109 protein-coding genes, 3 tRNA genes, 2 pseudogenes and 1 riboswitch (1 of these 115 running past the window's edge) are annotated in these 111,758 nt (G+C 57.1%); of the genes and pseudogenes, 55 read left to right on the forward strand and 59 right to left on the reverse strand.

Translation table 11 applies throughout. The features are described from left to right. Positions 1–80 (forward strand) — tRNA-Ser (locus tag ACMWL8_RS17465). 294 nt (positions 81–374) lie between these two features. Here the strand turns inward: ACMWL8_RS17465 and phoH are convergent. The 4 genes from phoH to efeU form a co-directional block, all read right to left on the reverse strand. After that, entirely contained in the window at positions 375–1,163 is a 789-nt protein-coding gene (phoH, locus tag ACMWL8_RS17470) for a phosphate starvation-inducible protein PhoH (RefSeq protein WP_024908976.1), read from the reverse strand. Positions 1,164–1,662: 499 nt separating this feature from the next. Further along, positions 1,663–2,946: an iron uptake transporter deferrochelatase/peroxidase subunit gene (efeB, locus tag ACMWL8_RS17475; protein WP_045261665.1), complete on the reverse strand. Its 1,284-nt coding sequence runs from the start codon at positions 2,944–2,946 to the stop codon at positions 1,663–1,665. Positions 2,947–2,951: 5 nt separating this feature from the next. Further along, the gene (efeO, locus tag ACMWL8_RS17480; protein ID WP_414751607.1) at positions 2,952–4,079 is read right to left on the reverse strand and encodes an iron uptake system protein EfeO; all 1,128 of its coding nucleotides are present in this window, start codon (positions 4,077–4,079) and stop codon (positions 2,952–2,954) included. 40 nt (positions 4,080–4,119) lie between these two features. Next, positions 4,120–4,953 (reverse strand): iron uptake transporter permease EfeU, encoded by an 834-nt coding sequence (gene efeU, locus ACMWL8_RS17485; protein WP_028012665.1) that lies wholly within the window; start codon positions 4,951–4,953, stop codon positions 4,120–4,122. 251 nt (positions 4,954–5,204) lie between these two features. Between efeU and ACMWL8_RS17490 the strand changes: the two genes are divergently transcribed. Then, entirely contained in the window at positions 5,205–6,389 is a 1,185-nt protein-coding gene (locus tag ACMWL8_RS17490; protein WP_045261666.1) for a NupC/NupG family nucleoside CNT transporter, read from the forward strand. 48 nt (positions 6,390–6,437) lie between these two features. Here ACMWL8_RS17490 and ACMWL8_RS17495 read toward each other — a convergent pair whose 3' ends face one another. Together ACMWL8_RS17495 and putP are read right to left on the reverse strand one after the other, a co-directional pair. Further along, positions 6,438–6,857, reverse strand: coding sequence for a DUF3574 domain-containing protein (locus ACMWL8_RS17495; protein WP_045261667.1), 420 nt, complete (start codon positions 6,855–6,857; stop codon positions 6,438–6,440). A 70-nt stretch (positions 6,858–6,927) separates the two neighbouring features. Then, positions 6,928–8,436: a sodium/proline symporter PutP gene (putP, locus tag ACMWL8_RS17500; protein ID WP_045261668.1), complete on the reverse strand. Its 1,509-nt coding sequence runs from the start codon at positions 8,434–8,436 to the stop codon at positions 6,928–6,930. A 422-nt stretch (positions 8,437–8,858) separates the two neighbouring features. On the opposite strand from putP, the gene putA reads away from it, so the two are divergent. Then, positions 8,859–12,821, forward strand: coding sequence for a trifunctional transcriptional regulator/proline dehydrogenase/L-glutamate gamma-semialdehyde dehydrogenase (gene putA, locus ACMWL8_RS17505; RefSeq protein ID WP_045261669.1), 3,963 nt, complete (start codon positions 8,859–8,861; stop codon positions 12,819–12,821). Positions 12,822–12,872: 51 nt separating this feature from the next. After that, on the forward strand, positions 12,873–13,268 hold the full coding sequence (locus tag ACMWL8_RS17510; RefSeq protein WP_041910548.1) for a lysozyme inhibitor LprI family protein: 396 nt from the start codon (positions 12,873–12,875) through the stop codon (positions 13,266–13,268). Here the strand turns inward: ACMWL8_RS17510 and rutR are convergent. Further along, positions 13,265–13,903 (reverse strand): HTH-type transcriptional regulator RutR, encoded by a 639-nt coding sequence (rutR, locus tag ACMWL8_RS17515; RefSeq protein WP_028012659.1) that lies wholly within the window; start codon positions 13,901–13,903, stop codon positions 13,265–13,267. The genes ACMWL8_RS17510 and rutR overlap by 4 nt on opposite strands. Before the next feature lie 245 nt (positions 13,904–14,148). On the opposite strand from rutR, the gene rutA reads away from it, so the two are divergent. From rutA to rutG, 7 genes are read left to right on the forward strand one after another with little or no spacing between them, the layout of a single operon-like run. Next, the gene (rutA, locus tag ACMWL8_RS17520) at positions 14,149–15,240 is read left to right on the forward strand and encodes a pyrimidine utilization protein A (protein ID WP_041910549.1); all 1,092 of its coding nucleotides are present in this window, start codon (positions 14,149–14,151) and stop codon (positions 15,238–15,240) included. After that, positions 15,240–15,929 carry a pyrimidine utilization protein B gene (gene rutB, locus ACMWL8_RS17525; RefSeq protein ID WP_028012657.1) on the forward strand — a complete coding sequence of 230 codons (690 nt, stop codon included), beginning with the start codon at positions 15,240–15,242 and terminating at the stop codon, positions 15,927–15,929. The genes rutA and rutB overlap by 1 nt, the downstream gene beginning before the upstream one ends. Before the next feature lie 11 nt (positions 15,930–15,940). Next, the gene (gene rutC, locus ACMWL8_RS17530) at positions 15,941–16,327 is read left to right on the forward strand and encodes a pyrimidine utilization protein C (RefSeq protein WP_008499822.1); all 387 of its coding nucleotides are present in this window, start codon (positions 15,941–15,943) and stop codon (positions 16,325–16,327) included. Positions 16,328–16,334: 7 nt separating this feature from the next. Beyond that, positions 16,335–17,135 carry a pyrimidine utilization protein D gene (rutD, locus tag ACMWL8_RS17535; RefSeq protein ID WP_028012656.1) on the forward strand — a complete coding sequence of 267 codons (801 nt, stop codon included), beginning with the start codon at positions 16,335–16,337 and terminating at the stop codon, positions 17,133–17,135. 9 nt (positions 17,136–17,144) lie between these two features. Next, entirely contained in the window at positions 17,145–17,735 is a 591-nt protein-coding gene (locus ACMWL8_RS17540; protein WP_041910551.1) for a malonic semialdehyde reductase, read from the forward strand. A 12-nt stretch (positions 17,736–17,747) separates the two neighbouring features. Further along, positions 17,748–18,239 (forward strand): NADH-dependent FMN reductase RutF, encoded by a 492-nt coding sequence (rutF, locus tag ACMWL8_RS17545; protein ID WP_032644856.1) that lies wholly within the window; start codon positions 17,748–17,750, stop codon positions 18,237–18,239. A gap of 21 nt (positions 18,240–18,260) precedes the next feature. Further along, positions 18,261–19,583: a pyrimidine utilization transport protein G gene (gene rutG / locus ACMWL8_RS17550; protein WP_045261670.1), complete on the forward strand. Its 1,323-nt coding sequence runs from the start codon at positions 18,261–18,263 to the stop codon at positions 19,581–19,583. Positions 19,584–19,641: 58 nt separating this feature from the next. On the opposite strand, the gene ACMWL8_RS17555 is transcribed toward rutG, so the two are convergent. The 4 genes from ACMWL8_RS17555 to ACMWL8_RS17570 form a co-directional block, all read right to left on the reverse strand. After that, a complete protein-coding gene (locus ACMWL8_RS17555; protein ID WP_045261671.1) occupies positions 19,642–20,163 on the reverse strand; it encodes a GNAT family N-acetyltransferase in 522 nt (173 codons plus the stop codon). Positions 20,164–20,169: 6 nt separating this feature from the next. After that, complete coding sequence (locus tag ACMWL8_RS17560; protein ID WP_008499829.1) at positions 20,170–20,439, reverse strand: DUF1778 domain-containing protein; 270 nt, start codon at positions 20,437–20,439, stop codon at positions 20,170–20,172. 61 nt (positions 20,440–20,500) lie between these two features. Beyond that, entirely contained in the window at positions 20,501–21,418 is a 918-nt protein-coding gene (locus ACMWL8_RS17565) for a DMT family transporter (protein ID WP_045261672.1), read from the reverse strand. Positions 21,419–21,534: 116 nt separating this feature from the next. Then, the gene (locus ACMWL8_RS17570) at positions 21,535–21,705 is read right to left on the reverse strand and encodes a general stress protein (protein WP_001273664.1); all 171 of its coding nucleotides are present in this window, start codon (positions 21,703–21,705) and stop codon (positions 21,535–21,537) included. 390 nt (positions 21,706–22,095) lie between these two features. Here ACMWL8_RS17570 and wrbA point away from each other — a divergent pair, with 390 nt between their 5' ends. Then, entirely contained in the window at positions 22,096–22,692 is a 597-nt protein-coding gene (gene wrbA, locus ACMWL8_RS17575; RefSeq protein ID WP_041910554.1) for an NAD(P)H:quinone oxidoreductase, read from the forward strand. An 18-nt stretch (positions 22,693–22,710) separates the two neighbouring features. Then, positions 22,711–22,938 (forward strand): YccJ family protein, encoded by a 228-nt coding sequence (locus ACMWL8_RS17580; protein ID WP_028012649.1) that lies wholly within the window; start codon positions 22,711–22,713, stop codon positions 22,936–22,938. Positions 22,939–22,971: 33 nt separating this feature from the next. On the opposite strand, the gene agp is transcribed toward ACMWL8_RS17580, so the two are convergent. Further along, positions 22,972–24,213: a bifunctional glucose-1-phosphatase/inositol phosphatase gene (gene agp, locus ACMWL8_RS17585; protein WP_045261673.1), complete on the reverse strand. Its 1,242-nt coding sequence runs from the start codon at positions 24,211–24,213 to the stop codon at positions 22,972–22,974. A gap of 152 nt (positions 24,214–24,365) precedes the next feature. Between agp and ACMWL8_RS17590 the strand changes: the two genes are divergently transcribed. Further along, on the forward strand, positions 24,366–24,809 hold the full coding sequence (locus tag ACMWL8_RS17590) for a winged helix-turn-helix transcriptional regulator (RefSeq protein ID WP_045261674.1): 444 nt from the start codon (positions 24,366–24,368) through the stop codon (positions 24,807–24,809). Between the two features lie 125 nt (positions 24,810–24,934). Then, complete coding sequence (locus ACMWL8_RS17595; RefSeq protein WP_045261675.1) at positions 24,935–25,729, forward strand: SDR family NAD(P)-dependent oxidoreductase; 795 nt, start codon at positions 24,935–24,937, stop codon at positions 25,727–25,729. 1 nt (position 25,730) lies between these two features. On the opposite strand, the gene ACMWL8_RS17600 is transcribed toward ACMWL8_RS17595, so the two are convergent. Continuing rightward, positions 25,731–26,090, reverse strand: a complete 360-nt coding sequence (locus ACMWL8_RS17600) for a winged helix-turn-helix transcriptional regulator (protein WP_023335206.1) — start codon at positions 26,088–26,090, stop codon at positions 25,731–25,733. 100 nt (positions 26,091–26,190) lie between these two features. On the opposite strand from ACMWL8_RS17600, the gene ACMWL8_RS17605 reads away from it, so the two are divergent. Next, complete coding sequence (locus tag ACMWL8_RS17605; RefSeq protein WP_045261676.1) at positions 26,191–26,940, forward strand: SDR family oxidoreductase; 750 nt, start codon at positions 26,191–26,193, stop codon at positions 26,938–26,940. A gap of 1 nt (position 26,941) precedes the next feature. Here the strand turns inward: ACMWL8_RS17605 and ACMWL8_RS17610 are convergent, their stop codons facing one another. Then, positions 26,942–27,445, reverse strand: coding sequence for a DedA family protein (locus ACMWL8_RS17610; RefSeq protein ID WP_041910556.1), 504 nt, complete (start codon positions 27,443–27,445; stop codon positions 26,942–26,944). 154 nt (positions 27,446–27,599) lie between these two features. Next, a riboswitch (M-box (ykoK) riboswitch) is annotated at positions 27,600–27,769 on the forward strand. Between the two features lie 60 nt (positions 27,770–27,829). Here ACMWL8_RS17610 and ACMWL8_RS17615 point away from each other — a divergent pair. Continuing rightward, positions 27,830–28,831, forward strand: a complete 1,002-nt coding sequence (locus ACMWL8_RS17615) for a magnesium transporter (RefSeq protein WP_045261677.1) — start codon at positions 27,830–27,832, stop codon at positions 28,829–28,831. On the opposite strand, the gene hpxK is transcribed toward ACMWL8_RS17615, so the two are convergent. From hpxK to hpxU, 7 genes are all read right to left on the reverse strand, one after another. After that, complete coding sequence (gene hpxK, locus ACMWL8_RS17620; RefSeq protein WP_045261678.1) at positions 28,797–30,059, reverse strand: allantoate amidohydrolase; 1,263 nt, start codon at positions 30,057–30,059, stop codon at positions 28,797–28,799. The genes ACMWL8_RS17615 and hpxK overlap by 35 nt on opposite strands. After that, positions 30,056–31,297 carry a pyridoxal-phosphate-dependent aminotransferase family protein gene (locus ACMWL8_RS17625; protein ID WP_045261679.1) on the reverse strand — a complete coding sequence of 414 codons (1,242 nt, stop codon included), beginning with the start codon at positions 31,295–31,297 and terminating at the stop codon, positions 30,056–30,058. The genes hpxK and ACMWL8_RS17625 overlap by 4 nt, the downstream gene beginning before the upstream one ends. A 13-nt stretch (positions 31,298–31,310) precedes the next feature. Beyond that, positions 31,311–32,048: an amino acid ABC transporter ATP-binding protein gene (locus tag ACMWL8_RS17630; RefSeq protein ID WP_008499843.1), complete on the reverse strand. Its 738-nt coding sequence runs from the start codon at positions 32,046–32,048 to the stop codon at positions 31,311–31,313. Next, complete coding sequence (locus tag ACMWL8_RS17635; RefSeq protein ID WP_072049711.1) at positions 32,029–32,685, reverse strand: amino acid ABC transporter permease; 657 nt, start codon at positions 32,683–32,685, stop codon at positions 32,029–32,031. Before ACMWL8_RS17635 ends, ACMWL8_RS17630 begins: the two co-directional genes overlap by 20 nt. Further along, the gene (locus ACMWL8_RS17640; RefSeq protein WP_041912033.1) at positions 32,685–33,350 is read right to left on the reverse strand and encodes an amino acid ABC transporter permease; all 666 of its coding nucleotides are present in this window, start codon (positions 33,348–33,350) and stop codon (positions 32,685–32,687) included. Before ACMWL8_RS17640 ends, ACMWL8_RS17635 begins: the two co-directional genes overlap by 1 nt. Before the next feature lie 4 nt (positions 33,351–33,354). Next, positions 33,355–34,137, reverse strand: coding sequence for a transporter substrate-binding domain-containing protein (locus tag ACMWL8_RS17645; protein WP_045261681.1), 783 nt, complete (start codon positions 34,135–34,137; stop codon positions 33,355–33,357). A 191-nt stretch (positions 34,138–34,328) separates the two neighbouring features. Beyond that, positions 34,329–35,168 (reverse strand): MurR/RpiR family transcriptional regulator HpxU, encoded by an 840-nt coding sequence (gene hpxU / locus ACMWL8_RS17650; RefSeq protein ID WP_045261682.1) that lies wholly within the window; start codon positions 35,166–35,168, stop codon positions 34,329–34,331. Positions 35,169–35,311: 143 nt separating this feature from the next. Between hpxU and hpxW the strand changes: the two genes are divergently transcribed. From hpxW to hpxZ, 4 genes are read left to right on the forward strand one after another with little or no spacing between them, the layout of a single operon-like run. Continuing rightward, positions 35,312–36,895 (forward strand): oxamate amidohydrolase, encoded by a 1,584-nt coding sequence (gene hpxW / locus ACMWL8_RS17655; protein WP_045261683.1) that lies wholly within the window; start codon positions 35,312–35,314, stop codon positions 36,893–36,895. A gap of 10 nt (positions 36,896–36,905) precedes the next feature. Continuing rightward, entirely contained in the window at positions 36,906–37,094 is a 189-nt protein-coding gene (gene hpxX / locus ACMWL8_RS17660) for an oxalurate catabolism protein HpxX (RefSeq protein ID WP_028012637.1), read from the forward strand. Continuing rightward, a complete protein-coding gene (locus tag ACMWL8_RS17665; RefSeq protein WP_045261684.1) occupies positions 37,091–38,488 on the forward strand; it encodes an AtzE family amidohydrolase in 1,398 nt (465 codons plus the stop codon). Before hpxX ends, ACMWL8_RS17665 begins: the two co-directional genes overlap by 4 nt. Then, a complete protein-coding gene (gene hpxZ / locus ACMWL8_RS17670) occupies positions 38,485–38,871 on the forward strand; it encodes an oxalurate catabolism protein HpxZ (RefSeq protein ID WP_045261685.1) in 387 nt (128 codons plus the stop codon). Before ACMWL8_RS17665 ends, hpxZ begins: the two co-directional genes overlap by 4 nt. Before the next feature lie 48 nt (positions 38,872–38,919). Here the strand turns inward: hpxZ and puuE are convergent, their stop codons facing one another. The 3 genes and pseudogenes from puuE to ACMWL8_RS17685 all read right to left on the reverse strand — a co-directional run bounded on the left by puuE (position 38,920) and on the right by ACMWL8_RS17685 (position 41,326). Further along, the gene (gene puuE / locus ACMWL8_RS17675; RefSeq protein WP_375151346.1) at positions 38,920–39,819 is read right to left on the reverse strand and encodes an allantoinase PuuE; all 900 of its coding nucleotides are present in this window, start codon (positions 39,817–39,819) and stop codon (positions 38,920–38,922) included. Then, positions 39,773–40,610, reverse strand: a pseudogene (hpxA, locus tag ACMWL8_RS17680) (allantoin racemase). The gene puuE and the pseudogene hpxA overlap by 47 nt, the downstream one beginning before the upstream one ends. Then, on the reverse strand, positions 40,610–41,326 hold the full coding sequence (locus ACMWL8_RS17685) for a GntR family transcriptional regulator (RefSeq protein WP_045261688.1): 717 nt from the start codon (positions 41,324–41,326) through the stop codon (positions 40,610–40,612). Before ACMWL8_RS17685 ends, hpxA begins: the two are co-directional and overlap by 1 nt. Before the next feature lie 144 nt (positions 41,327–41,470). Between ACMWL8_RS17685 and ACMWL8_RS17690 the strand changes: the two genes are divergently transcribed. Together ACMWL8_RS17690 and guaD are read left to right on the forward strand one after the other, a co-directional pair. Then, complete coding sequence (locus tag ACMWL8_RS17690; protein WP_028012631.1) at positions 41,471–42,967, forward strand: NCS1 family nucleobase:cation symporter-1; 1,497 nt, start codon at positions 41,471–41,473, stop codon at positions 42,965–42,967. 101 nt (positions 42,968–43,068) lie between these two features. Beyond that, positions 43,069–44,385, forward strand: a complete 1,317-nt coding sequence (gene guaD / locus ACMWL8_RS17695) for a guanine deaminase (RefSeq protein ID WP_045261689.1) — start codon at positions 43,069–43,071, stop codon at positions 44,383–44,385. On the opposite strand, the gene uraH is transcribed toward guaD, so the two are convergent. Together uraH and uraD are read right to left on the reverse strand one after the other, a co-directional pair. After that, positions 44,365–44,688 (reverse strand): hydroxyisourate hydrolase, encoded by a 324-nt coding sequence (gene uraH / locus ACMWL8_RS17700; protein WP_045261690.1) that lies wholly within the window; start codon positions 44,686–44,688, stop codon positions 44,365–44,367. The genes guaD and uraH overlap by 21 nt on opposite strands. Beyond that, positions 44,685–45,185 carry a 2-oxo-4-hydroxy-4-carboxy-5-ureidoimidazoline decarboxylase gene (gene uraD / locus ACMWL8_RS17705; protein WP_045261691.1) on the reverse strand — a complete coding sequence of 167 codons (501 nt, stop codon included), beginning with the start codon at positions 45,183–45,185 and terminating at the stop codon, positions 44,685–44,687. The genes uraH and uraD overlap by 4 nt, the downstream gene beginning before the upstream one ends. Before the next feature lie 239 nt (positions 45,186–45,424). On the opposite strand from uraD, the gene hpxO reads away from it, so the two are divergent. The 3 genes from hpxO to ACMWL8_RS17720 are packed head-to-tail and all read left to right on the forward strand — an operon-like array spanning position 45,425 to position 48,576. Continuing rightward, a complete protein-coding gene (gene hpxO, locus ACMWL8_RS17710) occupies positions 45,425–46,579 on the forward strand; it encodes an FAD-dependent urate hydroxylase HpxO (RefSeq protein ID WP_045261692.1) in 1,155 nt (384 codons plus the stop codon). Between the two features lie 15 nt (positions 46,580–46,594). After that, the gene (hpxD, locus tag ACMWL8_RS17715) at positions 46,595–47,629 is read left to right on the forward strand and encodes a molybdenum cofactor-independent xanthine hydroxylase subunit HpxD (RefSeq protein WP_041910590.1); all 1,035 of its coding nucleotides are present in this window, start codon (positions 46,595–46,597) and stop codon (positions 47,627–47,629) included. An 11-nt stretch (positions 47,630–47,640) separates the two neighbouring features. Then, on the forward strand, positions 47,641–48,576 hold the full coding sequence (locus ACMWL8_RS17720) for a PDR/VanB family oxidoreductase (protein WP_045261693.1): 936 nt from the start codon (positions 47,641–47,643) through the stop codon (positions 48,574–48,576). A gap of 44 nt (positions 48,577–48,620) precedes the next feature. Here the strand turns inward: ACMWL8_RS17720 and ACMWL8_RS17725 are convergent. Then, positions 48,621–48,708 (reverse strand) — tRNA-Ser (locus ACMWL8_RS17725). 279 nt (positions 48,709–48,987) lie between these two features. Between ACMWL8_RS17725 and ACMWL8_RS17730 the strand changes: the two genes are divergently transcribed. The 5 genes from ACMWL8_RS17730 to ACMWL8_RS17750 all read left to right on the forward strand — a co-directional run bounded on the left by ACMWL8_RS17730 (position 48,988) and on the right by ACMWL8_RS17750 (position 54,099). Then, entirely contained in the window at positions 48,988–50,124 is a 1,137-nt protein-coding gene (locus ACMWL8_RS17730; protein ID WP_045261694.1) for a D-alanyl-lipoteichoic acid biosynthesis protein DltD, read from the forward strand. 128 nt (positions 50,125–50,252) lie between these two features. Beyond that, on the forward strand, positions 50,253–51,371 hold the full coding sequence (locus tag ACMWL8_RS17735; RefSeq protein WP_045261695.1) for an MBOAT family O-acyltransferase: 1,119 nt from the start codon (positions 50,253–50,255) through the stop codon (positions 51,369–51,371). Continuing rightward, positions 51,368–52,801 (forward strand): AMP-binding protein, encoded by a 1,434-nt coding sequence (locus ACMWL8_RS17740; RefSeq protein ID WP_045261696.1) that lies wholly within the window; start codon positions 51,368–51,370, stop codon positions 52,799–52,801. Before ACMWL8_RS17735 ends, ACMWL8_RS17740 begins: the two co-directional genes overlap by 4 nt. Positions 52,802–52,818: 17 nt before the next feature. Further along, positions 52,819–53,037 carry an acyl carrier protein gene (locus ACMWL8_RS17745; protein WP_028012621.1) on the forward strand — a complete coding sequence of 73 codons (219 nt, stop codon included), beginning with the start codon at positions 52,819–52,821 and terminating at the stop codon, positions 53,035–53,037. Between the two features lie 225 nt (positions 53,038–53,262). Next, positions 53,263–54,099 (forward strand): alpha/beta fold hydrolase, encoded by an 837-nt coding sequence (locus tag ACMWL8_RS17750; RefSeq protein WP_028012620.1) that lies wholly within the window; start codon positions 53,263–53,265, stop codon positions 54,097–54,099. Positions 54,100–54,166: 67 nt separating this feature from the next. Here ACMWL8_RS17750 and ACMWL8_RS17755 read toward each other — a convergent pair. Both ACMWL8_RS17755 and ACMWL8_RS17760 read right to left on the reverse strand, forming a co-directional pair. After that, positions 54,167–54,254: transfer RNA gene (locus ACMWL8_RS17755), tRNA-Ser, on the reverse strand. 144 nt (positions 54,255–54,398) lie between these two features. Next, on the reverse strand, positions 54,399–56,027 hold the full coding sequence (locus ACMWL8_RS17760) for an ABC transporter substrate-binding protein (RefSeq protein ID WP_028012619.1): 1,629 nt from the start codon (positions 56,025–56,027) through the stop codon (positions 54,399–54,401). A gap of 269 nt (positions 56,028–56,296) precedes the next feature. Here ACMWL8_RS17760 and yccA point away from each other — a divergent pair, with 269 nt between their 5' ends. Then, a complete protein-coding gene (gene yccA / locus ACMWL8_RS17765) occupies positions 56,297–56,956 on the forward strand; it encodes an FtsH protease modulator YccA (protein ID WP_013097244.1) in 660 nt (219 codons plus the stop codon). A 56-nt stretch (positions 56,957–57,012) separates the two neighbouring features. On the opposite strand, the gene ACMWL8_RS17770 is transcribed toward yccA, so the two are convergent. Beyond that, positions 57,013–57,489 (reverse strand): hypothetical protein, encoded by a 477-nt coding sequence (locus ACMWL8_RS17770; RefSeq protein WP_045261697.1) that lies wholly within the window; start codon positions 57,487–57,489, stop codon positions 57,013–57,015. Next, the gene (locus tag ACMWL8_RS17775; RefSeq protein ID WP_028012617.1) at positions 57,486–58,247 is read right to left on the reverse strand and encodes a winged helix-turn-helix domain-containing protein; all 762 of its coding nucleotides are present in this window, start codon (positions 58,245–58,247) and stop codon (positions 57,486–57,488) included. The genes ACMWL8_RS17770 and ACMWL8_RS17775 overlap by 4 nt, the downstream gene beginning before the upstream one ends. Positions 58,248–58,578: 331 nt before the next feature. Here ACMWL8_RS17775 and ACMWL8_RS17780 point away from each other — a divergent pair, with 331 nt between their 5' ends. The 6 genes from ACMWL8_RS17780 (at position 58,579) to tusE (ending at position 64,790) form a co-directional block, all read left to right on the forward strand. Continuing rightward, complete coding sequence (locus ACMWL8_RS17780; protein WP_206689348.1) at positions 58,579–59,298, forward strand: fimbrial protein; 720 nt, start codon at positions 58,579–58,581, stop codon at positions 59,296–59,298. Positions 59,299–59,373: 75 nt separating this feature from the next. After that, positions 59,374–59,880, forward strand: coding sequence for a CS1 type fimbrial major subunit (locus ACMWL8_RS17785; protein ID WP_028012615.1), 507 nt, complete (start codon positions 59,374–59,376; stop codon positions 59,878–59,880). Positions 59,881–59,952: 72 nt separating this feature from the next. Further along, complete coding sequence (locus ACMWL8_RS17790) at positions 59,953–62,670, forward strand: TcfC E-set like domain-containing protein (RefSeq protein ID WP_045261699.1); 2,718 nt, start codon at positions 59,953–59,955, stop codon at positions 62,668–62,670. A gap of 1 nt (position 62,671) precedes the next feature. After that, positions 62,672–63,829 carry a CfaE/CblD family pilus tip adhesin gene (locus ACMWL8_RS17795; RefSeq protein ID WP_052683047.1) on the forward strand — a complete coding sequence of 386 codons (1,158 nt, stop codon included), beginning with the start codon at positions 62,672–62,674 and terminating at the stop codon, positions 63,827–63,829. A gap of 10 nt (positions 63,830–63,839) precedes the next feature. Beyond that, the gene (locus tag ACMWL8_RS17800) at positions 63,840–64,391 is read left to right on the forward strand and encodes a LuxR C-terminal-related transcriptional regulator (protein WP_045261700.1); all 552 of its coding nucleotides are present in this window, start codon (positions 63,840–63,842) and stop codon (positions 64,389–64,391) included. Positions 64,392–64,460: 69 nt separating this feature from the next. Beyond that, positions 64,461–64,790 (forward strand): sulfurtransferase TusE, encoded by a 330-nt coding sequence (gene tusE, locus ACMWL8_RS17805; protein WP_028012611.1) that lies wholly within the window; start codon positions 64,461–64,463, stop codon positions 64,788–64,790. Here tusE and yccX read toward each other — a convergent pair. Together yccX and ACMWL8_RS17815 are read right to left on the reverse strand one after the other, a co-directional pair. Beyond that, positions 64,787–65,068, reverse strand: coding sequence for an acylphosphatase (gene yccX / locus ACMWL8_RS17810; protein WP_045261701.1), 282 nt, complete (start codon positions 65,066–65,068; stop codon positions 64,787–64,789). The genes tusE and yccX overlap by 4 nt on opposite strands. An 11-nt stretch (positions 65,069–65,079) precedes the next feature. After that, positions 65,080–65,311: pseudogene (locus tag ACMWL8_RS17815) on the reverse strand (helix-turn-helix transcriptional regulator); the annotation flags it as partial. Positions 65,312–65,333: 22 nt separating this feature from the next. Between ACMWL8_RS17815 and rlmI the strand changes: the two are divergent. Further along, on the forward strand, positions 65,334–66,524 hold the full coding sequence (rlmI, locus tag ACMWL8_RS17820) for a 23S rRNA (cytosine(1962)-C(5))-methyltransferase RlmI (RefSeq protein WP_045261702.1): 1,191 nt from the start codon (positions 65,334–65,336) through the stop codon (positions 66,522–66,524). A 60-nt stretch (positions 66,525–66,584) separates the two neighbouring features. Further along, positions 66,585–66,902, forward strand: a complete 318-nt coding sequence (gene hspQ / locus ACMWL8_RS17825) for a heat shock protein HspQ (RefSeq protein WP_008499919.1) — start codon at positions 66,585–66,587, stop codon at positions 66,900–66,902. A gap of 37 nt (positions 66,903–66,939) precedes the next feature. On the opposite strand, the gene ACMWL8_RS17830 is transcribed toward hspQ, so the two are convergent. Next, positions 66,940–67,353 (reverse strand): CoA-binding protein, encoded by a 414-nt coding sequence (locus ACMWL8_RS17830; protein WP_028012609.1) that lies wholly within the window; start codon positions 67,351–67,353, stop codon positions 66,940–66,942. 173 nt (positions 67,354–67,526) lie between these two features. Between ACMWL8_RS17830 and csgI the strand changes: the two genes are divergently transcribed. Both csgI and mgsA read left to right on the forward strand, forming a co-directional pair. Then, on the forward strand, positions 67,527–68,189 hold the full coding sequence (csgI, locus tag ACMWL8_RS17835) for a curli synthesis inhibitor (RefSeq protein ID WP_045261703.1): 663 nt from the start codon (positions 67,527–67,529) through the stop codon (positions 68,187–68,189). An 80-nt stretch (positions 68,190–68,269) separates the two neighbouring features. After that, entirely contained in the window at positions 68,270–68,728 is a 459-nt protein-coding gene (mgsA, locus tag ACMWL8_RS17840) for a methylglyoxal synthase (RefSeq protein WP_041912035.1), read from the forward strand. Positions 68,729–68,785: 57 nt separating this feature from the next. On the opposite strand, the gene helD is transcribed toward mgsA, so the two are convergent. Next, complete coding sequence (gene helD / locus ACMWL8_RS17845) at positions 68,786–70,840, reverse strand: DNA helicase IV (protein ID WP_045261704.1); 2,055 nt, start codon at positions 70,838–70,840, stop codon at positions 68,786–68,788. Between the two features lie 123 nt (positions 70,841–70,963). Here helD and ACMWL8_RS17850 point away from each other — a divergent pair, with 123 nt between their 5' ends. Both ACMWL8_RS17850 and yccS read left to right on the forward strand, forming a co-directional pair. Further along, positions 70,964–71,410 carry a YccF domain-containing protein gene (locus ACMWL8_RS17850; protein ID WP_041910601.1) on the forward strand — a complete coding sequence of 149 codons (447 nt, stop codon included), beginning with the start codon at positions 70,964–70,966 and terminating at the stop codon, positions 71,408–71,410. A gap of 19 nt (positions 71,411–71,429) precedes the next feature. After that, positions 71,430–73,592 (forward strand): YccS family putative transporter, encoded by a 2,163-nt coding sequence (gene yccS, locus ACMWL8_RS17855; RefSeq protein WP_045261705.1) that lies wholly within the window; start codon positions 71,430–71,432, stop codon positions 73,590–73,592. Here yccS and ACMWL8_RS17860 read toward each other — a convergent pair. After that, positions 73,549–74,175, reverse strand: a complete 627-nt coding sequence (locus tag ACMWL8_RS17860) for a TfoX/Sxy family DNA transformation protein (RefSeq protein WP_041910603.1) — start codon at positions 74,173–74,175, stop codon at positions 73,549–73,551. The genes yccS and ACMWL8_RS17860 overlap by 44 nt on opposite strands. A 217-nt stretch (positions 74,176–74,392) precedes the next feature. Between ACMWL8_RS17860 and sulA the strand changes: the two genes are divergently transcribed. After that, the gene (gene sulA, locus ACMWL8_RS17865; RefSeq protein WP_041910604.1) at positions 74,393–74,902 is read left to right on the forward strand and encodes an SOS-induced cell division inhibitor SulA; all 510 of its coding nucleotides are present in this window, start codon (positions 74,393–74,395) and stop codon (positions 74,900–74,902) included. A gap of 354 nt (positions 74,903–75,256) precedes the next feature. After that, positions 75,257–76,312: a porin OmpA gene (ompA, locus tag ACMWL8_RS17870; RefSeq protein WP_108780329.1), complete on the forward strand. Its 1,056-nt coding sequence runs from the start codon at positions 75,257–75,259 to the stop codon at positions 76,310–76,312. Between the two features lie 63 nt (positions 76,313–76,375). Here ompA and matP read toward each other — a convergent pair whose 3' ends face one another. Then, positions 76,376–76,828: a macrodomain Ter protein MatP gene (gene matP / locus ACMWL8_RS17875; RefSeq protein WP_023332611.1), complete on the reverse strand. Its 453-nt coding sequence runs from the start codon at positions 76,826–76,828 to the stop codon at positions 76,376–76,378. Between the two features lie 185 nt (positions 76,829–77,013). Between matP and ACMWL8_RS17880 the strand changes: the two genes are divergently transcribed. Together ACMWL8_RS17880 and fabA are read left to right on the forward strand one after the other, a co-directional pair. Further along, the gene (locus ACMWL8_RS17880; RefSeq protein WP_045261706.1) at positions 77,014–78,774 is read left to right on the forward strand and encodes an AAA family ATPase; all 1,761 of its coding nucleotides are present in this window, start codon (positions 77,014–77,016) and stop codon (positions 78,772–78,774) included. A gap of 68 nt (positions 78,775–78,842) precedes the next feature. Beyond that, on the forward strand, positions 78,843–79,361 hold the full coding sequence (gene fabA / locus ACMWL8_RS17885) for a bifunctional 3-hydroxydecanoyl-ACP dehydratase/trans-2-decenoyl-ACP isomerase (protein ID WP_000227926.1): 519 nt from the start codon (positions 78,843–78,845) through the stop codon (positions 79,359–79,361). Between the two features lie 71 nt (positions 79,362–79,432). Here fabA and rmf read toward each other — a convergent pair whose 3' ends face one another. The 6 genes from rmf to rlmKL form a co-directional block, all read right to left on the reverse strand. After that, positions 79,433–79,600 carry a ribosome modulation factor gene (rmf, locus tag ACMWL8_RS17890; protein WP_013097261.1) on the reverse strand — a complete coding sequence of 56 codons (168 nt, stop codon included), beginning with the start codon at positions 79,598–79,600 and terminating at the stop codon, positions 79,433–79,435. A 256-nt stretch (positions 79,601–79,856) separates the two neighbouring features. Beyond that, positions 79,857–80,423 carry a membrane integrity-associated transporter subunit PqiC gene (gene pqiC, locus ACMWL8_RS17895; RefSeq protein WP_028012599.1) on the reverse strand — a complete coding sequence of 189 codons (567 nt, stop codon included), beginning with the start codon at positions 80,421–80,423 and terminating at the stop codon, positions 79,857–79,859. Continuing rightward, positions 80,420–82,060: an intermembrane transport protein PqiB gene (gene pqiB, locus ACMWL8_RS17900; RefSeq protein WP_028012598.1), complete on the reverse strand. Its 1,641-nt coding sequence runs from the start codon at positions 82,058–82,060 to the stop codon at positions 80,420–80,422. Before pqiB ends, pqiC begins: the two co-directional genes overlap by 4 nt. A 4-nt stretch (positions 82,061–82,064) precedes the next feature. Then, a complete protein-coding gene (pqiA, locus tag ACMWL8_RS17905; protein ID WP_045261707.1) occupies positions 82,065–83,318 on the reverse strand; it encodes a membrane integrity-associated transporter subunit PqiA in 1,254 nt (417 codons plus the stop codon). 12 nt (positions 83,319–83,330) lie between these two features. After that, on the reverse strand, positions 83,331–85,238 hold the full coding sequence (locus tag ACMWL8_RS17910) for an ABC transporter ATP-binding protein (protein WP_045261708.1): 1,908 nt from the start codon (positions 85,236–85,238) through the stop codon (positions 83,331–83,333). A 12-nt stretch (positions 85,239–85,250) separates the two neighbouring features. Then, positions 85,251–87,359 (reverse strand): bifunctional 23S rRNA (guanine(2069)-N(7))-methyltransferase RlmK/23S rRNA (guanine(2445)-N(2))-methyltransferase RlmL, encoded by a 2,109-nt coding sequence (gene rlmKL, locus ACMWL8_RS17915; RefSeq protein ID WP_045261709.1) that lies wholly within the window; start codon positions 87,357–87,359, stop codon positions 85,251–85,253. 98 nt (positions 87,360–87,457) lie between these two features. On the opposite strand from rlmKL, the gene ACMWL8_RS17920 reads away from it, so the two are divergent. Further along, positions 87,458–88,567, forward strand: coding sequence for a YcbX family protein (locus tag ACMWL8_RS17920; protein ID WP_045261710.1), 1,110 nt, complete (start codon positions 87,458–87,460; stop codon positions 88,565–88,567). Here ACMWL8_RS17920 and zapC read toward each other — a convergent pair. Both zapC and pyrD read right to left on the reverse strand, forming a co-directional pair. After that, positions 88,564–89,106: a cell division protein ZapC gene (gene zapC / locus ACMWL8_RS17925; RefSeq protein ID WP_028012593.1), complete on the reverse strand. Its 543-nt coding sequence runs from the start codon at positions 89,104–89,106 to the stop codon at positions 88,564–88,566. The two genes, ACMWL8_RS17920 and zapC, sit on opposite strands and share 4 nt — an antisense overlap. 165 nt (positions 89,107–89,271) lie before the next feature. After that, positions 89,272–90,282 (reverse strand): quinone-dependent dihydroorotate dehydrogenase, encoded by a 1,011-nt coding sequence (gene pyrD / locus ACMWL8_RS17930; RefSeq protein ID WP_045261711.1) that lies wholly within the window; start codon positions 90,280–90,282, stop codon positions 89,272–89,274. A gap of 249 nt (positions 90,283–90,531) precedes the next feature. Here pyrD and ssuE point away from each other — a divergent pair, with 249 nt between their 5' ends. The 5 genes from ssuE to ssuB are packed head-to-tail and all read left to right on the forward strand — an operon-like array spanning position 90,532 to position 94,772. Beyond that, positions 90,532–91,107 carry an NADPH-dependent FMN reductase gene (gene ssuE, locus ACMWL8_RS17935; RefSeq protein WP_028012591.1) on the forward strand — a complete coding sequence of 192 codons (576 nt, stop codon included), beginning with the start codon at positions 90,532–90,534 and terminating at the stop codon, positions 91,105–91,107. Then, positions 91,100–92,062, forward strand: a complete 963-nt coding sequence (locus ACMWL8_RS17940) for a sulfonate ABC transporter substrate-binding protein (RefSeq protein ID WP_028012590.1) — start codon at positions 91,100–91,102, stop codon at positions 92,060–92,062. Before ssuE ends, ACMWL8_RS17940 begins: the two co-directional genes overlap by 8 nt. Continuing rightward, positions 92,059–93,204: an FMNH2-dependent alkanesulfonate monooxygenase gene (ssuD, locus tag ACMWL8_RS17945; protein WP_028012589.1), complete on the forward strand. Its 1,146-nt coding sequence runs from the start codon at positions 92,059–92,061 to the stop codon at positions 93,202–93,204. Before ACMWL8_RS17940 ends, ssuD begins: the two co-directional genes overlap by 4 nt. Before the next feature lie 9 nt (positions 93,205–93,213). Further along, positions 93,214–94,005, forward strand: coding sequence for an aliphatic sulfonate ABC transporter permease SsuC (ssuC, locus tag ACMWL8_RS17950; protein WP_028012588.1), 792 nt, complete (start codon positions 93,214–93,216; stop codon positions 94,003–94,005). Continuing rightward, the gene (gene ssuB, locus ACMWL8_RS17955; RefSeq protein ID WP_045261712.1) at positions 94,002–94,772 is read left to right on the forward strand and encodes an aliphatic sulfonates ABC transporter ATP-binding protein; all 771 of its coding nucleotides are present in this window, start codon (positions 94,002–94,004) and stop codon (positions 94,770–94,772) included. Before ssuC ends, ssuB begins: the two co-directional genes overlap by 4 nt. A 99-nt stretch (positions 94,773–94,871) precedes the next feature. On the opposite strand, the gene pepN is transcribed toward ssuB, so the two are convergent. Next, a complete protein-coding gene (pepN, locus tag ACMWL8_RS17960) occupies positions 94,872–97,484 on the reverse strand; it encodes an aminopeptidase N (RefSeq protein ID WP_045261713.1) in 2,613 nt (870 codons plus the stop codon). A gap of 424 nt (positions 97,485–97,908) precedes the next feature. Between pepN and ACMWL8_RS17965 the strand changes: the two genes are divergently transcribed. Then, on the forward strand, positions 97,909–98,175 hold the full coding sequence (locus tag ACMWL8_RS17965) for a DinI family protein (RefSeq protein ID WP_045261714.1): 267 nt from the start codon (positions 97,909–97,911) through the stop codon (positions 98,173–98,175). Positions 98,176–98,270: 95 nt separating this feature from the next. Here the strand turns inward: ACMWL8_RS17965 and ACMWL8_RS17970 are convergent, their stop codons facing one another. The 13 genes in view from ACMWL8_RS17970 to ACMWL8_RS18030 are tightly spaced (at most 56 nt apart) and all read right to left on the reverse strand, a layout consistent with a single transcriptional unit that may run on beyond the window. Continuing rightward, positions 98,271–99,554 carry a hypothetical protein gene (locus ACMWL8_RS17970; protein WP_045261715.1) on the reverse strand — a complete coding sequence of 428 codons (1,284 nt, stop codon included), beginning with the start codon at positions 99,552–99,554 and terminating at the stop codon, positions 98,271–98,273. A gap of 56 nt (positions 99,555–99,610) precedes the next feature. After that, positions 99,611–100,558: a DUF6453 family protein gene (locus ACMWL8_RS17975; protein ID WP_045261716.1), complete on the reverse strand. Its 948-nt coding sequence runs from the start codon at positions 100,556–100,558 to the stop codon at positions 99,611–99,613. Then, positions 100,558–104,142: a host specificity protein J gene (locus ACMWL8_RS17980; protein ID WP_045261717.1), complete on the reverse strand. Its 3,585-nt coding sequence runs from the start codon at positions 104,140–104,142 to the stop codon at positions 100,558–100,560. Before ACMWL8_RS17980 ends, ACMWL8_RS17975 begins: the two co-directional genes overlap by 1 nt. 53 nt (positions 104,143–104,195) lie before the next feature. Beyond that, complete coding sequence (locus ACMWL8_RS17985; protein WP_045261718.1) at positions 104,196–104,795, reverse strand: tail assembly protein; 600 nt, start codon at positions 104,793–104,795, stop codon at positions 104,196–104,198. Positions 104,796–104,851: 56 nt separating this feature from the next. Then, a complete protein-coding gene (locus ACMWL8_RS17990; protein WP_045261719.1) occupies positions 104,852–105,187 on the reverse strand; it encodes a hypothetical protein in 336 nt (111 codons plus the stop codon). 6 nt (positions 105,188–105,193) lie between these two features. Further along, positions 105,194–105,541 carry a hypothetical protein gene (locus tag ACMWL8_RS17995; protein WP_045261720.1) on the reverse strand — a complete coding sequence of 116 codons (348 nt, stop codon included), beginning with the start codon at positions 105,539–105,541 and terminating at the stop codon, positions 105,194–105,196. Between the two features lie 31 nt (positions 105,542–105,572). Then, on the reverse strand, positions 105,573–106,283 hold the full coding sequence (locus tag ACMWL8_RS18000; RefSeq protein WP_045261721.1) for a C40 family peptidase: 711 nt from the start codon (positions 106,281–106,283) through the stop codon (positions 105,573–105,575). Between the two features lies 1 nt (position 106,284). After that, positions 106,285–107,043 (reverse strand): phage minor tail protein L, encoded by a 759-nt coding sequence (locus ACMWL8_RS18005; protein ID WP_045261722.1) that lies wholly within the window; start codon positions 107,041–107,043, stop codon positions 106,285–106,287. Next, positions 107,040–107,378: a phage tail protein gene (locus tag ACMWL8_RS18010; RefSeq protein ID WP_045261723.1), complete on the reverse strand. Its 339-nt coding sequence runs from the start codon at positions 107,376–107,378 to the stop codon at positions 107,040–107,042. Before ACMWL8_RS18010 ends, ACMWL8_RS18005 begins: the two co-directional genes overlap by 4 nt. A 2-nt stretch (positions 107,379–107,380) precedes the next feature. Next, positions 107,381–110,662, reverse strand: coding sequence for a phage tail tape measure protein (locus ACMWL8_RS18015; RefSeq protein ID WP_045261724.1), 3,282 nt, complete (start codon positions 110,660–110,662; stop codon positions 107,381–107,383). A gap of 35 nt (positions 110,663–110,697) precedes the next feature. Then, positions 110,698–110,961 carry a DUF4035 domain-containing protein gene (locus ACMWL8_RS18020; RefSeq protein WP_045261725.1) on the reverse strand — a complete coding sequence of 88 codons (264 nt, stop codon included), beginning with the start codon at positions 110,959–110,961 and terminating at the stop codon, positions 110,698–110,700. Positions 110,962–110,984: 23 nt separating this feature from the next. Then, positions 110,985–111,386: a phage tail assembly chaperone gene (locus ACMWL8_RS18025; protein ID WP_045261726.1), complete on the reverse strand. Its 402-nt coding sequence runs from the start codon at positions 111,384–111,386 to the stop codon at positions 110,985–110,987. A gap of 54 nt (positions 111,387–111,440) precedes the next feature. After that, positions 111,441–111,758: the 3' portion of a phage tail tube protein gene (locus ACMWL8_RS18030; protein WP_045261727.1), read on the reverse strand. 153 nt of this gene lie beyond the right edge of the window; the window shows 318 of its 471 coding nt (coding positions 154–471); its start codon lies beyond the right edge, outside the window; its stop codon occupies positions 111,441–111,443.

A 111,758-nucleotide genomic window follows, 5' to 3' on the forward strand; every position in this document is an offset into this window, starting at 1 on the left:
GTCCGAGTGGCTGAAGGAGCACGCCTGGAAAGTGTGTATACGGCAACGTATCGGGGGTTCGAATCCCCCCCTCACCGCCATATTTGAAGAAGAGCTCGCATGAAAATGCGGGCTTTTTTTTTCGCATATTGCACGCCTGTGGGGGGATGAGAACCCCCGACCGGGGTTCGACAACTGGCGCAGCCAGTTGGACAGACTGTGAGCAAAGCGAACAGGCTGCCCGCAGGGCGAGCGAAGCGAGTCAATCCCCCCCGGTGCTATATTCAGCTCGGTGCGGCCTGAGACCCTCACCCTAACCCTCTCCCCAGGGGCGAGGGAATAAATTGCACATAAAACAAAGCCCGGTTTCCCGGGCCTTGAACACAACAGCAAACTCAGTAATACGCTTGCAGCGTGCGCTGACAGAGTGCCGAGCGCACGCAGTCCTCTTTGGTGAAGCGTACCACCCCAATCATCTCATCTTCCTCAAAACGTGACATGGCGTCGCTGAGGCCGGACTTCACGCCCGACGGCAGGTCACACTGGGTAATATCGCCGTTGACGATAACCGTCACGTTCTCCCCGAGGCGCGTTAAAAACATCTTCATTTGCGCAGCGGTCACGTTCTGAGCCTCGTCGAGAATAACGACCGCATTTTCAAATGTACGTCCGCGCATATAGGCGAACGGCGCGATTTCCACCTTGCCAATCTCTGGTCGCAGGCAGTACTGCATAAAGGATGCACCCAGTCGCTTCACCAGCACGTCATAGACGGGCCTGAAGTACGGAGCAAACTTCTCCGAAATATCGCCGGGCAGGAAGCCGAGATCTTCATCAGCTTGCAGTACAGGACGGGTAACAATAATGCGCTCCACATCCTTATGGATCAGCGCTTCCGCTGCTTTGGCTGCACTGATCCAGGTTTTCCCGCATCCGGCTTCACCGGTTGCAAAGATGAGCTGTTTACTCTCGATAGCATTCAGGTAGTGCGCCTGAGCCTCATTGCGCGCCACAATTGGAGAATTATCACGGCTGTCTCTGGCCATGCCAATTGCTTCTACGCCACTCATCTGCACAAGCGAGGTGACCGATTCTTCTTCACGCTGTTTATGGCTACGTGAGTCCCGTCTCAGCACACGTTTTGCTTCGCGACGAGCTTTGATCACTGCTTTTTGTCTTCCCATGGATAGCACCTTGAGTTGTTGGTATTCATCACACGCGCCAGCTTCGGCACGATTATGCGCACGAACATCAGAGGGTTGGCTTCCTTGTAAGCCATTGCTTGCTTTATCAGATGACGATACAGAACGGCTACGCGCACCGGTCTGCACGTCGGTCGAATCAGGTTCTTGAGATGTGGGGGAGAATTTAGTGGTGAGGAAATCGCTGCCGGAGTCTGAGCCTCCGCGCCGGGTGCTGCGGTTGTTATGTTTACCTTGTCCAGTACAGGACGCAACCATTCGCGATCTCCATAGTGATTCAGCATCACTGCCGGGAACTACCGCTGTCTTATCTTAAGTACATCAGGAGTTATCATAAATGCAACATTTATTTTACCTGAATGCAACTTTTAAGACTGTTCCTGCAGCGGAATCAGTCTTATATATGAATATTACAGAAATATAACAATAAGATAGTCATATGAAAAAATAATGTCCCCGCGAACTATCGCAGGGACGATTATCAGGCTTCCATCAGACCTTGTGCGAGATACGCGCCAGCATCGCGCGCGCCGGGCAGGGCAAAGAAATAGCCGCCGCCGATGGGCTTAATGTACTCTTCCAGCGCTTCGCCGTTTAACCGCTTCTGCACGGTCAGGAAGCCTTTCTCCAGATCGTGCTGATAGCAGACGAACAGTAGCCCCATATCAAGCTGGCCGGAATTGGTCACGCCCAGCGAATAGCTGTAGCCACGGCGCATCATCAGGCTGGACTGCGTCTCTTTGGTGCGGGGGTTGGCAAGGCGAATATGGCTGTCGAGCGCGATAACGTCGCCATCCGGGTCGTTCGCGTAGTCCGGCACATCATGCTCGTGCTTCATGCCCAGCGGCGCCCCGCTCTGCTTGTCGCGGCCAAAAATCGTCTGCTGCTCTTTCAACGGCGTGCGGTCCCAGAACTCCACGTGGAACTGAATAATGCGCACAGCCTGGTAGCTGCCGCCCACAGCCCATGCGGGTTCCCCCTGATCTGCCGTCACCCACACCACGTCTTTCATCAGCGCCGCATCGCTGCTGTCCGGGTTGGCCGTGCCGTCCTTAAAGCCCAGCAGGTTAACCGGCGTCTCTTTGCCTTTGCTGCGGGCGGCGTGGTCAGAGATAAACCCTTCCCGCTTCCAGCGCACGCTCAGCAGATCCGGCGTGTGCTTGATGATATCGCGCAGGGCGTGGATCACCGTGTCCTGGGTATTGGCACAAATCTGCAGGAGCAGATCGCCGTGGCACAGCGCCGCGTCGAGGGAGTCATTCGGGAAGCGCGTCATCTTCTGCAGCGCGTTCGGCTTCTGTTTTGCCAGGCCGTAGCGGCCGTCAAACAGCGACTCCCCTACCGACACGGTAATGGTCAGGTTATCCGGCGCGATAAACGCCCCGAGGATACCGGAATCCATCGGCGGCAGACGCGGGTTCGGCGTATCCGGTGCCGGCCCGCCCGCGGTAAGAAACGCGATGCGCGCCGTCAGCAGGCGGAACAGACGCTCCAGATCCGCCTTATCGCTGGCCAGCGAATCAAAGGCCACCAGCATCATGGAAGCCTGCTGCGGCGTGAGAATACCCGCCTGGTGCGCGCCATAAAACGGCTGGGTCTCCATGCGGGCATCCGGCGAGAGCGTACCGGGTGCGCTCTGCGGTTTCGCCGCATGCGCCACCGGGCAACCTCCCGCCAGGGCAAACGCGCCGCCCAGCGCCCCTACCCCTTTTAACAACCGACGCCGTGAAGGTTCAGCGACGTCGTACTCGTCATGCTTGTTCATCGTGCTTAGTCCAGACCCAGTACGCCGCGCAGCAGGGAGAGATCTTCCGCCAGCGTCGTAATCGGGCCTTTCAGCGCGTTACGGTCGGCGTCGGTCAGCTTGTCGTAGGTTTCGAACCCGTCTTTGGTACGGTACTTCGCCAGGATGGTATCGACCTTTTTGAAGTTGGCATCTACTTTCGCCAGCAGTTCGCCGTTCTCTTTCTGCAGCTGAGGACGCAGCAGCTCGACAATCTTCTGCGCACCGTCGACGTTGGCCTGTAAGTCCCACAGGTCAGTGTGGCTGTAGCGATCTTCTTCACCGCTGATTTTGCTCGCGGCCACTTCTTCAATCAGACCGGCCGCGCCGCCCACCACCTTCGACGGCGGGAAGGCAAGCTCGCTGATGCGCTTTTGCAGCTCCAGCACGTCGGTGTTCAGCTGCCCGGCGTATTTCTCCATTCCTTTGGTGGAGTTATCGCCAAACAGGGCTTTTTCCAGACGGTGGAAGCCGGTGAATTTCGGATCGGCGGCCTTCTGCTCGTAGTCATCTTCGCGGGCATCAATGCTGCCGTCGAGGTCAGAGAACAGCTCGGCAATCGGCTCGATGCGCTCGTAGTGCTGACGGGTTGGCGCGTACAGGGATTTCGCTTTTTCGATATCGCCCGCTTTCACGGCGTCGGTGAAGGCTTTGGTACCCGTGACCAGGTCCGCCGTCTCTTTGGTGACGTAGGCTTTATAGGCGGTGATAGCGTCGCCCAGGCTCAGCAGGGCCGTGCCTTTGGCCGCGTCCGCCGTCGCTGCACCTTTGACGATCAGCTTGCCTTTAGGGTTGGTCAGCAGGCCGCAGGTCATGTCGTATTCACCCGGCTGCAGGTTGGCGGTCATCTTCTGACTGAAGCCTGGCGCGATGTTCTCGCGCTCTTCCACCACCATCACGCCTTTGAGGATCTCCCACTCCAGCGCCTTCTGGCTGTGGTTCTGAATGATAAACTGGGTTTTACCGCTGTTAACCGTGATGGTCATCGGCTCACACTGCTTATCGTTAACGGTGACTTTTACCTGCGGAATATCCGCAGCCTGCGCAGCGAATGCAGAAGCGAACAGCGCGGCAATGCCTGCGCACAATGCACTACGACGAAACTGAATTGCCATGACTCTTCCCTTAAAAAGTATGTTGTAACTAAAACAATAATTACGGCGCAACGCGCGACGCCTGCGAACCGGTACGCGGCGGCATCGCGAACAGCACCAGCGCCGGAACCAGATAGATAAAGTACATCGCCACTTCGCTGACGCTCGGCGTTTCCTGGTAGCCGAAGATGCCTTCGAGCAGGGTGCCGGTCAGTGAATGGGTGGAGAGAACGTTGCTAAGATCGAACGCCACGTCCTGGAAGTGGTTCCACAGGCCCGCCTCGTGGAAGGCGCGGATCGCCCCTGCCGCCAGCCCCGCGGCCACCAGCAGAATGAACAGGCTGGTCCACTTAAAGAAGGCGCCCAGGTTGAGGCGAATGCCGCCCCAGTAGAGCAGAAAGCCCAGCACCACCGCCGTTGCCAGACCGAGCATAGCGCCCAGCGGCGGCCAGATGCCCACGTCCTGCTGGAATGCCGCCAGCAGGAAGAAAACCGATTCCAGACCCTCGCGCGCCACGGCGAAAAAGACCATCATGATCAGCGCCCAGCCGTGGTGATTCCCCTTCTGCAGGGCGTTATCCACCGCCTGCTCCAGCTGCACCTTCACGTTGCGGGAAACTTTGCGCATCCAGAAGACCATCCACGTCAGGATGAACACCGCAATCACGGCGACGATACCTTCAAACAGCTCCTGCTCTTTCTGCGGGAATTCGCCGGTGGTTTCATTGATGAGGATACCTAAGCCCAGGCAGAGCGCCGCGGCAAGGAATACGCCAACCCACATCACGCCAATCCAGCGCCCACGCTGGGTGCGCTTCAGATAGCTGGCGATAAGGCTGACAATCAGGGCCGCTTCAAGGCCTTCACGTAACATAATGAGAAATGGAACAAACATGCCGACACCTTAAATGTTTATCGCGGTCAACTGATGCAAAGAAAGGTAAATTCTTGTGATAGTGATTATCATTACGGCGAAAGGAAACACAAGCGAAATATGTGGTGATTTGATGACGAGTTGTAAACGCAAAGCCTGTTAATAGTTGCCGCCGTTACCGTTAAGTTTATAAGTTATAATAAAAATGCCCATTTACGGTTAACCAGTGCTGTGGCTAAATATCCGCCTCAAAAACCAACCGAAAATATCCCATGTTTAAGATTGTCCATTTCCTGCTGGCGCTGGTGATTATTCTTGCGCTTGCCTGGCTGGTGAGTTTCGACCGCCGAAAAATTCGCATTCGTTATGTTTTCCAGCTGATTGTTATTGAAATTGCCCTGGCGTTCTTTTTCCTGCACGCCGAAAGCGGGCTATTCCTGATTAAATACGTTTCCGGCTTCTTTGAGTCACTGCTTAAATTTGCCTCGGAAGGGACGAATTTCGTCTTTGGCGGAATGGGAGAAAAAGGGCTGGCGTTTATTTTCCTCGGCGTGCTGTGTCCGATTATTTTTATTTCCGCACTGATTGGTATTCTCCAGCACTGGCGGATCCTGCCGATTTTTATTCGAATCATCGGGACGCTGCTGTCAAAGCTGAATGGCATGGGCAAGCTGGAATCGTTCAACGCGGTGAGCTCGCTGATCCTCGGCCAGTCGGAAAACTTCATTGCCTATAAAGGCGTGCTGGGGGATCTCTCCTCGCGTCGTTTGTTCACCATGGCGGCCACGGCCATGTCGACGGTATCCCTGTCGATTGTCGGTGCCTATATGACCATGCTCGACGCCAAATTTGTCGTTGCCGCGCTGATCCTGAACATGTTCAGCACCTTTATTATTCTCTCGGTCATTAACCCGGTACGTCCGGAAGCCGAGCCGGATATCAAGCTGGAAAAACTGCATGAATCCCAGAGCTTCTTTGAAATGCTGGGCGAGTATATTCTGGCCGGTTTTAAGGTGGCGATGATTATTCTGGCGATGCTGATTGGCTTTATCGCCCTCATCAGCGCCGTTAACGCCCTCTTCTCCAGCGTATTCGGCATGAGCTTCCAGCAGATCCTGGGCTATGTGTTTTATCCGCTGGCGTGGCTTATCGGGATTCCGCTCAGCGATGCGTTAAACGCGGGCAGCATTATGGCAACCAAGCTGGTGGCGAATGAATTTGTAGCGATGATTGAGCTGCAAAAAATTGCTCATGAAATGTCACCGCGCGGGCTGGGTATTTTGTCCGTCTTCCTGGTGTCGTTTGCCAACTTCGCCTCCATCGGCATCGTCGCCGGGGCGATAAAGGGGCTGAACGAGCAGCAGGGCAACGTGGTGTCGCGGTTTGGTCTGCGCCTGGTATACGGTGCGACGCTGGTGAGCCTGCTGTCGGCGAGCTTTGCGGGATTAGTGCTGTAAATAGCTTTGCTACAAAACAACAACGGCGGGTTATCCCGCCGTTTTTTATTAAAACTGTACGCACACCGGCTGGTCGACACGCATCACCGATTCCTGCGCGAAACGAGACTTATAGATCCCGCGCAACGCTTCGATGTTCTTCTCGCTCTGCGCATCTTTACCGTGGATAAGCATTAACGCTTTGCTGGATTCACGCGCCACTTTCCCGTCGTTCCCCAGCCACTGCCCCCGCGCATCAAACACCGTTAAGCCATCGCGAAAACGCGGCGTCACGTCCTGGTCAACAAACTGCTGCCACTCGCTGCCGGTGATCTGCGACCCTGCCGGGCGGTTCAAGCCAAAATAGAGCGTGGTCTGCTGCATCTGGTTATCCGCTTTGCAGGTCTCCACCGCCGCACGCTGCGAGGGTGCGTTACAACCCGCCAGCAGCATTAATGCTGCCACCATTAACCCTGTTTTAATCATCATTTATCATCTCGAACTGGTGAACGGTCTGTCCCCTCCCCCATTCTGGGAGAGGGTTAGGGTGAGGGGAAAATTATTCTGCCTGAAGCTTAGTCGGCGGCGCAGTGTGGTAGTGCGCATCCGCTTCCGCAAAGCGCTTCTGCATAGAGGCAGACGGCGCTTTACCCAGCAGGCTGAACACCACAATACCGATGCTGCCGAAGATGAAGCCCGGAATGATTTCGTACAGGCCCAGCCACGCGAACTGCTTCCAGACGATGACGGTCACCGCACCGATGATCATCCCCGCCAGCGCGCCGTTGCGGGTCATGCGTGACCACATGACGGAGAACAGCACCACCGGCCCAAACGCGGCACCGAAGCCCGCCCACGCGTAGCTCACGAGACCCAGCACGCGGTTTTCCGGGTTGGCTGCCAGCGCAATGGCCACCAGCGCCACCACCAGCACCATAAAGCGCCCTACCCACACCAGCTCTTTCTGGCTCGCATTTTTACGCAGGAAGGCCTTGTAGAGGTCTTCGGTGATTGCACTGGAGCAAACCAGCAGCTGACAGCTCAGGGTGGACATCACCGCCGCCAGGATCGCGGAGAGCAAAATACCGGCAATCCACGGGTTAAACAGAATCTGCGCCAGCTCGATGAACACGCGCTCGGCGTTCTGGTTCACCGCGCCCGCCTGCGCCGGGTTATTGCTGAAGTAGGCAATACCGAAGAAGCCGACCGCACACGCGCCCGCCAGACACAGGATCATCCACGTCATGCTAATGCGACGTGCATGAACGATGGTGTGGTGAGAATCCGCCGCCATAAAGCGCGCCAGAATGTGCGGCTGACCGAAGTAGCCCAGCCCCCAGCCCATCAGGGAGACGATGGCAACGAAGTTCAGTCCTTTCAGCATGTCGACGTTTTCGATGCTCTTCTGCTTGATCACTTCCAGTGAATCGCCAAAGCCGCCAACGGTGAAAATCACAATCACCGGGGTCAGGATCAGGGCGAAGATCATCAGGCTCGCCTGCACGGTGTCGGTCCAGCTGACGGCCAGGAAGCCGCCCACGAAGGTATAGAGGATGGTTGCCGCCGCACCGGCCCACAGGGCGGTTTCGTAGCTCATGCCGAAGGTGCTTTCGAACAGACGGGCGCCCGCCACGATGCCGGAGGCACAGTAGATGGTGAAGAACAGCAGGATTACCACCGCGGAGATAATGCGCAGGATGCGGCTGTTATCTTCAAAGCGTCCAGTGAAGTAATCCGGCAGCGTCAGGGCGTTGTTGTTGGCTTCGGTGTGTACGCGCAGACGGCCTGCCACCAGCTTCCAGTTGATCCACGCGCCGACGGTCAGGCCGATGGCGATCCAGCTTTCGGAAATACCAGAGATGAAAATCGCGCCCGGCAGCCCCATCAGCAGCCAGCCGCTCATGTCGGATGCGCCCGCAGAGAGCGCGGTGACCATTGGGCCTAAGCTGCGCCCGCCAAGGATGTAGTCGTCAAAGTTTTTAGTGGAACGCCATGCCAAAAACCCTATCAGGATCATGCCAAAAATATAAACGAGAAATGTCACCAGCATCGGTGTGCTAATAGCCATTCAAATTCTCCAAAATGTCGAGCGACAACCGTCCGGGTTGCCTTGTTATGTCATCACCTGAACGTAGTGATGTGTGTATGTGTTTCCGTTGGGCGCGCTATCCTGCCGTATACGCTTCCCACTGACAAACGATTTAACACTGCATTTACATGAATTTCATCCCTGGTTTTATACGTCTTTCCTATAGGTTGCACTCGCTCACATTTATACGGGTTGCACCTTTGAAAAGTGTTAAGCACCGCATAAAACCAGGCTTCGTATGCAGAAGCCAGCGCTTTTTTCCAGCTAACTATTCGTTAACAATCCATTCATTTTCCAGCTTGCAAACCAGGTCACATTTAACACGGTTGCACAAAGTTGCAACATGGTGGATATTTCACGCTATCAACAGAACGCTATTACAGAACAACAGGAGTTTTGGCATGGGGATGACCACCATGGGGGTTAAGCTGGATGACGCGACCCGCGAACGGATTAAGACCGCAGCAACCCGCATTGATCGCACACCGCACTGGTTAATCAAGCAGGCGATTTTTAACTATCTGGAAAGGCTGGAGAGTGAAGACGGCCTGCCGGAGCTGCCTGCCCTGCTGGCAGGCGCAGCGAACGAAAGCGAAGACGCCGCGACGGCGGTGGAAGAGAACCACCAGCCGTTCCTCGAATTCGCCGAGCAGATCCTGCCGCAGTCCGTCAGCCGCGCCGCCATTACCGGGGCTTACCGCCGCGCCGAAACCGACGCCGTGCCAATGCTGCTGGAGCAGGCCCGCCTGCCGGAAGCCATTGCCGCCCAGGCGCACAGCCTGGCGTATCAGTTAGCCGACAAGCTGCGCAACCAGAAAACCGCCACCGGCCGCGCCGGGATGGTGCAGGGCCTGTTGCAGGAGTTCTCCCTCTCCTCACAGGAAGGCGTGGCGCTGATGTGCCTGGCGGAAGCGCTGCTGCGTATTCCGGATAAAGCTACCCGCGACGCGCTGATCCGCGACAAGATCAGCAACGGCAACTGGCACTCCCACATTGGCCGCAGCCCGTCGCTGTTCGTCAACGCCGCCACCTGGGGTCTGCTGTTTACCGGCAAGCTGGTCTCCACCCATAACGAAGCCAACCTGTCACGCTCTCTGAACCGCATTATCGGCAAGAGCGGCGAGCCGCTGATCCGCAAGGGCGTGGACATGGCGATGCGCCTGATGGGCGAGCAGTTCGTCAACGGGGAAACCATTGCCGAAGCGCTGGCGAATGCCCGCAAGCTGGAAGACAAAGGTTTCCGCTACTCCTATGACATGCTGGGCGAAGCGGCGCTCACCGCCGCCGATGCGCAGGCCTACATGGTCTCTTACCAGCAGGCGATCCACGCCATCGGTAAAGCATCCAACGGTCGCGGTATTTATGAAGGCCCGGGCATCTCTATTAAGCTCTCTGCCCTACACCCGCGCTACAGCCGTGCGCAGTATGACCGGGTGATGGAAGAGCTCTATCCGCGCCTGAAGTCCCTGACCCTGCTGGCGCGCCAGTATGACATCGGCATCAACATCGACGCCGAAGAGGCTGACCGTCTGGAGATCTCCCTCGATCTGCTGGAAAAACTGTGCTTCGAACCGGAACTGGCGGGCTGGAACGGGATTGGTTTCGTTATTCAGGCCTACCAGAAACGCTGTCCGTTCGTCATTGATTACCTGATTGACCTGGCCAGCCGCAGCCGTCGCCGCCTGATGATCCGCCTGGTGAAAGGCGCCTACTGGGACAGCGAAATCAAACGCGCCCAGATGGAAGGTCTGGAAGGCTATCCGGTCTATACCCGCAAGGTCTACACCGACGTCTCTTACCTCGCGTGCGCGAAAAAACTGCTCGGCGTGCCGAACCTGATTTATCCGCAGTTCGCGACCCACAACGCCCATACCCTGGCGGCCATTTACAGCCTGGCCGGGCAGAACTACTATCCGGGCCAGTACGAGTTCCAGTGCCTGCACGGCATGGGCGAACCGCTGTACGAGCAGGTTACCGGGAAAGTGGCGGACGGCAAGCTGAACCGCCCGTGCCGCATCTATGCCCCGGTGGGCACCCACGAAACCCTGCTGGCGTACCTGGTGCGTCGTCTGCTGGAGAACGGGGCGAACACCTCCTTCGTTAACCGCATCGCAGACACCACGCTGCCGCTCGACGAACTGGTGGCCGATCCGGTGCAGGCCGTAGAGAAGCTGGCGGCGCAGGAAGGCCAGATTGGTCTGCCGCATCCGAAAATTGCCCTGCCGCGCGAGCTGTACGGCGCGGGCCGCGTCAACTCGGCGGGCCTGGATCTGGCGAACGAACACCGTCTGGCGTCGCTCTCCTCTGCCCTGCTCAACAGCGCATTGCAGAAGTGGCAGGCCAAACCGATCCTTGAGCAGTCCGTTGAGGACGGTGAAATGCAGCCGGTGATCAACCCGGCAGAGCCGAAGGACATCGTCGGCTACGCGCGTGAAGCAACCGAAGCGGAAGTGGAACAGGCGCTGGAGAGCGCGGTGAACAACGCGCCAATCTGGTTCGCCACCCCGCCGCAGGAGCGTGCCGCCATCCTGGAGCGCGCCGCGGTGCTGATGGAAGATCAGATGCAGCAGCTCATCGGCATTCTGGTGCGCGAAGCGGGGAAAACCTTCAGCAACGCCATCGCCGAAGTGCGTGAGGCGGTCGACTTCCTGCACTACTACGCCGGTCAGGTGCGCGATGATTTCGACAACGAAACGCACCGTCCGCTCGGTCCGGTGGTCTGTATCAGCCCGTGGAACTTCCCGCTGGCGATCTTCACCGGCCAGATTGCCGCCGCCCTTGCCGCAGGCAACAGCGTGCTGGCGAAACCGGCAGAGCAAACCCCGCTGATTGCCGCCCAGGGCATCAACATTCTTCTGGAAGCAGGCGTTCCGGCGGGCGTGGTGCAACTGCTGCCAGGGCGCGGTGAAACGGTGGGCGCCAAACTCACCTCCGATAACCGCGTGCGCGGCGTGATGTTTACCGGTTCGACCGAAGTGGCCTCCCTGCTACAACGCAACATCGCCACCCGTCTGGATGCGCAGGGTCGTCCTACCCCGCTTATCGCCGAAACCGGCGGCATGAACGCCATGATTGTTGACTCCTCCGCCCTCACCGAGCAGGTGGTTGTTGACGTGCTGGCCTCCGCCTTCGACAGCGCCGGTCAGCGCTGCTCCGCCCTGCGCGTGCTGTGCTTACAGGATGACGTGGCTGACCACACGCTGAAGATGCTGCGCGGCGCAATGGCGGAATGCCGCATGGGCAACCCGGGCCGTCTCACCACCGACATCGGGCCGGTGATCGACGCGGAAGCCAAAGCCAACATTGAAAACCATATTCAGGCCATGCGCGCCAAAGGCCGCCCGGTGTTCCAGGCGGTGCGCGAGAACAGCGAAGATGCCCGCGAGTGGCAGACTGGCACCTTCGTGCCACCTACGCTGATTGAGCTGGCAAGCTTCGACGAGCTGAAAAAAGAGGTCTTCGGCCCGGTGCTGCACGTGGTGCGTTACAACCGTAACAACCTCAACGCGCTTATCGACCAGATCAACGCCTCCGGCTACGGCCTAACGCTCGGCGTGCATACCCGTATCGACGAGACCATTGCGCAGGTCACCGGCACGGCCAAAGTCGGCAACCTGTACGTCAACCGCAACATGGTTGGCGCGGTCGTTGGCGTGCAGCCGTTCGGCGGCGAAGGCCTCTCCGGTACGGGTCCGAAAGCGGGCGGTCCGCTCTACCTGTACCGTCTGCTGGCGAACCGTCCTGAGAACGCACTGGGAGTCACCCTGGCGCATCAGGATGCGGAGTATCCGGTGGATACGCAGCTGAAAGCCGTGCTGACCCAGCCGCTGGAGGCGCTGATCGCCTGGGCGGAAAAACGTCCTGAGCTGCGTGCGGTTGCGCAGCAGTACGGCGAGCTGGCGCAGGCCGGTACCCAGCGTCTGCTGCCGGGGCCAACCGGCGAGCGCAACACCTGGACGCTGATGCCGCGCGAGCACGTACTGTGCGTGGCGGATAACGAGCAGGACGCGCTGGTACAGCTAGCCGCGGCGATGGCCACCGGGTGTGAAGTGCTGTGGCCGGACGATGCGCTGCATCGCGATCTCGCCAAACAGCTGCCGAAAGCGGTTTCGGCCCGCATTCGCTTTGCGAAGGCCGATGCCCTGCTGACCCAGCCGTTTGACGCGGTGATCTACCACGGTGATTCCGACCAGCTGCGCGAGCTGTGCGAGCAGGTGGCGGCCCGCAGCGGGGCGATTGTTTCCGTGCAGGGCTTCGCCCGCGGGGAAACCAACCTGCTGCTGGAGCGTCTGTACGTGGAGCGCTCGCTCAGCGTCAACACCGCAGCGGCGGGCGGTAACGCCAGCCTGATGACAATCGGCTAACGCTGTGCTAATAAGGCTCCGGAGACGGAGCCTTATTTTATTGGGGAGTATATGAAACGATATCTTATCGCCGGTGCGGCACTGCTGCTCAGCACCAGCGCGCTTGCCAACGAGTGCGACAACGCCACTACGCAGCTTGAACTGAATACCTGTAGCGCGCAGCAGTACCAGGCAGCCGATAAAAAACTCAACCAGACCTATCAGGCCGCCATCAAACGCGCGGCGGCCCCCCAGCGCGACCTGCTGAAAAAAGCGCAGCAGGCGTGGATTACCCTGCGCGACGCGGACTGCGCGTTTATCGGTTCGGGGACGGAAGGCGGGAGCGTCCAGCCAATGATTGTTAACCAGTGCCTGGCGGAAAAAACCGTGGAGCGCGAGGCGTTTCTGGCCTCGCTGATGCAGTGTGAAGAGGGTGACTTAAGCTGCCCTCTCCCGCCGGGCAATTAACGCACGCGGATCCCTTCGATAATCATCCGCTGCACGTTTTCGAGTGTGCTCTGGAAAAACGCCTCGTCCTGGAGCGTTTTACCGGTCACCGCCTCAACCTGGGCCGCAAAGTCAGCGTAATGCTGGGTAGCGGCCCAGATCATAAAGATCAGGTGCTGCGGGTCGACCGGGGCCAGCTTTCCGCTGGCAACCCATCCGGCGATAATCGCCGACTTATCGTCCACCAGCTGCTTTAAATCCCCCGTCAGCTCCGCCTGTAGCAGCGGCGCGCCCTGCAGCATCTCAAGACAAAACAGCCTTGACGCCTGCGGGTAATCGCGCGACACCTCGAGCTTCAGGCGAATGTACTCCTCGATAGCCACCAGCGGGGCCAGCTCTTCGCGAAATGCCTTGAGCGGCGCCAGCCAGATATCGAGGATCTGCTGCATCACCGCCACATACAGCGCCTCTTTCGACGGGTAATAGTAGAGCAGATTGGTTTTAGACACCCCGGACTGCTCCGCCACCTGCTCCAGGCGCGTGCCGTGAATGCCAAACTGTGAAAAGGTCTCCAGCGCGGCGCTGAGGATCGCCTGCTTCTTGGCGCTCACCGCCTGCGAACGTTTTCCGGGTGTTTTCACTGCGCCTTGTGTCATTTCCGCTCTCCATTTTCTTTCCTGCGCTCAGCATAGCAAAACCCCCGCCTCGCCACGACCTTCTGCACTCCCATCGCGCATGAGTGCCTGTTTTCTGTGCAATGTTTTTGACCATTTAGTCCACATTTAGCGGCATCAATCCCCCAACCTCTTATTAACACATTAATAACACAAGCGTTTTCAAAACTGGCATTGCCTTTGCAAAACCACCGTTACACCTGCGACGTAATGAAGAGAGGTTCGTGATGAAAATTGGCGTATTTGTACCCATCGGCAACAACGGCTGGCTTATCTCGACCACTGCACCGCAGTACATGCCGACCTTTGAGCTGAACAAAGCCATCGTGCAGAAAGCGGAGCACTACCATTTCGACTTTGCGCTTTCGATGATCAAGCTGCGCGGCTTTGGCGGCAAAACGGAATTCTGGGATCACAACCTGGAGTCCTTCACTCTGATGGCCGGGCTGGCAGCGGTTACCTCGCGGATCCAGATCTACGCCACCGCGGCCACACTCACCCTTCCGCCCGCGATCGTGGCACGCATGGCCTCCACCATCGACTCCATCTCCGGCGGGCGCTTTGGCGTTAACCTGGTCACCGGCTGGCAAAAACCGGAGTACGAGCAGATGGGACTCTGGCCGGGCGACGATTACTTCTCCCGTCGCTACGACTACCTGACCGAATACGTGCAGGTCCTGCGCGACCTGTGGGGCACCGGCAAAAGCGACTTCAAAGGCGACTTCTTTACCATGAACGACTGCCGCGTCAGCCCGCAGCCGTCGGTGCCGATGAAGGTGATTTGCGCCGGGCAGAGCGACGCGGGGATGGAATTCTCCGCGAAATACGCCGACTTTAACTTCTGCTTCGGCAAAGGCGTTAACACCCCTGCCGCCTTTGCCCCGACCGCGGCACGCATGAAGGAGGCCGCCGACAAAACCGGGCGCGACGTGGGCTCGTACGTGCTGTTCATGGTCATTGCCGACGAAACCGACGACGCCGCACGCGCCAAATGGGAACGGTATAAGGACGGCGCTGACGACGAAGCCCTGAGCTGGCTTACCGAGCAGAGCCAGAAAGACACCCGTTCCGGCGCAGACACCAACGTGCGCCAGATGGCCGACCCGACCTCCGCCGTCAATATCAACATGGGCACGCTGGTTGGCTCGTACGCCAGCGTTGCCAGGATGCTCGACGAAGTGGCAGCCGTACCCGGCGCTGAGGGCGTCCTGCTGACCTTCGATGATTTCCTCACCGGCGTGGAAACCTTCGGCGAGCGCATCCAGCCGCTGATGCAGTGCCGCGCCCATATCCCTGCCGTCACGAAGGAGGTGGCGTAATGACGACCTTAAACGCTCGCCCGGAAGCCATCACCTTTGCGCCGCAGCAGAGCGCGCTGATCGTGGTGGACATGCAAAACGCCTATGCCAGCCAGGGCGGTTATCTCGATCTGGCGGGGTTCGACGTCTCCGCCACAAGGCCTGTGATCGAGAACATCAAAACCGCCGTCGCCGCCGCGCGCGCGGCGGGCATGCTCATCATCTGGTTCCAGAACGGCTGGGATGACCAGTACGTCGAGGCCGGCGGCCCCGGCTCGCCCAACTTCCACAAGTCGAACGCCCTGAAAACCATGCGCAAGCGGCCCGAACTGCAGGGCAAGCTGCTGGCCAAAGGCGGCTGGGATTATCAGCTGGTGGATGAGTTGGTCCCGCAGGCGGGCGATATCGTCCTGCCGAAACCGCGCTACAGCGGCTTTTTCAACACCCCGCTCGACAGCCTGCTGCGCAGCCGGGGCATTCGCCACCTGGTGTTCACCGGCATTGCCACCAACGTGTGCGTGGAATCGACCCTGCGCGACGGCTTTTTCCTCGAGTATTTCGGCGTGGTGCTGGAAGACGCGACCCATCAGGCCGGGCCGGAATTCGCCCAAAAGGCAGCTTTGTTCAATATCGAAACCTTTTTTGGCTGGGTCAGTAACGTTGCGGATTTCTGCGACGCCCTGAATCCTCCGCTCGCCCGTATCGCCTGAGGAGACACACGATGCCGAAATCCGTAATCATCCCGCCGGGCACCAGCACGCCCATCGCCCCGTTCGTCCCCGGCACCCTCGCCGACGGCGTGGTGTATGTCTCCGGCACGCTGCCGTTTGATAAAGACAACAACGTGGTATTTATCAACGACCCAAAGGCGCAAACCCGCCACGTGCTGGAGACGATCAAAACCGTGATCGAAACGGCGGGTGGCACCATGGAGGACGTGACCTTCAACAGCATCTTTATCACCGACTGGAAAAACTACGCCGCGATTAACGAAATCTACGCCGAGTTCTTCCCCGGCGATAAACCGGCGCGGTTCTGCATTCAGTGCGGGCTGGTAAAACCGGACGCGCTGGTTGAGATCGCCACCGTTGCGCACATCGCGAAGTGAGGCAGGCATGAAACTTTCCGTCTCGCCGCCGCCGTACGAGGGTGCGCCCGTGGTGGTCTTTATTTCCGGTCTCGGCGGCAGCGGCAGCTACTGGCTGCCCCAGCAGGCCGCGCTGGAGCCGGAGTATCAGGTGGTGTGCTATGACCAGCGGGGAACGGGCAATAACCCCGACACCCTGCCGGAGGGTTACAGCCTTGCGCAGATGGCAGACGAGCTCGCCCAGGCGCTGGCTGACGCAGGCATTGCGCGCTACAGCGTCGTCGGGCACGCGCTCGGCGCGCTGGTCGGCCTGCAGCTGGCCCTCGACAGGCCCGACGCCCTCACCGCGCTGGTGTGCGTCAACGGCTGGCTGACCCTCAATGCCCACACCCGCCGCTGTTTTGACGTTCGCGAGCGGCTGCTGCATTCCGGCGGCGCGCAGGCGTGGGTCGAGGCGCAGCCGCTGTTTCTCTACCCGGCAGACTGGATGGCCGCCCGCGCGCCGCGTCTGGAGGCCGAAGAAGCGCTGGCGCTGGCCCATTTCCAGGGTAAAACCAACCTGCTGCGCAGGCTCAGCGCCCTGAAAAAAGCCGACTTCCGCCGCCAGTCCGCACGCATTCGCTGCCCGGTTCACATTATCTGTTCCGCCGACGACGTGCTGGTGCCGTCCGTCTGTTCCGCTGAACTGCACGCCGCCCTCCCGCACGCCCACAAAACGGTCATGCGCCAGGGCGGACATGCCTGCAACGTCACCGAGCCGGACACCTTTAACACCCTGCTGCTGAACGGGCTTGCCAGCCTGCTGCACAGCCCTGAACCCGCTTTATAAGGAGCTTTAATGAGCGAAGCCATTACCCCCGCCGCGCTGGAAACGCTGTTCACCGGTGCCCGCACCCACAACGGCTGGCTGGATATGCCGGTCAGCGACGAGACGCTGCGCGAGATGTATGACCTGATGAAATGGGGCCCAACGTCTGCCAACTGCTCACCGGCGCGCATTGTCTTTGTGCGAAGCGCAGAGGGAAAAGAGAAGCTGCGCCCGGCGCTCTCCAGCGGCAACCTCGAGAAAACGCTTACCGCCCCGGTGACAGCGATTGTCGCCTGGGACGGGGAATTCTACGAGCGCCTGCCCGAGCTGTTCCCGCACGGCGATGCCAGAAGCTGGTTTACCGCAAGCCCCGCGCTGGCGGAAGAGACGGCCTTTCGCAACAGCTCAATGCAGGCCGCGTATCTGATTTTCGCCTGCCGCGCACTCGGCCTGGACACCGGCCCGATGTCGGGCTTTGACCGACAAAAGGTCGACGAGGCCTTTTTCACCGGCACAACGCTTAAAAGCAACCTGCTGATCAACATTGGCTATGGCGATACGCGCAAACTTTACGGGCGCCTGCCGCGCCTGACCTTCGACGATGCCTGCGGACTGGCGTAAGGAGCGATCGTGATGACACCGGATAAACAAACCTTTCGCGACGCCATGGCCTGCGTCGGCGCGGCGGTCAACATCATCACCACCGACGGCCCGGCGGGGATGGCGGGCTTTACCGCCAGCGCGGTATGCAGCGTCACGGATTCCCCTCCCACCCTGCTGGTGTGCCTGAACCGCGGCGCGTCGGTCTGGCCCACGTTCAGCGAAAACCGCACCCTGTGCGTGAATACCCTGAGCGCCGGACAGGAGCCTTTATCCAATCTGTTTGGCGGCAAAACGCCGATGGCGGAACGCTTTACCGCCGCCCGCTGGCAGACGGGCGACACGGGCTGCCCGCGTCTGGAGGATGCGCTGGCCTCGTTTGACTGCCGCATCAGTCAGGTGGTCAGCGTCGGTACTCACGACATTCTGTTTTGCGACATCGTATCGATTATTCGCCACCCCGCCCCGCAAGGTCTGGTGTGGTTTGACCGCAGCTACCACGCGCTTATGCGACCCGCCTGCTAAGGCGCTTTAAGGAGACAGACCATGTTCGGATTTCCCCACTGGCAGTTGAAATCGACCTCCACTGAAGCAGGCGTGGTCGCGCCGGATGAACGCCTCCCGCTCGGGCAAACCATGGTGATGGGCGTCCAGCATGCAGTCGCGATGTTTGGCGCGACGGTATTGATGCCGATGCTGATGGGGCTCGATCCTAACCTGTCTATTCTGATGTCGGGAATCGGCACCCTGCTGTTCTTTTTTGTTACCGGCGGGCGCGTACCCAGCTACCTGGGCTCCAGCGCCGCCTTTGTCGGCGTGGTGATCGCCACTACCGGTTTTAACGGCCAGGGGATCAACCCCAACCTGAGCGTGGCCCTCGGCGGCATCATCGCCTGCGGGCTGGTCTATACCCTGATTGGTCTCGTTGTGATGAAGATCGGCACGCGCTGGATCGAACGGATGATGCCCCCCGTCGTCACCGGCGCGGTGGTGATGGCGATAGGCCTGAACCTCGCGCCGATTGCGGTGAAAAGCGTCTCCGCTTCGCCGTTTGAAAGCTGGATGGCGGTGATCACGGTGCTGTGCATCGGCCTGGTGGCAGTCTTCACGCGCGGGATGATCCAGCGTCTGCTGATCCTGGTCGGGCTGATTGTCGCCTGTCTGATCTACGCCCTGCTGGCGAACGTGTTCGGCATGGGCAAGCCGGTCGATTTTACCCTGCTTCATCAGGCCGCCTGGTTCGGTCTGCCGCAGGTGACCTCGCCCACCTTTAACACGCAGGCGATGATGCTTATCGCCCCGGTGGCGGTGATCCTTGTGGCGGAAAACTTAGGGCACCTGAAGGCGGTGGCGGGAATGACCGGGCGCAGCATGGATCCGTACATGGGCCGCGCGTTCGTCGGCGACGGGCTGGCGACCATGCTCTCAGGGTCCGTGGGCGGCAGCGGCGTGACCACCTACGCGGAAAACATCGGCGTGATGGCGGTGACCAAGGTCTACTCAACGCTGGTCTTCGTGGCGGCGGCGGTAATGGCGATCCTTCTTGGTTTCTCACCGAAGTTCGGCGCACTGATCCACACCATTCCGTCACCGGTCATCGGCGGCGCGTCGATTGTGGTGTTCGGGCTGATCGCCGTGGCCGGGGCGCGCATCTGGGTGCAGCATCGGGTTGACCTTAGCCAGAACAGCAACCTGATCATGGTGGCCGTCACGCTGGTGCTGGGCGCGGGCGATTTTGCCCTGACGCTGGGCGGGTTTACGATTGGCGGGATTGGTACGGCGACCTTCGGCGCGATCCTGCTTAACGCCCTGCTGAGCCGCCGGATGGCTGCCGCGCCGCAGGCCGCCGCGGCGCATCAGGATTCGTGAAATCGATATGTCGGGTGACGGCTACGCCTTACCCGACCTGCATGCTCCTTAAGAGCGATCACGCCTGCTCAAACAGTCGTTCGATAGCTTTTGTCGGGAAGAACAAAGAATGGCTGTTTTCGCCTGCCAGCGGGATGAACCCCAGCTTCAGATAAAATCGTTTAGCCTGCTCGCTAAGGGCATCAACAAATATTCCGTGTACTCCCACAGCCTGCGACGCCAGGTAAACCACCCGCATAGCGTGTGCAACAAGCGTTGTTCCCCACTCGTTTCCCTGTAGTTCTTTATGAATAGCCAGACGTCCCAGCGTCACGCTGGGTACGTTGAGATAAGGGATCCGACGCTGCTGAGTCTTAGAAGGAAGCATCACTCTCTCAAAGCAACTTCCCGATAGCGTGTAATAGCCCAGCACGCGCGGATGGTCGCGCTCTTTAAGCAGGTAGGCTCGTAGAATACGTCCATTGTGCTGGCGTACCAGGTGTTCTCTCAGGAAGGCATTTAGCGAGGGTTCACCACAATCAAAATCCCCGAAATCATAGTCGGTTCCCTCTGAAAACATTTCAATCGTGAGATTTGCCAAGACGCTTCACTCCATGTTTCGAAGACGTTTTGCCGCTCGCTTGAGGCGTTCATTTGGCTCTGGGGGATTGTCGATGGCATCCATCACCGCATTCCAGGAGGCTTCGTTTAACACGAGACGACGGTGCTGCTCGATGACCTCTGCAGCACGCTCTGACGCACTGTTCACCATAAACTGGGTGATCGTTTGATTCGTCATCGCCGCCGCTTCTTCAATCATTGTTTTGTCTTCGTCTGTTAAGCGAAGATCGATACGCTGTTTTTTAAGTGCTGGCATGGTTTACATCACCGTGTACGGTTTTAATCCGTACACATCCTAAGTAACGTTGCGCTTTTTTTCAATCTAAACCTTTTTCAGCAGTCAAATGACTCGCTTCACGCCCCCGCTTTCTGAGCTTTAGTTCGCTCACCAGCACCCCGGCAACAATAAACGCCGCGCCCACCAGCGCCAGCAGCGGTAAACGCTCGCCGGCCAGTCGTCCGAAAATCCCCGCCCAGACCGGTTCACCGGTGTAGATCACCGTCGCCCGCGTTGGCGATACGCTGCGCTGCGCCCAGTTCATGGTCACCTGGATAATGGCGCTGAAGATGCCAAGCCCCAGCGCGACCACCACCAGCCCCGTGGACATCGGCGGCACGGATTCCCCGGCTGGCACCATCGTCGCGAAGGCCACCAGCGACGCCGTCGCGAGCTGCACCACCGTCACGCGCTTGACGTCCACTTTCCCAGCCCAGGCGCTGATCAAAATAATTTCCGCCGCGATGGCAATGGCCCCGACGAGGGTAATGATCTCGCCCGGCCCCAGCGCCAGCAGGTTATTTTCCGGCCCGGCTAATAAAATCAGGCCGATAAACGCCAGCACGATGCCAATGCAGGACATCAGCCCCGGTAGCCGCCCGAGGCATAACCATTGCAGCAGCGGCACCAGCGGCACGTACATGGCGGTAATAAAAGCGGATTTGCTGCTGGAGATGGTCTGCAATCCCCACGTCTGCAGGCTGTAGCCCATCGCTATCGCAATCCCAATCGCCACGCCGGCCTTGAGTTCCTTCAGCGTCAGACCCCGCAGCGTTTTGAGGGAGATCAGCCCCACGGCTATCGCCGCCGTCGCAAAGCGCAGGCCGACAAAAAAGAACGGATCGCTGAGGGTCACCGCGTACTGGACGGCAAGAAAGGTCCCGCCCCAGAACATGGTGATGAGAATAAGGATGGCTTCCTGCGGTTTTATGGAGAATTTAAAGCGTGAGACGGACATGCGACACCAACAAGTGAGATCAATTCTGTAGTGTGCGTTGCCTTTGGTTACAGTTCAATGTTGCAGACATAAAAAAACCGCCGGGAAACCCGGCGGCAGGGAGTCAACCCGGCGTACTACTTATTGCTGCCGTGGCTATTTTTACCCCCTTTTTTACCAGCCTCTGATGCGCGCTGAGGGTCGTTCTTGAAGTTACCCCCGCTAGACTGGCCACCTTTACGACCTGCTTCTGATGCTCTTTCACGGTCTTCAGCGAAATTACCTGAACCACCACGATGGTTTGCCATCTCTAACCTCCAGAGTGTGAAACATTAGACATCATATTGCATTCAGTAAAAGAGGATTCTTTCACCTCGCGGCTAAAGGACAGGGCCTTTATCTGTGCCGCGTGAAACTAAGCTTAGTGGACTGAGGCTATCCGGCAAGCCACGGGTAATATTCTGCAACATGATATCCGCCTTTCGGGTCAGATAACGCGACGGAAATCCATAAGTCTTTCTTATCATTTTAAAATTCGACGACGAGAAAGTTGTTTCATTTTGCTACAGCACCTTATTGTAACCATGTTGTTATAAATCAAAGAAATGCCGTTCATTTTTGCAGTCTGGCCGTGATGTCATATCTTTAAATGAACGCAGCGATCCGCTGTCAGAAAAACCAACGAGGAGTGATGCAAAATGGCAAAAGTTCTGGTGCTCTATTATTCCATGTATGGACACATTGAAACCATGGCTCACGCGGTAGCAGAAGGTGCAAACAGAGTGGACGGCGTTGAGGTTGTGGTAAAACGCGTACCGGAAACCATGCAGGCGGAAGCGTTCGCCAAAGCCGGGGGAAAAACACAAAATGCCCCGGTCGCCACCCCGCAGGAGCTGGCGGAGTATGATGCCATTATCTTCGGCACCCCGACCCGCTTCGGCAATATGTCAGGCCAGATGCGTACCTTCCTCGATCAAACCGGCGGGCTCTGGGCATCCGGGGCGCTGTACGGCAAACTCGCCAGCGTATTCAGCTCTACCGGTACCGGCGGCGGCCAGGAGCAGACGATTACCTCAACCTGGACTACCCTTGCTCATCATGGGATGGTGATTGTGCCAATTGGCTACGGCGCGCAGGAGCTGTTTGACGTTTCTCAGGTGCGCGGCGGGACGCCGTACGGCGCAACCACCATTGCCGGTGGGGATGGCTCACGTCAGCCAAGCAATGAAGAACTCTCTATCGCCCGCTATCAGGGTGAATACGTCGCGGGTCTCGCTAAAAAACTGAACGGCTAACCCAACAGGAGGAAAAGTATGCCAACACAGGAATCCAAAGCTCACCACGTGGGCGAATGGGCAAGTTTACGCAACACCTCTCCGGAGATTGCCGAAGCCATCTTTGAAGTCGCGAACTACGACGAAAAGCTGGCCGAGCAGATTTGGGAAGAAGGCAACGATGAAGTGCTGATTCGCGCCTTCGAAAAAACGGACAAAGACTCGCTCTTCTGGGGCGAGCAAACCATCGAACGTAAAAACGTCTAAGCGTTTCCCCCCGCCGCAGCGGGGGGTTCTCTTTTACTTCGCCGCGTTATTCATGACCGCATTGAATTTATCAACCGGACAGAAGCCGTTCGCGTCCACCGGACAGCCCTTCAGCTCCAGCGTCACGCGCTGCGCGGGCGACTGCAACGACAGCACGCTGGCGTTGCGCAGCTGCTCCGCGCTCTGGTAGACATACTCAATTTTCATCAGTTCCTGATTGCTGTTTTTGTCGTGCCAACGCTGGAAGACAATCTTGCCGCCAATCGGGGTCCGTTCCTGCTGGTCATGCAGCTGATACGGCTTGAAATCCAGCGCGGTAAGCAGTGAAGCGATGTTCGAATCGTGCCCTACCAGCAGAGTAATCTTAGGCGCTTTCGCCTGTTCGGTGACCAGCGTTTTATCGATATATTTCACCAGCGGCTTCGCCACGTTTTGCGCCACCTCGGTGGAGGTAAACAGCGAGTCCTGATAGCCGTTCTTCAGCTTCGACAGCACGCGCCACTGCTGGTCGGTCTTGATTTCACCCCAGGCCACCTGGTCGGCCGGGAAACCTTCGTAATACTGCAGCGTGAACGCGTCCACCAGCGAGTTACCCACCTTCAGCGGCCCGGATACGCCAGGCTCTTTTTCATAGTCGGCGCTGAAGGTATCTTTCGCGTCCGCCAGGGAGCAGACTTTTTTCTCTTTGCAGGACGGGGAATCGGCGTAATTTGTCATCTGCTCCAGCAGCTTATAGCTTTCGCCAAGCTGCATTTTCTGCCGATCGGACTCCATCGCCTTGAGCGCTTTTTCGCGGAATTCCGGCGAGTTGTCGGTAATCACCGGATTAAAGGTCGGGTCCATGGTGCCCATTTTTTCCTGATGGTGCACAGGAACGTCGCAGCCCGGGAACGCACCGGTAATGAAGAACTGCGCGGTGGCGACGGTACGCTGCAGGCTATTGGCGTAAGCATACACGCTATCTGCTGGCGGGCACTCTCCCGTCTTCACCATCCCCTGCTCTGCCAGCCACTCGCGCATGTAATGGCCCATATAGACTTCCAGCACGCCGCCTTTGGTGGTGAGCTGACCGCCCGGCACGTCCCACTCCGGCCACTGCTTCGGCGTGGACTGCTCCAGCACGCTGCCGTTGTTAGCGAGCGGCGCGCGCAGGTTGTGACGGCTCATGATTAACACCTGCTCCAGCTGATAGCCTTTCGGCGTCTCCTGCGCCTGTGCGCCAAAGGTCATTGAAAGGGTACCTGCCACGGCCACTGCGAGTAGTGCTTTTCTCATCCCTCGTTCCTCACGTTTTTTTAATGTTCCAGTGAGTGTGACAGATTCGTGACAGTTTTTTCGGGAAGCATTTCTCAAACTGATGATTAACGTGCTTACGGTGGGCACTAATTAGTTTTATAATAAAACCACACCCCACCGGAGACCTGACCGTGAAACGCACCCGCCTTGAAGAGAGCACCTGCCCCGTCGCCCGTTCGCTGGATATCATTGGCGACTGGTGGTCGCTGCTGATCGTTCGCGACGCGCTGCGCGGGATTAAACGCTTCGGCGAGTTTCAGAAAAGCCTCGGTATCGCAAAAAACATGCTCACCTCGCGGCTGAAGCTGCTGGTCGATGAAGGCATCCTCCGGCTTCAACCCGCCTCCGACGGCAGCGCCTGGCAGGAATACATTCTGACCGACAAAGGACGCGCGCTCCAGACGGTGCTGGTTGCTCTCTCCCAGTGGGGCAATGAATTTTTGTTCGCGGAAAACGAATGCGGCACCGTTCTCGTCGATAGCGAACAGCGCAAACCCCTGCGTAAACTGGCGCTTATCGCCGACGATGGGCGCGAACTGACGCCTGAAGAGATCGTGGCTAAACTCCCCTCCTGATCGTTCCCAACGGCAAAAGCACAAAATACCCGGCAAAATGGTTGCATTATAAAACCAAATAGCAGAGAGTTAATTAAGTTTCATATTGAAACCAAATAACCCACTTTGCTTTGAGGTAACACATGATGACTACGCAAATCACCACCGCCTTAATTACCGGCGCCTCTTCCGGGATCGGGGCCGTCTATGCCGATCGCCTGGCAGCGCGCGGCGCTAACCTGGTCCTGGTCGCCCGCCGCGAGGATCGCCTGAAAACCCTCGCCGCCGACCTGCGCGCGCGCTATGGCGTGGCCGTCGCTATACTGGTGGCCGATCTCAGCGATGTAGCCGGGATCCGCGCCGTGGAAAATGAACTACGCCGCAATACCGCCATCGATACGCTGGTAAACAACGCGGGCACCGCGCAGATGGCCCCGTTCCTCGCGGGCGATGTGGCGCAGCATCAGGCCATCAATACCCTCAACACCACGGCGCTGATGCGTCTGACCTACGCCATCCTGCCCCGCCTGGCGCAGAACAATCGCGGGACGCTGATCAATATCGCCTCGGTGTTATCGCTCCATGTCCGAGCGGGCAGCGCGTTGTACAGCGCCACCAAAGCCTGGGTACTGAGCTTTACCCGCGGACTGCAGGAAGAATTTGCCGATAGCAGCGTGCGCATTCAGGCCGTACTGCCCGCCGCGACGGCGACGGAGATCTGGAGCCATTCAGGGGTTACGGTGAACGATCTGCCGGAAGGGTCGGTGATGACTACCGACGATATGGTCGATGCGTCACTGGCGGGTCTGGATCAGGGCGAACAGATCACTATTCCGCCGATGCATGACGCCGCCCTGTGGGATCGCTACGAAGCGGCGCGCCTTGAGCTGTTTAACAGCGCGCGCACCGGGGTTCCGGCACCGCGCTACGTTAAACAGTAGCCTAACGCTCAAGCTGGTCGCCGTACTCGCTCATCCAGGCGGCCAGCGGCGAAAGTGCGTCCTGCAGGGTTAACCCCAGCTCGGTAATTTGATACTCCACGCGCGGGGGGATCTCCGGGTAGACCGTCCGCGTCACCAGCCCGCGCTGCTCAAACAGGCGGAGCTGCTTCGTCAGCTCTTTCTGCGTGATGGGGGCAGCGGCACGCAGCAGATCGCCAAAGCGTACGGGCGTGTTGAACACAATCAGGCGATAGAGAATGGGGATCGCCCACTTACCGGATATCAGGTTGACAAACTGCGTCATCGGGCAGGTATACGCCTCAGATTTTTTTTCGCAGCACACCTCCAGCATTTCTGCCATAGCACACCTCTTGCCTCGTTAGTATCCATTTGGTACCTGGTTTCCTTTCGATACTAACGTTTCTATAGTGCTTTCTCCAGTGACATTTCAGGAGAAGAACATGGGTCGTTTAACCGATAAATATACGCTGATTACCGGCGGCACCAGCGGCATTGGTCTTGCCACCGCGCAGGCGTTTATCGCCGAAGGGGCGCGCGTCGCCGTAACCGGACGCAACCCGGACACCCTCGCCGAAGCAGAGCGCATTCTGGGCGATAAGGCCTGGGTGATCCCAACCGACGCAGGCGATATCGCGTCGCAAAAAGCGCTGGCGGAAACTCTCGCCGCCCGCTGGCCACGCCTGGACGCGGTGTTTCTCAACGCTGGCGATGTGACGCACGCGCCGCTGGAAGCCTGGCAAGAGGATGCGTGGGACCGCCTGATGGGCATCAACCTGAAGGGACCGTTCTTTTTAATTCAGGCGCTCCTGCCGCTGCTGAATAACCCGTCGTCGGTGATCCTCTGCGGCTCCGTGAGCGCGCGCATCGGCCTGCCCACCAGCAGCGTGTATGCTGCGAGCAAGGCCGCCCTGCTGTCGCTGGCGCGAACGCTGTCGGCGGAGCTGCTGCCGCGCGGGATCCGCGTCAACGGCCTGAGCCCCGGTCCGGTGGAAACCCCGGCGTTTACGAAAACGGGCTTAAGCGAAGAGGCGCTTAACGCGATGATGGCGGAGATCATCAAGCTGGTGCCGCTCGGCAGAATGGGCACGACGACGGAGCTGGCAAAAGCCGCGCTCTATCTGGCCTCCGACGAGTCGAGCTACACGGTAGGAACGGAACTGCTGGTGGACGGCGGAATGGGAAGCCTGTAACTCAAAAGGCGCTGATGCCGGTGACCGCGCCGACATACAGCGCCGCCCATGCACAGGCGGAAAGCAGGCTGACGGCGTAAACTTTGACGGCGTTCAGCCTGAGCATCCCCGCCGCCAGCGGCACGACATAACGCAACACCGCCAGAAAGCGCGATGTAAACAGTACGATGACACCGTTTTTTTGCAGCTGATGCTGAACCCGTAAAAACGTAGCGGCATGCTTCGCCGTAAAGCGCGCGACCAGCCGGGTGTGCCCCATCAACTGGCCGATATGGTAGTTCAGCACCGATCCCGCCGTTGCCCCCAGCACCACGGCGAGCCACGCCAGCGCCGGGTGCATGCTCCCCTGGCTGACGCCGATGCCCGCCAGCAGCATCACCGAGGCGGGCGGCAGCACGGAGGAGATCAACACCGTGGACTTGCTCAGCGCCATTACGAATAACAGCGCGAACAGATGTGCCGGATAAAGCGCAAAATGATTCAGCAGATTATCAAACCACGCCATTTTCCTTCCCCCGTTAATTAATCCTCCATTTAAAAGGAATAACCTTAAATAAACCCTCAACATTTTATCAATAAGATTTACCTAAACCTTTCTTAAACATTATTTAATTTCCTGAGCGATAAATTTAAACAAGCGTATTATTCCTCACGCTTTACAACGATCTCGTTATGGCGAGGCTCCTGTACAAATACACGTTATCGCTCTGGTGGGTTCGAGAGAACCGGCACAGGGTAAAACAGGCACTGTCGAATCAAGGCTTTGTCAGTATAACTTCCCTTGCGGGATACGGTGTACAGTGCTGAACCCAGGACGTGGGGATCTCCTTTCCGACATGCCCTGTCTTGCTCGCCCCTGAGAGATTTTATTATTCAAAGGGAATTCACTATGTCTTACGCTATTCACAATCACAACCTGGCATTCAATGACCGCGCGGTCGCGCAATATATGAATACCGATTTTATTGTCCTCGACGTTTCATTATGCGTGGCGCTGGCGCGCGAGCAATTCTTCGAAAAATTAAAAGACGATGATATTCCGTCGCATATTTTTATTGAAGACCATGGACGCCTGGCGGGCATGATTGCGGTACGCAAATTATTGCAGGTCACGGATACCGTGCAGCCAATTAAAAGCCTGATGATTTCACAGTTTTTGCAGGTCAAACCGGAAGATGAACGAGCCGATGTCGCCGGACTTCTGGCCCACGGCGACGCAGATGTCGTGCCCGTGGTGACCCACGGCAAACTCGTCGGCTGCCTGACCGAGCGCGAAATCGCCCATCTGCTGGAAGATGACGTAACCGAAGATGCCCAGCTTCAGGGGGCGACGCTGCCGCTGGAGAAGCCCTATCTGGAAACCAGCGCCTTCAGCCTGTGGAAGAAACGCTCCGTCTGGCTGCTGCTGCTGTTTGTCGCGGAAGCCTACACCAGCTCGGTGATTCAGCACTTCGAAGAGGCGCTGGAGTCTGCCATCGCGCTGGCGTTCTTTATTCCGCTGCTGATCGGCACGGGCGGCAACAGCGGAACGCAGATCACCTCCACGCTGGTGCGCGCCATGGCGCTGGGTGAAGTGCATCTGCGCGACGTAGGCCGCGTGCTGCGCAAAGAGATGACCACCTCGCTGATGATTGCCGTGACGCTCGGTATTGCCGGGTGCATCCGCGCCTGGATGATGGGTATCGGGCTGGAAATCACGCTTATCGTCAGCCTGACGCTGGTATGCATTACGCTCTGGAGCGCGATTGTGTCGTCAGTGATCCCGATGGTGCTCAAGCGCTGCGGCATTGACCCGGCGGTCGTCTCCGCGCCGTTTATCGCGACGCTTATCGACGGTACCGGGCTGATTATCTACTTTAAGATCGCGCAGTATACGCTGGGGCTGGAGTAACGCGATCCGCCAGCTGAATCACCGCACGCGAAAACGCCTCAATCGCCAGCGCAACATCCTCAGCCATCACCGATTCCGCCGGGTGGTGGCTGACTCCGCCCCTGCAACGCACGAATAGCATGCCCACCGGCCAGCGTTCCGCGATGGCAATCGCATCGTGGCCCGCGCCGCTGGGCAGCGACAGCGAGCGTCCCTGTACCGATTTGACGGCCTCCCCCAGCACGTTCTGCAGGTGCAGATTGCACGGCGTGGCGGCAATGCGGTAAAACTCCTCGGCGCTAAATGCCAGCCCGCGGCGCGATGCGATCGCCCGGGCATATTCCAGCAGGTCGTTGAGCAACCTGTCCAGCGGTGCATCCTGCGGGCCGCGAATATCGAGCGAGAGCTGAACCTCACCGGGAATCACGTTCACCGCTCCCGGCAGACAGCGCAATTCCCCGACCGTCGCCACCAGGTTGCCGCCCTGCTGTCGGGTAGCGTTTTCAATGATAACCATCCACTCGGCGGCGGCGGCCAGCGCGTCCCTGCGGTGGAGCATCGGCACGGTTCCCGCATGTCCGGCCTCGCCGGTGAAGCGACAGTTCAGGCGACGGGCACCGTTAATGGCTTCCACCACGCCAAGCGCGAGCGCCTCCTGCTCAAGGCACGGCCCCTGCTCAATATGCAGTTCGAGATAGGCGCTGAAATCTTCCTGACGCCTTGCGGCATGCGACACGCGGGCAGGATCGAGCCCCGTCTGGGTCATCGCCTGCGCCACGCTGATGCCGCTGGCGTCGGTTTTTTCCAGCCAGCCCTGCGGCCAGGTGCCCGTCAGCCCCCGGCTGCCTAACAGCGTAATGCCGAAGCGGGTGCCCTCTTCATCGCAAAAGCCGACAATCTCGATGGCCTGCGCCAGATGCACACCCTGCTGATGCAGGCTGTCCACCACTTCAATGGCCGTGAGCACCCCAAGCATACCGTCGTAGCGTCCCGCGTTGCGCACGGTATCCAGATGCGATCCAAGCAGCACCGCCTGCGTCCCTTCCTGCGCCCCCTCATAGCGTCCACAGATGTTGCCCACGCTGTCCTGCCAGACGGTCATGCCCGCCTGGCTCATCCACTGCCCCACCAGCTGATTGGCCTGCTGATGCTGCACCGAGAGATAGACCCTGGTCAGCGCATCCGGGGTTTCGCTGATGGCGGCCAGCGCGTCGGCGCGGGCCATCACCCGTTCTGCCGCCGGGCTCATTGCGGCGTCTCGCGGCGATAGTGGTCCCACGCGGCCTGCATCGCCGCGCCCTGCGTGGTGGTGAATTTCAGGTAGTTCAGCACCGACTCCAGCGCGCTCAGGGTGGTCATCACGCAGTCCTTGCGCGCGTTGTAGCCCATGGTGCCGATGCGCCACACCTTGCCGTGCAGCGGGCCAAACGAGGTGCCGATCTCAATCCCGAAATCCTCCAGCATCAGCTTACGCACCTGGTCGCCGTTGATGCCCTGTGGAATAACCACGCCCAGCACATTGTTCATCTTGTGCTTCAGATCGCCAAAGGTCTCCAGCCCCATCGCCTGAATGCCCTTCAGCAGCGCATCGCCGTGCAGCCTGTGGCGGGCGATGCCGTTATCCAACCCTTCCTGCAGGATCAAACGCGCGCACTCGCGGGCGCCAAACAGCGCAGTGGTCGCTTCGGTGTGGTGGTTGAGGCGCTCCGGCCCCCAGTAGTCCATCACCATGCCGAGATCGAAGTAGTTGGAGTAGATCATCTCCTCGTCGCCGTCGCGGTGGGCGTCGGTGCGAATGCCCTCCTCAACGCATTTGCGGCGGCGGATCGCCTCCTCCATGCGCGCGCTCAGGGTGATCGGCGACGTGCCCGACGGGCCGCCGAGGCACTTCTGCATCCCGGCCGAGACGGCGTCCAGCCCCCATGCGTCGGTCTCCAGCGCGTTGCCGCCGAGCGACGCGGTGGCATCGGTGTAAAACAGCACGTCGTAGCGGCGGCAGATGGCGCCGAGCTCCGCGAGCGGCTGCAGCATGGTGGTGGAGGTGTCGCCCTGCACGGTCAGCAGCAGGCGCGGACGAATACGCTTAATCGCATCCTCCACCTGGTCCGGGGTGAATACCTCGCCCCACGGCACCTCGATGGTATGCACCTCCGCGCGGCAGCGGCGGGCAATTTCGCACAGCAGGTGGCCAAAGCGGCCAAAGACCGGCACCAGCACTTTATCTCCGGGGCGGATGGCGGAGACCAGAATGGCCTCAATTCCCGCGCGGGAGGTGCCGTCCACCAGCATCGTCCAGCGGTTTTCGGTGCGAAACACGCCGCGATAGAGCGCCATCACCTCATTCATGTAGTGGGTCATGGCCGGATCGTACTGGCCAATCAGCTGGCTCGACATGGCGCGCAGTACGCGCGGGTCGGCGTTGATCGGCCCCGGCCCCATCAGCAGGCGCTGGGGCGGGTTGATTTGCGGAAAGCGTGCGATATCCATTTTTCAGTCCTTATCAGTTGAGGCCGCGCACGGAGGAGATGAACTGCTTCAGTTCCGTGGTCTGCGGGTTGGCGAACAGCGTTTTGCTGTCGCCCTGCTCCCAGACTTTCCCCTGGTGCATAAACACCACGCGGTCGCCCACTTCGCGGGCAAAATTCATTTCATGGGTCACGAGAATCAGGGTCATCCCCTCGGCCGCCAGCTGCTCCAGCACCTTGAGCACTTCGCCCACCAGCTCCGGGTCGAGGGCGGAGGTGATCTCGTCGCAGAGTAAAACTTTAGGCGACATCGCCAGCGCGCGGGCAATCGCCACGCGCTGCTGCTGGCCGCCGGAGAGGCTCGACGGGTAGTAATCCAGACGATCGCCAAGCCCCACTTTCTCCAGCATGCGCTGGGCCAGTTCGCGGCATTCGGCGGCGCTTTTCTTCAGCACCCGACGCGGGGCGAGCATCACGTTCTCCAGCGCCGTCATGTGCGGGAACAGGTTGAAGCTCTGGAACACCATCCCGACCGAGCGGCTGATTTCGCGCGCCTGAGAATCCCGGTCGGTAATGGTCATGCCGCCCAGCTTGATGCTTCCGTCCTGATACCCTTCCAGACCGTTGATGCAGCGCAGCAGCGTGCTTTTGCCCGATCCGCTGCGCCCGATAATGGAGATCACCTGGCCCATATCGATATCCAGATCGACGCCCTTGAGCACGTGGTTATCGCCGTAGTACTTCTGCACCTGATTAATGGTGATGAGAGGCATTGAATTTGGTATCCAGATAGCGGCTGTAGCGCGACAGCGGATAACACAGAATAAAGTAGCCCAGCGCCACCAGCGCAAAGACCTTAAACGGCTGATAGGTCACGTTGGTCAGCATGGTGCCGGCCTTGGTCAGCTCGATGAAGCCGATAATCGACGCCAGCGCGGTACCTTTGATTACCTGCACCGCAAAGCCCACCGTCGGGGCGATGCCGATGCGCAGCGCCTGCGGAGCGACCACGCGAAACAGGGTCTGGCCGAAGGTCAGGCCCAGGCAGCGCGAGGCTTCCCACTGCCCCTTCGGCAGGGCGCGAATGCTGCCGTACCAGATATCGAGCAGAAATGCGCTGGTGTAGAAGGTTAACGCCAGCGAGGCGGCGGTCCACGGCGAAACGTCGATGCCGAACAGCGCCACGCCGAAAAAGGCCAGGAACAGCTGCATCAGCAGCGGGGTGCCCTGAAACAGCTCGATATAGCCGCGGATAATGCGCTTCACCGTGCGCCCGCCCGTCAGGCGCAGCAGCAGGAGCGGCAGCGTTACCACCGCCCCGCCGACAAACGCCACCAGCGACAGCAGTACCGTCCAGCGTCCGGCCAGCAGCAGGTTGCGAATAATGTCCCAGTCGGTAAAGGTGGTCATCATGCCTGCACCCCCAGCCATTTGCGTCCTGCCGCCATCATCAGCTGGCGCAGGGTAATCGACAGCGCCAGGTAAATCCCGGTTGTCACCAGATAGACCTCAAAGCTCAAAAACGTTCTGGACTGGATCAGGTTAGCGGCGAAGGTCAGCTCTTCATACGAGACCTGCGACACCACCGACGAGCCGAGCATCACGATGATGCACTGGCTCACCAGCGCCGGATAAATGCGCTGCAGCGCGGGCGGCAGCACCACGCGAATAAACGTCTGCAGACGGGTTAGCCCCAGCACGCGCCCGGCCTCCCACTGTCCTTTCGGCGTGACCTGAATGCCCGCGCGGATAATTTCGGTGCTGTACGCGCCCAGGTTCACCACCATTGCCAGCAGCGCCGCCTCCCCCGCCGTCATCTTCAGGCCAAGATTCGGCAGGCCGAAGACGATGAAAAACAGCTGCACCACAAACGGCGTGTTGCGGATGATCTCCACGTAGCCGCCCCAGATCCGGCTGTACCAGGTGGTGCGTCCGCTGCGGATCGCCGCGCCGAAAATCCCGATTGCCAGCCCGCCGACGGTTGCCATTACCGTCAGCTGAATGGTGACCCACAATCCCGCCAGCAGCTCCGGCCAGTGCGGCCAGAGGGCTGAAAAATCAAGTTGCTCCGTCATCGGCTCAGGCGCCAAGGTTTGCCGGCAGCGGGGCCTTCAGCCATTGCTCGGACAGGCCGTTCAGCGTGCCGTCCTTGATGCCCTGCTCAATCAGCGCATCCACTTTCGCCTTCAGGGCCGGTTCGTTCTTCTTCAGGCCGATAAAGCACGGTGAGTCTTTCAGCATAAAGCTCGGCACCGGGGCTTTATCCGCGTTCTGGCGCGAAATGGCCGCCACCACGAGGTTGCCGGTCGCCACGTACTGCACCTGGCCGGAGAGGTAGGCCGAGAGCGTGGTGTTGTTGTCTTCGTAGCGTTTCACGTTGGCGTCTTTCGGTGCCAGGCCGGTCAGCACCATATCCTCCACCGCCCCGCGCGTCACGCCGATGGTTTTTCCGCTCAGCGCGGCGGCGTCCTTCAGCTCGGCCCCTTTCGGGCCAAACACGCCGAGGAAGAACGGCGCGTAGGCGCGGCTGAAGTCGATCACCTTCTCGCGTTCCGGGTTTTTACCGAGGCTGGAAATGACCAGATCCACCTTGTCGGTTTGCAGGTACGGCACGCGGTTGGCGCTGGTCACCGGCACCAGCTGCAGCTTGAGCTTCATCTGTTTCGCCAGATAGCGCGCCATATCGATGTCGTAGCCCTGCGGCTGCAGATCGGTCCCCACCGAGCCAAACGGCGGGAAGTCCTGCGGAACGGCAATGCGAATGGTGCCGCGCTTCTCGATATCCTGAAGCTGGTCAGCCTTTGCCGGCAGCTGAGTGAAGAGACAGGCGGCCCCGGCCAGTGCAATAAACAGTTTTTTCATGGTGCTTCCCCGTAACGTTAACATGAAACAAAAGATTCTTTGAATGTGATTTTGCAACTAATGTGCCAGATAAGGCGAAGCGGGGAATTTTCTCTTAAAGCCTGATAAAACGTGGACGGGGCGAAAATACTCTCTATTTTCGCCCCGTTCATTTGCACCATTTCAATGCAAAGCACCAGTCTGATGCCCCATTATCGTTGTTCGAGTTCGTCCAGCTGCTGGTAGAGGGAGGCAATCTCGTGAATGCGCGGACGGCCTTTATCGAGAATGTCATGCAGGAAGGCGTTTGCCAGCAGGTTGATCAGGCTGTTGACGGAGGAGTAGCTGTCATAGGCGGAGACGCTGTCCAGCGGGGCGCAGAGCTGCCAGCTCGCCAGCGGAAACAGGCTGTGGGCCTGCGGCTCGCACATCAGCAGCACCGGAATACCGCTACTCTGAAGCTGCTGCATCAGCGGACGAATGATGCGCGGGCGGCGGCGGAAAGCCATCATCACCACCAGATCGTCCGGCGTTAAGTCCACCAGCTCCTCGCTCAGGCTCTGGCCCGGCTGCGGCAGGACCAGCACCTGACCGCGCGCCTGCAGTAGCTGCTGGCGCAGGTGGAGCGCCGCCGGATAAGCGTTACGCATGCCGATAATGACGATGCGCCGCGCCTTGACCATGCAGGCCATGGCGTCGGCAAACTGCTGCGCGTCAAGGGCATTGACCCACTGGGTCAGGTTCGCCATCTCCTGCTTGTAGTGGCGCGCCAGCAGCGTGTTGCCCTGCACCGCGTCGCGGTTATCGGTGAGCGGCATCCCGCTCTGGCGCAGGGTGCGCAGCTCGTCGCGCATATCCTTATATTTCTCATAGCCCAGACGCTTAAACAGGCGGCTGACCGTGGCTTTCGACACCCCGCTCAGCTGCGCCAGCTCGGCGCTGTTGTAGCTGATCAGGTCGTCAAAATGGTCGAATATAAAGTCTGCCACCCGTTGCTCCTGCGGCGACAGCGACGGGTATTGTGCTTTCAGACGTTCATCCAGTTGTTCCATAGCGCCTCTGTAACTTTTGTTTCATCACATTATACCTTTCTTTATACGTATTCATTATACGTGCCAGTTTACTGAAACTTTTCTTTCAGAACTGGAACAGCTTTTGCAGCGCCTTGTGACTTTCAGTGTTACGAGGAGTTCTCATGCAAAGCAACGTCTCCACGCACGGCATGGCCGTTGCGCCCCACCATCTTGCCAGCCAGAGCGCGCTGGCGGTGCTGCGCGAAGGCGGCAGCGCGATTGAAGCGATGGTCGCGGCGGCGGCCACCATCGCCGTGGTTTACCCCCACATGAACGGGCTGGGCGGCGATGGCTTCTGGCTTATCGTGCCGCCAGAAGGCGACCCCATCGCCATTGATGCCAGCGGCGCGGCGGGATCGCGCGCGACGCTTGCCGCCTACGACGGGCACACGCACATTCCCCATCGCGGACCGCAGGCGGCGCTGACCGTCGCTGGCACGGTGAGCGGCTGGGACGAGGCGCTGAAGGTCTCCCGCGAGATGACCGGCAAGTCGCTGCCGCTGGCCCGCCTGCTGGCCGACGCTATTGACTATGCGCAAAACGGCACCCCGGTCACGGCCTCACAGGCCCATGCCACGGCCAGTAAATTCGACGAGCTTAAGGCCATCCCCGGCTTCGCGGAAACGTGGCTGGTGAACGGTAAGCCGCCCCAGGTCGGGAGCCGTTTTTACCAGCCCGCCATGGCCTCAACCCTGACGCGCCTGGCGGAGGACGGTCTGGACAGCTTTTATCGCGGCCCGCTGGCGAACGTGCTGGCGCACGGCTTGGAGACGCTGGGCATGCCCGTGACGCTGGCCGATCTTAACGCGCACGTTGCCCGGCGCACCGCGCCGCTGAAGTTGCAGCATCAGCAGGGGGAGATCTTTAACCACGCCCCGCCGACGCAGGGGCTGGTCTCGCTGGCGATACTCGGCATCACCGACCGCCTGAATATGGCGGAGGCCGACGACGCGGACACCATTCACCGCATCGTTGAAGCCACCAAGCTGGCCTTTGGCCTGCGCGATGCCCACATTACCGACCCGCGTGAACTGAAAACCGAGATTCAGAAACTGCTGGATCCCGCCGCCCTGCAGGCGCTTGCCGACAGGGTTGACGACGGCCACGCCGCGCCGTGGGGAACCGGAAAAGGGCCCGGCGATACGGTGTGGATGGGGGTGATGGATAACAGCGGGCTTGCCGTGTCGTTTATCCAGAGTATTTATCACGAGTTCGGCAGCGGCGTGGTGCTGCCCGATACCGGCATCGTCTGGCAGAACCGGGGAGCGTCGTTCAGCCTCGACCCCGCCCATCTTCTGGCCCTCGCGCCGGGCAAACAGCCTTTCCATACCCTGAACCCGGCGGCGGCGCGTCTTAAGGACGGGCGCGTAATGGTCTACGGATCGATGGGCGGTGACGGACAGCCGCAAACCCAGGCCGCGCTCTTTACCCGCTACGTGGTTCAGGGCGTGCCCTTGCAGGAAAGTATTTCCCGCCCGCGCTGGCTGCTGGGGCGCACCTGGGGACAAACCTCAGACACGTTAAAGCTGGAAGGACGCTTTACCGCTGAGACGGTCTCACGGCTTCAGGTACTCGGACATGAGGTAGAAATATTCCCTGACTTCAGTGAAGCGATGGGCCACGCGGGCGCGATTGTCCGGCACCCCAACGGGCTGTTTGAAGGGGCGTTTGACCCGCGCAGCAACGGCGCGGCCGCCGGATACTGAGGAGAAAACAATGACGACACAACAACCCGACTGGCAGGCGTATCTTGCGCAAATGGAGTCCGTGCTCGGCGTGACGCTGGACGATGCCCGCCGCGCCGAGCTGCAGTTGCAGTTCAGCCGCATTGCCAGCATGGCCGCCCCGCTGATGGCGCTGCCGCTCGACGACCGTCTGGAGATCGCAGGAGTGTATAAAGCATGACGCTACACGAGATGAGTATCAGCGACATTCAACAGGCGCTGAGCGCGGGCGAGCTGAGCGCCCATGAGATTGCCCGCCAGACGCTGGAGGCGATTGGGCGCGTTAATCCGCAGATCAATGCCTGGACCACCGTGACGGAAGCACGCATGCTCGCCGAGGCCGAGAACATCGACACCCTGCGCCGCGAAAAGCGCCCCCTGCCGCCGCTGGCGGGCGTGCCCTACGCGGTGAAAAACCTGTTCGACGTTGCCGGACACACCACCCTCGCGGGCGCCGGGCTGTTCAGCCAGCGTCCCGCTGCGGCCGCTGACAGCTTCGCCGTGCGCCAGCTGCGCAGCGCGGGCGGGCTGCTGTCCGGGATGGTGAATATGGACGCCTACGCCTACGGCTTTACCACCGAGAACAGCCACTACGGCGCGACGCGTAACCCGCACGACCTGACGCGCATTGCGGGCGGGTCCTCTGGCGGTTCAGCCGCCGCCGTAGCCGCCGGGCTGGTGCACTTTTCGCTCGGCACCGACACCAACGGGTCGATTCGCGTTCCGGCCTCCCTGTGCGGCATCTATGGCCTCAAGCCCACCTTTGGCCGCCTGTCACGATCCGGCAGCCATCCGTTTGTCGCGAGCCTGGATCATATCGGCCCCTTCGCCCGCCGCGTGTGCGACCTGGCGTCCGTGTACGACGCGCTGCAGGGCCGGGACAGCAGCGACTGTTTTCAGGCAGAGAGCTCACGCGAGCAGACGCGCCCCCTGCTAGACCGCGGGCTTGACGGCCTGCGCTGCGCGGTGCTCGGCGGCTACTTCACCACCTGGTGCGACGCACAGGCCAGAGACGCCGTGGCGCGGGTGGCGAAGGCGCTCGACGTGCAGGATGAGCTGCAGTTTCCGGACGCCGAGCTGGCGCGCTCCGCGGCGTTTATCATCAGCGCCTCCGAAGGGGGAAATCAGTACCTGCCCGCGCTTCGCCGCGAGCCCGAGCGCTTTGAGCCGCACTCCCGGGAGCGACTGCTGGCAGGCGCGATGATCCCCTCCGCCTGGTATATTCAGGCCCAGCGGTTCCGCGCGCAGGCGCGGCAGGCGTTTCACGCGCTGTTTGCCCAGGCCGACGTGCTGATCGCACCCGCGACGCCGCGCAGCGCCACGCGGATCGGCGAGCAAACCATGGAGATTAACGGTCAGCCGCTCCCCATCCGCGCCAGCATGGGGATGCTGACCCAGCCGATTTCATTTTTGGGCCTGCCCGTGACCACCGTTCCGCTGCGCACCGCACATGGCGCGCCGATTGGCCTGCAGCTGATTGCCTCGCCGTTTAACGAGCAGGCCTGCCTGCGCGTCGCGCGCGTGCTGGAAGAGAGCGGCATCACCGATGCCCGCCCGGCGGAGGTTGCAGCATGATCAATCACGATGACATTAACCTGCCGTGGGTGGTTGCCGAGGTGACCGCCGCGTTTTATCGCTACGAGGACGCGCTGGTGAGTAACAACATTGCCGTGCTGGACGAGCTGTTCTGGCACGACAAAAACACGGTGCGTCTGGGGGCGGGTGAAAACCTGTACGGTATCGATGAAATCCGCGCCTTTAGGGCAGCGCGCCCGTCTGCCGGGCTTCAGCGGACGCTGCGCCACACCGTGATTACCACCTTCGGGGAGGATTATGCCGTGTGCAGCACCGAGTTTACCCGTGAAGGTACGGAGCGGATTGGCCGCCAGCAGCAGACGTGGGTAAGGTTTGCCTGCGGGTGGCGGATCGTGGCGGCGCAGGTGAGTTTGATGTCGTAGCCGTAGGCCGGGTAAGGCGCAACCGCCACCCGGCAAAACATCGCACAATTACTTCTGAAACGGATGCACTTCCCGCCAGTGGTCAGCAATCTGCTGGCGGGTACAGACCCACACCCGATCGTGCTGCTGCACGTAATCCAGAAACCGTTGCAGCGCGCGAAAACGCCCCGGCCTTCCCAGCAGGCGGCAGTGCATGCCGATGGACATCATCTTTGGCGCGCTCTCCCCCTCCTCGTACAGCACGTCAAAGCTGTCCTTCAGGTACGTATAAAACTGCTCGGCGGTGTTAAACCCCTGCGCGGTCGCAAAGCGCATGTCGTTCGCATCCAGCGTATAGGGCACGATCAGGTGCGGCTTTTGGGTGCCGTCGCCGCAGGCCACTTCCGTCCAGAAGGGCAAATCATCGCCGTAGTAGTCGCTGTCGTAGTCAAAGCCGCCGTGCTCCACCACCAGCTGGCGGGTGTTGGGGCTGTCGCGCCCGGTGTACCAGCCCGTCGGCGGCTTGCCGAACAGGTCGGTCAGAACGTGCACCGCCTTGTGCAGATGTTCGCGCTCCTGGCTGATGTCCATGTTCTGATAGTGGATCCAGCGCCAGCCGTGGCTGACCACGTCGTAATCCGCGGCTTTGATCGCCTCAACAATCTCCGGGTGACGCGCCAGCGCCATCGCCACGCCAAAGACCGTCAGCGGCAGGCCGCGCTTTTGAAATTCATTGTGGATCCGCCAGAACCCGGCGCGACTGCCGTATTCGTAAAGGGAGTCCATCGACATGTGTTTGTCCGGGTAGCTGGCCGCGCCGATGATGTCCGACAGGAACTGCTCGGATCCGGCATCGCCGTGCAGAACGTGGTTTTCCGCCCCTTCTTCATAATTGAGCACAAACTGCACCGCGATGCGCGCCTCATTCGGCCACCGCGCATGCGGCGGGTTGCCCGCATAGCCGCGCAGATCCCGCGGATAATCCTGTTCGAAAAGCCCCATACCACCCCCAAAAGTTAAAATGGATTCAATGCCTGAAAATGCCCGCTTAACGGTTTGCTCTCCGGGAAGGCCAGATCCCCATGCTTGCTGGTCGTGAGTCCCAGCGCCACCAGCGATTCCACCATCTTCACCGCCGCGCTGACGCCGTCGATCACCGGCACGCGCAGCTCGCGGGTCAGCTCCTGCGCAAGGGTCGCCATGCCGCCGCAGCCGAGCACGATGGCGCCGCAGCTATCCTCTTTCAGCGCCTGTATACAGCGCGCGCGCACCTTCTCCTGCGCCAGACCGCTGCCGTCCTCCAGCGCCAGCACCGGAAGGTCGATGGCGTGCAGCGCTGCGCAGTGGTCCTGAAAGCCATACTGGTGCAGAAGATGGCGGGCAATAATCAGCGTGCGCGGCAGCGTGGTGACCACCGAAAAGCGCGTCGCGACCAGCGTCGCCATATGCATAGCGGCTTCAGCAATGCCGATAACCGGCCCCTGCGCCAGCTCGCGCGCCGCCAGCAGGCCCGGATCGCCAAAGCAGGCAATCACGTGACCATCCACGCCCTGCTCCCTGCCTTTTTTGATCTGTTCCAGGACACCAACGGCGGCGATGGCCTCATCAAAGTGGCTTTCTATAGACGGCACGCCCGCGCTCGGGCAAACCGCAAGGATCTCCGTTCCCGGTGCCGCCACCGCGCGGGCCGCCGCGCCGATGGTTTCCGTCATCGCGAGGCTGATGTTGGGGTTGATCACTTGTATACAGACAGATGACATTACGACTCCTTGTGGCCGGCAAACAGCCGGGCAAAATCAGGCAGGCACTCGCCCGCCCGCTCGAAGCAGAGGCTGGCAACGATGTGTTCAAAATGGTGCATGAGGGCATCGCTTAGCGGCTGCTGCGCCTTCTGACGCAGCAGATCCACAAGCTGTTCGTGATCGTTGCAGCGACAGCCCTGACGCCACGGCGCGCCCCAGGTAGCAATCACCAGCGAGGAGCGCTGGCTCAGGCTTGTCACCATCTCGGTGAGCACCTGGTTGCCGGAGATGGCCTGCAGCTGAATGTGGAAACTGGCGGAATGTCGGATTGCCGCCGGGCCGTCGTACGCCTCGTGCGCCTGCTGCTCCTGACGAATAATGGCCTCCAGCGCGGCAAGGTGCGGCGGCTGACAGTGCGCCAGCACGTCCGGCAGGTTAGCGACCTCCAGCAGCGCGCGGGTGCGGAAGATGTGCCGCGCCTCTTCCACCGTCGGGCTGGCGACGTGTGCACCACGTTTGGGCGTCAGGGTGACCATTTGCACAGCGGCGAGTCGTTGAAGCACCTTGCGGATGCCCGTGCGGCTCACGCCAAACACCTCGGCCAGCGCCTCTTCCGGCAATTTGCTCCCCGGCAGCAGCTGATGTTCCACAATCGCGGTCATCAGCGCCTGGAAGATGGTTTCGTCTTTGTCATGCAGGCCTGGCGCGGTCTGCAGGGCGTTTATGTTGTTCATTCACCACTCCGAATTTTACTTTCCGTTATCGAATCGTATACATAAAAATAAAATATTGCATACAAGATTTATTATTTTGGCCTGGATCCTGCAACACCGTTTGCACTCCCACTCAACGGGTTTTCATTCACAGGAGCAGGTTTCATGCCAAACAGTCAAAACGCACAGCAGAGTACGGCCGCTGATTCCGGTACGGTTTACAGCCCACGTCTTTGCAATGAGGATCTGGCACCGACGCGTGACCAGAACTGGAGCTGGTACAACATCTTTTCTTTCTGGATGTCCGACGTTCACAGCATGGGGGGTTACGTTGTTGCCGCGAGCTTCTTTACGCTCGGGCTGGCAAGCTGGCAGGTGCTGCTCTGCCTGCTGGTGGGGATCTGCATTGTGCAACTGTGCGCCAACCTGGTAGCCAAACCGAGCCAGATGGCGGGCGTGCCCTATGCGGTGATCAGCCGTCAGGCGTTTGGCGTCTTCGGGGCCAATATTCCGGCGGTGATCCGCGGGCTTATCGCCTTTGCGTGGTACGGCATCCAGACCTGGCTTGCCGCCAACGCGCTGATGCTGGTGGTGCTGAAGTTCTGGCCTTCTCTGGCGAGCCTTACCACCGGTGCCTTCCTGGGCCTGTCGCCGCTGGGCTGGATCTGCTTTGCCATCATGTGGGTTCTTCAGGCGATGGTCTTCTGGCACGGCATGAACGCCATTAAGCGCTTTATTGATATCGCCGGTCCGGCGGTCTATGTGGTGATGCTGGCCCTCGCGGGCTGGATTGTATACAAGACCGGTTTTGATGGGATCTCTTTCACCCTCGCCAGCAAATCCCTGAGCGCGGGCGAGCAAACCTGGCAGATGATCACCGCGACCGCGCTGGTGGTCTCCTATTTCTCCGGCCCGCTGCTCAACTTTGGCGACTTCTCCCGCTACGGCAAAAGCATGGGTGAGATCCGCCGCGGCAACCGCTGGGGGCTACCGTTTAACTTCCTGCTGTTCTCCATCGTCACCGTGGTGATTGTCTCCGGCACCCAGTCGCTGTTTGGCCGCATGATCACCGACCCGATCGAAACCGTCAGCCGCGTAGGTAACGATCTGGCCGTGGCCATTGGCCTGCTGACGATGATCACCGCCACCATCGGGATCAACATCGTCGCGAACTTTGTCTCACCGGCGTTTGATTTCTCTAACTGCTCGCCGCAGAAGATCAGCTTCCGCACCGGGGGGATGATTGCCGCCGTCGGCTCGATCCTGCTCACCCCGTGGAACCTGTTCAACTCGCCGGAGCTCATCCATTACACCCTGGACGTGCTCGGAGCGTTTATCGGCCCGCTGTTCGGCATTCTGATTGCCGATTTCTACCTGATTAAGCGCGGCAAGGTGTCGGTAGACGATCTGTTCGACGACACGCCAAAGGGCAAATACTGGTACCGCAACGGCTTTAACCCGAAGGCCATTGGCGCGCTGATCCCATCTGTTGCCGTAGGTCTGGTGATTGGCTTTATCCCGGCCCTGCATGAAGTGGCAAACTTCAGCTGGTTTATCGGCGTCTTCCTCGGCGGCGTGACCTACCGCTGGCTGGCGCGGGAAGAGCGCGAGACGGCAGGCGCGGCCTCGTTCAGCTCCCGCGTGGCGACGCAAAAAGAGTAACCCCTCCCTCCGGCCGCAGTTTATCTGCGGCCCGTTCATTCTGGCACCGTTCTTGCTGAGCTTTTTCACCCCGCTACGCAAACACTAAGGCAGGACCCACGATGGAATACCAGGCTGCGATACGCGGTGCATTTTTCGATATCGCGCAGGTCTGCGACAGCGCAGACGCGATTGCCCAACACGCCCGCTACCTTGAGGACGGGCTGCTGTTTATCCAGAACGGAAAAATTCTGGCGCAGATGGCGTGGCAGGAGGGCGAGCAGTATCTCGACCCCCACAAAGGCTACACGGACCTCCGCGGCAGGCTGCTGCTGCCCGGTTTTGTCGACACCCACGTTCATTATCCACAAACGGAGATGATCGGCGCCTTTGGCGAACAGCTGCTGGAGTGGCTGACCACCTACACCTTCCCGGTGGAGAGCCAGTTTGCCGATGAAGCCTACGCGAAAGAGATCGCCGAATTTTTCATTAACCAACTGGTGAGCAACGGCACCACCACCGCGCTGGTGTTTTGCACGCTGCATCCGCAATCGGTCGAAGCGCTGTTTACCGAAGCCCTGCGCCTCAACATGCGCCTTATCGCCGGAAAGGTGATGATGGACCGGCACGCGCCGGACTACCTGAGCGAAGATGCAAAGCAGAGCTACCGGCAGACGCGGGAGCTGATCCAGCGCTGGCACCACCGGGAGCGGCTGGGGTATGCCATTACGCCGCGCTTTGCCCCAACGTCCTCACCCGAGCTGCTCGCCGCGGTCAGCCTGCTCAGAGAGGAGTTTCCGGATACCTGGCTGCAGACCCATCTCAGCGAAAACCCAAACGAAGTGGCCTGGGTGAACGATCTCTGGCCGGAGCACGAGCGCTATCTGGACGTATATCACCACTACGGCCTGACCGGCGAGCGCAGCGTGTTTGCCCACGCGATTCATCTGCACCACAGCGAGTGGCAGTGCCTGCACGACACCGGTTCGGCGGTGGCGTTTTGCCCCACCTCGAACCTGTTTCTCGGCAGCGGGCTGTTTCGCCTGCCCGCCTGCTGGCAGCACAAGGTGCGGATGGGCATCGGCACCGACGTCGGCGCGGGCACCACCTTCAGCATGCTGCGCACCCTGGGAGAAGCCTACAAGGTCGGCCAGCTGCAGAGCTACCGCCTGCGCGCCAGCGAGGCGTTTTATCACGCCACGCTGGGCGGCGCGCACGCCCTCAGGCTGGACGATAAGATTGGCAACTTCGCCCCCGGCAAAGAGGCGGATTTCGTGGTTATCGATCCTGACGTGACGCCGCTGCAGCGCCTGCGCAATCGCCGCTGTCAGGATATCTACGAGCAGCTATTTGTGCTGATGACCCTGGGCGACGAGCGCAACATCAGTGAGACCTGGGTCAACGGCGAGCGGGTGTGGTCAACTGCCCCGGTAGGTTGACCATCCGCCTGGCGCAATCACAAACGGCAGATGGAAGTGCTCGTCTGCCGCTTCTCCCGTCACAAACTCAATTTGCGCGCAGGGGTAGATCGTCTCCCGGCCGGTTGCGCGAAACCACCCGCCGATCTCCGCCACCAGCCGATAGCGTCCTTTTGGCAGGAATGGGACAAATTCGGTGATGCGACCATTAACGTTGGTCACGCCCGTCGCCATGATTTCGCCCTCCCGTTCAAGGTGAACCGTCACGCCCGCGGCGGGTTTGCCCGTTGAAATATCGAGAATATGGGTGCTGAGCGTGCTCATTCGCTAATCACTCCTTCCAGCCGCAGCAGCGTAATTTCCCGCAGCTGTTCCAGCGCCGCCTGAACTTCCTGCGCGTCGCTGTTTTCCAGCCGCGCGCGCAGGGCCTGTAATATCTCCTCGCCGCTGCGGCCCTTCGCGCGGATCAGAAATACGCGCCCAAAGCGGGCCTCGTAGCGGGCGTTACCCTCGCGCAGCGCCTGCGCAAGCGCCGCGTCACGGTCATTCACCGCGCCCTGCTCCTGACGCGACAGCGCCGCCTCCACATGTGCACCCGCGGGCTTTTCCCCGATGCGCGGGTGCGCGCTCAGGGCTTGCGCTAACGACGCCTCATCCCAGCGCTGCATCAGCGCCTGCGCCGCGATCGTCAATTCACTCCGGCTCGGGTAAGGCCGTCCATAAACCAGCGCCTCAGCCCAACCGGGGAGCGCCACGCAGGGGGTGAGCAGCGCGAGAGCCTCTTTCTCAGGAAGATAATTGAAGTCGTGCAGTGCGATCATAGTGTCTCCTTTATTGTCCTCCTCCGGGTTGTTGCACAAACCACGCCACTCTTGTCGCCGATGTGAAACAGTCGATTCTGTATGGCTGGACAGGAAATTATTGATTCATAAAAAGGCATATTCACCGTGTTTGCGCACCTTAGCAGTGCAAACTCACCTCCCACAACGCCGTTTTCGCCACTCTGCAGCCTGGTACGCAAATTGCTGAATGTTTTTACACCCTGCAAAAGGAGAGAAGCATGAAAGCAATCGTCATTGGCGCGGGTATTGGCGGCCTGAGCGCTGCCGTCGCGCTAAAGAAAGCGGGCATCGACTGTACCGTGTTCGAAGCCGTAAAAGAGATCCGGCCCGTCGGGGCGGCCATCTCCATCTGGCCTAACGGCGTGAAGTGTATGCAGCACCTCGGCATGGGCGACATTATCGAAACCTACGGCGGTCCGATGCGTTTTATGGCCTACAAGGATTACCGGCGCGGCGACACCCTGACCCGCTTCAGCCTCGCCCCGCTGGTTGAGCGTACCGGCGGGCGCCCCTGCCCCGTCTCGCGCGCTGAACTCCAGCGCGAAATGCTGGACTTCTGGGGGCGCGACAAGGTGCAGTTCGGCAAGCGCGTGGAACACGTCCACGAAGACGACGCGGGCGTAAGCGTCACCTTTACCGATGGCAGCACGGCAGCCGGAGATTTCCTGATTGCCGCCGACGGCAGCCACTCGGCGGTTCGTCCGTACGTGCTGGGCTATACCCCGGAGCGCCGCTACGCCGGATACGTGAACTGGAACGGGCTGGTGAAGATTGATGAAGAGATTGCCCCGGCGCACCAGTGGACCACCTTCGTTGGCGAGGGTAAACGCGTGTCGCTGATGCCCGTCTCCAACGGACGCTTCTATTTCTTTTTTGACGTGCCGCTGCCCGCGGGCCTGGCGGAGGATCGCACCACCCTGCGCGCCGATCTTACGGGCTACTTCCGCGGCTGGGCGCCGCCGGTGCAGAAGCTTATCGCCGCGCTGGATCCCGATACCACCAACCGCATTGAAATCCATGACATTGAGCCGTTCGACAGCCTGGTTCGCGGCAACGTCGCGCTGCTCGGCGATGCCGGGCACAGCACCACGCCGGATATCGGCCAGGGCGGCTGCGCGGCCATGGAGGACGCCGTGGTGCTGGGCGAATGCCTGCGTGAAAACCACAACATTACGCTGGCGCTGCGGCAGTACGAAGCCCTGCGCTGCGACCGTGTGCGTGACCTGGTGCTGAAAGCGCGTAAACGCTGCGACGTCACCCACGGGAAAGATATGGCGTTGACGCAGGCCTGGTATCAGGAACTCAAAGAGGAGACCGGGGAACGCATTATCAACGGTCTGTGCGAGACCATTCAGGGCGGCCCGTTAGGCTGAACAAGAGGGACAACGATGAAAAGAGAACCGACACCACCCGCCCACTGCACGTTTGAGCCAGAGGACTGGCTGCGCCTGGCGAAATGCTGGCATCCGGTTGCGCGCGCCTGCGACGTCGGCCCGGCCCCCGTCAAGGCCACCCTGCTGGATGAACAGCTGGTGATTTACCGAATTAACGACCAGGTCGTGGTTGCCCGGGACGTGTGTCCGCACCGCGGCGTGCCGCTGACGCTCGGCTTTCACGACGATCACGGGATTATCTGCCCCTACCACGGCTTACGCTTTGGTGAAGACGGCCGCTGCAACCGCATTCCGTCCAGCCCCGACCAGCCCGTTCCGGCGAAGCTGAACCTAATTAACTACGCGGTGGAAGAGCGCTTCGGCCTGATCTGGACCTGCCTGGCGTTTGACCCGGACAATCCCGTGCCGCTGCCCACCATGCCGCACTGGAGCGACGACGGATTTCAGCAGATCAACTGCCCGGCGTTTGAGGTGAACGGCTTCGCCGGGCGCCAGGTGGAAGGGTTTCTGGATGTTGCCCACTTTGCGTGGATCCATACCGATACCTTTGCCGACCCCAATAATCAGCTTGTCCCTATCTATCAGCCGCAGGAGACGCCCTTCGGTTTCGTGGCCGATTACTGGAGTTCCGTGAGCAACTATCCCGCCAGTTCACCCGTGCAGGCGCCAGAAGGGTTCCAGTGGCTGCGCCATTTTGAAATGCATCTGCCGTTTACCGCCACTCTGACGATTCATTTTCCGGGTGAATCGCGGCTGGTGATTATGAACGCCGCCTCGCCCGTCTCGTCACGGGTGACCCGCATGTTCGCGCCCATCGCGCGCAACTTTGATCTGCATATTCCGGTGGAGGACGTGCATGCCTTTAACCTGCGCATTTTTGAAGAGGATCGCCTGATGGTCGAAACCCAGCGCCCGGAAAGTCTGCCGCTGGATCTCACTCTGGAAGCCCATATTCCGGCAGATAAGAGTTCGATTGCCTACCGTCGGGGACTGAAGAAGATGGGCTTTGGCGAATTTTTCCTGGTATAACGGAGGCCAATATGCTGAACGTGATCGTTGACGGGCTGTGGCGCGAGGGGGATAAAAGCCTCGCCGTCAGGCTGGTGGCCGAAAACGGCGACGCGCTACCGGCGTGGCGACCCGGCGCGCACATTGATGTCCACCTGCCCTGCGGCGTGGTCCGCCAGTACTCTCTGACCGGGGCATGTGGCGACGAGAGCTATCTTATCTGCGTGGGGCGAGAAGCCGCCTCGCGCGGCGGGTCGCGCTACGTTCACGAAACGCTGCGTCCGGGCCAGAGGCTTTCAATCTCGGCCCCGCGCAATCTGTTTCCGCTGCATCAGGCTGAGCGGGTATTGCTGCTGGCAGCAGGGATTGGCATTACGCCGCTGTATGCGATGGCATTGCAGCTGAAAGCGACCGGAACGCCGTTTACGCTGCACTATTACGTCAGAAACCGGGAAAACGCGGCGTTTGCGCGCGAACTCTCGCAGTGCGGTGACTGCATTATTCATACCAGCACCCCACGAACCACGCTTGCGGAGCATTTCCCCGCGCCTGAAGCGGGGCTGCACGCGTGGGTGTGCGGACCTGCGGGGTTTATGGAGAAAGCGCGCGATGTGGCGGCGGCGAAGGGATGGAATGACGCCCATATCCACAGCGAGGCGTTTCAGCCCGCTCCCCCTGTCACAAGCGGCGTCGCAGGCGAGATCTTTACGGTCAAGCTTGCCTCCACCGGCGAGCGCTGGCCGGTGCCTGCGGATAAGACCATCGCTCAGGTATTACAGGAAAACGGCGTGGACGTGCCGCTGTCCTGCGAAATGGGGATCTGCGGCGCCTGCCTGACGCCGGTGATTGACGGCGTGGTGGACCACAGGGATAGCGTGCAGTCGGAGGCAGAAAAAAGCGCGGCTGACCAGCAGGTGGCGCTCTGCTGTTCGCGGAGTCACTCCGGGGAGCTGGTAATTGCGCTGTAAAACGAAAAAACCCTGCGATATAGCTATCGCAGGGTTTTCGAATTTGGCGGAAGCGTAGAGATTCGAACTCTAGAACCCTTTCGGGTCGCCGGTTTTCAAGACCGGTGCCTTCAACCGCTCGGCCACGCTTCCAAAGTGAGGCGCACTATAAACATCTATTAGCGCCTTGTAAAGCAGGAATTTTTCTATTTTTGCCTGCAGGCGTTTGACTGCGCAAAAAGTCACCCGGACGCTTACCAGCCCTCCCCCCTTCTCCCCTTGTACATACCGTTACACAGCAACGCTCATCCTTTTAAATCACCGTGGTATAGAATGCCAAAAAAAATAGACGGCCATGTGTTTTGTAATGGTAATAAATCCGGGTAATGCGGGTTTTAACGCATTACTGTCATAGCGCCTTATTGGTTGATGATGAAAATCAAAAATACGTTTTGCTTACATATCCTGATGGCCGTTTTGGCCATTTTAGTCCTGAGTTTTCACCCGCTGGTGACAAGCTTTGATCCGCCGCTTAAATTCCAGCCGCTGATCAAGTCCATGGCAGGGACGACAAAAGAACAGGCGGAAAAAATAGCCACTATTTCCCATGCTTTAAAAGGGAATGCTATTTTCTTCCTTGGTGCGTCTGAGGTCGCCACCTCAGAAGAGGAACATTACGCCGTATTTAATTATTTTAATAAGCAATTGCACCAGCCCGTCGTGGCCTATGGCGATGCGTTTGTCGATGACGAAACGCAATTTTTACTTCTCTCGCGTTTTAAAGATAGCCTTAACGCAAACAGCAAAGTGGTGCTGCTTCTGGCGCCTGACGGCTTTTATTCAAAAGGCCTGCCGCCCGCTATCTATGCGGATAATTTTCCGGGCTCGATTTTTAATCCCCTGATGAAGGATCCGCAGGCGCGCCCGTTCCTGGTTAATTACCTGAAGCATATTGATGCGAAAGAGATAAGCCATTTAACCTTCGGGCAAATGCGTGTGTATGGCTGGCATCCGGCGCTGATGTGGGACGAGCTGAGTTTTCAGTTTGCAAACTTCTGCACCCTGATTAAAAACGACTGGCTGTCGCTGCTCAACATCAGGCCACAGACGGCGCAGCCCTGGCCTCAGCAGCCAACCGCCCGTCTTTCCCCTGACTGGGATAAAGCGCTGGCGAATGCCCGGGAGTTGAATAAAAAACGCCATCAGAGCGCGGCAACGCTGTGGATGGACAAAACGATTTACGACGAGGACGGTAAGCCGCAGCAGTGGGATGACACGCCGGTGGTGCCGGGGCAGTTCGCCGCGTTCAGGAAAACCGTTCAGCTTTTGAAAGCGCATCACGTGCAGGTGATTGCTATCGTCGACCCGGTTAACCCATGGGCGCTTTACAATACCGACACCTTCCGCCCGTTCGATAAGCAGATTCAAACCATTCTGAAAGAGAACCAGATCCCGTATTTGGATATGTACGCCATGCCGTATCAGAACGGCTGGAACTGGGATCGTCTGCACCCTACCGAACTGGCCTGGGTGCCAATGCTTCGCTTTATTGCACAGAGTTTTAAATAATGAAAATCGCGATCCGTCTTTTTTGCCTTTATTTACTGCTGGCGATCACCGTCGTTGCATGGACCGCTGTCGATGACAGCATGAGTATGCAGCTGCATTTTGAATATCAAAAATTCTGAGGCGAAATGATGTACAGCTCAGGAATGTTTTTTGTCTGTTTATTTTCATCCGCGCTGGCGTTTGCGATGGTTAATCGTGTTTTACGCCACCGTCTGACCTGGCTAGTTTCCTTATCCGTAGTGACAGCATTAGGCTGGGGTTATATTTTTCAGGGCAATTACAGTGTTCCCGTGGCCGTCTTTTGCTGGTTTTATCTTGTCGCCACGTTAAAAGAAAAAGGCAGATTAAAAACCTGGCAGGCGGTCGTTTTAACGCTGCTGCCCCTGGTTCTGGTGAAATTACATTTTAATTATCACCTCGGCACAATCGGTCTCTCTTTTATGACCTTCCGCGCTGTGGATGTACTGCTGTATCGCAGTAAAAAAGAGGGCCAGAATTTCCTGCACTATTTCTGCTATCTCTTTATGCCCTTTATTATTCTGGCCGGCCCGATGTATCGCTGGCGGACATGGATGAGCGATGTGAATAAGCCGGCATTTGTCCTTAACCGCGAACAGTTTTTAACGGCGCTGGAGCAAATTATTACCGGCATCATTCAGAAGTTCCTGTTTGCCATGCTGATCGATTCGCTCGTCGTGCAGCCCTGGAGCCATAAGCCGTTTACCCTGACCGTGGGCGTGGTGATGTCGATTGCCTACAGCGCCTATCTGTACTTTGATTTTGCGGGCTACAGCAATATGGCCATCGGCGCGGGCCGGCTGTTTGGGCTGAATATTCCGGCAAACTTCAACATGCCGCTCCTTGCGAAGAACCCGCAGGATTTCTGGCGCCGCTTCCACATCAGCCTGTCCGAATGGCTGCGCGACGTGGTCTTTATGCCCGTCTATATGAACCTGATGAAGTTTAACTTTTTCCGCCAGAACAAAACGCTGGCGCAAAATATCGGTATTTTTTGCACCCTGTTCTGCATGGGGGCGTGGAATGGCCTGGAACGCCATTACGTCATCAGCGGCGCGCTGTTTGGCGCGATTTCCGTCGCGCACAACATGCTGCTGTGGTCAGCCAAACGCAGCCCATCGTTACACCGCGGATTGCAGTATCCGGCCGTTGCGTTTTTGGGACGAATTCTGACGCTGGGAAGCGCCGCAGGATCCCTTTACATCTTCAGTGGAATGTCACCTCTATGAAAAATCACTCCGATCTTCAGGAACTGCAGTATTTCTTGCGTGCGGCACTGCGCGATCCCGCCTCCCCGCAGCAGCTGGCCATCAGCGGCAGCGACGAAACCTTAAGCTGGCTCCAGCTTTCCTCTGCCGTGACGGACTGGGCAGAGCGTTATCGACGCTGCCAGCCCGCAGACGGTACGCCGATCGTGCTGTACGGCCATCAGCAGGCCGAGTTCGCCGTGGCGATCTATAGCTGCCTGCTGCACAACATTCCGTACATCCCGGTGGACTGCATTTACCCGCAGGAGCGGCTTCGCGAGATCTGCAACCTGACCGGCGCCCCTTACTACTACGACGTGGCGACGCGGCAGTTCATCGCCACCGGCGAGGCGGGCAAGGTGCTGGAGGAGCAGGATCTGGCCTATATCATGTTTACCTCAGGCAGCACCGGAAAACCGAAAGGCGTGCAGATTGGACGTGAAAGCGTATGGCACTTCATGAAGTGGGTCAGCCAGGACTTTTCGCTGCCGGAAAAACCGGTGCTAATGAACCACGCGGTGTTCAGCTTTGACCTCTCCCTGATCCCTCTGCTGGCGAACCTGGCGATGGGAGGCCACATCGTGCTGAATGCCAAAGAGGATATCCAGAAAGAGAACTGGCTCGAGCGACTGCAAAGCAACGCGGCCTCCGCCTGGGTTTCCACCCCCTCTTTTGCCTACCAGCAACTGCTTTCTCCGCACTTTAACAGCGAGTATTTGCCTGCACTTAACGTCTTTATCTTCATTGGTGAAGTGCTCAATAAAGCGCTGGTGAAACAGCTCCGCCGCCGTTTCCCGCAGGCCAAAATCATCAACTCCTATGGCCCAACGGAAGCGACCATTGCGACAACCGTGGTTGAGATCACGGATGAGATCCTTAACAGCGACAGCGCGGTGCTGCCGGTGGGCGTGATGATGCCGGACAGCAGAATGGAAATTTCCGCCGAGGGCGAGCTGATTATCTGGGGCAAAAACGTCATGCGCGGCTATTTAGGCCTACCGCAGGAGAACGCGGCAAAACTGCTGCGTCGGGAAGATGATGCGTTCCGCGGCTACCGGACCGGCGATCTGGGTTATGAAGACGGGCTCATCTACTGCCAGGGCCGCAACGACAGCCAGGTCAAGCTGAATGGATACCGCATCGAGATCGGCGAGATTGAAAACCGCCTGCTGGCCATGTCCGGCATCAGCGAAGCGGTGGTGATGCCGCTGATGAAACCCTGCGGCAGCGTGCTGCGCATCGCCGCGTTCTGCGTGACGGAGCTGGCACCGGAGGCAATCAAAACCTCGCTGGCAAACGTGGTGCCCCACTACATGGTGCCTTCACAAATTATCGTAAAAGACGCTTTGCCGCTAAATCCTAACGGCAAAATTGACCGCAAGCTGCTGGACGCTTACGCCCGCACACATTAATTATCCCAGGAAAAATGATGGAACACGATATTCTCGCCCTGTTTGAAAAAGTGTTATCCCGCAAGGTTGGCTTTCACGATGAGCTGATTGAATCCGACATTCTCGACTCCATTCTGGCAGTCGACATGGTGCTGGAGGTGCAGGACGTTTACGGCTGTATGATCCCGCCTACCGACGTGGCGACGGTGCTGAAAACCCCGGCCGATCTCGCCCGTTATATTGAAGAGAACCGTTAACGCCTCCTCCTCTGATGGCTCTGGGACTCACTCCAGAGCCCATCATTCGCTTTCCCCTTCTGGATACCATTCACACGAATGAAACCCACCGGTTTTACTATTTCTCCTACACTTTAGGGGTACTGTCGGTACGGGAAACAAAACAAGCCAACATCATGAAGACAATAATGGTTCGCTCTGCGCTCAGCCAGCGATCGTTGCGTCTTTAACAGAGGAGTCTGCGGTATGGCATTCGTAACAACGAAAGACGGCGTCAATATTTACTACAAAGACTGGGGTCCGAAAGAGGCTCAGCCCATTGTTTTCCATCACGGCTGGCCATTGAGTGCCGATGACTGGGATAACCAGATGCTCTTCTTCCTTGCGGAAGGCTATCGCGTTATCGCAATCGACCGCCGTGGTCACGGGCGTTCGGACCAGGTCAGCGAAGGGCACGATATGGATCATTATGCGGCTGACGCGTCGGCCGTGGTCGAAAGCCTGGATCTGCACAATGCGGTGCACGTCGGCCACTCAACCGGCGGTGGCCAGGTGGCCCGCTATGTTGCGAAGTACGGCCAGCCGCAGGGGCGCGTTGCCAAAGCGGTGCTCGTGAGCGCCGTTCCACCGTTGATGGTGAAAACAGAAAACAACCCCGGCGGGACACCTGTAGAGGTTTTCGACGGCTTTCGTAAAGCGCTGGCCGCGAATCGCGCCCAGTTTTACCTCGACGTCGCCAGCGGTCCTTTTTATGGGTTTAACCGGGCGGGGGCCGAGGTTTCACAGGGCACCATTCAGAACTGGTGGCGTCAGGGCATGATCGGCAGCGCCAGGGCACACTATGAGGGAATTAAGGCGTTTTCAGAAACCGATCAGACAGAGGATTTGAAAACAATTACGGTTCCCGTTCTGGTGATGCAGGGGGATGACGATCAGGTCGTGCCGTATAAGAATGCTGCCCTGCTGCAGGATAAGTTGCTGGCGAACAGCGTACTGAAAATTTATCCGGGCTTCCCGCACGGGATGCATACCACCCACGCGGATACCATTAACGCGGATATTCTGGCCTTTATCCGCTCATAGACGTCAGGTTTACAGATACGCGCAAAAAGAAAAACCCCAGCTTAACGAGTAAGCTGGGGTTTATATCTGGCGGAAGCGCAGAGATTCGAACTCTGGAACCCTTTCGGGTCGCCGGTTTTCAAGACCGGTGCCTTCAACCGCTCGGCCACACTTCCTGAGTGAGGCGAACTATAAACACCTCACCGCATGCTGTAAAGAGTGGCTGCAATCGTTCGCTTTAAAATTAGCCAAAAGGTGCTTAATCGGTTGAACTGACAACACATCGGCGATTTTATCAGCATAAAATCCAGCCCTCTCGCTTAGTGCTTTTTGATGTACATATCTTTTGTGAAATAGTACCCCAGCTTATCCGGCGTAAAGCCACCCACCCACGGTTTCACCAGGTGCGTACGGACGTAGTGATAAACCGGAATGGCAGGCACATCACGCCCAAGCAGATCCTCTGCCTGCTGGTAGAACTTACCCCGCTCTGCCGGCGTTTTGGCCTTTGCGGCGTTGATCAAGGCTTGATCGTAGTCCGGGTTGCTGTACTGGCTGGTGTTTTCACTGTCGCCGGTACGGAAGTTGTTCAGGAAGGTCGCCGCGTCGTCGTAGTCGGCAATCCAGGCGTAGCGCACCGCGTCAAAGTTGTGGGTGTGCATGGTATCCAGCATGGTTTTCCACTCCTGATTTTGCAGCTTCGCGTCTACGCCGAGGTTTTTCTTCCACATAGAGCTGGCCGCAATCGCGATGCGCTGGTGCGATTCAGAGGTGTTATAGAGCAGGTTGAAGCTCAGAGGATGGCTTTCGTTATACCCGGCCTCGTTGAGCAGTTTTTTCGCCTCAGCAATGCGCTTGTCCAGCGGCCAGCTGGCGTAATCCGGATTCTGCAGCTTGACCCCGCCGATGTCCGGCTGGCTAATCAGCCACGCCGGGCGCTGCCCCTGCCCCATCACCTTCTCAGCGATGATGTCTTTATCCAGCGCCATGTTCAGCGCCTTGCGCACGCGGGCATCGTTGAACGGCGGACGGGTGGTGTTGAATTCGTAGTAATAGGTCGCCAGCTGCGGGGAGACGTCCAGCTGGCTGCCCAGCGTTTTCTTCAACTGAGCAAACTGGTTAATGGGTACCGTATACACAATATCAATTTCGCCCGCTTTATAGCGGTTCACATCCGAGGCCTCGGAGGTGATCGGCAGATAGGTGACTTTGTTAATAACGGTATGCGCGTTATCCCAGTAGCGCGGGTTACGCTCCGCCACAATGCGTTCGTTGACCACCCACTGGGACAGCTTATACGCTCCGCTGCTGACGAAATGCTCCGGTTTGGTCCACTTTTCGCCGAAGCGGCCAATCAGCACTTTATCCACCGGCACCAGCGACGGGTGCGCCAGCATCGCCAGGAACGCCGCGTTGGGCTGGGTGAGCGTCACTTCCAGCGTGGTATCGTTAATTGCTTTTACGCCCAGCGTGTCGGGGGATTTTTTCCCCTGAGCGATATCGGCCGCGTTGACGATATGCATGTTGCCGGGATAGCTGGCGTACGGTGAAACGGTTTTTGGATCAACCAGGCGCTGCCAGCTCCAGACCACATCCTCTGCGGTAATGGCCGTCCCGTCGCTCCAAGTGATGCCCGGACGTAAGTGGAACGTCCAGACGGTGTTGTCCTTGTTCTCCCATTTTTCAGCCAGCCGGGGTTGGATTTCTCCTGACGGGGAGACGCTCACCAGCCCTTCGAATAAATCGCTGATAATATTGAATTCGACATCGCTTTCGACTTTGTGCGGGTCGAGCGAGGCCGGTTCGCTGCCATTGTTTCTGACCAGTTCCTGTTTTTCGGCCAGCGCTGTTCCTGCTGGCACGTTAGCCGCCCAGGTCGCCGTGCTGGCGCACAGGATCCCGGCGGTGAGTAAAGAGAGCGTAAAGCGCGTGCGTGTTTGTGGTTTCATTTCCTTCGCCTTATTGTCTGTTTTATGACGATCCGGAGATAACTCTTAGCGCCCGAAATGCAATAACGCAATATTTTTCAGTAACCTATAAGAGGTTGATCTGGTAAATACTTTTAAACCGCCGTTCATACTAGTTACACATGCTTTTGCAGAAGAAACAACCACCTTCAGCGCTAACGTGCTGAGTAAAGATGGGTAAAACCACTTTGAGACTGGCGCGCCGTTTCCTATTCTTTCCGTTAATTACATCTGTCATAAGAGAGTGACTCATGGATCGTATAATTACTTCCTCACGCGACCGCACATCGCTACTGAGCACCCACAAGGTGCTGCGCAATACCTATTTCATGCTCAGCCTGACGCTGGCGTTTTCGGCTATCACCGCTACCGCCAGCACCGTGCTGATGCTGCCGTCTCCGGGCCTGATCCTGACGCTGGTGGGGATGTACGGTCTGATGTTCCTGACCTACAAAACCGCTGATAAACCGGTCGGTATTCTTTCCGCGTTCGCCTTCACCGGCTTCCTGGGGTATATCCTGGGGCCGATCCTGAACGCGTATCTGTCTGCCGGTATGGGTGACGTGATTGGCATGGCGCTGGGCGGTACCGCGCTGGTGTTCTTCTGCTGCTCGGCCTACGTGCTGACCACGCGCAAGGATATGTCCTTCCTCGGCGGTATGCTGATGGCGGGTATCGTGGTGGTGCTGATTGGTATGGTGGCAAACATCTTCCTGCAGTTGCCTGCCCTGCACCTGGCGATTAGCGCGGTGTTTATCCTGCTGTCATCCGGCGCGATCCTGTATGAAACCAGCAACATCATTCACGGCGGTGAGACCAACTACATCCGCGCGACCGTGAGCCTCTATGTGTCGCTGTACAACATCTTCGTCAGCCTGCTGAGCATCCTGGGCTTCGCCAGCCGCGATTAAGCAGACCTGCTGAAACAAAAAGGAGAATGCCTCAGGCATTCTCCTTTTTTTATGCCCTAGTCACCGCGGCAAATATAGGTGGGATAGAGCCGGTCCTGTATGAGCCACACGGCGGGCGCAAGCTCAGAGATCGTCAGGTAATAGCGGGCTGTCGGCCTCGCAAAGCCTCCCCACTTTTCGTCCGGGGTATTGTCATTATGCCGACGCCAGGTTTTGGTGTAGCTCAACACGATAACGTTATCATCATCCCGTCGCGACCAGGTAAAATCCACATCCCTGTCAACGATCATGCCCCGGCCTTCAGCCATAGCTGCACCTTTGTACGTTGTTAAGCCGGTGCCGTCCCGATGAAAATAGAACTGGGCCAAGGTATTGACCCGGACCTCATTCGCTTTTCCCTCGTTACGCGTAAAGTTAAATTCCGTACTGCAGGCCAGCGCATCACGCTTATATATGCCCCCGGAATAAATAAAGAGCGCCAGCGCGCCGCCAGCAAGCGCTCCACCCGCAGCAAACAGAAGTCTCATTTTCATTTTTCTGCCCCGCTTTTATAGCGAATGGTTTTGCACAGGCTGGTTTTATTGACCGGGCATGCACCAATGAACACTTCATCCGCAACTGCAAGGTTAAAGCGGGCGCTGAAATAGTAGATATTGTACGCTTCGCGCGCGCACGCCACGTTATTCGCCTCCAGCAGCACCGCCAGTTTCGAGAGCACCAGCGGCCGGCCATGATCGTTAATAAGCCAGATGCTACAGCCCGCTATTTTCTGCGCGACGGGCTTTGGCGTCATCGGTATAGCGATCTTCTGCTGCTGGTTAAACAGCAGGCCTAACCCCAGTGCTGATGCTAACAATGCCGCTGCCGCGGCGCCCCATTTAAGGGAAATACGCTGACGTTTTGCCTCTGGCGGCACGACGGAAGAGAACGGCTGTGCTTCAGCGGGTTGAACAATTTGCGCAGGCTGGCAAATCACATCGGCAACAAAACGGAATCCATACCGGGGTATCGTCACAATGAAATTATGATGTTCCCCAAGAGACTGGAAGCCTTTGCGTAATTCACTGACCGCTTTGTTGAGGTTATTTCCAGACGGCGTAAAGCCATACTCCTCCCAGACGCGTGTAATTAATTCCTCCCGACTCAGATCGTGCCCTTTATGACGAATAAACTCCTGTAAAAGGCGAACGGCTGGCGCCGAGAGCGTTAATACAGACTCCGGTTGACCAACAAGACTAATTGCATGTGCTTCAGGATCAAATAACAACGAATTATTGCATATAAAAAACATATTTCACTCTCAGCTATTACCGCAGGCTTTTTTATCCCTGTGACATCGGCAAGAAAATCGCTTCCTGAGCTGGTTCTTTTTTCATCAACAGGAATTTTCTTCCCATCCTGGGTAGCGGCATTTTCTTTTAACTATACAACTTTAAGACCAGCAAATCAGGATAAATCACTGTATATCAGCGGTTAACTAATACAAATTTTCACAACCTGCTGTTCTGGTTAAAGTTTCCCTGCCCTGAAGCGATACGAAAGCAGACGGTGTCCTGGTGTTAAAAACCGCACAAGAACTCAGAGCAGGCAGGCTGAATGTGAAACAGAAACAAAAAGTGAATATGACAACCGCGTTTTATGTCGCCGCGCTGTCGCTGTCATTTTTCTCAGAAATGACAATGGCCAATATGAGCGTCTATCCAATGGAACTTAACGTGGATAGCGCCGGCGCAGCGCAAATAAAAGTGGCATCGAAAACGGATGATATTCAGTTCATTCGGGTGAGGCAAAAGAAAATTCTTAACCCCGGAACGGCCCAGGAAAAAGAGATTGACGTTGCTTCGTGGAAAGAAGGCGGCGTCGTGGTGACGCCCGATAAATTTGCCCTGGCTGCAGGCGCAATGCGCGTGGTGCGCCTTGTTTCACTGACGCCGCCGGAAAAAGAGACCACCTGGCGAGTCTATTTTGAAGGGGTGAAACAGCCGGACAGCATTATTCCCGGCCAGCCCGAAAGCACGGCAGCGACGGCAAAGCTTGGGGTCAATGTTATCTGGGGGGCGCTGGTACATCTGGCCCCTGCCACGGAGCGCGTTTCGCTGCATATCGATCCCGCACGGGGGACCGTCACCAACGCCGGCACCCTGCGCGTGCCGCTCAGGGAGATCGGTATTTGTCAGTCAGACGACGTCTGTAAATGGATTAAAGAAGACGCCACGATTTATCCGGATACCGAGCGGAAATTAAAAACGCTTAATCAGGTAAACGGCAAGAAATACAAATTCCGCTACTTCAACTGGGTGAAAAAAACCGCTGAAGAAGCTGACTTACCCGTCGTGCAATAACACGACGTCACTGTAAAAACCCTTGTGGTTTGTTTAAAGAGCCAGGGTGCTCATTTGTAAAATATGGAGATATCAATGCGTAAATTTATTAAACCTCTGATGATCGTTGCCGCGATGACCACATCTGCCAGCGCGCTGGCGATCCAGAAAGATATTACCGTCAACGCCAGCGTTGATTCACAGCTGGATATGACCCAGGCCGATAACACGCCGCTGCCAGCCAGTATCGACATGCAGTATCTGCCGGGTCGGGGCCTGGAAAGCTACCGCCTGAACACCAAGGTATGGTCCAACTCTGCTACCAGTAACGTCAAAGTACGCCTCGTTAGCGCAGCTAAGCTCACCAACACGGATGGGGATCAGATTGTACCGATGACGGTTCTTCTGGGTGATAAAACTCTGTCCACCACCGATGCCGAATTTACCGGAACCGAACTGTTCCCGGGCAGCATTGAAAACGGTTCTGCGGTTCTGCCTCTGACCATTTCCCAGACCACCAAAGGCATTCTGAAAACCGGCCAGTACAGCGGCGTTGTAAGCCTGATGCTGACTCAGGCGACCACCACGGAAGGCGGTGCGTAACACCATAGCACCTAAGGAATAACGTCAGAGGGCGCCCGCCCTCTGACGTCAGGATGATGTCGAGGCTCGTTCATGGCGTTTCACAGAAATACTCTCCTTTTTGTTGCTTTATTACCCGCATCTGTCCACCTCGCCTGCGCTGAGATGGCCGTCCCGGCCGGATTCGAGGATCTGGCGAAAACGCAGCGCATGTGGACAGAGGTGAGCTTATACGGCGAGTCGCTTGGCCTTTTCGAAACCGATATCAATCTTGAAACGGTCAGTTTTGTCGCACCTGAAACCGTGGTCGCGGCCATCAAACGTCAGTTTAACGACGATCCTGCCCTTATCGGCTCCGTTTCCGCAGCGTTGGCCGTTCCGCTTGCCCGTAACGGCAACCTGGCCTGCAGCAGCAACGGCTCCGCGACGGGGTGTGATTATCTCGAAACCCGCCGTGCGGCCATCATCTATGACGAAAACAATGCTCGCATAAACCTGTTTTTTGATAAGCGCTTTTTGCCAAAGCCCTCGGAGGAAAACCAGTGGTATCAGCCCACCCAGGACAGCGAAAACGCGTTGATTCATCAGCAAAATATCAATTTCGTTGCCGACAGGGATTATCAGTCTGCCACCGTTCAGGGCAACGGGGCGCTGGCGCTGACCCAGGACGGCTATCTTAACCTCGACTGGACCTGGCTGGGACAACGCTCGCGTCATCAGCAGCAGCAGGAAATGACCGTTAACAATGCCTGGTTCCGCCAGGATTTATGGCGTGAATATTATCTACAGATAGGCGAGATGGATACCCGCGACCTGTTCAGCAACGCCGGGGGGAATATTAACCTCAGCCAGCTGCCGCTGGGCAAAATACGTGGCCTGCGCACGGGCTCGACCCGGGCATGGATCAACCCGGTTCAGCAATCGAAGGGCACGCCCATTACGGTGCTGCTTTCGCACGATGCGCGTATCGACGCGCGCCGCGGCAAGGAGCTGCTGGCCAGCTTTTACCTCAATGCCGGGGCACAAACTCTGGATACCCGCGCGTTTCCGGATGGAAGCTATACCGTGACGCTGTCAGTTTACGAAAACAACCGCCTGACGCGTACCGAGCAGGTTCCGTTTACCCGTACGGGCATTACGCCATTCGACCGCGTCGAGTGGTTTATGCAGGCAGGGGAAACGGCTAATAACGATCGCAACGATGAACGCAGCCCGGTCGCACAGGCGGGTATACGCCTGCCCGTCACCCCGACGCTGGCGCTGACCAGCGGCGCAACCGTCATGAAAAGGCAGCACTTCCTGGAAAATGCCCTCGACTGGAGCCGCGGCTTTAACGCGGGCCCGATCGACGGGGTATTAAGCACACGCTTTAGCTACCTCTACGGCAGCAAGGGCCAACGCGGCAATATTCAGCAAATCAGCTATAACGACGGGTTTTCGCTGAGCTTCTACCGCAACGCGTTATCCGCAGAAAATTGTGATACCCGCAGCGCAGGTTTTGACGCCGTCAACGGCTGTTATCGTAGCCTCTCGATCATGTTCTCCGTGCCTGTCGGCTCGTGGTACGCCAACCTGGGGTATTCGGATAACCGCAACGAAGGGCGCTACGTTACGCGCCGGGAACTGCCTGACCATGACGATCGTCACGATGCCGGCCTGCCGTGGGAGCCGGTGTATATGACCCGCTCCCGCACGCAGGCCTGGCAGGGCGGGCTGAGTAATACCTTTAGCGCGCGCGGTCTGAACATCAACAGCAGCATTAACCTGTTTATGCGCAACGACCACTCTCGCGACGGGAAAGACAAAGGCGGCTATCTGAGCGTTAGCCTCTCACTGGCGCATAAGCGTCAGGGTGATGCGTCAGGCTATACCTCGCTTGGTGCAACCTGGCAGCACCAGCAGCATCAGAAAAACCAGCTGAGCTACAACGTGGCACACAACTGGTATGCCGACGCGCGCGGCGAGAATGAATACGGGCTGAGCGCATCGGGGATTAACAGCGATTCGCTCAATGCCTCGGCGTATACGCGCCAGGGTGGACGTTTTGGTAACGCCAGCCTGACGGTGAGCGACGCATGGGACCGCCAGGATGGGCGCCATACGTTAAGCAGCAGCGGCAACTACAGCTCCACCCTCGCCCTGTCGCGCTCAGGGCTGTGGCTTGGCCGCTGGGGCGATGGACGCCCGGCTTCTGCCGTTGCGGTAAACGTGGCTACGCCTGAGGATTCCCGGGATTCACGCGTCGCCGTCTCGCTGGATAACGGCGGCACCGCGGATATCCCGGCCAACAGCCGTGCCCTTTTTGCGGTGCCGGGTTATCAGCCAACAACGCTGACGGTTAATGAGTCGCTGAACGTCTCATCAGGCGCAAGCAGTGAAATCACGCAGGGTTCCGGGAGCCGGACGCTCTTTATGGTGCCGGGCAAAATGCTTCGCCGGGACGTGCAAACCACCACCCGCTACACCTGGCTCGGCCAGCTCACTGACGAACATCATTCGCCGTTCGTGGGCGGCGTACCGCTGAACGTGAACGGCTGGAACGATCTCGGCAATGGCGGTTTCAGCGCCCAGAGCGACGCCCTGCTGCGCAATCTTTATCTGGTGCGTCAGCAGCAGTTTTATCAGTGTGAACTGAGCGTGAAAAGCATGCGCGACGTGGTGCGTTACGTCGGGTCGATCCCGTGTCGGGAACTCACTTTCTCCGCCCTGCCGGATTCGGTCCAGCACCAGGCGCAACTGATGCTCGCCGGGCGGAACGTGCCTACGGGGCCAACGGCCATGAATGCAGAGCACCTCACCAAAGGGAAATGATGTGAACAACTACCTCTTTATTTTACTTTTTTTGACGCTGTGGAGCTGTCAGACGCTGGGGGGCGTCCCTGCCGGAAGAAATTCCAGCGTAGGGATTAGCTACGATCGCGCGGTGCCGCCTGCGCGTTTTGATATCTGGGTCCATGAACCGAGCGGTTACGACACTATCGACCCGCAAAAGTGGGGACGCAACACCCTGACCTGCGAGTCCCGCACCGACCCGACGAACGGAGCGTGTATGACAGCGCCGGTCTGGTTTAGCGCGAACCCGGCCGCCCCCTACGCCATTACGCTGCGTTTTACCCACACGTCGACAAATAAAACAGCAGATGTGAAGGTCTATGGGGAAAAACATATGTTTATCAACAACAAAATTTTCACCTTTGCCAGCTTTGTCAGCGGCGGTACCGCCGATCTCTCGGCCTGGAACCGGGAACCCTATTTTGATTTTTACATCGTTAAAGGCGAACTGGATAAGCTCGCCCAGCCGGGCATCTGGACCGCAACGCTGAAGCAGAACCTGCGCGAATGGGGAAGCGCCGACTGCGGGGGCAACTTTAACGATGTCAACGTCGGGTGTCCGGGCTACCTCACCATAGCCCGCTGGCAGGCGACGATACGCATTGAGGTGGTCGATCCGGGTAACCAGCAGATTTATCTGCCGGCGTTCCCCCACTCAACCCCGATGGTTAACCTCAATCTGACCAATTTTCCGGGGCGGCCCGGCGGCAGCGAAATCCAGGGCGAGAGCGCGCTGGATATGTGCCTGTATGACGGTAAAAACAGCGCCAGCACGCGCGTCTATCTGCGCTTTGAGGATGACGGTTTAGCGGCCACGGGCCGTACTGAGGGAGCGTTTTCCGTCAGACGACGCGGTGGAAGCCAGACCGAAGCACGGGATCGGCTCGATTATCAGGTTACGGTGATCAACCCGGTAACGGGCGCAGCAGAAACCGCGGCGAATGGCAAAACGCTGATCTGGCAGAGCACTAATGACCCGCAATATCTGCGTCAGGTTGTGCTGCCGGGTGGACGGGAGAGCGTACTTTGTGTCCCCGCCCCCATCATTCTGAAAACGCCCGCGTTTGCTGCCAGCAGCAAAAATGCCGGGGATTACACCGGCACCCTACGCGTTATCTACACGCCCAGTACCTTATAAAGAGGCCATTGTGAGTTACGCCATCCTCGACAACAATCGTTTTTATGCCGAAGGGTTGCGCTACGCCCTTCTGCGCCGTAACGCTCAGACTCAGGTTGAGAGCGGTACGGTAAAGTGGTGCCGTTCGCTGCTGGTCTGCGACACCCTCGTTGTTCGCTGCCGCTTTTCCGTCGCGGGGACGCATCTGGCGCTGGTCGACATTCTTCTGGAGCTGGAAGCCAGGCGCTGGGAAGGAACGGTGTATCTGGTATGCAATGAAAAAGGCTGGGCACTGGCTACCCATCTGCGAAAGCGGTTTGCCACGCTGACCTTATATATCATTGATGACCGGATTGCCGTTGCGGATGCGGCGTATCTGCTTGCCAGAGAGCCCCGCCGGGTGCGCACCCTGAATTGTTGCCTGACAGGCATGGAGTTCAACGTGCTCGACAGGCTGGTGAACGGACAATCGGTACGGCATGTCGCGCATATGACGCAGATGAGTGAAAAACAGGTGTCGACGTATAAATGCAACGCGCTGAAAAAGCTTAATGCCAACAATCTGCTCCAGCTTCTTCTGTAGGTCGAGGTTTCTCACGCCGCCCCTTATTTGCTAGACTAGGGGCGTTTTTTACTTTATCGACAGAGCACTATGTTCATTTTTGCAGGCCAGGAAATTGAGACCGATAGCGAAGGCTATCTGAAAGACACCACGCTATGGAGCGAGCCGCTGGCGGAGAAAATCGCCGAAAACGAAGGTATCGCCCTCTCCCCCGAACACTGGGAGGTGGTCCGTTTTGTGCGCGAGTTTTATCTCGAGTTCAACACCTCTCCGGCCATCCGCATGCTGGTCAAGGCGATGGCCAACAAATTTGGCGAAGAAAAAGGCAACAGCCGCTATCTGTATCGCCTGTTCCCGAAAGGCCCGGCAAAACAGGCCACCAAAATTGCCGGCCTGCCTAAACCGGTGAAGTGTATTTAATACCGAATACCGAAGTTCACATATTCCCTGCCGGGTTGATGCGGTTCCGTTAAGACCTTATCAACCCGGGCGCTGCGCGGCCCGCCTGCTTTCAGCCACGCCATCAGTTTTTCAACCTGCTCCGCGTCGCCGCAGGCGACCACCTCAACGCTGCCGTCGTCCATATTTCGCGCGTATCCCGTTAGCCCAAGCTGAACGGCCTCACGCTGAGTGCTGTAGCGGAACCCGACGCCCTGAACAAGGCCGTGGACCCAGGCAATGGTGCAGACTTTTGACATTCTTCTTCTCCTTAACGTAGCGTTTTCGGTAAACAGCCATAGTGCTGCCGGAAACGGGCGGTGAAACGAGAGCTGGAAAGATACCCACATTGTACTGCGATTTCACCGATCGGTAAGCGAGTCGACTGTAACTGTGACAGCGCCACGGCCATTCTCACCTCCTCCACGATCTGCCGAAACGCTCAACGACATCCGCAGATGATTGCGCCTGGCTGAATGTGCTACTCTACGCGCCATTTCCCTGAAATCGACAGAACAGCAAATTATGAGTGTACGTTTAGTGTTAGCCAAAGGGCGCGAGAAGTCATTACTGCGCCGTCATCCCTGGGTCTTTTCCGGTGCGGTTGCCCGTATGGAAGGCAAAGCCAGCCTCGGTGAAACCATTGATATTGTTGACCATCAGGGGAAATGGTTAGCGCGAGGCGCTTACTCGCCAGCGTCTCAGATCCGCGCGCGCGTCTGGACCTTCGATAAAGACGAAACCATCGATATCGATTTCTTTGTCCGCCGTCTGCAGCAGGCGCAGCAGTGGCGCGAGTGGCTGGCAAAGCGCGACGGGCTGGACAGCTATCGCCTGATTGCCGGTGAGTCCGACGGTCTGCCGGGCGTAACCATCGATCGCTTCGGCAATTTCCTGGTGCTGCAGCTCCTCAGCGCCGGGGCGGAATACCAGCGTGCCGCACTGATTAGCGCCTTGCAAACCCTGTTCCCGGAATGCGCTATTTACGACCGCAGCGACGTGGCGGTGCGCAAAAAAGAGGGCATGGAGCTGACGCAGGGCCCGGTCACGGGTGAGCTGCCGCCTGCCCTGCTGCCGATTGAAGAGCACGGCATGAAGCTGCTGGTGGATATTCAGGGCGGGCACAAAACGGGTTACTACCTTGACCAGCGCGACAGCCGCCTGGCTACGCGTCAGTACGTTGCCGACAAACGCGTGCTGAACTGCTTCTCCTACACCGGCGGTTTTGCCGTTTCGGCGCTGATGGGCGGTTGTGCCCAGGTGGTCAGCGTGGATACCTCGCAGGAAGCGCTGGACGTGGCAAAACAGAACGTCGAGCTGAACAAACTGGACTTGAGCAAAGCCGAATTTATACGCGACGACGTCTTCAAGTTGCTGCGTAAATATCGCGATCAGGGCGAGAAGTTCGACGTCATCGTGATGGATCCGCCAAAGTTTGTGGAAAACAAAAGCCAGCTGATGGGCGCCTGCCGTGGATATAAGGATATCAACATGCTGGCGATCCAGCTGCTGAACCCGGGCGGGGTGCTGCTCACCTTCTCCTGCTCCGGGCTGATGACCACCGATTTATTCCAAAAAATCATCGCCGATGCCGCAATAGATGCTGGTCGTGATGTACAATTTATAGAGCAGTTCCGTCAGGCAGCCGATCACCCCGTGATTGCTACCTACCCGGAAGGACTGTATCTGAAAGGGTTTGCCTGTCGCGTCATGTAACTTGAAAAGAGAAATATTGCCCGCACTTAATGTGTAAGTCGTATTTCCCGGGAGGTGACTATGATTGCCAGCAAATTCGGTATCGGCCAGCAGGTCCGCCACACTTTGCTTGGGTATTTGGGTGTGGTCGTGGATATCGACCCGGAGTATTCCCTTGATGAACCGTCAGCGGACGAACTGGCGGTGAACGCAGAGCTTCGCGCTGCACCCTGGTACCATGTGGTGATGGAAGGTGACGACGGACAACCCGTACATACCTACCTTGCCGAAGCGCAGCTGAGTAGCGAGCTGCAGGAAGAGCATCCGGAACAACCCACAATGGATGAACTTGCTCAGACTATCCGCAAACAGTTACAGGCTCCGCGCCTGCGGAACTAAGCGTGTAAAAAAAGCCCGATGAACGGGCTTTTTTTTATTATTTCGCCAGCCCCAGACGGGGGATATCGATCGCCGGACAGCGATCCATAACCACCTTCAATCCCGCATCCCGCGCCAACACGGCAGCCTGCTCGTTAATCACGCCCAGCTGCATCCACAATGTTTTCGCCCCGACGGCAATCGCGTCCTGCGCCACTTCCCACGCCGCCTCGGAATTACGGAAGACATCGACCATATCAATTTTTTCCGGCACGTCAGCGAGCGTGGCATAACCCTGCTGGCCCAGTAAGGTTTTCCCCGCCACTTTTGGTGAGACCGGGATGACGTGATAGCCCTGATCGAGAAGGTATTTCATCACCCGATAGCTGGGACGGTCGGGTTTATCGCTCGCGCCCACCAGCGCAATGGTACGCGTGGATGTCAGAATCTCGGCAATATCGTTCTCTTTCATGGTTTTTCTCCTGGCTTTTTTAAAAGTGTACGCCAAAGCGCACATCTCAACCATCCATCCCATACAGATGTATGAGGGCAAAACGGCAAAATATGTCTATATGTTAGTAAACGTGATTATCGAAAGATTTAGATACATTAATGCGGCGACAGTATCTCTGACGGGAGCCTTCTATGAAAACCGGTTTTGCCACTGCTCTGATTGCGTTAGTGATGCCGGTTTGCGTTTTTGCCACCACGCTTCGGCTTTCTGGCGACATTGATCTTCTGGTTCTGGACGGGAAAAAGGTTTCCAGCTCGTTATTGCGCGGGGCTGACAGCATTGAGTTAGATAACGGGCCGCATCAGCTGGTGTTCCGGGTCGAAAAAGCGATCGGCCTGACTAACCATGAGCAGCGGATGTACATCTCTCCGCCGCTGATTGTCAGCTTTAATACCCGGCAAATCAGCCAGGTGAACATTACCCTGCCTCGCCTTGAAACGGAGAAGGAATCAGCGGCCTTCGACGCCTCGCCGCGCGTTGAGCTGCTGGACGGGAATGCAATGCCGATCCCGGTCAAGCTGGATATTCTGGCGTTGACCAGCGCCACAAAAAGCCCGGACTACGAGGCCGCAACGCAGGTCTATAACAAAGCCGGCAAACGCGCCTCCCTTCCGCAGTTTGCTACCATGATGGCGGACGACAGTACGCTGCTATCCGGCGTCTCGGAACTGGACGTCATTCCACCGCAGTCCCAGAGCCTGACGGAACAGCGCCTTAAATTCTGGTTCCAGCAGGCCGATCCCGACACGCGGGCCCGGTTTTTACAGTGGGCAAAGCAACAACCTTCATCTTAAGCCACATTTTTTACGCCTTTCTCTTGCAGCGTCAGACGGTTCCCGTCATCGTGTAGTCAGTTAACCTGATGGATATGATTATGGAACTGACAACACGCACGCTGCCTGAACGCAAACACATTGCGCTGGTGGCGCACGATCACTGTAAACAAATGCTGCTTAACTGGGTTCGCCGCCATCAGCCGCTGCTGGAAAAGCATGCCCTCTCGGCGACCGGCACTACCGGTAACCTGATCCAGCGCGAAACGGGTCTGGAGGTGAATGCGATGCTGAGCGGCCCGATGGGCGGCGATCAGCAGGTCGGGGCGCAGATTTCCGAAGGGAAAATTGATGTGCTGATCTTCTTCTGGGATCCGCTGAATGCGGTTCCGCACGATCCGGATGTCAAAGCGCTGCTGCGTCTGGCAACGGTGTGGAATATTCCGGTGGCGACGAACCTGTCGACGGCGGATTTCATCATTGAATCACCGCAGTTTAACTCGCCGGTTGAGATCCTTATTCCGGACTATCAGCGCTATCTTTCCGAGAGACTGAAGTAGCTTTTTTGCCGGGTGGCGGCTACGTCTTACCCGGCCTCCCCCTCGTTGTCTTGGTCGTTATGGCTTCCGCGCCACCGGCACATCAATACTCTTCAATATATCGACAAACACGGATGGCTCCTCTTTATTGAACAGCAGCCACACGCGGTGACGCGCGCGGGTGATGGCCACGTACAGCAAACGCCGTTCTTCGGCATCCGGGAAGTCTTCCGGCACCGGCAGCAGGGCCTCTTCCATGACCGACTCGCGGGCCGGAGCCGGGAATCCGTCGCTGCCCTCCTTCAGCCCCACCACAATCACATAATCGGCCTGCTGCCCTTTGCTGGCGTGAATGGTCATAAATTCAAGCTGCAGTTTCGGCCAGCGGGTAGCGGCTTTTTCCAGCGCAGCAGGCTTAAGGTGATGATAACGCGCCAGCACCAGGATACGTTCATCGGGTTTCGCATAGCCGCTGAGCTTGTCCAGCAGCGGCTCCAGCTGGTCATCCGCCAGCAGGGTGACCGCTTTTTTATCCCCTGCCCGCAGGCTGTTTAGCGGCTTGGCCAGCTGGTGCGGGTTCTGCTGGATAAAGCGGTTGGCGATCTCACCAATCCGTGAATTGAAGCGGTAGGTCGTGTCCAGATCGCTACGGTCGCCTTCGCCAAAATAGTGGTGGAAGGCGGTCGTCAGCGAGAGCTGCGCCCCGCTGAAACGGTAGATGGCCTGCCAGTCGTCCCCCACCGCGAACAGCGAGGTATGTTTATTTTGCGCCCGCAGCGCCGAGAGCAGTGCCGCACGCTGGGGTGAGATATCCTGGAACTCATCCACCAGAATATGCTTCCACGGGCTGACAAAGCGCCCCTTCTCCAGAATGACGATCGCCTGATGGATAAGACCGGAGAAATCAACGGCATTTTCCTCTTTCAGCGCGGTTTTCCAGGCTTTCAATAGCGGAGCCATCAGCTTGACCCGTTTTGAAAATAGATCGCGGATCGCCTCCGGCGCGCTTTCAATCATCTCTGCCTGCGAGCCGCCGTGCATCCGCATCAGGCTGACCCAGCGGTCAAGACGCGAGCCGAGCCGACGAGCCAGTTTTTCATCCTGCCAGAAGCTGCCCTCCGGTACCTCCCAGTTGAGTTCCTCTTCCAGCCATTGACGCCACCCTTTCGCCTGCGCCTTTTTCTCACTGCACTGCTGACGCCACGTTTTAATAAACAACGCCTGTCGCGCCTGCGCGTCGTTTTCCAGTTTACTGATGGCAGGCACTTTTTTACTGCCCTGCTGAATGATATGCAGCGCGAGGGCATGGAAGGTTCTGGCGGTAATATCCCGGGTGTGCAGCCGTTCCTGGATGCGTTCGTCCATCTCCTGTGCCGCCTTACGGCCAAAAGCCAGAAGCAGGATCTGATCGGCAACGGCCTCCCCGGTGGTGAGAAGCCAGCCCGCACGCGCCACCAGCACCGACGTTTTACCGCTTCCGGCCCCCGCCAGCACCAGCAGCGACTGCTCGCCGTTCACCACCGCGCGCGCCTGAGCAGGGTTGAGCGGTGAAGACTCCACCGTACTGAAAAAGTCGGCGTATTGGGTGAGCATGGCGTCCGTCCAGGCCTGGTTATGCGCCAGCCGGCTTTTATCCATATCGTTCAGCCAGGCCTGGCACTGACGCCAGGCATCGCGACAATTGTCGAACTCATCAAGACGCGTCACGGAGAGCGGCAGCGCCGAAAGTGCCTGTCGAATCTTTTGCTGCAGACCGGCGGTCTGCTGGCGCGTCAGCCACGTTTGCTGCGCGTTGCTTTGCGCGATATCGTCCAGCACCTGCTGCAGCACCTGAGCGGCAATCACGCTCATGTCGTGGCTCCACTGCTGCCAGAGCGCGTTCAGGTGATGGTGGAAACGCTGGGTTTCCGCCCACTCGGTACCGTGAAGGCGCACGACTTTGTCGTCAGGCAGAACGAACTCAAGCTCGCCCCACACCAGCCCGCGCTTGCAGTGAATAGCCAGAAGCTGATTAAACGGAATAAGGTATTCGTGGCGTTCTCCGGAGACTTTAACCCCGGCGTTGAGCAGAACAACTCTGTCATAGGGGTGTTGCGCCAGGCGTTTGCCTAAAGAAGTTGCTTTCAGTTCCATGTCCCGCCAAATCCACGAAGAGATAATTTACCTGACAGTTTAACTGCCAGTTTTAAGGTGCTCCAGCCTAAAAAAACGTTACAATCATTGGGCGTTAATTTTATCGAAAGGAAGTGAGGGTTTATGCGTACCGTTCTGAATGTGTTGAATTTTGTGCTGGGCGGTTTTGCCACCACCCTTTCCTGGCTTTTTGCCACGCTGGTGAGCATCGTCCTGATCTTCACCCTTCCCCTGACCCGTTCCTGCTGGGAAATCACGAAACTCTCGTTCATCCCCTACGGTAACGAAGCTATCCACGTTAACGAGCTGAACCCGGAGAGCAAAAGCGCCCTGATGAATACGGGGGGAACTTTGCTGAACATTCTGTGGTTGATTTTCTTCGGCTGGTGGCTGTGCATCATGCATATTTTTGCCGGTATTGCGCAGTGCATCTCAATAATTGGTATTCCGGTCGGGCTCGCGAACTTTAAGATCGCCGCCATCGCCCTTTGGCCCGTCGGGCGCAGGGTGGTTCCGGTCGAAGTGGCCCAGGCGGCGCGTGAAGCGAACGCACGTCGTCGTTTTCAGTAAATAAGGACTGGCCGCGTTTATGCTAAGTCCACTGCTTCGCCGTTATACCTGGAACAGCGCCTGGCTCTACAACGTCAGGATATTTATCGCGCTTTGCGGCACGGCTGCCCTGCCGTGGTGGCTGAATGATGTCAAGCTCACCATCCCCCTCACGCTGGGGGTGGTGGCCGGAGCGCTGGCGGATCTGGACGATCGCCTGGCCGGGCGTTTGCGGAATCTGGTCATTACGCTCGTCTGTTTTTTTATCGCCTCCGCGTCCGTTGAGTTACTTTTCCCCTGGCCGTGGCTGTTTGCCCTTGGCCTTACACTCTCCACCAGCGGGTTTATTTTGCTGGGCGGTCTGGGGCAGCGCTATGCCACTATCGCCTTTGGGGCCCTGCTGATCGCCATCTACACCATGCTGGGCGTTTCCCTGTACGACCAGTGGTATCAGCAGCCTGTGCTGCTGCTGTTGGGCGCCATCTGGTATAACCTGCTGACGTTAACCGGCCACCTAATCTTCCCGGTTCGTCCTCTGCAGGATAACCTTGCCCGCAGCTATGAGCAGCTAGCCCATTATCTGGAACTGAAATCCCGGCTGTTCGACCCGGATATTGAGGAAGAAAGCCAGGCGCCGCTTTACGATCTGGCGCTGGCAAACGGCCAGCTGGTCGCCACCCTTAACCAGACGAAAGCCTCGCTGCTTACCCGTCTGCGCGGGGATCGCGGCCAGCGCGGCACGCGCAGAACCTTGCACTACTATTTTGCCGCTCAGGACATTCATGAGCGCGCCAGCTCCTCGCACGTTCAGTATGCCGCCCTGCGCGAGAAGTTCCGCTACAGCGACGTCATGTTCCGCTTTCAGCGCCTGCTGTCCATGCAGTCACAGGCATGCCAGCAGCTCGCGCGCTCCATTCTTTTGCGCACGCCCTATCAGCACGACTCCCGCTTCGAACGCGTGTTTAGCCATCTCGATGCGGCGCTCGACCGCGTGCAGGCCAGCGGAACGTCACCGGAACAGATCAAAGCGCTGGGTTTTCTGCTCAACAACCTGCGGGCGATTGATGCTCAGTTGGCGACGATTGAGTCCGAGCAGGCGATGGCACTGCCGGGCAGCGAGATGGATAACCAGCTTGCAGATGACAGCGTGCACAGCGTGAGCGATATGTGGCTAAGGCTGAGCCGCAACTTCACGCCGGAGTCGGCGCTGTTTCGTCACGCGGTGCGGATGTCCCTGGTCTTATGCGTGGGGTATGCTTTTATCCAGATAACCGGTTTGCACCACGGCTACTGGATCCTGCTGACCAGCCTGTTTGTCTGTCAGCCGAACTATAACGCCACCCGACACCGCCTGGCATTGCGTATTATCGGCACCCTGGTCGGCGTCGCCATTGGCCTTCCGGTGCTCTATTTCGTGCCGTCCATTGAAGGACAGCTGATCCTGATCGTGATCACCGGCGTGCTGTTCTTCGCGTTTCGCAACGTGCAGTACGCCCATGCCACAATGTTCATCACGCTGCTGGTTCTGCTCTGCTTTAACCTGCTGGGTGAAGGGTTCGAGGTCGCCCTGCCCCGCGTACTCGATACCCTGATTGGCTGCGCTATCGCCTGGGCCGCCGTCAGCTTTATCTGGCCGGACTGGCGTTTCCGTAATCTACCGCGCGTGTTAGACAGGGCTATGAACGCCAACTGCCGATACCTGGATGCCATCCTTGAGCAGTATCATCAGGGCCGCGATAACCGCCTGGCTTACCGGATAGCGCGCCGCGATGCGCACAACAGCGATGCGGAACTGGCCTCGGTGGTCTCTAACATGTCAACGGAGCCTCGCGCCACGGCCGAGATTCGTGAGACGGCTTTCCGGCTGCTCTGCCTGAACCATACCTTCACCAGCTATATTTCCACGCTGGGCGCCCACCGCGAAAAACTCACCAACCCGGGCATCCTCAACCTGCTGGATGACGCGGTCTGTTATGTCGATGATGCACTGCATCACCGGCCAGCCGATGAACCGCGCGTGAGACAGGCGCTGGATGAACTTACCCAACGTATTGCGCATCTTGAGCCTGGAAACGACAGCAAAGCGCCTCTGGTGTTGCAGCAGATTGGCCTGCTTATCGCCCTGCTGCCAGAAATTTGCCGGCTGCAACAGCAAATCGCTACCTGGAGGAGTGATTCTCCAGTGGCTCAGGCAGCGCATTAAACCACTCCGTCAACTCCCGGCGAATGCCGGCCGGGAGTGCCGCCTCATGCAGCCCCTCGATCGCCCCTTCCAGCGCGAATAGCACTTTGATACTCAGCGCTTTATTTTTCGCCCGCATCTTCAGCCAGCTCTCCCTTGCGCCAAGCGCCCGCAGCGTTTCTTCGTTGGTGATGCCCGCTTCAAAGAGCAACACTTCCAGCTGAAAGGTCAGGTTTGGCAGGTCCTTAAGTCGATTGCGCTGATGCCGCTGGTAACGCTCTTTTCTTGCCGCATTAAGTGCGAAAGTGGAGAGCTGAAGCAGACGCTCCCTGTCCTGCCATAGCCCGTCATCCACCCTGTAATAGTTGAGAAGCACCGGACGGCCCCGCTTCATCAGGGTCAAAAAAGACGCGGCATTTTTCACACAGTATTTCGCACTTTCTTCACAGGCACGGAGGTAGAGCTCACCTTCTGACACCATGGCAAAAACCGCATCATCCACTGCCAGGGTATAGCCGCCGAACAGCGCGCGATGATGAATTTCACCCAGCGGTGACAGGTATTCCTGGGATTTATAAATCCGTTCATAAGATATCTTTTTCATGATATTTCCATTCAAAATCATAAAGTAACAACGAAATTTCTTACTAGCGGATCCGTTAGCAGGAAAATAGGCAACTTAGCGTCGTTGAGCAAGATGATTTTTCGAAGGGCATCAACATTGAATGAATTTTGCGAGTCGCTTTCCGAAAATGAGGTTGATCTTTATGCATACAGGGGTTACTGTATATCCATACAGTAACTACAGGGCTGGAATGAATATGTACACTTCAGGCTATGCAAATCGCTCAACTTCTCTCTCCTCTACCGCGGGCACTGTCGCGCAGAACACCGTTGGGGGTGCTTCGACGGGGCTTATTAGTGAAGTGGTTTACCGTGAAGACCAGCCTCTGTTGACCCAACTCCTGCTGCTTCCGTTATTACAGCAGCTTGGTCAGCAATCACGCTGGCAGCTCTGGCTGACGCCACAGCAAAAACTGAGCCGCCAATGGGTGCAGTCTGCGGGCCTGCCGCTGGCAAAGGTTATGCAGATCAACCAGCTTTCTCCCTGCGATACCGTCGAATCGATGATTCGCGCGTTACGCACCGGAAATTACAGCGTGGTGATCGGGTGGTTACCGGAAGAATTGACGGAAGAGGAACATTTTCGTCTGACCGAAGCGGCTGAAGAAGGGAATGCGATCGGGTTTATCATGCGCCCGGTTCGTCCAGATTCTTATCGCAGAGGACAACTTTCTGGGCTAAAAATTCACTCAAATTTGTATCATTGAGTGAAATTAAGATTTTTCCTGGAATTTTTTTTGACCGCAGGATGCGGTTTTAGTTCCCGGCCTCAAAATTGCGGCAAGGCTTGTCTGGTGCGGTTCTCCTTAATTTTATTGCACAAAATTCGTTCTAAAAATGTTAAATAATAGGTATACGGAACTTTTTTTTTCATATGCCTGACAGACTTCACACTTGTAAGTTTTCAGCTACGTTGTAGACTTTACATCGCCAGGGGTGCTCGGCCTAAGCCGAAGATATCGGTAGATTTATATTTGACCACGCCCCCCGGTGAAGGATTTAACCGTGATTCTCTCTTGAGACCTTCATGGCGAATTTTGGATGATAACGAGGCGCAAAAAATGAAAAAGACAGCTATCGCGATTGCAGTGGCACTGGCTGGCTTCGCTACCGTAGCGCAGGCCGCTCCGAAAGATAATACCTGGTATGCAGGTGGTAAACTGGGCTGGTCTCAGTTCCATGACACTGGCTGGTACAACAGCAGCCTGAACAACGATGGCCCTACTCACGAGAGCCAGCTTGGTGCAGGTGCGTTCGGTGGCTATCAGGTTAACCCGTATGTTGGCTTTGAAATGGGTTACGACTGGTTAGGTCGTATGCCATACAAAGGCGACACCATCAATGGCGCTTTCAAAGCTCAGGGCGTTCAGCTGACCGCTAAACTGGGTTACCCAGTAACTGACGATCTGGACGTGTACACCCGTCTGGGCGGCATGGTATGGCGTGCAGACTCCAGCAACAACATCGCTGGCGACGACCATGACACTGGCGTTTCCCCAGTATTCGCTGGTGGCGTTGAGTGGGCTATGACCCGTGACATCGCTACCCGTCTGGAATACCAGTGGGTTAACAACATCGGTGACGGTGCTACCGTTGGCGTTCGTCCAGACAACGGCATGCTGAGCGTAGGTGTTTCCTACCGTTTCGGCCAGCAGGAAGATGCAGCACCAGTTGTTGCTCCAGCGCCGGCTCCAGCTCCAGAAGTACAGACCAAGCACTTCACTCTGAAGTCTGACGTTCTGTTCAACTTCAACAAAGCGACCCTGAAACCAGAAGGTCAGCAGGCACTGGATCAGCTGTACACCCAGCTGAGCAACCTGGATCCTAAAGACGGTTCTGTAGTGGTTCTGGGCTTCACCGACCGCATCGGTTCTGACGCTTACAACCAGAAACTGTCTGAGAAACGTGCTCAGTCTGTTGTTGATTACCTGATCTCTAAAGGTATCCCAGCTAACAAGATCTCCCCACGTGGTATGGGCGAATCTAACCCAGTTACTGGCAACACCTGTGACAACGTTAAAGCTCGCGCTGCACTGATCGACTGCCTGGCACCAGATCGTCGCGTAGAGATCGAAGTTAAAGGCGTTAAAGACGTTGTAACTCAGCCAGCGGCATAAGTTATCGTCTTATAAAAAAACCCCGCCATGCGGGGTTTTTTATTGTCTGAAGAAAACTAAAATCTATTTTTTGCCCAACAACGCCTGAAGGTCGTTTTTTAGCGACGACATCTGGTTGGCGTACTTCTCTTTATGTTCGGCATCCTCAATCAGCTGCACGATGGTTTCCGACAGGGTCTTACCACGCCGTTGTGCCAGCCCGGCCAGACGCTGCCAGACCACGAACTCCAGGTCGATGGATTTTTTCCGGGTATGCTGATGCTCAGCATTAAAATGCCGTTTACGTCGCGCGCGGATAGTTTGCTTCATCCGGTTTAACAACGCAGGATTAATGTGCTTCTCAATCCAGCCATTGACCTGTACCGGTTCATTTTCGAGGGTCAGCAAAATATCCACGGCTTCTTGCGCAGCGCTGGCTTCTATGTAGCAGGTGATCAGCTCCCCTTCACGGTGCTTTTTGACCAGGTACTTCCATTTCCAGCCGCTTTCGAGATTTTCCAGTTGTTGATATTTCATTGCGATCTCAGTGTTACCACGTAACTCTGTTCAGAATATCAGTTTTTTAGCAATCTGCTGAAAAGAAATCATATCCTGTGAGTGACTGCAGCCAATCCGCCTGCTGAAACACCAATCCTGCTTGGGTAGAGCCCCCCGCTTACGGTATACTCCACGCTTTTACATCTGACTAAAAAACATCAACTTTGACCATTACGAAACTAGCATGGCGTGACCTTGTTCCGGATGCCGAGAGCTATCAGGAACTGTTTGCACAGCCCGATCTCGCAAAAGAACACGAATTCATCCTTAGCGATACGCAACCACGCTTACATTATGCGCTGGAGCAGACGTTAAGCCCGTGGGCGACATCGCCCTTCATGCTGCTGAAAGCCCCGGAAGAAGCGGAATATCTGTCGCTGCTTGGGGATGCCACGCGCCAGCTGCGGCCAGACACCACCGCGGTATTTGGCGGCCAGTATCGTATCGCGGGGCATAATATTACCTTCGGACCGGCGGACCAGGCCGACGGTCGTTTTGCTGCTAACGGCGAGGTAATTACCGCTAATTGGGTCGAGGCTGAACAGCTGTTTGGCTGTCTGCGCCAGTTTAACGGCGAGCTTTCCCTGCAGCCGGGGCTGGTGCATCGTGCAAACGGCGGCGTGCTCATCATCTCTCTGCGCACTTTGCTCTCGCAGCCGCTGCTGTGGATGCGTCTGAAAACCGTTGTGACCCAACAGCGCTTTGACTGGGTCGGTTACGACGAGTCTCGTCCTCTTCCTGTCTCCGTGCCGTCAATGCCGCTGTCGCTGACCGTCGTGCTGATGGGTGACCGCGAATCGCTGGCGGACTTCCAGGAGATGGAGCCGGAACTGGCCGAACAGGCAGTTTACAGCGAATACGAAGACAACATTCAGATTGCCGATGCGGACGACATGGCGCAGTGGTGTCAGTGGGTGATGGCCGTGGCGGAACGTTTTGCATTGCCAGCGCCTGCCGCCGACGCGTGGCCGGGTTTAATCCGCGAAGCCGTTCGCTATACCGGTGACCAGGAAACCTTGCCGCTCTGCCCGCTCTGGATCGGCAAGCAGCTGCGTGAAGTCGGTACGATCAGTGGTAACGGTGCGTTTACTGGTGAACAGCTCACGCAGATGCTGGCGCAGCGAGAGTGGCGCGAAGGCTATCTTGCTGACCGCATGCAGGATGAAATTCTGCTGGAACAAATTCTGGTCGAGACAGAAGGCGAACGCGTTGGGCAGATCAACGCCCTCTCGGTGATCGAGTTTCCTGGCCATCCGCGCGCGTTCGGTGAACCCTCGCGAATCAGCTGCGTTGTGCATATTGGCGACGGCGAGTTTACCGATATTGAACGCAAGGCCGAACTGGGCGGCAACATTCACGCCAAAGGCATGATGATCATGCAGGCATTTTTGATGTCTGAGCTGCAGCTTGAGCAGCAAATCCCCTTCTCCGCCTCGCTGACGTTTGAGCAGTCCTACAGCGAAGTGGATGGCGATAGTGCCTCAATGGCGGAGCTGTGCGCCTTAATCAGCGCCCTGGCGGACGTGCCGATCAACCAGAACATTGCTATTACCGGTTCGGTCGATCAATTTGGTCGTGCTCAGCCCGTTGGCGGTCTGAACGAAAAAATTGAAGGCTTCTTCTCTGTCTGTCAGCAGCGCGGTTTAAACGGCAAACAGGGTGTGATTATTCCGGCGCCTAACGTACGCCATCTCAGCCTGTGCCAGGATATTCTGGACGCGGTTGAACAGGAACAATTCGCCATCTGGGCCATCGAAGGGATTGAGGATGCACTACCCTTACTGACAAACCTGGTTTGGGATGGCGAAGGTCAGACAACTTTGATGCAGACTATCCAGGAGCGCATTGCTCAGGCGACGCAGCAGGATGCTCGCCATCGTTATCCATGGCCGTTACGCTGGCTGGGCTGGTTCAGTTCGAACTGATCGGACTTGTTCAGCGTACACGTGTTAGCTATCCTGCGTCCTTCACTAAAATAAGGCTTACTGAGAACATGGTAGATAAACGCGAATCCTATACAAAAGAAGATCTTCTTGCCTCTGGTCGCGGAGAACTGTTTGGCGCGAAAGGCCCACAGTTACCGGCCCCGAACATGCTGATGATGGACCGTGTCGTGAAAATGACCGAAACCGGCGGCAACTTCGATAAGGGTTACGTAGAAGCAGAACTCGATATCAACCCGGACCTGTGGTTCTTCGGTTGCCACTTTATTGGCGATCCGGTAATGCCTGGCTGCCTGGGCCTGGATGCCATGTGGCAGCTGGTTGGCTTCTATCTGGGCTGGCTGGGTGGTGAAGGTAAAGGCCGCGCGCTGGGCGTGGGCGAAGTGAAATTCACTGGTCAGGTTCTGCCTACGGCGAAGAAAGTCACCTATCGTATTCACTTCAAGCGCATCGTTAACCGTCGCCTGATTATGGGCCTGGCGGATGGCGAAGTGCTGGTAGACGGTCGTCTGATCTATACCGCGAACGACCTGAAAGTGGGTCTGTTCCAGGACACTTCCGCGTTCTGATATCGCTTTAAGCGACCCCGGAAAGGCGAAACCTCCGCAGTGCGGAGGTTTCTTTTTTTAAAGAGACGTTATCAGGCTATAAGTGCCCTGTCGCCGATGGCTTCTCGCCAGCCTCCAAGCCATTGTGACCTTTGATTTATCGTCTGATAAGGACACATTTCTTTCGAACGTCCAGCGATGCCGGCCTGATAACCACGTTGATGAGCCCGTTCCAGGCGATCTCGTTTCTGTCTCTTCATGCCTCGTTTCCCTCATTCTTTTGTCTGGTGGAAAGAAAACAGTGTCCGCGCCAGATGCGCAGGCACAGATAACGAATACCCCGAATTAGTCCCAGCGTCAATGTTCAAAATTCATACGGGTGTCATATTTGTGAGCTAGCCAGAAGATCATTTGTACAAAAAATGTGACCCGGCACAAGTAACAACCTGACGCAAAAACGAAAAAAAAACCGCAATCAGCCCCAGGCCGATTGCGGTTTTTGACGATGAATTTTTCTTATGGCAGTCGGGAAATTTCCCTGGCGATACTGGCTGACTCCTGCGCCCAACCCTGAGCCAGCACTTTCACCATTTCATCATAGCCATCCTTCTGCTGCTTCAGCTCCAGATGGAAAGGACGCTTAATCAGCTGTCCCTGATGATTCAACAGCCACTCGCCGCTGATGACAACGGCACCGTCATAACGGCCGTGGAAGCCCGTTACCGTGACGTTCAGCGTGTCCTGATCGCTTCCCAAAGGCTGGGAGGCAACAACCCAGCCCGGAAGCTGGCTGCCCAGATTCGCCACCAGCGTATTGCGTAACTGCTGGTCCAGCGGGCTGGCCCACAGGTTGTTGTTGGCGATAACGTACTGTACATCGCTGGTCTGATAGACCACCCCGTTGCCGGCCAGGTAATCCGGCACGGCGACCTGCTCAACCCACAGCAGACGGTTGCCCTGCGAGGCGGAACTTTGCGTAACCGCCTGCGTCACCAGAGGCAGCTGGTAGTAGCTTTTCGTTTCGCTCCCGGAGCTACAGGCCGTGAGTACCATCGCTCCTGCAATCGCTAGCCATTTTTTCATTGTTTCGCCCTCTTCGGCTCAGGATCCTTTTTATCTTTCGCTTCGAACACCAGCGCGTTGCTCTTCTCGTTGAGCGTTTTCAGAACCGGCTGCAGTTCACGCAAGACCTGATCGAGACGCTGCATATCTGCCACCATCTTGTTGTACGCCGCCGAGCCAGGCTGGAAGCCCTGCATACTGCGGTTCAGCTCGCGCAGCGTTTTCTGCATATCCTGCGGCAGCTGCTGCATACTCTGGTTTGCAGTGATCTTGTTGATGTTATCCAGCGTGGTCTGCAGGCGCTGCATTGTCGCCTGGCTTTGATGTAACGAACCTGTCGCCGCCTCAATCATTGGGTTCAGAGGCAGATTGTTAATTTTATCCAGCGTTTCCATGAGACGCTGCTGGATCTGGGCCAGACCGCTGCTTACCGTTGGGATGATCTTGTAACCACCAAATTCACGCATACCGGTAATCGGCGGCGCTTTTGGATAGAAGTCCATATCGACATACAGTGCGCCGGTCACCAGGTTCCCGGTTTTCAACGAGCCGCGCAGACCGCGATTCATCAGGTCGGTGATGTGCTCGCCGATATCCTGATTCTCACCAATCTGGTTGATCAGGCGCTCAGGCTCAATGCGGATCAGCACCGGAATACGATAATCATCATCAAGCATCTGCTTAAGGCCTGGAACAAAGTAAGGCACTTGTCCCACCGTCCCCAGACGAATACCGCGGAACTCAACGGGCGCCCCAGGCTGCAGGCCACGAACAGAGTCCTTAAAGAACATCAGGTAGTCGATGTGATCGGTATAGAGTGCATCCTGAATGCTTTTTTGATCGTCGAACAGGCGGAAAGCGGTGTTCTCCGCAACCGGCTGCCCCAGGTCCAGACCTTCGGGTACGTCAAAACTCACGCCGCCGCCAAACAGTGTTGTCAGCGAGCCCATTTCTACACGCATGCCCGCCGAGGTCAGATCCACCGCGATGCCGCTGTCTTTCCAGAAGCGGACGTTGCTGGTAACCAGACGATCGTTAGGCGCATTGATGAACAGCTGATAGCTGATGGATCTTTTCTGAGGATCGAAGGTGCTTTTCTCCACCGAACCCACGCGATAGCCGCGGAAAAGTACCGGGTCGCCCGCCGTGAGCTGGCCCGCTTTTTTACTGTCGAGGATCACGCGGATACCTTTTGCATCAGGCGGTGCTAGCGGCGGTGAATCCAGAAGCTGGTACTGCGCCGGCTGGCTGCCTTTTGCACCCGGCTGCAGTTCGATGTAGGCACCTGAGAGCAGCGTTCCTAAGCCGCTGATCCCTTCACGTCCCACCTGCGGTTTAACCACCCAGAAAACAGAATCGCCGTGCAGGAGTTTTTCCATGCCGGCATTAAGACGCGCCTTAATCTCCACATGGGTTAAATCGTCAGTCAGGGTTGCGCTTTCCACCACGCCCACATCCACGCTGCGGCTTTTGATGGTCGTTTTACCGCCCTCAATTCCTTCGGCATTGGTGGTAATCAGCGTCACTTCCGGTCCCTGATGGCTGTAGTGATAAAACAGGATCCATGCACCGATCAGCGCGGTCACGATGGGGAAAATCCACACCGGCGACCAGTTTTTGACCTTCTGCACTTTCGCCTCTCCACTCTTATTTTCCATGCTCTTACTCTTCCTCATGGCTTGATTCAGGCTCACGATCCCACGATAAACGAGGGTCGAAGGTCATGGCCGCAAACATGGTCATAATCACCACCAGTGCAAACATTAAAGCCCCCATCGCGGGATAAATACTCATCAAACCGCCCATCCGCACCAGCGCAGAGAGAACGGCAATCACAAACACGTCGATCATTGACCATCGACCGACAAATTCGACCACTTCGTAAATCAGATGCATGCGTTCGCTGTCGCGTTTTCCGTGGCCTTTTGCATCCCAACAGAGCCAGGCAATGGCGATCATTTTTAAAGTGGGCACCATGATACTGGCGATGAAAATCACGCCGGCGACAGGATAGGATCCTTCGCTCCACAGCAGTATGACCCCGGCGAGGATCGTCGAGGGCATTTTATCGCCGAGCAAATCGGTGATCATAATCGGCAGAATATTAGCGGGCAGATACAGCATGACGGACGTGACCAGCAGCGCCATCGTCCACTGCAGGCTATTTTTACGGCGAACATGGCCCTTCGTTTCGCAGCGCGGACAAACCTCAAGATCGGCGGGCAGCACGGCGGTACAGCACGGACAAGAACGGAGCCCCTGGCGGATACCCGGCACGCCGACCTTCACCGTCTGCGCGAGCGTCGGAGCCGGGGCGATATCGTCCCAGGCCCAGCGCCTGTCCACGCACTGGAAAGCACGCAGCTGCAGGACACAGTACAGACACCAGGGAATAAAGCTGCTGCCTATCCCCACGTCGCCGTACGCCATCAGCTTCACGAAACTGACCAGTATCCCTGCGAGAAAGATCTCGGCCATCCCCCAGCTTTTGAGCTGAAAAAGGATGCGCGCGAGCCGGATTTTCAGCGGTGACGGCATCCTGACGCGGTTAACCAGCAGCAGGATGATGACCAGGCAAAACGCCGGGACTATCTGGACGAAGAGCAGAAAAAAGGTGCCGAGGCTGGCGTAATCTTCCGAGAACATCACGCCCGGGATTTCAAGCAGATCCACCTGGCTTGTCATCCCGCCTACCTTCATATAGACGAAGGGGAAGAGATTGGAGAGCAGCAGCATGAACAGTGCTGCCAGCGCGTAAGCGGTGGGACGCTGCCGCGGCGCGTCCCACTCGGTTGTCAACGTCGCGCCACAGCGTGGACACTGGGCTTTATGTCCGTGACCAAGCTCTGGCAACGCCACGAGCATATCGCATTGCGAGCATAATATATGCCTGTCGGCATGGTGCTGGTCACACATATTTAATCCCTGTTATGCGCCGTTTTTCAGAGACTCAAGGTACTCCCAGCGCTCAAATGCTTCTTCCAGGGCTTTTTCAGCCGCGGACATTTCAGCCAGTACTTTCTGAGTATAGTCATGCGATTGGGTAAAGAATGACGCATCCGCAACCTGCGCTTGCAGCTCCTCAAGCGCGCCCTCCAGCTCTTCAAGACGCTGAGGTAGCCCCTCCAGTTCGCGCTGCAGGTTATAGCTTAGTTTAGCCGAGGTTTTCTTGACAGTTTCTGCTTTTGTTACAGCAGGTTCAGAACTTGTTCTGGACTTCGACTGTTTCTGCGCCAGAGACTGCGACTGCTGCCCTTTTGCGTCGTGATAACCGCCCACGTACTGGCCGATTCGCCCTTCACCTTCGAAGATCCAGCACTCGGTCACGGTGTTATCCACGAACTGACGATCGTGGCTAACCAGCATCACGGTTCCCTGATACCCATCGATCAGCTCTTCGAGTAATTCCAGCGTTTCGACATCCAAATCGTTCGTCGGTTCATCGAGGATCAACAGATTACTTGGCTTCAGGAACAGACGGGCCAGCAGAAGACGGTTACGCTCCCCGCCGGACAGCGCGCGCACCGGTGTCATGGCGCGTTTTGGGTGGAACAGGAAGTCCTGCAGGTAGCCCAGCACGTGACGCGGCTTGCCGTTTACCATCACTTCCTGTTTACCTTCGGCGAGGTTGTCCATCACCGTGCGGTCCGGATCCAGCTCCGCGCGGTGCTGGTCGAAGTAGGCCACTTCCAGCTTGGTGCCACAGTGTATGCGACCGCTGTCGGCCTGCAGCTGGCCCAGCATCAGCTTCAGCAGCGTGGTTTTGCCGCAGCCGTTCGGGCCGATGAGCGCAATTTTGTCCCCGCGCTGAACCTGCGCAGAGAAATCTTTCACCAGCACCTTGCCGTCAACCTGGTAGTTAACGTTTTCCATTTCGAAGACAATCTTGCCGGAGCGGGACGCCTCTTCCACCTGCATTTTGGCGCTGCCCATGACTTCGCGGCGCTCGCTGCGCTCGCGACGCATCGCCTTCAGGGCACGCACGCGGCCTTCGTTACGGGTACGGCGGGCTTTGATGCCCTGGCGGATCCAGACCTCCTCCTGCGCCAGCTTGCGGTCGAACTCGGCGTTCTGCAGCTCTTCCACGCGCAGGTTTTCTTCTTTCTCCAGCAGATAGGTGTCGTAATCGCCGGGATAGGTGACCAGCTTGCCGCGGTCGAGGTCGACAATGCGCGTCGCCATATTGCGAATAAACGAACGGTCGTGCGAGATAAAGATGATGGTGCCGCTGAAGGTTTTCAGGAAACCTTCCAGCCAGTCAATTGCTTCGATATCCAGGTGGTTGGTTGGTTCGTCCAGCAGCAGTACCTTAGGGCCGCTGACCAGCGCGCGCCCCAGCGCCGCTTTACGCAGCCAGCCGCCGGAGAGCGCCGACAGCTCCATGTCGGGTTCCAGCCCGAGCTGCGCCAGCACCTCGTTAATGCGGTTTTCCAGCTGCCACAAACCGTGGTGATCGAGCATCTCCTGCACTTTCGCCAGTTCGTTGAGATTCTTGTCGCTCGGGTCGGTCATCACCAGATGCGAAATCTCGTGATAGCGCTTCAGGTACTCCGCCTGCTCGGAGATGCCTTCCGCCACGAAATCGTACACGCTGCCGGTCACATGACGCGGCGGATCCTGCTGGAGGCGGGAGACGATCAGATCCTGCTCGTATACGATGCGCCCGTCATCCAGCCCCTGCTCGCGGTTGAGGATTTTCATCAGCGTGGATTTACCCGCGCCGTTACGGCCCACCAGACAGACGCGCTCGTTATCTTCGATATGCAGTTCCGCATTATCGAGAAGCGGTGAGTCGCTGAAAGAGAGCCACGCGCCGTGCATACTAATTAATGACATTTATTTTTCCTTTCAGACCGCGGTAATCAACCAGCAGTTATGAATTTGACGGTTACGGGCGAAGTCCTGAGACAGCGTTTTTTGACTGATTTCTTGTGCTTTCAGTCCCAGGGCTGCCAGGCCGTCATGATCCATACGGAAGCCGCGTTTGTTATTCGAGAACATAATGGTGCCGCCTTTGCGCAGCAGGCGCTTCAGGTCGGTCATCAGGCGCAGGTGATCGCGTTGAACGTCAAAGCTATCCTCCATGCGCTTGGAGTTAGAGAAGGTCGGCGGATCGATAAAGATCAGGTCGAACTGCTCGTCGGTATCGCGCAGCCAGCCCAGCACGTCGGCCTGCATCAGGCGATGCTGACGCCCGGTTAAGCCGTTCAGACGCAGGTTACGCTCGGCCCACTCGAGATAAGTGCGGGACATATCCACCGTGGTAGTGCTGCGCGCGCCGCCGAGACCGGCATGCACGCTGGCGCTCCCGGTGTAGGAGAAGAGATTCAGGAAGTCCTTGCCCTTGCTCATCTGGCCGAGCATGCGGCGGGCGATGCGGTGGTCGAGGAACAGGCCGGTATCAAGGTAGTCGGTCAGGTTGACCCACAGGCGCGCGTTGTATTCGCCCACTTCGATAAAGTCACCCTTCTCGCCCATCTTCTGGTACTGGTTTTTACCTTTCTGACGCTCGCGGGTTTTCAGCACCAGCTTGTTCGGCGCAATCCCCAGCACGGCAATGGTGGCCGCAATGACGTCCAGCATGCGCTGGCGCGCTTTTTGCGCATCGATGGTTTTCGGCGGAGCATATTCCTGAATCACCACCCAGTCCGCATAGCGGTCAACCGCCACGTTGTACTCCGGCAGGTCGGCATCGTACAGGCGATAGCACTCGATCCCTTCCTGCTTCGCCCATTTTTCAAATTTCTTCAGGTTTTTGCGCAGGCGGTTGGCGTAATCCTCTGCCACGCCGGTTGGCTTGCTGTCCGCCGTTTTCTCTGCCAGATGGTAGTTTTTCTGCACGCAGTCCAGCGGGCCGTTCTTCGCTTTAAACTGGCGATCGGCACGCAGCTGCAGGCAGCTCAGCAGCTCCGGCGAGGCGCTGAACAGAGACAGGTTCCAGCCGCCGAAGTAGTCCTTCATATTGCGGCCCAGCAGGCTGTGCAGGGCAATCAGCGCAGGCTCGCTGTCCAGACGCTCGCCGTATGGCGGGTTGCTGATTACGGTCCCGTACGGGCCCTTCGGCAGCGGGTTGGTCAGGTTCGCCACGTCTTTCACCTCGAAGGTGACCAGCTCGCCGATACCGGCGCGACGGGCGTTGCTGCGCGCGCGTTCAATTACGCGCGGGTCGCTATCCGAACCGTAGAAGTGAGAGGTATACTCCGCCAGGCCCTTACGCGCGCGGGTCTGCGCGTCGTCTTTAACCTCTTTCCAGAGCGCTTCGTCGTGCTGCGCCCAGCCTTTGAAGCCCCAGTGGCCGCGGTGCAGCCCCGGCGCACGGTCGGTTGCCAGCATTGCGGCCTCAATCAGCAGCGTACCGGAGCCACACATTGGGTCAAGCAGCGGCGTGCCCGGCTGCCAGCCGGAGCGCATCACGGTGGCGGCGGCCAGGGTTTCTTTGATCGGCGCCATACCGGTGCGATCGCGGTAGCCGCGCAGGTGCAGACCCGCGCCGCTCAGATCGAGGGAGATGCTCGCCGTGTCGCCGTTCAGCCAGACGTTGATACGCAGGTCCGGGTTTTCGCGATCGACGTTCGGACGTTCCTTATTTTTACGCGTGAAGCAGTCCACAATGGCGTCTTTTACGCGCAGGGCGCCGTACTGGCTGTTGCGGATCTCGTCGTTCACGCCGTTGAAATGCACCGCGAAGGTGGCGTTAGGCGTGAAGATCTCTGTCCAGTCGATCATCTGTACGCCGGTGTAGAGATCCAGGTCGCTATAGACCTTGCATTCTTTCATCGGCAGCATGATGCGCGACGCCAGACGGCTCCACATCAGGCTCTGGTAAATAAGCCGCGTGTCGCCCTCAAAATGGACACCACCCTGAACCACCTGGCACTCTTGCGCGCCCAGGGCTTCCAGTTCAGTTTTTAACAGCTCTTCCAGCCCACGGGCCGTACTGGCAAACAGAGAATTCATATCGTCACTTTTACTCTTAGAAAATTGTCGCGCATTATAGCTAATATGGCGTGTATGTCATAAAGTTGAAGGCTTATTTTCATTCGAGGGAGTGTGCAGTGGCGACGTTATCCAGGCTTTTTATTCATCCGGTGAAATCCATGCGCGGCATCGGCGTCACTCACGCGCTGGCAGACATGAGCGGGTTCGCCTTCGATCGTATTTTTATGGTCACCGAGCCTGACGGTACGTTTATCACCGCACGCCAGTTCCCTCAGATGGTTCGCTTTACCCCTTCCCCGCTTCACGACGGTTTGCATCTGACCGCACCGGACGGTTCCAGCGCGGTGATTCGCTTTGCGGATTTTGCGGCTGTCGACGCGCCAACGGAAGTATGGGGCAACCATTTCACCGCGCGCATCGCCCCGGATGAAATTAACCGCTGGCTGAGCGGCTTCTTCTCCCGCGACGTGCAGCTGCGGTGGGTTGGGCCGGAACTGACGCGTCGCGTAAAGCGCCACGACGCCGTTCCCCTCTCCTTCGCGGATGGCTTCCCGTTCCTGCTCACCAACGAAGCGTCTCTACGTGATTTACAGAATCGCTGTAAAGCCAGCGTACAGATGGAACAGTTCCGCCCGAATCTGGTCGTGACCGGAGCGGACGCCTGGGATGAAGATACCTGGAAAGTCATCCGCATCGGCAGCGTCATCTTTGATGTCGTCAAACCCTGCAGCCGCTGCATTTTCACCACGGTAAGCCCTGAGAAAGGCCAGAAGCATCCTTCTGGCGAGCCGCTGAAAACGCTGCAATCGTTCCGTACCGCGCAGGACAACGGCGATGTCGATTTCGGCCAGAACCTGATCCCGCGCTCCAGCGGCGCAATCCGCGTAGGCGATGAGGTTGAAATTCTCGCCCGCGGGCCGGCGCGAGTGTACGGCTCAGGCCAGGAAGAAGAAATGGTCGAGGTTGAGACGAATGTCGCCACTGCGGTAGATATTCACTGGCAGGGCAAGGTTATTCGTGGCAACAATCAGCAGGTTTTACTGGAGCAGCTGGAGCAAGCCGGTATTCGCGTACCGTATTCCTGCCGCGCGGGAATTTGCGGATGCTGCCGCATCAAGCTGCTGGAGGGAGAAGTGAGTGCGCTGAAAAAATCTGCAATTGGAAATGACGGCACAATCCTGTGCTGTAGCTGCGTACCGAAAACGTCGGTACAACTGGAAGCTTAAACCGCTTGTTCGAGGCTGAAGGCATCGACGCGCAGCTGTGGCTTCAACCTGTCATTCATGACTTTGATCGCATCACCTAACTGCATTACGCGCCCGGCAATCGTCACGCCGGGCTGCGCCAGCAGACAGAGTGCGGCATTTTCGCCCGGCTCAACCACTAACAAACTCACCTCTTCGGCGGTATCGCTCAGGTTAACGCTGGCCGCATCGCCCGTTGCTGGCGTCCAGTCCATGCCGTGAGGCAGGAAATGCCAGCTTTTCGGCATTTGCGGTTTCAGGAAACGGATAGCCACCAGCGCATTTAATACCAGTTCGGCACGCTGCTCTTTAGAGAGCATCAGGTCGCGGCATTTTTCTTCAAAGGAGAAATAAAGCGCCGCATCGTCAACGCAAAAGCCCGATGGAGAAAACGCGTCCGGGGTTAACATTCGGCGGGCAAAACGAGAACGAAACAACATGCCATTGGCTAAATCGAGCATCATACGGTCATGCTCGTCGCAAAAATACCAGCGCCAGTTATCGTCAGGTTTAATTCGCATGTGTCTCTCCCGTCCCCAAACGTCCTGTACTAAAAATGTCCTGTTCGCCGCTTCGTTTATAACACTAGTAATAAAAGACGATAATGTCTAAATAAGCAACAGTGACGGAATATAAAACAACCAGGGCTGGAAATAAAGCCCTGGTTGTCTGATTAAGAAAAAAGATCAGATATGCGTAACGATTTCTTTAATCAAAGGCGGGCCTTTAAAAATAAAGCCGGAATAGATTTGCACCAGTGACGCACCGGCCGCCATCTTCTCGCGCGCAGCAATCACCGAGTCGATACCGCCGACGCCAATAATCGGTAAACGGCCTTTTAATTCCGCAGACAGCGCGCGAATAATTTCGGTGCTTTTTAATTGTACCGGACGGCCACTTAACCCACCCGCTTCGTCACAGTTTTTCATTCCCTGAACGAGCGAACGATCGAGCGTGGTATTCGTTGCAATCACCCCGTCAATATTATGGCGAACCAAACTGTCGGCAACCTGGATCAATTCTTCGACAGAAAGATCCGGCGCGATCTTCACCGCGACCGGAACATATTTATGGTGGATTGCCTGGAGTTCATTTTGTTTATTTTTAATGGCACTCAGAAGATCGTCCAGCGCTTCGCCATATTGTAAGGAGCGCAGCCCCGGGGTATTGGGTGAGGAAATATTCACCGCGATATACCCGGCATAGGCGTAGACTTTTTCCATACAAATCAGATAGTCATCTTTACCCTGCTCAACCGGCGTATCTTTATTTTTGCCAATATTGATGCCTAACACCCCATCAAAATGGGCTTTCTTCACGTTCTCTACCAGATGATCAACGCCGAGGTTATTAAAGCCCATGCGGTTGATCAACCCTTCGGCTTCGACCAGGCGGAACAGGCGCGGCTTGTCATTTCCCGGCTGCGGGCGCGGCGTGACGGTACCAATTTCGATGGAGCCAAAGCCCATCGCGCCCAGGGCATCAATGCACTCGCCATTTTTGTCCAGACCGGCCGCCAGACCCAGCGGATTTTTAAAGGTCAGCCCCATGCACTGCACAGGCTTTTCCGGCACGTTTTGACGCACCAGGGCCGCCAGCGGCGTTCCTGTAATACGACGTAATTGCTGGAATGTAAATTCATGAGCGCGCTCGGGGTCGAGCTGGAAAAGGGCTTTACGAACGAAGGGGTAGTACATGAACTCTCCTGGATTCCCGGTGTGCAAACCGGGAGGGGATTATGGGCGATCCCGTCACGAAAGGGAATTGACCTGCGGCAAAAAAATCGGCGTAAAACGCAATCGTTTACCTCCCACTCTCTTTCTTATGCAGTTTTTCGCAGTTTAATTGCGGATAAATCATTTAGTGGAATAACCGCGCGGTGTCACACTCCTGAAAATTGTTATGAATGTTAGACAAAAGCAAACAATTAGTTATAAGGAGGAAGTATGCGCGTCATTACCCTGGCCGGAAGTCCACGATTCCCTTCGCGTTCCAGCGCCCTGCTGGAATATGCCCGCGACAAGCTCAATGCCCTGGACGTGGAAGTGTGCCACTGGAATCTGCATAACTTCGAACCTGAAGATTTGCTGTATGCCCGCTTCGACAGCCCCGCGCTGAAAACCCTCACTGAGCAGCTCAAGGAAGCGGACGGCCTCATCGTTGCGACCCCGATTTATAAAGCCTCTTTTTCGGGCGCGCTGAAAACGCTGCTCGATCTTCTCCCCGAGCGCGCACTGGACGGCAAAGTGGTTCTGCCGCTGGCAACGGGCGGCACGGTGGCCCATTTACTGGCGGTGGATTACGCCCTGAAGCCGGTGCTAAACGCCCTGAAGGCGCAGGAGATCCTTCACGGCGTTTTCGCGGATGATTCGCAGGTCATTGACTACCAGCATAAGCCGCACTTCACGCCGAATCTGCAAACGCGCCTTGATGCCTCGCTGGAAACTTTCTGGCACGCGCTGCATCGCCGGGATATCCAGGTTCCTTCTTTTAATCCGCCGCAGGGAGTCGCACATGTTTAAAACCTTAACCCGCCTCGGACTGGCTGGCCTGATGGCGTTTACCGCGCTGGCACATGCCGCAGAAACCGCACCGGACAGTTTACGGATTGGCTACCAAAAAGGCAGCGTCAGTATGGTGCTGGCAAAAAGCCACCAGCTGCTGGAAAAACGCTTCCCGGACACCAAATTCTCATGGGTGGAGTTCCCGGCAGGGCCGCAGATGCTTGAAGCCCTGAACGTCGGCAGTATCGATCTGGGCAGTACGGGCGACATCCCGCCTATTTTCGCTCAGGCTGCCGGGGCAGACCTGGTATACGTCGGTGTAGAACCCGCTAAGCCGAAAGCCGAAGTCATCCTGGTACCTGAAAACAGTGACATTAAAAGCGTCTCCGACCTTAAAGGGCGTAAGGTCGCTTTCCAGAAAGGTTCCAGCTCGCACAACCTGCTGCTGCGCGCCTTACAGGAAGCCGGGCTCAAGTTCACCGACATTCAGCCCGTTTACCTGACGCCCGCCGACGCGCGCGCCGCGTTCCAGCAGAAGAACGTTGATGCCTGGGCTATCTGGGATCCGTACTACTCTGCGGCATTACTGCAGGGTGGCGTACGGGTGCTGAAAGACGGTACCACGCTGAAGCAAACCGGTTCGTTCTACCTCGCCTCACGCCCTTACGCCGAAAAAAACGGCGCGTTTATTCAGGGCGTACTGGATACCTTTACGCAGGCAGATGCCCTGACCCAGAGCCAGCGTCAGGCGAGCATCGCCCTGCTGGCAAAAACCATGGGCTTACCTGAGCCGGTGATCGCGAGCTACCTCAGCCACCGTCCGCCCACCACCATTGCGCCTGTCGACGCGCACGTCGCCGCGCTTCAGCAACAGACTGCTGACCTCTTCTATCAAAACCGCCTGGTACCAAAACAGGTCGATATTCGCGAACGCATCTGGCAGCCCGCTGGCAAAGAAGGAGCTAAATCATGAGTCTGAATCTTTTCTGGTTTTTACCCACCCACGGTGATGGACACTATCTTGGTACAGAAGAGGGCTCGCGCCCGGTTGACCATGGCTATCTTCAGCAGATTGCCCAGGCGGCGGACCGAATCGGTTTTACCGGCGTGCTGATCCCGACCGGACGCTCGTGCGAGGATGCCTGGCTGGTGGCCGCGTCGATGATCCCGGTCACCCAGCGCCTTAAATTCCTGGTTGCATTGCGTCCGAGCGTCGTTTCACCCACCGTGGCGGCGCGTCAGGCAGCAACGCTTGACAGGCTCTCCAACGGCCGCGCTCTGTTTAACCTGGTGACGGGCAGCGATCCGCAGGAACTGGCGGGTGACGGCGTGTTCCTCGACCATACCGAGCGCTATGAGGCCTCCGCGGAATTTACCCGCGTCTGGCGACGCCTGCTGGAAGGCGAAACCGTCACCTTTGAAGGTAAGCATATTCACGTTCGCGACGCGAAGCTCTACTTCCCGCCGGTGCAGCAGCCGCGCCCTCCGCTCTATTTTGGCGGATCGTCGGATGTGGCCCAGGATCTGGCCGCCGAGCAGGTCGATCTCTATCTGACCTGGGGCGAGCCGCCCGAGCTGGTGAAAGAGAAAATTGCCCAGGTCCGCGCCAAAGCCGCCGCCCATGGCCGCAAGGTGCGCTTCGGGATTCGCCTGCACGTGATTGTGCGCGAAACCAATGAAGAAGCCTGGCAGGCGGCAGACCGTCTGATCTCCCATCTGGACGATGAGACCATTGCGAAGGCGCAGGCTGCGTTTGCCAAAACCGACTCCGTCGGGCAGCACCGCATGGCCTCTCTGCACAACGGCAAGCGCGAGAATCTGGAAATCAGCCCGAACCTGTGGGCGGGCGTGGGTCTGGTACGCGGCGGCGCGGGCACGGCGCTGGTCGGCGACGGGCCAACCGTGGCTGCACGTATTAATGAATACGCTGACCTGGGCATCGACAGCTTTATTCTCTCCGGCTATCCGCACCTGGAAGAGGCCTACAGGGTGGGCGAGCTGTTATTCCCGCATCTGGACGTCGCCGTTCCGGAAATTCCGCAGCCGCAGCGGCTCCAGCTGCAAGGCGAAGCCGTGGCAAACGAGTTTATTCCGCGCAAAGCCGCACAGAGCTAAGGAGTGACCATGTCTGCCACCTCACAAAAATGGCTGCTGCGCGCCGCCCCGTGGTTTTTGCCCGTCGGCATCGTGGCGCTCTGGCAGCTCGCGTCGACCACCGGCTGGCTGTCGAGCCGCATTTTGCCCTCTCCAGAGGGCGTTATCGAAGCGTTCTGGTCGCTGAGCGTCAGCGGAGAGCTGTGGCAACATCTGGCGATCAGCTCCTGGCGCGCGGTGATTGGGTTTTCCATCGGCGGCAGCATCGGTCTGGTGCTGGGTCTGATCAGCGGCCTTTCACGCTGGGGGGAAAGGCTGCTGGATACCTCCATCCAGATGCTGCGCAACGTGCCGCATCTGGCGCTGATCCCGCTGGTCATTTTGTGGTTTGGGATCGATGAGAGCGCCAAAATCTTTCTCGTGGCGCTGGGCACGCTGTTCCCGATATACATCAACACCTGGCACGGCATCCGCAATATCGATCGCGGTCTGGTGGAGATGGCGCGCAGCTACGGCTTATCGGGTTTTTCCCTCTTTGCTCACGTGATTCTGCCGGGCGCCCTGCCCTCCATTATGGTCGGGGTGCGCTTTGCGCTCGGCCTGATGTGGCTGACGCTGATTGTAGCGGAGACTATCTCAGCCAACTCCGGTATTGGCTACCTGGCGATGAACGCCCGCGAATTCCTGCAAACGGACGTGGTGGTGGTCGCCATCATTCTGTATGCACTGCTCGGCAAACTCGCCGACGTCAGCGCACAGTGGCTGGAGCGCAGCTGGCTGCGCTGGAACCCGGCCTATACCCTTCAGGAGGCGAAAGCATGAATACCGCACGACTAAATCAGGGCACGCCGCTGCTGCTGAACGGCGTAACCAAACGCTACGGTGAAAACACCATCCTTAACGGGCTGGATCTGCACATTCCCGCCGGCCAGTTTGTGGCTGTAGTCGGGCGCAGCGGCGGCGGAAAAAGCACGCTCCTGCGTCTTTTAGCCGGGCTGGAGGCCCCCAACGGAGGAGAGATTCTGGCAGGAACCACGCCGCTGGCCAATATTCAGGACGATACGCGCATGATGTTTCAGGATGCGCGCCTGCTGCCGTGGAAAACGGTGATTGATAACGTCGGGCTGGGGCTCAAAGGCAACTGGCGGGATGAAGCCCGTCAGGCGCTGGCCGCCGTCGGGCTGGAAAACCGTGCAGGTGAATGGCCTGCGGCGCTGTCGGGCGGCCAGAAGCAGCGCGTGGCGCTGGCGCGAGCGTTGATTCACCGTCCCGGCCTGCTGCTGCTTGATGAGCCGCTCGGCGCTCTTGATGCCCTGACGCGGATAGAAATGCAGGATCTGATTGAATCCCTCTGGCAGGCGCACGGCTTTACGGTACTGCTGGTGACGCATGACGTGAGCGAAGCCGTGGCGATGGCAGACAGGGTGCTGTTAATAGAAGAAGGTAAAATTGGTCTGGATCTGACGGTGGACATCCCGCGTCCTCGCCGCGTGGGATCGGCCAGACTGGCGGAGCTGGAAGCCGAAGTGCTGGATCGGGTGATGAAACGTGGGGAAGCGGAGATTCAGCGGATAAAGGCCAATGCCTGATGCCCTCACCCCGGCCCTCTCCCACAGGGAGAGGGAGAAAACCGATGCCCCGCGCCCCCACGTAGGCCCGGTAAGCGTAGCGCCACCGGGCTTTTTACATCAGGCCAGCGCCTTAGCAATCTTCTCGTACAGATCGCCAGACAGATTTTCCAGCCCTTTCAGCTGCTCAAGCGCGGCGCGCATCTTCGCCTGGCGCTGCGCATCATAGCGTTTCAGGCGGATCAGCGGCTCAATCAGACGTGATGCAACCTGCGGGTTACGGCTGTTCAGCTCGGTCAGCATTTCCACCATAAACTGGTATCCGCTGCCGTCTTCGGCGTGGAACGCGGCCGGGTTACTGCTGGCAAATGCGCCAATCAGCGAGCGAACGCGGTTCGGGTTGCTCATGGTGAACGAACGGTGCTTCAGCAGGCTGCGAACCTTACTAAGCGCATCGGCCGCCGGGCTGGTCGCCTGCAGAATAAACCACTTGTCCATCACCAGGCCATCCTGGTGCCACTTGTCGTCATACTCCTGCATCAGCGCATCGCGGCACGGCAGTTCAGCGGCAACGCTTGCTGCCAGGGCCGCGAGCGCATCAGTCATGTTATCCGCTTCGTGATACTGCTTGCTCACCAGCGTGTTCGCCAGTTCGGCCTCACCAAACGCAAGATAGCGCAGGCAGGTATTGCGCAGGGTACGCTTGCCGATATCCGCATGCTCCACGCGATACGCGTCAAGCTTGTTAGCGTTGTAGAGCGCCAGGAATTCATCCGCCAGTTCGGTCGCCAGCGTGCGGGTCAGCGCTTCGCGCACCGCCACGATGGCAATCGGGTCGATGATGTCGAACAGCTCCGCAATTTCAGTCGCGGACGGCAGCGTCAGAATTTCAGCCGCCAGCGCCGGGTCAATCTTCTCGTCCAGCAGGATAGCGCGGAACGCGTCTGCCACATGCACCGGCAGCGTCAGCGGCTGGCCCTGCTGGTAGCGGTTCACGTTAAGCTTGATGTAGGTTGCCAGCAGGCTCTGCGCCGCGTCCCAGCGGGAGAAATCGTTGCGGGCGTGACGCATCAGGAACGTCAGCTGCTGGTCGCTCCACTTGTACTCCAGCTTCACCGGCGCGGAGAACTCGCACAGCAGCGCAGGCACCGGCTGGAAGTAGACGTTATCGAAGATAAAGGTCTGCTCTGCCTGGGTCACGTTCAGCACGTGGTGCACCGGGTGGCCGCCCTTCTGCAGCGGGATGACGTTGCCTTCGTTGTCGTACAGCTCAATGCTGAACGGAATGTGCAGCGGATATTTTTCTTCCTGCTCGGCAGTTGGCGGCGTGCGCTGGCTGATGGTCAGAGTGTACTGCTCGGTTTCCGGGTTGTAGTCGTCCTTAACGGTGACAATCGGGGTCCCGGCCTGGCTGTACCAGCGGCGGAAGTGAGAAAGATCAACGTTGGACGCGTCTTCCATCGCCTGCACGAAGTCGTCGCAGGTAGCCGCGCTGCCGTCGTGACGTTCGAAGTAAAGCTGCATCCCTTTCTGGAAATTCTCTTCACCCAGCAGGGTGTGGATCATGCGGATAATTTCAGCGCCCTTCTCGTACACCGTCAGGGTGTAAAAGTTATTCATCTCAATGACTTTATCCGGACGGATCGGGTGCGCCATTGGGCTGGCATCTTCCGCAAACTGCAGGCCGCGCATGGTGCGCACGTTGTTGATGCGGTTGACCGCCCGCGAGCCCAGATCGGAGCTGAACTCCTGATCGCGGAAGACGGTTAGCCCCTCTTTCAGGCTCAGCTGGAACCAGTCGCGGCAGGTGACGCGGTTACCGGTCCAGTTATGGAAATACTCGTGGCCGATAACGCGTTCGATATCGAGGTAGTCTTTATCGGTAGCGGTATCGGTACGCGCCAGCACGTACTTGGAGTTAAAGATGTTAAGGCCTTTATTCTCCATCGCGCCCATGTTGAAGAAGTCGACGGCGACGATCATATAGATGTCGAGATCGTATTCAAGGCCGAAACGCTCTTCATCCCACTTCATGGAGTTAATGAGTGAAGTCATCGCCCACGGCGCGCGATCAAGGTTGCCGCGGTCAACGAACAGCTCCAGCGCCACTTCGCGGCCAGAGCGGGTTTTGAAGGTATCGCGCAGCACGTCGAAATCACCCGCCACCAGCGCAAACAGGTAGCACGGTTTCGGGAACGGATCCTGCCACTGCACCCAGTGACGGCCATTTTCCAGATCGCCCTCACCCACGCGGTTACCGTTGGAGAGCAGGAACGGATAGAGGGTTTTATCGGCAATGATTTTGGTGGTAAAGCGCGCCAGCACGTCCGGGCGGTCCAGGTACCAGGTAATGTGGCGGAAACCTTCGGCTTCACACTGGGTACAGAGCGCCACGCCTGACTGGTAAAGCCCTTCCAGCGCCGTGTTGGCGGCAGGGCTGATTTCATTCACGATGCGCAGCGTAAAGCGTTCCGGCAGGTTGTCGATGACCAGCTGGTTGCCTTCTTCTTTATAATCTGACCAGGCTTCATCGTTAATGTGCAGGGAGACCAGCGTCAGGTCTTCGCCATCCAGACGCAGCGGTACGGCAGTCGCGCTGTGGCGCGTCACCTGGCTTACCGCCGTCACAACGGTTTTTGTGGCATCCAGGTCAAAAGTCAGGTCGATATCGCTAATCAGGTATTCCGGCGCACGGTAGTCGTGGCGGTATTTGGCTTGTGGCTGTTGTGTCATAGAAAACCTTATGCATCGTTTGTCGAGTAACGTTTCAATATATTCCTGTTGCGTAAAACGCGCTATGCAGAATGTTCATCTTTTCAGGCTTAAACACCTTTTTCGCTACATTTGTATAATATGAACTCATAGTTTTTAAAATCGATAAAGATCGTCCAGGAGCGCTTTAAACAAGGGATGAGAGAGATCGAGATAAAGGTTGATTAACGAACTTTAACGAACTTCACAGACCACTTTTGCCCCATCCATGCCCCACAGATAATTTTAGCCAACCTCAGGCAGCATCGGCCCTACACGCCAAAAAGGCAGCATGCTCACCCGCAGTAAATTTCCCAAAATTTAAAAACAAATGGTTGATGCCTTGACAGACAAAACTGCCAAAGCAAAAATACTGTATATTAAAACAGTGGTTAGCGGAGCACGTATGTTCGTAGAACTGATTTATGACAAGCGTAATGTTGAGGGGCTCGAAGGGGCCAGAGAGATCATTCTGGCCGAGCTGACGAAGCGAGTTCACCAGATTTTCCCTGCCGCCGAAGTGAAAGTGAAGCCTATGCAGGCGAACGGCCTGAATAGCGATGCCAGCAAAAGCGATCGGGAAAAACTGAACCGCATGCTGGAGGAAATGTTCGAAGAATCCGATATGTGGTTGGTTTCAGAATTCCCTACTGTTCGCCAGGTTGGCCTATAAAACTTATTCGGGTAATATTCACAGCGTTTGCTCGGGCATGAACACTGAGCAATCAACCGCCGCTCATTCTTACACAAAATGGGCGGCGGTTTTTTTTACGAGCCCTGCTCCTGCTTTAAAGCCTCTTCCGTTTGTTTCTGATTCCAGATGCTGTCAACTGGCATTTCTACACGAACGCTGACGAACTGGTGAGCCGGGATGTCAACCGGCTCGCCATCTGCCAATCCATCACGCTCATTCCTGGCAAATGCTGGCGCAGAAGAATGTTCGCGGTGATAGGTTTTCACCAGCACAGAACCATCCGCGCTAACCTCATAATCCAGCCATATAAGTGGTTGCTTATTCCTGTCTGTGGGGATTTCAAATCCTCCGTCGATACCGCCCCAGGCAGCGTCTGAATTGAGTGCTTTACAGCCTTCAATAAGATATTGCCCGACATCCAGACGAGTCACCGTGACGCCTTCTGATTCGTCGTTAGTTTCATACTTACCATCAGTGAAGATTTTGACGACCGGGGATGCCTGCTTTATAAAGCCATTGCTATCCACGACTGTGTTTTTATCATCGTATAATATCCTGCTGTGATTCCATCCAGTTGCTGATGCACCACCAAAAATACGAACTTTGCCAGATGACTGAAAAGGCATTGAAAAAAGGCTATACGTATCGCCTGTCCGGGCAAATATTGTCGGTGAATAGTTCCATATATTCCATGGCTCTGGTATCTGTGCATTATTTCGAAGAACTGTAAGCCCATATCCTGTCAATCCAGCAAGAAGATCATCCTGGCTCGTTGTGTTGAATATTAATGCCCCATCCGGACGACCAAGCCCAAACATGCCGGGCTGCATGACATTGTCGCTCGTTGTTCCTGTGTTTTTTGTTGCAGAGCTTCCCAAACCGAGGTTTGTGCGAGCGTCTGCGGCATTTGTTGCGGCGGTTCCGCCGTCTGCGACAGCAAGCGCACCGTTGCTACCTTTCTGTGCCAGCTTACCGATGCCAGGGATGGTTACGGAGGCGCCGTTGATGGTTACGGTGATGCTCTGATTGGCTGAGGTGGTGGCGAACGTCTCCCACGCACCAATGTTCTCGTCATAATCTTTGATGAGCTGTGACATCGCCTGTGCCAGGCCATCAACTGAGATAATGTCCGACACAAGAATTCCATACTTCTGGCCACTCAGCGCCGGGGAAGCGGCAGGCGTAACCGTCATTGACGTGGCGCTGTTCACGGATGAAATCTGAAACAGTTGCACCGGGTTAGACATCACGATAATCGTCTGGCCAGCGCGAACCTGGCTGACGGGTGCTGTCCAGTTTGTCCCGGTCCCGGTGGCGGTATTTCCGTTAATGGCGATGGTGCCAGTGTTATAAAGCATATTTTCTCCAGGCAATAAAAAACCCCGCCATGGCGGGGCTTGTTAGTGGGGTTGTATCAGTACATAGCGGGGATGATGGGAATACTCATTCCGGTATATCTCTCGCCGGTCACAGAATACTTGTCGGTCCATCGGGAACGGACACGGCCATTTCCACCTTTTACCGAGTTCCCGCTCATAACCAGCCCCTTAGAACGCATGTTGCACCACCCGCTGGCAACTGAAGAGTTGAAACCATAGGAACCAAGCGCAATCATGCTGTTGCCAATATCGACCCAGCTATTACCCGGTGAATAAAACTGATTGCGAAATATAAATGGACGGCGGGTGGTAGAAAAAGTGCACTGACCAGCAGCGTTGATGAAATTTAATCCTCTCCCAGGTACAGGAGCCTGAACCGCAAAAATCGCAATATCGACATTCACAGAACGGGCAATATCGTCATAGCCCGTATAATCCTGCCGGGAGTAAATATTATTACCATCACATTCAAGCGTAGCTGCGCTGTCATTCCAGCGGGCAAAAACGAGCCCTTTGGCCGGAAGTGCGTAAGTACCATTTACATTGACCGTTCCACTATAAACACAGGAAGCAACGCGGCTGACATCAGTGATCGCAATAAAGTCTGTCGAATCCTCAATGAGCAATCCACGGTTTCCACTCTGCCCTGCGGGTAAAATCTGCCAGACTGTGCCGGGAAATGTTTTATCTTTCCCCCAGCCATCTGATGACCAGACACTTTGAGTCAGGGTTCCGTTGCCGTTATTGGTTATCCCATCGAGAACCATAATCGTTGTTATAAGATTCGGAGAGCGAGTCACATTCACAACCGAGTTTGATGGAATGAAAAAAGGAGTCGCTCCGGCAACATAGCCCTGAACAGTCATGGTCTGCTGGCCCCATGCCTCCACAGCCTCCCCACCATAAGAAGGACATTTCATTCCGGCAGTGATGGTCATTGCCGGACGCCCGTCATTCAAATCAATATAAAGCCCCCTGGCCATCAAAATTCCCCCAGAACAATACGCCCACCGTTCGACAAATTGACAGTTACACCGTTGTTATTGATCGTGACTCCTCCTGTTGAGTTGGTAAATCCAAACTGCCCATTTTGAGCGTAAACCCCGCCACGAACCGTCACATTATTGAAAACGGCATAACCAGATTTGTTGATGTGCCAGCCGACGTTCCCGGTTCCGTCCCATGTCGTGGACTGGATGTAATCGCCGATCATCGCGTTCTGAATCCACCCATTACCGATGAATGCCTGATTGATAAAGGTCTGCCCGTTCTGGATCACAAAAGGCAGCGTAACTGTACCGCCTGCCTGAGTAGTGACGGCAAAACGGTCAGCCAGGAAGATAACCTGCGACTGCATGCCGGAGGGTGTATTTTGAACGCCAATACCCATACCGGCAGCGTAATACTGCCCGTTACTGGTTACGCCCACCTTGATGTTGTACATCGCACTTAGGTTACCGTTTACATCTGCAATAGCCTGTGCGTTGACGTTTATCGCTGCGCTGTTTTCGCCTGATTTAACAGTCAGAGTGTTGATTTTTGTTGCCGAAGCCTGGGTGAAATCAGCAAGAGTTTCTGTCAGGTCCGTTGAGTTAGAGATATTGCCACCAGCTTCTGCATCCAGTGTGACCAGCGCGCGTGCGACCGCCTGGCTGGCATCGGCAATCGTAGTATCCACTCTGTCTATACTGGCGCTATTCCCGGCATTCGTGGCGGTTTGAGAACGGCGGGAAGTCACCTGCGCCAGTCCGTTTTGGATTATGGCGATAGCCGAGTTTTTCACTCCTCCTGTCATGCCGTCCATAGAAACACTGATGCTGTCTATTCGCTGGCCCAATGCGGTATCAGCCGTCGCCACGGTCTGCTCAAGCTCCGATAGAGATGACGACACGTCACCAACAGTGCTGGAAAGTTCATTAACGCTGGTCTGAACCTGCCCGATGTCCTGCGCATTTTTTGCGATTTCCTGCGCCTGCAGCTCAAGGTTGTCGGCGTTCTGCTTGATGTCGTCAGCCATGCCAGCTATTTTTTCATTGCTGTCCACCGCGTTCTCGATCAGATCTTTGAAGGTATCAGAGTCTTTAATCTCCTCCAGGATCACGTCTGTGATGTCGGAAACATCGATGCTGGCCTGTCCCCGCACCCATTCTGTGTAACCTGATTCATTGCCGCTGCGGTCCACCAGCTGCGCGCGGTACCAGAAAATCTGCCCAGCCTTAAGGCCCATCTGCTGATATTTGCGCTGCGGGTAAGGCACATCGGCCAGCAGAATCGCATCGTCTTCGGTCCCGGTGAGGCTGTACTGAATTTCCGTCTTCAGCGTGTCGTCGGTATTCGCCGGGAATCCCCAATTCAGCTCGATACCGAATACCACGTTTTCAGAAGCGATGAAGCCAACCGGCTTCGGTGGATTGCCCACTTTACCCGTCAGCGTTTTCTCATCTGAATAGCCCCATCCGGATGAAATTTCTGCGGCATTGATTGCGCGCACGCGCACCAGGTAGCGCCCGGCATAAATCCCCGGGACGTCGAACGACGTGGTGGAGCTGCGCGGCACGTTAACCCAGTTCCCGTCGTTGCGGCGCCATTGCGCTTCATAGGCGATAGCGTTCTGGGCTTGGTCCCAGCTCACGCGCATCGTTTCGACGCTGATATTTTGCTGCACCACGGAAAACGAGCTGATCACGATGTTAGCAGGCGGCGACTGGTTACCCGGAGGGATCACACTCACCGGCCGCTGATCGATGATGGCTCCGGTATCGATGCGGGCATATTTATCCGGGTCGTGCCATGCGCCAGTAATCGAGAAAGTGCCATCATCCTTTTCGGAAACGCTGACAACACGATACTGCTGCGCGTAGAGCTCGTCAGATTCAACCACCCAAACAGCTTCGACCTGTGGCGTCTCACTGTATGCCGTGGTGACTGTGACTGATTCCCCGTTTACGGCCTGAATGGTCCTGCTCTGCGACACTCCGGATGGTAAGTTGAGAATAAGGCGATCACCTGCTGCTGCATCTGCCACGCGGTCAAGTTTGATAACCCGACCGTTAACGGCGCTGATGCGGCCGCCCATAACCTTTCCGGAAAGCAGCTCGTCTGCCACGGCTATGATGTACCCCGGCTGCGGAATGTTTCCGTCCAGCCCGACATCAAACGAAACAACGCGATCCTTGTTGTTGGTGAGGATACCCCAGCGCCCCTTTCGGTTCGCTTCTGACTGCCTGGTGCAGCCGATGGCTGTCATTTCCAGCTGATTGAAGCCGTATCGCGCCACCAGCGCCTGCTCAAAAACCGGCTCCATCGCGTCGGCATAAGCGTTACCCGGGTCTGACCATGAAACCAGCGCTGTGGTGTAGCGGCTTTTAGTGGTGCTGCTCGAATATGTGAAGCGACCGCCAACAACGTTAGCGCGCGTGTAGCTGTAATCAACATCGCGCGGCATGTCAGCCAGGGCCACAATCTGATCCCCGCCCCAGTAGGTCATGCCACGGAAGATAGCGGCAAAATCACGCAGGACTGTGTAGGCGTCGTTCCGGTCCTGAATGTACACGTTGCAGGTATAACGTGGTTCGGTACCGTTGCCCCCTTTGCCGTCTGGTACCATCTGATCACAATACTGAGCAACCTGATAAAGCGTCCATTTATCAATATTCGCAGCGCTCAAACGGTGCCCGAGGCCGAAACGGTCAGAAACAACCAGGTCGTAAAAAATCCACGCAGGGTTATCCGTCCATGCCCACTTAAACGCACCGGTCCATGTACCGCTATAAGTGCGAGTTTCAGGGTCGTATGTATCTGGAACGCGGATAACGCGACCGCGCGGTTCGCATGAAATTTGAGGAATAGAGCCGTTGAACTGGCTTGAGTCGAATTCGATGTAGAGCAGCGCGGTGTTCGGGTAACGTAGTTTGGCGTCAATCACCTCGGTGAAGCTCTGCAGCGTCATCGTGTCGCCGATCTTCGCGCTGTTGGCATCAGAGGTAATCTTACGCAGACGTATTGTCCAGGTGCTGCCAGCCTGCGGTAAATCGATACGGTGGCTGCGCTCATAACCAGACGTCGTTTTGCCGGTCACGCTGGTATTAAGTACCGTCTGCCATGTGCCGCCGTCCGTCTGCAGGTCAATCGCATAATTGACCGAGTAACCCACCAGATCGCCGTCGTCTTCCTGTTTGAAAAGCGAGGGCCATTTCAGACGCAGGCGAACTGCTGAAAGCTGCGTATTGGTAAAGGTGCGCGTCCATGCTGTAGCGCTTGATACCTCAGTTCCTACGCTGATTTCGTTTTCGGTACCGGGAATACCCTGAATATATTTTTGCGCCTGCGTTCCCGCGCGAAACTCCCACGTCACGCCGCTAAAGTTTTGGGAACCGTCGGCATTCTCCAACGCCGTTCCGTCCAGGTAGATATCTTTGCCGGTTAGCTGCCCTGCAAACTCCCCTTCCCCAAGCGCAACGAGGATTTTGGCCTTCGCTACAGATTGCAGATCATCAGGCTGTTCGGTAGGGGTTCGGGAACTGGAACTGCCGCCCTTGCGGCCCTTCAACACTTTTTCTGTAGCCATATTGCGCCCATAAAAAAAGCCACCCGAAGGTGGCCTGAAAAAAGGTTAGTTATCTACTGCTGATCTTCGACATAAATTCCGGCAGAAATAATCGCTCCGCCTATCCGCCGGCGGCCATAAAGGAGCGGTACCGGGTAGCCTTGCGCCGCGGTGTTTGTTACACCACCGAATGCGTATGATGCACGGTTGTCAGCGCTTTGTTTGCTGGCCAGACCTGCAGGTTGAGGAGATAGCATTTGGACAACGCCTCCCAGCATCATGGCTGCACCGAATTTCGCAGCCCCGTACCCCACCGCTGATAGAGTGCCACCTGAGAAATAGCCAATGGCTACCCCAACAACGACGAGCACGGCGCCAAGAATTGTCTGTAATACACCGGCTTTTTTACTTCCGATTACAACCGGTACAATTCGAATAACCTCACCGGTTACCGGAAAACCAAAATCATCCTTTCCGATATTTTTCTTATCTTTGAAAACGGCGTAAGTCAGGCCCCTAGCTTTGCTGGTGATCAGGAATTTCTCCAGCCCATTTATAGTTTTCGTAAGAGAGTTGATGGCCTCAGCGGTTGTGCGTATTAATCGATGGTGAACCTTTCCGTAGGTTTTACCCAAAACACCGCCGAGTTCAATTCGGGTCATGACCTCTGGCATTTTCATTCTCCATACAAAAAAGCCACCCGAAGGTGGCTTGGATTATTTATGTTTTTTCAAAGACATGATCTGGCGGCCGTAGCCCAGTGGTCGTTCCAACCTTTCGCGACGGCATAAACCTTTATATCGCTTCCGCCTGTCGCTGATTTATCGATATTCACTACTGAAAGAGCACCGAATATATCGTCAGATGCTGTGATTTTGTATCCTGACTCAGTGGGTATGCTGGAGCTTGAAGATCGTAGTTCCACCCATTTAGGAGCAAGGCAACGGTTAACTTCATCAACAGTTTTTGTTGAATGCTCTGATAGAATAGGTTTTTGTTCTTCCAGTGAGGAAACAGAACACCCCATCAGCAGGAAGACAAAAATTGGGAGGATAATCTTTTTCATCGCACATCAGTCCTTTTGACAGATTGACTCATATGAATCAATTTTCTTTTGGTCTTGGTCATTAATAATGATGATTGGTCCATGATCATTGACCTTTCCATCTTTGACCTCAATCCGTACATAGTATGGTTTTTTACCCGTATATGCGCCGTATGAATTTTTAGCATTCACATAACCGCAAACATATCCACTATTTTCTCCGAAATCACGGAAAAATGATTCAAACTTAGCGCTATCCGGATCTTTGAGGGTGTCTTTAACTAAGGATTCCCCCATGTCAATAAAATCCTTTTCCGAAGGTGAGCAACCAACAATAATCAGGCTACACGCCAATATCGAAAGAAATTTCCTCATATCCCTAACCCCTTTTTTGTTTTACAAAAGGTTAGCACAGGTCCTTATATCGTAGAACCTTCATCGTCCTTTCCTGCCAGTAGCCACCATACGGCACGCGCTGGCTCAGATGTCCGTACAGGTGGTGCAGCAGCATATTTCCCTCCAGTAGAATTCCCGCGTGATTCCACTTATCGGCCTGGACCTGCATGATCACCATATCACCGGGTTTCGGTGGTCCGTCGAATTCACGGAATCCGCACTCATACCAGCAATCATGATAGAAGTTGTCCGGATAGTCGTTTTCCCACCAGGGATAATCCACCCGGTAATCGTGGAGCTCGATACCATGCGTTTGCCGGAAATAGCTCATTACCAGCCCCCAGCAGTCGAAGTGTCCAAGCACAAACGGACGCTCCAGCAGCGGCAGTTCTCCGCGCGGCTGGATGGTGCGTAAATCCCCCTCCGGCCAGCTCACAATATGCCAGGGTAAAAGCGTTGCGTCGCATTGCGCTTTATCCAGTTCGCTCGGTTGCGTTGTGGCGTCAGGGTGACTGTGAACGATGGCGATCACCGTTCCCCAGTCCTCAGCAGCTGTGTAGTCTTCGGGGCAAAGGACAAAATTGTCCTCCGGCGCCGCAGCAAGATTCCGGCACGGGAAATAACGTTCAACGCGGCTTTTCTGCGCCACCACGCCGCAACACTCATGAGGATATTCAGCTGCAGCATGCGCCATAATCGCATCGATGGTTTTCTGACGCATATCAACTCCTGATCAAAGACGTGCCCGGGAAGCCACCAAACGAGAGTTCGTCATTTTCGCCGAATCGGAGTTTGCAGGCCGTCAGCGTGCCGTTGCATTCATCCAGCGACGGATCGCTTACCGGGTTGTTGTTTTTGTCGAAATAGCGGGTGCCGGCATAGTCGCAGCCGTCGCCGGTACGATATTTATTCCGGATGCACCAGGTACACAGGGAATGAAGCTGTCGCGTCGGGATCATTTGCCCCTGCAGATCCATCGGGCTGGACAGAGCAAATTCAACGGTTTCACCGGCAAGCTCGCCCGTTTTCCCGTCGATATACCAGACCTGCAGCTTTTCCTGAGTCGGGTCTGCTGTGGGGTTGCCGTCTGCGAAATTTCTGGCATCGAGATATTTCTCTTTTGTGTCGTGAATAGTGACTTTCGCCTGCAGCAGATCGTCATACGCAAGACACAGGGCTGAAATGGAGCTTTCGATGTTCGCAACCGTCAGGGATGGCGTTGCATTGCTCCCACTGGTTGATTTCTCTAGACCTTCCAGTTGATATGGCCAGGCGGCATATTCATTTCCCTGCCACCAGATTGGTTTCGCCGGAAGCTTGGACTCATCCCCACCAGCGGCGATGATTTCCGCTTCTGTGTGGGGAATGCTGTAATTGTGAAAGCGGAGAACGTCCGTTAGCCCAAAGGAAGAACCGTCCACCTCAATCAGACGAACATCGTTTCCGGATTCCAGCTTCTGATAATCTGCGTTTAAGCTCATGGTTTAAATGCCTGGATGAATGTTGCTTCAAGGTTGAATTTCCCCGCGCCAAGCCCGGTGGGTTTATACGTTTCGCAACGATACAAACCCAAAGGTTCGAGCGGTGGCTTCCATTGAAAGGCTTTCGTTCCTTCATGCCTGTCGAGAAAAGATTTAATGGCAGAAATGTAGGTTTCGTTGCCAGTGAAGTTGAGCGTCCATTGCTGGGATCTGGTGTTCAATCCATCTCCTGAAACCTGCTCATATCCATCGCCAAACTGGGCTTTTCTGACGCGGAAACTTGTATCAGCCTCCGCGTTAATCCGTGGGCACCAGGTGAAAGTTTCAATGGCCATAATTATCGGGTTCCTTTCATTGCGTTCCAGATGTCGCCGCCGGGACGAATGTCACGCATCACATTCTGCTTATAACGTCGATCAACAAATTCCCCGACCTCGGCACCAAATTGCTCAAGGCCTGGTGAGGCCTGAGTTTGAGTGTTTCCGTTGCCATCGATGGTGATATAAACCTGTGGCGCCGAAGATACGGACTGACCGCCGCCACCTCCGACCGCACGAACGCCGAGAGAACCATCCGGCGCGCGGGTAAGCGGCATGATCGCCTCCGGCCCAGCCTCGCCCATGATTCCGGCCCCGCCTTTTGCGAAAGCGAACATGGTGGGGTTTCTGACGATCCCATTACTGAAAGCGCTCAGAGAGGGGGAGTCATAAACGCCGCCTTTGGCGTTAAACTGGAAGTTCGATCCGTAACTGGAAACCGCCGTACCGGTGCTGGCTGATGCTCCCGCCCCGCCCCCGAAGAAGCTGCCTACACTGCCGATGAGAGAGCCAAAGATGCCAGAACCGGAAGAGGCCCCCCCCATCGCGCTAACCACCGCCATCTGCAGAGCCACTTTTTCGATAATCTGCAGGACAGAAATACCCCACGATTTCCAGCTAACCTTATTGCCTTCTAGCATTGAGGTGACGTTACCAAAAGCGCTGTCGAGTGTGGTTTTCACCCCATCAGAAACCGTGCCGGATACGTTACTGATTTCATCAAACCAGTTTGCATAGCCGCGTGATACTCCGGACATCCAATCCGCTTCAGCTGCTGCAATAGCCTTGTATTTCTTATCCAGAGCATCGAGGGCTGCGGCGCGCTGCGCGATGGCCTCGGTACCGCCGTCCGTTTTAGCAAAAACACGGTCGATCTGTTGCGTCTCGTCGAACCGGCTGCGCTGGCGATCACTCATGCCTGCGGTTTCGGTTTTCAGCGTCGCCTCATCCCTGAACTTTCTGGCCGCTTCAGTTAAATCCTTCAGGGCATCAGCCTGCTCGCGCTGCTTGCGCACGTTCTCGTCGGCTTTTTGCGTCCATTTTGCCAGCTCTGCTGATGATGCCTGGATCGCCCTGCGCTGCTCGTCGGTCCATTTAGTGCCTGCCTGGTGCGATGCCGCGTAAAGCTCGGATGCTTTTTCGCCTTCCGTCGCCCTGACGCGTTGCACATCGATAGCCACACTCAGATCGGCCATTTTCCGGGAATACTGTTCGGCGGTGCTGGCCGCTTCACGCTCGGCTTTACTCTGTGCTTTCGAGGCGGCGGTAGAGGTTTTTTTTGCCTCCGCAGCCGCTGCATCTTTTTTGGCTGCCTGATCCTTGTTGTAGATGTACTGGGTGTAAAGTGCTCCCGTCAGCTTCAGGTCTTCTGCTTCATACACGTGCTGCTGATGGAGTTTCTCTAAACCGCTTAGGCTGGCCAGCTCGTTATCTCGGCGTGAGCGCTCCAGTGCGGTTTGCTGTTGAGGCGTTGCGTTCGCCAGTGAAACGACGGGCCCGGCATATTGCGGCGGCTTGGCGCCAGCGGTCGCTGACATTGAGCGGTTAAGCAGGTCATACGCACCTTTCAGGATAGAGACGGCGCCAGCCTGTTCGATAGCCTTTTGCGTGGCCAGATCGCTGGCCTGGTTTACCAGCTTCTGCGTTTGCTCGACTTTAGAGGCTGCCTGTTCGCGCTGGTACTCCAGCTGGTTCAGCTTATCGGTCAGCTCGATATTTTTGGCCGTGATGTCGGCCTGGTCCATGAAAGTGTTAATCAGAGTCAGCGTCGGATGGCGGTTATAGTCCTGCTGGATTTGGTCAACCGCCTTAAGGCTGTCTTTCACCTTCGCGATCTGAGAGTCGAGGTCGGCCAGGTCCTGTTTTTGCGCCTGTAAAGATGTACGGGCATCAGCTGCGGTCGAACGCAGGCCAAGCACCGACATCTGCTGGAGCTTGGTGTTGATCTCGTCGAGGTTGTTGGCAAAACCTACCGCCTCACGGTGCACCTGCTGGGTATGCTGATACAGGCCATACATCGCAGCGCCGGCACCGATAATCACTCCAGGCCAGCCACCGAGAACACCAAGAACGCCACTACCCAGGCGGGACATCACCGAGGCTGTATTGGTGAGGTTATTAACGGCCGAAGTTCTGCCAGCAAGCGCCGTATTCAGTGATGCCTGAGCAGCAGCAAGATTACGCTCAGCGACAATCTGAGCCTCAATACTCGTCGCCGCTGCACGCGCCTGTTGAGCGCGGTAAACAGCCTGGCGACCAGCAGCAACGCTAACCTGAGCTCCACGGACCTGAGCCTGCGCCAGCGCGACCTCGGCGGCCGTATTAGCGAGGACTGCCCGGGTTGACTGAGCAACGCTGCCGACCATGTTGCCAAAATAACGAGCGAGGCCAACACCAACCAGAATACCGGCTGTATTTGCCACATCATCGATGTTATTCGCCAGGCCATCCAGCACGCCGGAAAGCGTTGATGATGCGCCGACCGCATCGTTCGCCCCGCCAACCCATGCAAGGAAGGCGTTTTGCACTTTCTGTGCAGATCCGCTGATTGATGCAGGAAGGGTGTCGAATTCTTTACGGAGGATCTCGACGTTGGTCAGCAGCGGGACGATCTTGTTGGTTGTCAGCTCGCCGTTGTTGGCCATATTTCGCAGGCCACCAACAGTGGTACCCAGCCCATCAGCCAGCAGTTTCGCCAGGCGGCCGCCGTTCTCCATGATGGAGTTAAATTCTTCGCCTCGCAAAACGCCTGAGCCAAGCGCCTGGCTAAGCTGGGTGATAACAGAGCTCGCCTCTTCGGTACTGGCGCCAGACAGCTTCAGTGAGGTTGCTACGGTTTCTGTAACTTTTGCGACGTCAGCAGAAGCGTAACCGGCATCACGCAGGGACTGCGCAATTCTGCTGTACAGGTTGCTGTTTGCCTCGAGGGATGTTCCGGTGCGCTGGCTAATCTCCATCAGCACGCGCTGGGATTGCACGTAATCCTCACTGGAAGAGGACGCAAGGCGAAGACGCCCATTCAACTGGTTCCATGTGTCGGCAAACTGAATCAGCTGATGCGTGGCAAATGCACCAGCCCACGCACCGGCAAGCCCGGCAGCAGAGGATCGTACTGTTGCTAGCTGAGAGTTCAGGTCAGCCAAAGACCGCTGAGTTTCACGCGTGGCCGCTGCAGCTTTTTTCCCGCCCTGTTCCATAGTGCGGTAGTAATCCGTTCCCATGCGGGACGCTCTGGCGATCTCTGACTGGAAAGAAGATGAGTTCGCCGAAATTTTGATGATTAGCTCGCGCAGCGTTGCCATATTTCACCCATAAAAAAAGCCCGCAGCCGCGGGCGTCAAAGACCGGATATCCAATTTTCGAGTTCTGAGACTTCTGCGACCTCTTCCTGCTCTCCCCACTTCAGCATCACGTCAGGAATGGTGAATTTCCCACCCTGAGAGTTCAGCATTGCAACGGAGATCTGCGCCGCCTGTGCATCGGCGCGCCAGTCACCAATTGGACTGATGCGGTCGAACTCGATCCACATTTTGAGCTCGCTGGCGGTCATGGTCTGGCGCAGTTCGTGAAGAGTGCGCCCCATCCGGAGCGCCAATGACATCAGGAAAAAGGTCAGCGGCTGCTTTACGGCTTTCCCGCTTCTTCCTGGCTCATTCCGAGGTTGAGGGCCTGAGCCAGCAGGCGGGAGTGCACAGGACCATAAATTTTAGATACCTGCTCTTGATCCTCATCGCTGAATACGCGCTCGCCGTTTTCATCCAGCAGAACGTCAATAAACAGAACCACATCAGCCTCTTTGTTACGCAGAAACTTTTCAGCCTCCGTCAGCGTCGGTGCCTCTTCGCCATCGGCGAGCTGGGGATTAACGATCTCCCTGAATTTCACCCAGGCATCGCCAGAAGGTTCACGCAGCGTTACCTTTGCTCCATCCCATTCAGGGACCGTGATACCTTCTTTGGTGCGATAGGCTTTCGATGCTGTAAGCGCCACGTTGCGTAATGAATTCTGTGATGTTTTTTGCGCCATTTCATTTTTCTCTTGTTACATGGTCGAAGGGATAAAAAAAGCGGCCGAAGCCGCTCAAGAACCAGACGCGTGGATGCGTTTAGGTTTGCCGCGTACACGCAGAGAATAGGTAGCGCCAACAACGGAAGAGGTTGCAGCAGACCATGAGCTCTGGCGTACCTCCACCAGCACGTAGAAACCGTTGCCAGACGGGAATACCACGCGCAGCGCGCGCAGTTCGTCATTTTCGTAAGCGGTCTGCAGTGCCTCCTGTGCTGCTTCATCGCCAACCCAGTTACGGGTAATGCTCATTTCAGCAGGCGCGGCGAGGCCGTTGGTTTGCTCCTGTTCAGTTGAGCAAAGCGTGGTTACGTCGATATCCCCTTTCTGCCC

It is taken from the genome of Enterobacter sp. 04-C-12-SI-ECC (assembly GCF_047530715.1).
In the GTDB taxonomy this organism is placed as follows: domain Bacteria; phylum Pseudomonadota; class Gammaproteobacteria; order Enterobacterales; family Enterobacteriaceae; genus Enterobacter; species Enterobacter bugandensis.

Excerpts from the sequence above, each read along its gene's own strand:
- phoH (WP_024908976.1), bottom strand. The coding sequence starts at position 1,163 with ATGGGAAGACAAAAAGCAGTGATCAAAGCTCGTCGCGAAGCAAAACGT.
- efeB (WP_045261665.1), bottom strand. The coding sequence starts at position 2,946 with ATGAACAAGCATGACGAGTACGACGTCGCTGAACCTTCACGGCGTCGG.
- efeO (WP_414751607.1), bottom strand. The coding sequence starts at position 4,079 with ATGGCAATTCAGTTTCGTCGTAGTGCATTGTGCGCAGGCATTGCCGCG.
- efeU (WP_028012665.1), bottom strand. The coding sequence starts at position 4,953 with ATGTTTGTTCCATTTCTCATTATGTTACGTGAAGGCCTTGAAGCGGCC.
- ACMWL8_RS17490 (WP_045261666.1), top strand. The coding sequence starts at position 5,205 with ATGTTTAAGATTGTCCATTTCCTGCTGGCGCTGGTGATTATTCTTGCG.
- ACMWL8_RS17495 (WP_045261667.1), bottom strand. The coding sequence starts at position 6,857 with ATGATGATTAAAACAGGGTTAATGGTGGCAGCATTAATGCTGCTGGCG.
- putP (WP_045261668.1), bottom strand. The coding sequence starts at position 8,436 with ATGGCTATTAGCACACCGATGCTGGTGACATTTCTCGTTTATATTTTT.
- putA (WP_045261669.1), top strand. The coding sequence starts at position 8,859 with ATGGGGATGACCACCATGGGGGTTAAGCTGGATGACGCGACCCGCGAA.
- ACMWL8_RS17510 (WP_041910548.1), top strand. The coding sequence starts at position 12,873 with ATGAAACGATATCTTATCGCCGGTGCGGCACTGCTGCTCAGCACCAGC.
- rutR (WP_028012659.1), bottom strand. The coding sequence starts at position 13,903 with ATGACACAAGGCGCAGTGAAAACACCCGGAAAACGTTCGCAGGCGGTG.
- rutA (WP_041910549.1), top strand. The coding sequence starts at position 14,149 with ATGAAAATTGGCGTATTTGTACCCATCGGCAACAACGGCTGGCTTATC.
- rutB (WP_028012657.1), top strand. The coding sequence starts at position 15,240 with ATGACGACCTTAAACGCTCGCCCGGAAGCCATCACCTTTGCGCCGCAG.
- rutC (WP_008499822.1), top strand. The coding sequence starts at position 15,941 with ATGCCGAAATCCGTAATCATCCCGCCGGGCACCAGCACGCCCATCGCC.
- rutD (WP_028012656.1), top strand. The coding sequence starts at position 16,335 with ATGAAACTTTCCGTCTCGCCGCCGCCGTACGAGGGTGCGCCCGTGGTG.
- ACMWL8_RS17540 (WP_041910551.1), top strand. The coding sequence starts at position 17,145 with ATGAGCGAAGCCATTACCCCCGCCGCGCTGGAAACGCTGTTCACCGGT.
- rutF (WP_032644856.1), top strand. The coding sequence starts at position 17,748 with ATGACACCGGATAAACAAACCTTTCGCGACGCCATGGCCTGCGTCGGC.
- rutG (WP_045261670.1), top strand. The coding sequence starts at position 18,261 with ATGTTCGGATTTCCCCACTGGCAGTTGAAATCGACCTCCACTGAAGCA.
- ACMWL8_RS17560 (WP_008499829.1), bottom strand. The coding sequence starts at position 20,439 with ATGCCAGCACTTAAAAAACAGCGTATCGATCTTCGCTTAACAGACGAA.
- ACMWL8_RS17565 (WP_045261672.1), bottom strand. The coding sequence starts at position 21,418 with ATGTCCGTCTCACGCTTTAAATTCTCCATAAAACCGCAGGAAGCCATC.
- ACMWL8_RS17570 (WP_001273664.1), bottom strand. The coding sequence starts at position 21,705 with ATGGCAAACCATCGTGGTGGTTCAGGTAATTTCGCTGAAGACCGTGAA.
- wrbA (WP_041910554.1), top strand. The coding sequence starts at position 22,096 with ATGGCAAAAGTTCTGGTGCTCTATTATTCCATGTATGGACACATTGAA.
- ACMWL8_RS17580 (WP_028012649.1), top strand. The coding sequence starts at position 22,711 with ATGCCAACACAGGAATCCAAAGCTCACCACGTGGGCGAATGGGCAAGT.
- agp (WP_045261673.1), bottom strand. The coding sequence starts at position 24,213 with ATGAGAAAAGCACTACTCGCAGTGGCCGTGGCAGGTACCCTTTCAATG.
- ACMWL8_RS17595 (WP_045261675.1), top strand. The coding sequence starts at position 24,935 with ATGACTACGCAAATCACCACCGCCTTAATTACCGGCGCCTCTTCCGGG.
- ACMWL8_RS17600 (WP_023335206.1), bottom strand. The coding sequence starts at position 26,090 with ATGGCAGAAATGCTGGAGGTGTGCTGCGAAAAAAAATCTGAGGCGTAT.
- ACMWL8_RS17605 (WP_045261676.1), top strand. The coding sequence starts at position 26,191 with ATGGGTCGTTTAACCGATAAATATACGCTGATTACCGGCGGCACCAGC.
- ACMWL8_RS17610 (WP_041910556.1), bottom strand. The coding sequence starts at position 27,445 with ATGGCGTGGTTTGATAATCTGCTGAATCATTTTGCGCTTTATCCGGCA.
- ACMWL8_RS17615 (WP_045261677.1), top strand. The coding sequence starts at position 27,830 with ATGTCTTACGCTATTCACAATCACAACCTGGCATTCAATGACCGCGCG.
- hpxK (WP_045261678.1), bottom strand. The coding sequence starts at position 30,059 with ATGAGCCCGGCGGCAGAACGGGTGATGGCCCGCGCCGACGCGCTGGCC.
- ACMWL8_RS17625 (WP_045261679.1), bottom strand. The coding sequence starts at position 31,297 with ATGGATATCGCACGCTTTCCGCAAATCAACCCGCCCCAGCGCCTGCTG.
- ACMWL8_RS17630 (WP_008499843.1), bottom strand. The coding sequence starts at position 32,048 with ATGCCTCTCATCACCATTAATCAGGTGCAGAAGTACTACGGCGATAAC.
- ACMWL8_RS17635 (WP_072049711.1), bottom strand. The coding sequence starts at position 32,685 with ATGACCACCTTTACCGACTGGGACATTATTCGCAACCTGCTGCTGGCC.
- ACMWL8_RS17640 (WP_041912033.1), bottom strand. The coding sequence starts at position 33,350 with ATGACGGAGCAACTTGATTTTTCAGCCCTCTGGCCGCACTGGCCGGAG.
- ACMWL8_RS17645 (WP_045261681.1), bottom strand. The coding sequence starts at position 34,137 with ATGAAAAAACTGTTTATTGCACTGGCCGGGGCCGCCTGTCTCTTCACT.
- hpxU (WP_045261682.1), bottom strand. The coding sequence starts at position 35,168 with ATGGAACAACTGGATGAACGTCTGAAAGCACAATACCCGTCGCTGTCG.
- hpxW (WP_045261683.1), top strand. The coding sequence starts at position 35,312 with ATGCAAAGCAACGTCTCCACGCACGGCATGGCCGTTGCGCCCCACCAT.
- hpxX (WP_028012637.1), top strand. The coding sequence starts at position 36,906 with ATGACGACACAACAACCCGACTGGCAGGCGTATCTTGCGCAAATGGAG.
- ACMWL8_RS17665 (WP_045261684.1), top strand. The coding sequence starts at position 37,091 with ATGACGCTACACGAGATGAGTATCAGCGACATTCAACAGGCGCTGAGC.
- hpxZ (WP_045261685.1), top strand. The coding sequence starts at position 38,485 with ATGATCAATCACGATGACATTAACCTGCCGTGGGTGGTTGCCGAGGTG.
- ACMWL8_RS17685 (WP_045261688.1), bottom strand. The coding sequence starts at position 41,326 with ATGAACAACATAAACGCCCTGCAGACCGCGCCAGGCCTGCATGACAAA.
- ACMWL8_RS17690 (WP_028012631.1), top strand. The coding sequence starts at position 41,471 with ATGCCAAACAGTCAAAACGCACAGCAGAGTACGGCCGCTGATTCCGGT.
- guaD (WP_045261689.1), top strand. The coding sequence starts at position 43,069 with ATGGAATACCAGGCTGCGATACGCGGTGCATTTTTCGATATCGCGCAG.
- uraH (WP_045261690.1), bottom strand. The coding sequence starts at position 44,688 with ATGAGCACGCTCAGCACCCATATTCTCGATATTTCAACGGGCAAACCC.
- uraD (WP_045261691.1), bottom strand. The coding sequence starts at position 45,185 with ATGATCGCACTGCACGACTTCAATTATCTTCCTGAGAAAGAGGCTCTC.
- hpxO (WP_045261692.1), top strand. The coding sequence starts at position 45,425 with ATGAAAGCAATCGTCATTGGCGCGGGTATTGGCGGCCTGAGCGCTGCC.
- hpxD (WP_041910590.1), top strand. The coding sequence starts at position 46,595 with ATGAAAAGAGAACCGACACCACCCGCCCACTGCACGTTTGAGCCAGAG.
- ACMWL8_RS17720 (WP_045261693.1), top strand. The coding sequence starts at position 47,641 with ATGCTGAACGTGATCGTTGACGGGCTGTGGCGCGAGGGGGATAAAAGC.
- ACMWL8_RS17730 (WP_045261694.1), top strand. The coding sequence starts at position 48,988 with ATGAAAATCAAAAATACGTTTTGCTTACATATCCTGATGGCCGTTTTG.
- ACMWL8_RS17735 (WP_045261695.1), top strand. The coding sequence starts at position 50,253 with ATGTACAGCTCAGGAATGTTTTTTGTCTGTTTATTTTCATCCGCGCTG.
- ACMWL8_RS17740 (WP_045261696.1), top strand. The coding sequence starts at position 51,368 with ATGAAAAATCACTCCGATCTTCAGGAACTGCAGTATTTCTTGCGTGCG.
- ACMWL8_RS17745 (WP_028012621.1), top strand. The coding sequence starts at position 52,819 with ATGGAACACGATATTCTCGCCCTGTTTGAAAAAGTGTTATCCCGCAAG.
- ACMWL8_RS17750 (WP_028012620.1), top strand. The coding sequence starts at position 53,263 with ATGGCATTCGTAACAACGAAAGACGGCGTCAATATTTACTACAAAGAC.
- ACMWL8_RS17760 (WP_028012619.1), bottom strand. The coding sequence starts at position 56,027 with ATGAAACCACAAACACGCACGCGCTTTACGCTCTCTTTACTCACCGCC.
- yccA (WP_013097244.1), top strand. The coding sequence starts at position 56,297 with ATGGATCGTATAATTACTTCCTCACGCGACCGCACATCGCTACTGAGC.
- ACMWL8_RS17770 (WP_045261697.1), bottom strand. The coding sequence starts at position 57,489 with ATGAAAATGAGACTTCTGTTTGCTGCGGGTGGAGCGCTTGCTGGCGGC.
- ACMWL8_RS17775 (WP_028012617.1), bottom strand. The coding sequence starts at position 58,247 with ATGTTTTTTATATGCAATAATTCGTTGTTATTTGATCCTGAAGCACAT.
- ACMWL8_RS17780 (WP_206689348.1), top strand. The coding sequence starts at position 58,579 with ATGACAACCGCGTTTTATGTCGCCGCGCTGTCGCTGTCATTTTTCTCA.
- ACMWL8_RS17785 (WP_028012615.1), top strand. The coding sequence starts at position 59,374 with ATGCGTAAATTTATTAAACCTCTGATGATCGTTGCCGCGATGACCACA.
- ACMWL8_RS17790 (WP_045261699.1), top strand. The coding sequence starts at position 59,953 with ATGGCGTTTCACAGAAATACTCTCCTTTTTGTTGCTTTATTACCCGCA.
- tusE (WP_028012611.1), top strand. The coding sequence starts at position 64,461 with ATGTTCATTTTTGCAGGCCAGGAAATTGAGACCGATAGCGAAGGCTAT.
- yccX (WP_045261701.1), bottom strand. The coding sequence starts at position 65,068 with ATGTCAAAAGTCTGCACCATTGCCTGGGTCCACGGCCTTGTTCAGGGC.
- rlmI (WP_045261702.1), top strand. The coding sequence starts at position 65,334 with ATGAGTGTACGTTTAGTGTTAGCCAAAGGGCGCGAGAAGTCATTACTG.
- hspQ (WP_008499919.1), top strand. The coding sequence starts at position 66,585 with ATGATTGCCAGCAAATTCGGTATCGGCCAGCAGGTCCGCCACACTTTG.
- ACMWL8_RS17830 (WP_028012609.1), bottom strand. The coding sequence starts at position 67,353 with ATGAAAGAGAACGATATTGCCGAGATTCTGACATCCACGCGTACCATT.
- csgI (WP_045261703.1), top strand. The coding sequence starts at position 67,527 with ATGAAAACCGGTTTTGCCACTGCTCTGATTGCGTTAGTGATGCCGGTT.
- mgsA (WP_041912035.1), top strand. The coding sequence starts at position 68,270 with ATGGAACTGACAACACGCACGCTGCCTGAACGCAAACACATTGCGCTG.
- helD (WP_045261704.1), bottom strand. The coding sequence starts at position 70,840 with ATGGAACTGAAAGCAACTTCTTTAGGCAAACGCCTGGCGCAACACCCC.
- ACMWL8_RS17850 (WP_041910601.1), top strand. The coding sequence starts at position 70,964 with ATGCGTACCGTTCTGAATGTGTTGAATTTTGTGCTGGGCGGTTTTGCC.
- yccS (WP_045261705.1), top strand. The coding sequence starts at position 71,430 with ATGCTAAGTCCACTGCTTCGCCGTTATACCTGGAACAGCGCCTGGCTC.
- ACMWL8_RS17860 (WP_041910603.1), bottom strand. The coding sequence starts at position 74,175 with ATGAAAAAGATATCTTATGAACGGATTTATAAATCCCAGGAATACCTG.
- sulA (WP_041910604.1), top strand. The coding sequence starts at position 74,393 with ATGTACACTTCAGGCTATGCAAATCGCTCAACTTCTCTCTCCTCTACC.
- ompA (WP_108780329.1), top strand. The coding sequence starts at position 75,257 with ATGAAAAAGACAGCTATCGCGATTGCAGTGGCACTGGCTGGCTTCGCT.
- matP (WP_023332611.1), bottom strand. The coding sequence starts at position 76,828 with ATGAAATATCAACAACTGGAAAATCTCGAAAGCGGCTGGAAATGGAAG.
- fabA (WP_000227926.1), top strand. The coding sequence starts at position 78,843 with ATGGTAGATAAACGCGAATCCTATACAAAAGAAGATCTTCTTGCCTCT.
- rmf (WP_013097261.1), bottom strand. The coding sequence starts at position 79,600 with ATGAAGAGACAGAAACGAGATCGCCTGGAACGGGCTCATCAACGTGGT.
- pqiC (WP_028012599.1), bottom strand. The coding sequence starts at position 80,423 with ATGAAAAAATGGCTAGCGATTGCAGGAGCGATGGTACTCACGGCCTGT.
- pqiB (WP_028012598.1), bottom strand. The coding sequence starts at position 82,060 with ATGGAAAATAAGAGTGGAGAGGCGAAAGTGCAGAAGGTCAAAAACTGG.
- pqiA (WP_045261707.1), bottom strand. The coding sequence starts at position 83,318 with ATGTGTGACCAGCACCATGCCGACAGGCATATATTATGCTCGCAATGC.
- ACMWL8_RS17910 (WP_045261708.1), bottom strand. The coding sequence starts at position 85,238 with ATGTCATTAATTAGTATGCACGGCGCGTGGCTCTCTTTCAGCGACTCA.
- rlmKL (WP_045261709.1), bottom strand. The coding sequence starts at position 87,359 with ATGAATTCTCTGTTTGCCAGTACGGCCCGTGGGCTGGAAGAGCTGTTA.
- zapC (WP_028012593.1), bottom strand. The coding sequence starts at position 89,106 with ATGCGAATTAAACCTGACGATAACTGGCGCTGGTATTTTTGCGACGAG.
- pyrD (WP_045261711.1), bottom strand. The coding sequence starts at position 90,282 with ATGTACTACCCCTTCGTTCGTAAAGCCCTTTTCCAGCTCGACCCCGAG.
- ssuE (WP_028012591.1), top strand. The coding sequence starts at position 90,532 with ATGCGCGTCATTACCCTGGCCGGAAGTCCACGATTCCCTTCGCGTTCC.
- ACMWL8_RS17940 (WP_028012590.1), top strand. The coding sequence starts at position 91,100 with ATGTTTAAAACCTTAACCCGCCTCGGACTGGCTGGCCTGATGGCGTTT.
- ssuD (WP_028012589.1), top strand. The coding sequence starts at position 92,059 with ATGAGTCTGAATCTTTTCTGGTTTTTACCCACCCACGGTGATGGACAC.
- ssuC (WP_028012588.1), top strand. The coding sequence starts at position 93,214 with ATGTCTGCCACCTCACAAAAATGGCTGCTGCGCGCCGCCCCGTGGTTT.
- ssuB (WP_045261712.1), top strand. The coding sequence starts at position 94,002 with ATGAATACCGCACGACTAAATCAGGGCACGCCGCTGCTGCTGAACGGC.
- pepN (WP_045261713.1), bottom strand. The coding sequence starts at position 97,484 with ATGACACAACAGCCACAAGCCAAATACCGCCACGACTACCGTGCGCCG.
- ACMWL8_RS17965 (WP_045261714.1), top strand. The coding sequence starts at position 97,909 with ATGTTCGTAGAACTGATTTATGACAAGCGTAATGTTGAGGGGCTCGAA.
- ACMWL8_RS17970 (WP_045261715.1), bottom strand. The coding sequence starts at position 99,554 with ATGCTTTATAACACTGGCACCATCGCCATTAACGGAAATACCGCCACC.
- ACMWL8_RS17975 (WP_045261716.1), bottom strand. The coding sequence starts at position 100,558 with ATGGCCAGGGGGCTTTATATTGATTTGAATGACGGGCGTCCGGCAATG.
- ACMWL8_RS17980 (WP_045261717.1), bottom strand. The coding sequence starts at position 104,142 with ATGGCTACAGAAAAAGTGTTGAAGGGCCGCAAGGGCGGCAGTTCCAGT.
- ACMWL8_RS17985 (WP_045261718.1), bottom strand. The coding sequence starts at position 104,795 with ATGCCAGAGGTCATGACCCGAATTGAACTCGGCGGTGTTTTGGGTAAA.
- ACMWL8_RS17990 (WP_045261719.1), bottom strand. The coding sequence starts at position 105,187 with ATGAAAAAGATTATCCTCCCAATTTTTGTCTTCCTGCTGATGGGGTGT.
- ACMWL8_RS17995 (WP_045261720.1), bottom strand. The coding sequence starts at position 105,541 with ATGAGGAAATTTCTTTCGATATTGGCGTGTAGCCTGATTATTGTTGGT.
- ACMWL8_RS18000 (WP_045261721.1), bottom strand. The coding sequence starts at position 106,283 with ATGCGTCAGAAAACCATCGATGCGATTATGGCGCATGCTGCAGCTGAA.
- ACMWL8_RS18005 (WP_045261722.1), bottom strand. The coding sequence starts at position 107,043 with ATGAGCTTAAACGCAGATTATCAGAAGCTGGAATCCGGAAACGATGTT.
- ACMWL8_RS18010 (WP_045261723.1), bottom strand. The coding sequence starts at position 107,378 with ATGGCCATTGAAACTTTCACCTGGTGCCCACGGATTAACGCGGAGGCT.
- ACMWL8_RS18015 (WP_045261724.1), bottom strand. The coding sequence starts at position 110,662 with ATGGCAACGCTGCGCGAGCTAATCATCAAAATTTCGGCGAACTCATCT.
- ACMWL8_RS18020 (WP_045261725.1), bottom strand. The coding sequence starts at position 110,961 with ATGTCATTGGCGCTCCGGATGGGGCGCACTCTTCACGAACTGCGCCAG.
- ACMWL8_RS18025 (WP_045261726.1), bottom strand. The coding sequence starts at position 111,386 with ATGGCGCAAAAAACATCACAGAATTCATTACGCAACGTGGCGCTTACA.